Source organism: Schaalia cardiffensis F0333, assembly GCF_005886435.1.
In the GTDB taxonomy this organism is placed as follows: Bacteria; Actinomycetota; Actinomycetes; order Actinomycetales; family Actinomycetaceae; genus Pauljensenia; species Pauljensenia cardiffensis.
Map to the genome: position 1 here is coordinate 864,672 of NZ_CP040505.1, position 115,343 is coordinate 980,014.

Below are 115,343 nucleotides of genomic sequence, written 5' to 3' on the forward strand. Positions count from 1 at the left end.
ACGGGGCTGTGGACGGCTGGCAGATGAGCTGGGGAGCGATCCGCTCCGCACAGGCCTATGGCGCCGAGATCTACACCTATCACCGCGTCGAGAAGATCGAACGGGAAGGCGACCGCATTAGCGCCGTGATCGTTCACAATCTTCGCACCGGAGAGGACCTGCGCATCGAATGCTCATTCGTCCTCAACTGCGGTGGCCCCTGGGCCGGTCAGATCGCTGCCCTCGCCGAATGCCACGGCGTTGACGTTGTCCCCGGTGCGGGCATCATGATCGCAATGAACTACCGCCTCACTCAGACGGTCCTCAACCGGTGCATCTGGCCCGCCGACGGCGACATCCTCGTTCCCGACCACCCGGTCTGCATCATCGGCACCACCGACCTCAAGGCGGAAGACCCTGACAAGCTCTCGATCCCCGCCGATCAGGTCCAACAGATGCTCGAATCGGGCGAAGCGATGGTCCCCGGCTTCCGCAAAGCCCGCCCGCTGCACGCCTGGGCCGGTGCGCGTCCCCTCGTCAAGGACTCGCGCGTCGCGGCCTCGGACACCCGACACATGGCGCGCGGCATGAGCGTCATCGACCACCACTCCCGCGACGGCGTCTCCGGCATGCTCACCATTGCCGGCGGCAAACTCACGACCTACCGCCTCATGGCCGAGCGCATCGTCAACATCATGTGCGAGGAGATGGGCGAGAAGCGCGAATGCAGGACCGCATTCGAAGCAGTGCCCCCAGCCGTCGAACAGAAGCTCTACACAATCGGGCATCGCCTCGAAGAGATCGAGCACAAGAACGTGGCCCCCAGCCACGACCAGATCATCTGCGAATGCGAACTCATCACTCGCACGAAACTCGAAGAAGTCATGGACACCCTGCCCGGCGCTCAACTCGACGACGTTCGCCGTCAAGTGCGCCTCGGAATGGGCCCCTGCCAGGGCGGCTTCTGCTCGCAGCGCGCCACAGGCATCGCACACGAGCGCGGCGACATCGACTCGCTCAAAGCGAACGAGCTGTTCAGGAACTTCCTGAAGAACCGTTGGATCGGCCTGTGGCCCATCCTCTACGGCAAGCAGCTGCGCCAAACCGCCCTCGACAACTGGATTCACGAAGGAATGCTTGACGTCGAGCACCTGCCAGCAAGCGCAACACCCAGCCCCGAATTCGTGTCCTTCGGTCAAGACATCACGGCCGCCAGGGGAGCCCAGGCGACAACAGACAGTGAAAAGGAGGATCACCGATGAGAGACGCCGTCGTTATCGGCGCTGGCCTCGCCGGTCTTACCGCAGCTCTCCGTCTTGCACACGGCGGCGCGAAGGTCACCCTCGTCACGAAGGGAATCGGAGGCCTTCAACTTTCGCAGGGCACCGTCGACCTTCTCGGATACTCCGACTCGGGTCGCATCACCCAGCCCCTCGCCGAGGTAGAAACGCATATCGCTTCGCGCCCCGGACACCCCTACTCGCACTTCACGCCCGAGTTCATCGCCGAGTCTGCGAATTGGCTCAAGGAGGTCCTCGGCCCGAAGCTCCTCGTCGGCGATCCACGCCAGAATGTCATCATCCCGACTTCGCTCGGCGCCTTGCGTCCGACGAGCCTGTATCAGCCGTCCATGGCCGCGGGCATCCTTGCTGCGGGCAAGTCCTACGTGATCGTCGGATTGAAGCGACTCAAAGACTTCTACCCGAAGATCATCGCTGAGAACCTTTCACGTCAGGCCACTGCGGATGGGGCGCCCATCCAGGTGCGCTCCCTCATTGTCGATGTTGAGATCCGAAAGGACGAGGTCGACACCACCGGAACGAACCATGCGCGCGCCCTCGACAATGCCGCAATGCGTGAGCGCTTCGTCGCAGCGATCGCCCCGCACCTCAGAGAAGGGGAAGTCGTCGGTCTGCCTGCAGTCCTCGGCCTGAACGATCTGGACGCATGGAAGGACATCGAAAAGCGCCTCGGACACGAGGTCTTCGAGATCGCGATGCAGCCGCCCTCGATTCCGGGCATGCGCCTCAACCAGGAGCTGACCGCCCTCGTGAAGGCACAAGCCCGCTTCATCATCGGCTCACACGTCACCGGCGTCGAGACCAAAGACGGGGTCGTCACAGCCGTCAGCATCTCGACCGCCGGGCGTCCGACCCGCATCGAAACGAAGAACGTTGTCCTCGCGGGTGGCGGCTTCGAATCCGGAGCCCTCGACATGGACTCCTACGGGACCGTCACCGACTCGATTCTCGGACTGCCGATCCTCGGTGCCGAGGGCCAGCTCCTTCATGGAGACTTCTGGGGCTGCGAGCAGCCGGTCTTCCTCGCGGGCCTCGATGTCGACGATGCGATGCATCCTCTCGACGCCAACAAGAAGCCCGTCTACTCGAATGTCTACGCTGCCGGCGGAAACCTCGCCGGAGCCACCCGCTGGCGCGAGAAGTCCGGTGAAGGCATTGCCCTCGCCTCGGCACTTCGTGCGGCCGATCAGATCCTCGGGAGCCTGAAATGACCATCGAAGAAATGAGTGTCCTGTCGTTGAAGGAAGAGGACTTCGGCCTCCGCTCCACTTTGGACGCCTGCGTCAAGTGCACGATCTGTGAGACCCAGTGCCCCGTCATGCGCGTCACCGACCTCTTCGCTGGGCCGAAGTACTCCGGTCCGCAGGCCGAGCGCTACCGCAAGGACGGGCAGATCGTCGACTCCTCGATCGACTACTGCTCCTCGTGCGGCACCTGCACGCTCGTGTGCCCGCAGGGTGTGAAGGTCACGGAAATGATCCACCACGCCCGCACCGCAATGAAGAAGGAGAAGGGCATCCCGCCACGCGACCACCTCATTGGCCGCACCGGGTTCATCGGCACCGTGATGACACCCGTCGCTCCGATCGCGAACTGGGCGCTCGACGTCAAAGCGATCCGCATCGCGATGGAGAAGGTCATCGGCGTTCACCGCAATGCGCCGATGCCCCGCTCTGCGGGCCGCACCTTCGAAAGCTGGTTCAAGAAGCACACCCCCCTTCCCGGTTCGGGACGCAAGGGACAGGTCATCTTCTTCCACGGCTGCGCCGGCCAGTACTTCGAGGTCGAGACCTCCATCCACTCGGTCCAAGTCCTTGAACACCTCGGATATGAAGTTCTCGTCCCGCATCACGGCTGCTGCGGCCTCGCCCTGCAGTCGAACGGCCTATACGACGAGTCTCGAAAGTACGTGTCGAAGCTGACGCATGACCTGCGCAAGGCGAACCGCAATGCGCCGATCATTTCCGCGTCCGGCTCTTGCGCGGGCATGCTGCGCCACGAAGCCAACGAGATCCTCGAAATGGACACTCCTGAGCTGCGGGATGTCGGCTCGCGCATGTGGGACATCTGCGAGTTCCTCATGCACCTGCACGATAAGGGCGAACTCGACCTGAACTTCCAACCCATGGAGATTACGATCCCCTACCACGCGCCTTGCCAGCTCAAGTCCCAGGGGCTTGGTCTGCCGGCCGTGGAGCTCATGGAACTCATTCCCGGTGTCACGGTCAAGGAATCGAACCAGCCCTGCTGTGGCATCGCGGGCACCTACGGCATGAAGAAGGAGAAGTACGACATCGCCCAGGCCGTGGGTAAGCCGGTCTTCGACTTCATCAAGCAGGTCAATGTCGAACTCGCCGCCTGCGATACGGAGACTTGCCGTTGGCAGCTGCGCACCGCGACCGGCGCGAACGTCGTCCACCCGATCTGGCTCATCCATAAGGCCTACGGCCTGCACTGATCCTCGTAGGGGCACCATGCCCCAGACGAGGACGCTCACGGCGCCGACGGGATTCATCCCGTCGGCGTCGAAGCACATCCGCTCTGGCATGGGGATTCTCCTTGAGATGCCTGGGCTCTTCTCGGAACAGCCTGAACTTCGCGGGGGTTCTTGAAGGAGGCTGAGTCTTCTCTCCAGTCGTTTCGGATCTTCCTCAGGGCGCTGGGGTCTCCTTGTGATACCCGGGGTTTTCCCCGGGGGACCGGGGCTTCACTGTGGAGCGCCTGGAGTCTTCTCGGGGCGGCCGGCTCCTCCTCGCAGTGCCTCGGATCTGCCAATATGGCTCTGAGGGGCTTCCATTCCGGCGCAGAATTCGAGACGCTAGGGACAAGGACTGAAATCCGAGGAGGAATCATGACCGGAAAAACCCTTCGCCCTTCGACGAGCGGTGAGCGCGCCCGAAAAGGCCTGAGAGGTTTAGTCGTCATTCCGCTCATCATCGCGGCACTGGGCCTTTCAGGATGCGGTGCGTCGAACTTTTCGGGTTCAGCATCGGATTCTTCGTACCCGAAGGAGTCCGCCTACACCATGGATGACTTCGCAAGGGAAACCAAAGATCCTGGGGCTCAGCGGGTCGGGAGTGCCCCTGCCTTAGACTCGGCGGAGGCGGCCCGGGATGCCAGTGCCATCGAGTCCCAGGTGATTGTCACTGGGTCTTTGCGTCTGAGCGTTGACGATCCTCTCGCCGCATCTGCATCGGCTCAAGAGATCGTGAAGAATGCGGGAGGGCGAACCGATTACGCCTCGCAGAGTTCGACTCAGACCCTGAGCGCTCGGGCGACTTTTCGGATTCCTGCAGACGCCTACGAGGACACTCTCGCTCAGCTTCGAGAACTCGGCTCGGTGACGCGCGAAGAGATCCACACTGAAGAGGTGGGAGCACAGATCGCCGACCTCGACGCGCGAATGGCCGCCCTCAAAGAGTCCATTGATCGCCTGATGGAACTCATGAAGTCCGCAGCTTCGACCGCTGACCTTCTTGAAGCGGAACGTGAACTCACCTCGCGCCAGGCCGATCTTGATTCCCTCAGAGCGCAGCGGGCCTGGTACGAAGATGAAGTCCAGTATTCGACCCTTGAGGTTGAGTTCTCGTCTTCTTCGGTCGCTCCGACTCCGTCGATCGGCGCCTGGGAGCGTTCCTGGCAGATCTTTACCGGGGGGATGGAAGCGATTGGCTACGTCCTCATCATTCTGCTCCCGTGGATTGTGCTCTTCGCAATCCTCCTCGTTCTGCTCCGTTTGCTCCTGCGTCGCTTAAAGCCCGCCCAACCCAGATTCTTGCGCAAGAAGGACACGGGAGCTTCCTTTCCGCTTCCCGGTCAAGGGCCTGCGCCCTCGCCCAGGGAAATGAAGGACGGGGCCGCCAAGGCGCCTGGAGCTTCGGGGATTCAAACACCACAGGCCTGAACGGGCGACAATAGTGGAGGCCCTAGCCGTGCCGCCAATCGGAAGCTCCACCCCTGAGCAAAGAGGCCAGAAGGGTCGGTGAATATCGGCCCTGTCACCAAGCACAAGCGCCGCATCCAAACAGCTGGGTAGGACAGGGCACAGGGGCTAGCCTCTCAGCCCGGCGAGCCTAAGGGGGGCACTTCACACATGAGGAGTAGTCTCCCTTGAGATCATCGACGAGGAGGACATCATGAGTGAAAGCGTCAAACGCGCCCTCGTAACAGGAGCGTCAACCGGCATCGGCGAGGCAACTGTCCGTCGTCTGCGCGAACTTGGCTGGGATGTCGTCGCCGTCGCGCGCCGTGAAGAGCGCCTCGCCGCCCTGGCCGCCGAAACGGGATGCGAATATGTGGCCGCAGACCTGAGCGATGAAACGGCTGTCGGCGCCTTGGCTGCCAGAGTCCTCGAAGGTGGGCCCGTGGATGCCCTAGTGAATAATGCGGGCGGCGCCCTGGGGGTGGACACGATTGCGCACGCCGATCCGGATCGCTGGATCGCGATGTATCACCGCAATGTCATGACCGCCTTGCGCACCACCCGGGCTTTCCTTTCGGGAATGCGCGAGAGGGGCGGCGACCTCGTGTTCCTCACCTCGACTGCGGCACACGACACTTACCCGGGAGGTGGAGGCTACGTCGCTGCGAAGCACGCCGAACGCATCATTGCCAACACCTTGCGCCAAGAGCTCGTCGGAGAGCCTGTCCGCATCATAGAGATCGCGCCTGGGATGGTGAAGACCCCTGAGTTCTCGCTCAACCGCTTGGGCTCTGAAGAAGCCGCAGCGAAGGTGTACGAGGGCGTCGCCGAGCCTTTGCTCGCCGATGATGTTGCGGACGCGATCTGCTGGGCCCTCACACGCCCTGCACATGTGAATATTGATTCGATGATCCTGCGACCTGTCGCCCAGGCGACGAACACACTCCTCGCACGTCAGGGGTGAAGACGGCTGCTGGACGTCGAAGGGTGCCCCCGATAACACACTCCAGACGCGTCAGGGGTGAAGCAAATCTCGAACTTTGATGCTTGCCCCCTGTACACACGTAACGCGCGCAAAGGGTGACCTGAGTTCCACATGGTTTGACCTGCGCAAACGCGATACACTCCTCGCACCTCAGGGGCGAGCCCGCGAGGACCCCGAAGCGGGGGAGAGACTGGGCTCGTCTCGCCACCTACGCCTCGGTGCCTACGGCTCGGGCAGGAGATAGCCGTTAATCCGCGAAGGGGCGGCGACGCTGAGCCTTCAATTCAGAGCGGATGCGCTTGTCGCGTAGACGCTGGAGCTTCGAAGCCCGCGTCGGTTTACTTGCCCGCCGTTGGGGGAGTGGAGCGAGACTGGATCTGAGGAGCGCTGCGAGTCGCTGCCTCGCGGCCTTCCGATTCGCGAACTGAGAACGCTGCTCGGACGCGGTGATCGTCAGGACCCCATCGACGAGCCTCCCAGCCAAAGCCTTCACAGCGCGCTCACGTTGACGCTCGTTGAGTGCGCTCGTCGTTGTCACATCGAAGGAGAGCTGCACCCTGGAATCGGAAGTGTTGACACCTTGACCTCCAGGTCCTGAGGAGTGCGAGAAGCGTTCGACGAGCTCGCCCGCAGGCACAACAAGCCCCTTCGGGCAGCCTGGCCCGGCCTCGATTCGCAGATCCTCCATGGGTGCAGTGTGCTCCTGGCAGGCTCCGGGAAACAAGCCGGTCCCTTGTTTCCTTGTCAACGGCGGAGGAACAAACGCGGATGAAGGTACACCGAGTGTCGTGAGGAAGACCCGATGCGAAGCGTGAGGGGCGGGTTCCAGCAGTGACGCCAGAACCCGCCCCTCATACAGAGCCCCTTTCACCCTCGTGCATGAGGAGGACCCGAAGAGTCTTGCGACGAGGATCGACAGCCGCGGCTTTCACCCTCGTCATGAGGAGGACCCTTCGGCACAGGGATGCACTCGCCAAGGAACGCTCTTCTCCTCGTGGGTGAGAAGACAACTCGAGACTTCCCTCGTAAGAGGGAAGAAACCTTGGGTCGTCCTCATGGGTGAGAAAAAGCCGTGGGGATTCCCTCCGGGGCAAAAATCTTCGGGGCGCTCCCAGGACTCAGAGTTTGTCTGCGACCTGCTCCATGTCTTTATCCCCACGGCCCGAAAGATTCACCAGCAGAAGCGGCACATCCTCACCCGACTCCTGGGAAGCAGCGAGCTCTCGAGCCATCTTCAAGGCCTGCGCAATCGCATGCGAGGACTCCATCGCCGGGATGATCCCCTCGAAACGAGACAAGACCTTGAAAGCATCGAGAGCCTCATCGTCGGTGATCCCCACGTAGCGAACGCGTCCCGTCTCAGCGAGCATCGCATGCTCGGGACCGACCGAAGGATAGTCAAGGCCCGCAGAGATCGAATGAGAGGGGAGCAGATCGCCCTCGTCATCCATCATGACGAAGGAACGCATGCCGTGCAGGGAACCCACACGACCCGCGCAGATCGGTGCCCCGTGCTCTCCTGAATCCAGGCCCTTGCCTGCAGGCTCAACACCGATGAGCTCAACCCCCTCATCCTCAAGGTAGTGGGCGAAGGCGCCGATGGCGTTGGAACCTCCGCCGACCGCTGCAATCACCGCATCGGGCAGCCGCCCGAACTCGGAGAGGAACTGGGCGCGCGACTCCTCGGAAATCACGGATTGGAACTGACGGACAATCGAGGGGAAGGGATGGGGGCCGGTTGCAGAGCCGAGGAGGTAGAAGGTGTCCTCCAGGCGAGTGCTCCATTCTTCGAGAGCAACGTCGATCGCGTCCTTCAAACCGGCGTTGCCGCGAGTCACCGGGACGACACTCGCGCCCATGAGCTTCATTCGCGCGACATTCGGCTGTTGGCGTTCAACGTCGTGGGCGCCCATGTAGATCGTGCATTCCATGCCCATGAGGGCCGCGACCATCGCAGTGGCCGTCCCATGCTGGCCGGCCCCGGTTTCCGCGATGAGACGCTTTTTGCCCATGCGCTTGGCTAAAAGTGCTTGTCCGAGCACGTTATTGCCTTTGTGAGCGCCCCCGTGGGCGAGATCTTCGCGTTTGAGGACGATTCGAGCACCGCCCTCTACCGGCAGATTCATGCACTCGTAGATTGGGGTCTCGCGGCCCAGGTAGGTGCGGCGAAGACGGTCGAGTTCCGCATGGAACTCGGGGTCCGCCATCGCCTCGACGTATGCGGCTTCGAGTTCGTCGAGGGCAGGCAGGAGGAAGTTGGGGACTTCCTGTCCGCCGAAGCGGCCGAAATAGGCGGGAAGGATCGTGTCACGCGGGGCGGGGGCGGGAAGGCCATCGATGTGCCCGGTGGGGACACGGTTTGCGGTTGGGGCGGCTCCAGCGGGGGCGGAGGCTTCGCGTTCGGCGGTGGTGTGGGTTGCGGTCATGGGTTTACTCCTGAGGTACGAGGTCGAGTGCTCAGGCGGGCCCGGACAATGAAAAAGCCCGCCAGAAGGGCGAGCTCAATGGGTATGACTAACTGCGGCTCGCCCCTTAGGAGAGCCACCACCAGTTGCGGGTGCTGCAAGTCATCATGAGGGCGAGAGTAATGGAGGTGATGGCCTGCATATAGCTCTGTCCGAATAATGGATAGGGGTGTCGGACTGGGAACACTCCGCAGTCGAAAGGGGAAGGATCCTTCGTCGTTGTTCCTTGATTGGGGAATCTGTCTGTATCTGTAGGGGCACGCTGCGGGTGGGGGAGAGCAGCATGCCGGAGGGGCTCTTGCAGGAACCACAGGCGGGCTCGCCTGCAGTGCAGAGAAGTGCAGGATCCAGCGCTTTTCATCATGACGAGGGGCAGGGCTGCGAATCTGAGGGCAGGGCTGCGAATTTGAGAATGGTACTGCGAGAGAAAGTGCAGGTCATGGTGCTCCTTTGCGACACTGGGAGGATGACGATCTGGACTCCGCCCGAGCGCGCCGATGAGGGCGCCCCACTCATCCCAGCTCCAGGGCCAAAGGCTCTCACGGCACTACCCTCGACGGGAAGAATGCCGATCCTCCAAGGACTCGTCCTCTTCTTCGGGATGGTGGCAGCACAGATCGTCACAACAACGATCAGCGAAGCCCTCGCTATCTCTTTCACAGCGACGACCGTTTTCATCATCCGAGCCCTTGTCACCATTGCACTGGCCGTCGGCGTGTACCTCCTCGCCCTTCGAGTGATCGGCAGGCGCCCCGCCTCGGACTTCGAGCGTCTCAACTGGTGGAAAGAACTCCTCGCTGGACTCGTCCTCGGAGCCCTCCTCATGAGCGCAGTCGTCGCCTCCGCATGGCTCGCCGGAGCCTACCGAGTAGAAGGAATCAACCCGAACGCTCTTGTCGGGATGGCCGCAGCTGACTCCCTTGTCGCCAGTGTCACTGAAGAGATCATCTTCCGTGCAGGCCTCCTCCGCCTCATTGAGCACAGACTCGGTTCCTGGTGGGCTCTGGGACTCACCTCCGCACTCTTTGGCGCCGCCCATCTCATGAACCCCCAAGCCGAGTGGTGGGGAGGTCTTGCGATCGCCCTCGAAGCAGGAGTTCTCCTGGGAGCTAGCTACATCGTCACCCGCCGACTGTGGATGGTCATCGGCCTGCATGCTTCGTGGAACTTCGTCCAAGGTGGAATCTTCTCCTCCGATGTGTCGGGTAACGGCCTAGAGAACACTGGACTCCTATCCGCACGCATTGAAGGCCCCTGGTGGCTCACGGGCGGGGAGATGGGCTTCGAGGGGGCCATCAGCGCCGTGTTCTTCTGCGCAGGGCTTGGCGTCTTCCTGCTCCTTGTCGCGAAGCGGCGCGGACTTATCATTCCCGCGCGAGCGTTCCGCTTCGAAGCGATCGGCCCCTGCGGCCCCGTCAACATTGACGAGGACGGAGCTACTCCTCCCAGCTGTTCGCTCTGAACTCGTGTGAATGGCGCAATGACGATGAAAAGCAGATTCTTGCGCGTGGCCGCGACAACGAAAAGGGGGTATGAGCAGCAAAGGTGCGCTGAGGGCTCAGAGTGCTTGCTTTCTTGCTGGCGCCGAGCGTGTGCGGGTGCCGGTGCTGGAGCGCGGTGGGGGCTCAGAGTTCTTGCTGTCTTGCCGACGCTGAGCGTGTGACAGTGCTGGAGATTGGTGATGCTCTCATTTTCAGTCTGGGCCGTCCACGCTGAAGGCGAAGGCCTGACGGAACGAAGCGTTCGAGTTCGAGAAAGTGGCGCAGCACGTGAATACGCTGAGAATGAGAAGAACGGACAGAAGACGGAGAGAGCCCATGGAACTCACCCTTGCCAGGGATTATGGCGACGGAGTGGATCTCACCTTGAGCGGAAGGATCGAGGAACTGCTCCCCAGTGCCCTCGCACAGCCACGGGCCTCCATCAGCATCGAATCGGCGCCGAGTCTCAAAGTTCCCCTAGGCTTCCGCTACCTTTACTCCGCCCCCGTCACCTCTCGGGTGTCCCAAGCCAGTGAAAAGAGGACCGCGGAGGCGAGGACTCCCGAGGGGGACATGGGGGAGACAAGCGCCGTGGGGGAGAGAGTTCCCCTGGGGGAGGCGGAGGAGAAACCCAGGACCCTCGTCGTGCTCGGAATGAACCCGAACACAGCGGCGAACGCCCGGGAGGGAAAGCTGATCGATGATGCGACCACCCGGGATATTCGGGCTCTCGCGGCCAATCCGCTCACCACACCGGGAAAACACCCTTTCACGCGCGTCCTCTTTCTGACGATGGGCCCCTTCAGGGGAATCATCAACAAGGGAGGGCTCGCTATCGCCGATGCACTCGCGGATTTCGCCTTCTACGAGGCGCAGCACACAGTCAACATGCACTTGATCCCGGCGCTCCTCGAATCCTTGTCCCGTGACGAGGGAGGCCTCGACATCCTCGCTATGTGGGGCACTACCGGTGACAAGGCGAGTGGTCGCTTCGCCCTCCCCGGCGTCCGCGATCTAAGACACACGCTCTTGGCGCTCGCGGACCAAGAAAGCGTGCGCTGGTACAACTTCGGACTCACCAGTGCGGGAGCTCCCCGCAACTACGCCGGGCTTCGCTACCTCAAAGGAATGAGTGTTGTACAAAAGGCCCTCCGCACTTACACCCTCACCCCTCAGACTCTGCAAGCATTCCACTGCGAAAGCGCGTGGCTCTCCTTGAATGATCCGAGGGCCAGAATGGATCGGGCGACTCTCGAAGGCGCCCTCCGCCTACCCAAGGGCGTCGCGTCTAGGAGCTGAGAAGTGTGCATGCAGTCGCCAACTCATCACTTCATCTCGCATCAGGGGGTGTCTTCTTTGCCCCTCACCGAGGACCCCCACGCTTCCGGCACCGCCGAGGAGATACCCACCAGCCGCGCCATGAACGCCCCGACCTCGTCCTTGGGACTCCGGCTCTCGTCGTCGGAACCCCCGCCCTCGTCACCAAGACTCCGCACCTCAACGCCTGGGAGTACCCCGCCACTGAGGCCCAGCCCACGTGAGCGGATGCGCGTCCACGCGCTCCTCTCAGCTAGACTCGAGCCCGACGCTGAACCGGCCCCATGTCGCCCACGAGGAGGCACGGGGATATCACCGGGGAGTCTTCGGAAGAACAGGCGCGCTCGCGCGCCCCATTAGAACCGAACGGGTCAGCCCGTCACAGCTGAGAATCAAGCGGCCTCGCCATCGACAATCGAAGGAGAGGCAAGCGGGGTGGTACCGCGGGTGCCGGCGTCGCCGGTCCTCGTCCCTGTGCAACGAACAGACGAGGACACCATGACGAAGCACGGCTACTATCCGCGCCACCGCGACACCGAAGTGGACGCGAACCCGTCCTTCCCGCAGATGGAAGGCGAAACACTGGCCTTTTGGGCCACCAACGACACCTTCCAAAAGTCCATTGACAATCGTCCAGCGGGCGAAGGCGGACACAACGAATTCGTCTTCTACGACGGCCCGCCCTTCGCCAACGGCCTCCCGCACTACGGACACCTCCTCACCGGCTATGTGAAGGACACCGTCGGCCGCTACCAGACCATGCTCGGCCACCGTGTTGAACGCCGCTTCGGCTGGGACACCCACGGCCTGCCCGCCGAACTCGAAGCGCAGCGCATCCTCGGCATCGAAGACGTCACAGAAATCACCCGAGAAGGCGGACTCGGCATCGGTGCCTTCAACGAGGCCTGCCACAGCTCTGTCCTGCGCTACACCGACGAGTGGGAGGACTACGTCACCCGTCAGGCCCGCTGGGTCGACTTCAAGAACGACTACAAGACCCTCGACCCCGAATACATGGAGTCGGTCATCTGGGCGTTCAAGACCCTCTACGACAAGGAACTCGCCTACGAGGGCTACCGCGTCCTGCCCTACTGCTGGCACGATCGCACGCCGCTGAGCAACCACGAACTCAAAATGGACGACGACGTCTACCAGGATCGTCAGGACAACACCGTCACTGTCGGCATGCGTCTCACTGAGCCGATCCTCGAAGGCGCAGAAGACAGCGAACTGGTGCTCATTTGGACGACCACGCCCTGGACGCTCCCCTCGAACCTGGCTGTTGCCGTGGGCCCAACAATCGACTACGCGGTCGTGCGCGTCGCAGACGACCTCGAATCACCCCTCGCAGGCCAGCGCGTCATCCTCGCTGAAGCCCGCCTGGGTGCCTACGTGAAAGAACTTGGAGAAAACCCCGAGGTCGTTGCACGCCTGAAGGGTTCAGACCTGGCGGGTCGCAGCTACCACCCGATCTTCGACTACTACAACACCGCCGAACACCGATCCGAGGGCGCAGCCCCCGGTCCGAACGGCTGGAGCATCATCCCCGGCGACTACGTGTCCACGGAGGACGGCACCGGCCTTGTGCACATCGCCCCCGCCTTCGGTGAGGACGACATGTTCGTGTGCATGGAGGTCGGCATCAAGCCCGTCATCCCCGTCGACGAGGGCGGATGCTTCACCTCTGAAGTGACCGACTACGAGGGCATGCAAGTCTTCGAAGCGAACAAGCCGATCATCGTGGACCTTCGCGACGGCTCGGGCCCGATGGCTCGTATCCCTGAGGAGCGGCGCGCCGTCCTCGTCCAGCAGAAGTCCTACGTGCACTCTTACCCGCACTGCTGGCGCTGCCGCAAGCCCCTGATCTACAAGGCCGTGTCCTCCTGGTTCGTGAAGGTCACTGCGATCCGCGACCGCATGGTGGAACTCAACCAGGAGATCACCTGGGTGCCCGAGCACACGAAGGACGGGATCTTCGGCAACTGGCTCGCGGGCGCGCGCGACTGGTCGATTTCGCGCAACCGCTTCTGGGGAGCGCCGATCCCCGTGTGGCGTTCGGACGACCCGAACTATCCGCGTGAAGACGTCTACGGCTCATTCGCTGAACTCGAACGCGACTTCGGAGTGCAGGTCGACAACCTGCACCGCCCCTTCATTGACGAACTCGTTCGCCCCAACCCGGACGACCCGAGCGGCAATTCCATGATGCGCCGCATCCCCGACGTCCTCGACTGCTGGTTCGAATCCGGATCAATGCCCTATGCGCAGGTCCACTACCCCTTCGAGAACGCCGAATGGTTCGAGTCGCACTACCCGGGTGACTTCATCGTCGAATACATCGGTCAGACCCGCGGCTGGTTCTACACCCTGCACGTCCTGGCGACCGCCCTCTTCGATCGTCCGGCGTTCACGAACGTCGTCTCGCACGGCATCGTGCTGGGCGACGATGGGCGCAAGATGAGTAAGTCGCTGCGCAACTACCCGGACGTGAACGGAGTGTTCGACTCCTACGGCTCCGATGCGATGCGCTGGTTCCTCATGAGCTCACCCGTCGTTCGCGGCGGCAACCTCATGGTCACGGACGCGGGCATTCGCGACACCGTCCGCCAAGTGCTCTTGCCGATCTGGAACGCCTACTACTTCTTCACCCTGTACGCCGGAGCCGCGAACAAAGGCGAAGGCATTGAGGGGCGTCTGCTTGACCTCGGTGACCCACGTGTCGTTGATGGCCTCGTTGAAATGGACCGCTACCTGCTGGCCCACACGCGAGATCTCGCGTGCGGCGTGAAGGCGAGCCTCGACGAATACGACATCGCGAAGGGCTGCGAGCTGGTACGCGACTACCTCGACGTGCTGACGAACTGGTACGTGCGGACTCAACGCCAGCGCTTCTGGGACGAGGACCAGGCGGCTTTCGACACGCTGTACACGGCTTTGGTGCGACTCATGGAGGTTGCCGCGCCGCTGCTGCCCCTGCTGACCGAGGAGATCTGGAGGGGCCTGACCGGCGGCGAATCCGTGCACTTGGTCGACTACCCGATCCTGCCCGAGGCCGTGGCCAACGATGCCCTCGTCGCCGCAATGGACGAGGTGCGCGACGTCGTGTCTTCAGCCCATGCGTTGCGCAAGGCGAACCAGTTGCGCGTGCGCCAGCCCCTTCAGGGCCTGCGGGTCGTGTCCGAGCAGGCCGAGGCGCTCTCTTCTTTCGCGGGCCTTATTGCTTCCGAGGTTAATGTCAAGGATGTGCGCCTTTTGACCCCGGCCGAGTCCGGCCTGTCGGTTTCCACTGAGTTGTCCCTCAACCCGCGCGCCTTCTCGCCTGAGATCCGCAAGCTCACGTCGCAGCTTTTCAAGGCCCAGAAGGCGGGGGAGTGGCAGGTGTCCGAGGACGGGGCGTCTTGCGTGTTTTCCGGCGTTATGGTTGAGGGCGCACCTGTTTCTTTGAGCGGTGAGCAGTTCAGTGTGACGACCTCGGTGAACGCCGACGAGGGACAAGTCGCGGACGTTTTGGCGAATGGCACTTTCGTTGTGCTCGACACTGAGCTCACGCCCGAGCTCGAGGCCGAGGGGTATGCGCGTGATGTCATCCGTGCCATCCAAGATGAGCGCAAGAACGCGGGCCTGCATGTCGCCGACCGCATTGACCTTGCACTGGCTGTGCCTGCGGAGCGCGTCGGCGCGGTTGAGGCACATCGTGAGATGATCGCCCACGAAACCCTGGCCCTTTCGGTGTCGGTCGAGGCGGGCGAGAAACTGAGCGTGAGCGTCGCGAAGCGCTAAGGCTCAGATGGTGCGAATCCGGTAAAACGGGTGGAAGCACGCGAGTAATCGCATGCTTCCACCCGTCTTGCGTTAAGAACGTCTGCATTCTTTTGCCTACCGGCCACAAGTCGGACGTGCGTAATGGGGAAGTACAACTACGGACGATGACGAGCTCATGAACCGTGTGACGGCGTGAAGGCAAAGCCTTAGGGCGCGAGGCACGCAAGGGGGATGACGAACACATCGTCATCGCGCCTGTAGGCGGTCGCAGTCCCAGTGACGACTGCGAGGAACGAGGGGGCGCCCATGCGCTTCGAGTCCACGCGGTCCGACAATTTGCGCAGATTCGCAGCGGCAGCATCAAGATGCAATGAACCAAGCTTCACCTCAATGAGGGCCCACCGCCCATCGGCGAGAACGAGGACGATATCCGCTTCCAGACCGGTTTTGTCCCGATAATGGTAGGCCGTGCCATCGATCGCCTCGGCATAGGTTCTCAGGTCGCGCACGCACAAGGATTCAAAGTGCAAGCCGAAGGTCTCAAAATCGCCCAAGAGGTCTCGCGGCGAGGCCCTCATCACTGCGAGTCCGATCGACGGGTCTACGAAATGACGAGTCGGAGTAGTCCTGATGACCGTTCGGGACCGTAATGCCGGCGCCCACGCTTCCAAATCCTCAATGACGAAGGAGCGGGTGAGAGCATCAAGGTAATCGGTGACCGTTCCGGGGGACGCGGCGTCATCATGCGCCGCGAGGTCTGCGCTGATCGTTGATATCGATGCTTGAGTCGATACATGTCGAGCGTATGCGCGCATGAGTGCCCGCATGCGTGTCTCGTTGCGCCGAACACCGTCCATTCGCGACACATCTGACGAGATAAGCCCATCAACGTAAGCACGGGGGAGACGTAGCGCCTGGTCAGGGTTTTGAGCGGTGACGGCGGCGGGCCAGCCGCCCCGGCACATCACGCGAGCGATTCCGTCGACATCAAGTGGGGAGACGGCTCCGATATCAACGGCTCCGTCGAACAATGAAGCCAGTGACACCTGTCCGTTCGATTCCTTCGATTCAAAGAGGGACATCGTTCGCATACTGAAGCGCTCGATACGTCCGACGCCAGAGTGTGCTCCCTGGACAGTTGGTGTAGAAGAACCGGTGAGGATGAATTGACCGGGCAACCCGCGTTGGTCGACGGTGAAGCGAACAGCATCCCACAGCTGAGGCGCCATTTGCCATTCATCGATGAGCCGAGGTGTGGCCCCCTCGAGGAGAGACGAAGGCTTAGAGTCGGCGAGTGCGAGATACTGGCGTTGATGGTCTGGGTCTTGCATGTAGAGGAGTGAGGCTGCAGCGCGGGAGCCTGTTGCTGTCTTCCCGCACCATTTCGGACCTCGGATCTGCACGGCACCGCTGCTTGCGAGAGCCTTCGCGAGGATGCCATCGGCAATGCGCGGAAGATAAGTCCTAACCATGGGTCTAAGGTAGGGTAAATTCATTGTAATTGCAATGAAAAGCCCGTGTTCATTGGGTAAGTTGGCTGGTTTTTGTTGGGTAAGTTGGCTGATTTTTGTTGGTGAAGTTGGACGAATTGGGGTCGCAATTCCGCTTTGAAGGTGAGCGCTTGGTCCTTTGGTGGGCACAAGTCGGACGAACAGGGGGAGAGTGGGGCGAATCCCGACTTGCGAACTGGGCAAATGCGCTTGGCTGTGAGGGAGAAGGCCGTGAGGGTCCGACTTGTGCCCAGAAGACGCACAAGTCCCGGGCGGTGAGCCTTGGTGCAGCGTGCGGGGATAGAATCGGCTTTCGCGTCCCGGGAACCCGGGAAGGAGCCCGGGAGGAATGAATGGCAAACGAGCACCCCGCATTTTTCGGTGACGAGCAGCAGCAGAGCAAGAAGGGTGAGGACCTGCAGCAGAGCAATGAGATGAATGCTCACGAGCGCCGCGAGCAGCACCATCGCGACGAGTACCACGAGCACCAGCCCGGCACCATCCCCGCTGATCTCCTCCCGTACCTCGAGGAGGCCGACGCTCCCGACGAACTCGCCCTCACCGACATCACTGGCACAGACGCCACCGGCATGGGCGGGATGAATGCGGATCCAGAGGCTGAACGCGCCGCAGCCCTGCGCGCCCTCGTCGAATCCTCCCTGCTGCTCGGCCCCGACCCCTCCATTCTCGCCGGAATCGAGGGCGAGGTCGATGAGGAGTTCCTCGAAGACGCCGCGCAGGCGAAGGCCGAACAGGCCAAGCTCGAGCATGAGCGAGCCCTCGATGAGGCTGATGCACAGCTCGCGCTCGACACAAGAGTCGAGGAGATCTACCAGTCGATCGTCTCGCGCGCGCCCGAGCATAATGTCCAGCCCTCCACACAGCGGGTGAAAGCAGTCCTCGACATTCTCGGCGACCCTCAGAGCTCCTACCCGGCCATTCACATCACGGGGACCAATGGCAAGACCTCCACAGCCCGCATCATTGACGCGCTGCTCACGGCCTTCGGCATGAAGACCGGCAGGTTCACCTCCCCGCACCTGCTCGACGCCCGCGAACGCATCAGCCTCGAGGGCGCCCCTATCTCCAAGGAGGGCTTCATCGCCGCCTGGGAGGACGTCGCCCCCTATATCGACATGGTCGATGAACGTTCCACCACCGAAGGAGGGCCTCGCCTGTCCTTCTTCGAAGTCTTCACCGTCATGGCTTTCGCGGCCTTCGCCGACTATCCCATCGACGCGGCCGTCGTGGAAGTCGGAATGGGTGGCCTGTGGGATGCGACGAACACTCTTGATGCGGGGGTGAGTGTCATCATGCCGATCGACCGTGACCACACCACATGGTTGGGCTCCAAGATTGCCGATATTGCGCGCGAGAAGGCGGGCATCATCAAACCCGGACAGATCGTCGTCATCGCCGAACAGCCCGAAGAGGCCCTCGATATTCTCCTCGAACGCGCCCACGAGGTCGATGCCGTCGTGCGCCTGGAGGGACGGGACTTCGAGGTGCTGGGACGCCAGATGGGCGTCGGCGGCCAGCTTGTGAGCGTCCGCACTCCCGCTGCCGTATACGAGGACGTCTTCCTTCCGCTTTTCGGCGAGCACCAGGCCCACAACGCCGCTTGCGCCCTCGTCGGAGTCGAAGCGTTCATGGGAGGCCGTGAGCTTGATGGGCGAATCATGGAGAACGGCATGATGGCGGCAACTTCGCCCGGGCGCCTCCAGGTCGTCCGGCATTCGCCGACGATCATTGCTGACTCCGCCCACAATCCGGCCGGAGTCAGATCCTTGGCCCGCGCCCTCGAAGAGTCTTTCCCCTTTGCGCACACTGTCGGCGTGTATTCAGCAATGGCGGATAAGGAGATCGAAGCTGTGCTATCCGAGATGGAGCCGCACCTCGACTCGATCGTCGTGACGCAGATGCCAGGGGAGCGGGCGGCCGATCTCGAGACCCTCCAGCTCATCGCCGCCGAGGTTTTCGGCGAAGAGCGGGTTCAGGCGCGCGACTCGCTCGCTGATGCGGTGGATCTGGCGGCCCAGCTCGCCGAGGCGACGAGCGACCCTGCGGACAAGGCGGGTGTCGTCGTCTTCGGTTCGGTTGTTCTTGCAGGTCATATGCTGTCTTTGGCCGGAAAGAAGGCCTAAGGTCTGCACACTCGTCCAAATGGCTGGTTGAACGTGCATCGAGGTGGCAGCATTGGTCGTGGCGACCACTCACCGGATGCAAGGAGGCACCATGAAGAAGCTGGTCAACGACGTCCATAACGTCGTGAAGGAAACCCTGGAGGGCTTCGCCCTCGCCCACGCCGACCTAGTCGAGGTCCATCTTGATCCCGACTTCGTGACCCGTAAAACCCCGAAGGCCGAAGGGAAGGTCGGACTCGTGTCCGGCGGCGGCTCCGGCCACGAACCCCTCCACGCAGGCTTCGTCGGCGAAGGCATGCTCGACGCGGCCGTCCCCGGAGCGGTGTTCACCTCACCGACCCCCGATCCGATCCTCGAGGCGACGAAAGCCGCCGACCACGGCGCTGGCGTCTTGCACATCGTGAAGAACTACACCGGCGACGTCCTCAACTTCGAGACCGCCGCCGAAATGGCCGAAATGGAGGACATCGAGGTGCGCAGCATCGTCGTGAACGACGATGTGGCCGTTGAAGATTCGCTCTACACTGCGGGCCGCCGGGGCGTCGCAGGCACGATCTTCGTCGAAAAGCTCGCGGGAGCCGCCGCTGAACGCGGTGACGACTTGGACGCCGTGACCGCAGTCGCGCAGAAGACGAACTCTGAGATGCGCTCCATGGGCCTGGCTCTGGGCCCCTGCACCGTCCCCCACGCGGGCAAACCCTCCTTCGACCTCGCTGATGATGAGATTGAGCTCGGAATCGGCATCCACGGAGAGCCCGGATACCGCCGCGGGAAGATGGAAAGCGCCGACGCCCTCGTCGAAGAGCTTTACACGAAGGTTCGCGACGACCTCGAACTCAAAGCTGGGGAGCGCGTCATCACCCTCGTCAACGGCATGGGCGGCACTCCCTCCTCGGAGCTGTACATCTGCCACCGTCGCCTCGCTGAACTCCTCGAAGCGGATGGCGTGAGCATTGCTCGCTCCCTCGTCGGCAACTACGTCACCAGTTTGGAGATGCCCGGCGTGTCCATCACGCTGCTGCGCGTCGACGATGAACTGCTCGAGCTTTTCGACGCGCCGGTGTCCACTCCGGCATGGAAGTGAGGAACGCACAATGACTCTCGACGTCGCATGGGCGACCCGGTGGATGCTGCTCACCCGTGAAGCCGTTGCCGCCAACCGCGAGTACCTCATTGATCTGGACCGCCAGATCGGCGACGGCGACCACGGTGAGAACCTCGACCGCGGCTTCTCCCAGGTCGTCTCCGTCCTCGAGGAGAGGCCCTGCGGGAGCGTCCAAGACGTTTTGAAAGTCGTCGCGAAGACCCTCATGTCCACGGTTGGAGGAGCGGCGGGGCCCCTGTATGGCACTGCGTTCCTGCGCGCCGCGAAGGCCTGCGCCCTCGAACCCGTCAATGCCGAGGGCGTGGCAGCGCTGATCTTGGCAGCGCTCGAAGGGATTCAGGCCCGCGGCAAGGCCGAACGCGGGGAGAAGACCATGGTCGATGCCTGGGGCCCCGCATCCGATGCTGCCGCGAAGGCCGCATCCGAGGGGGCGGACGAGATCGCGGTCCTCGAGGCCGCAGCCGCTGCCGCCGCCGAGGGCGCAGCCGCGACCGAACCGATGAAAGCAACGAAGGGGCGCGCCTCCTACTTGGGTGAGCGCTCCATCGGGCACCTCGATCCGGGCGCGATGTCCTCGTCGATCATTTTGGCCAAGGCTCTCGAAGCTGCGAAGAAGGCATGATGACCAGGGTCGCTTTCGTCATTGCTTCGCATTCGGATCTTCTGGCCAGGGGAATCGTTGAACTCGCCGAACAAATGGCGCCGGACGTCGTCTTCAAGGCGGCGGGCGGCACCGAGGACGGGGGGATCGGCACTTCCTACGACAAGATCGAAGCGGCTGTGAACTCGGCGCTGGAGGCTGTGGGAACCGAAGCGGGCTCAGGCGTCGTCGTCCTGGCTGATCTTGGGTCCGCGCTGATGACAGTCGAGGCTGTGCTCGATTTCGCCGACGACCCGGAGCACATCGTCTTCGTTGATGCCCCCGTGGTGGAGGCGACGATCGCGGCTTCCGTTAAGGCACAACTCGGCGATTCCCTTGGCAATGTCGTGGCGGCCGCCCGAAACGTCTGCAAATTGGCGGCGGAGGAGGCCGAAGATTTCGATCTTCGCCCCGAACCGGCCACCCGGGATGATGAGCCGATGACGGCGAGTGCTCTCGTCGCTGACCCGGTGGGGCTGCACGCCCGCCCGGCGGCGCTCGTCGCTCGGGTCGCAGGCTCTTTCGACGCAGAGGTGACCTTGAACGGTGCGGATGCCGCATCGGTTCTTGAACTCATGGCGCTCGGCGTCACTCAGGGGCAAAGGGTCGAGCTTTCAGCCTCGGGCCCGGAAGCGGCTCAGGCCTTGGACGCCCTTGTGAAGGCGATCGAGAAGGTCGAGTGAAGCCGATGGCTGCCCGGGGTGATCCTCGGGCAGCCTCTGGGCTCGGCCTCTTGCTTGACTTGAGGCTCAATGCTGAAAGCGGGATTCTCAGACAGCCCGGAGCTGAGATGTTGTGCTGAACTTCGGCTGGGAGTTCGGCTTGCTGCGTCGGCCTCTCCTCCGGCTTAAGCCTCAATGCTCACAGCGTTCTCCTCGAGTGGCCCAGGCCGATGATCCTCAGCCGATTCACAGCGAGGAACAGCGCTGTGAGAGCATCCGGAATCCCCTACGCCCGACCGCGTTTATCTGCCAGAATGATTCGCGCTCGAAGCCGAGCATCTGATGATGCTCATTGAAACGACAACTGAAAGGTGGGCCGATGCCGACTCCTGAACTGCTCGACCCGAACAAGGAGCACACTCTCGTCCTCGTTAAGCCCGATGGTTTCGCCCGGGGCCTCACCGGCGAGGTCCTGCGCCGCATCGAGGCGAAGGGCTACGTGCTCAAGGGCTTGAAGATCAAGCGGGCCTCGAAAGAATTGCTTGAGGAGCACTACGCGGAGCACCGCGATCAGCACTTCTTCCCCGGCCTGCTCGAGTTCATGAGCTCGGGTCCCCTTGTGGCGGTTGTCGTCGAGGGTGACCGGGTGATCGAGGGCGTTCGCGTCCTCATGGGGACGACGAATCCGACGCTCGCGGCCCCTGGAACGATCCGCGGCGACTTGGGACGTGACTGGGGTTCGAAGTACGTGGAGAACGTGGTCCACGGATCGGATTCTCCGACTTCCGCGGAGCGTGAGATCGCTTTGTGGTTCCCTGAGCTCGTCTACCACGAGTGACGAGGACGCGGCCGGGAGGCGCCCCAGGCGCCTCCCGCTTGGCGCTTCTTCGCCGACGCGCCACACACTGAGACCGCAACTGCTTGCCTGCACGGGTCATGCTCGTCGCTTCTTCAAGGAATCGTAGAGGGACTGATGCTCTGGCAACACAACGCGGCGACGATAGAGCAAGACCTGGGCGGGGATTCGATCCGCCGATGCTGATCAAACGCTTCGATAATGCGACGTTCCGATGATGACCCAGCGCGGCGGCGCTGCAGCACCGTGCGGATCCTCCAATCCTCTGGTAACCATCAAGCGCAGACAATGCAGAGCGCAGCGCAGTCAACGCCGCGACGATCCTGAAAGGGCGTGGCCCTCGCACAAGCCACGCCTCAACGAATACAACAAGAACACAGGCGCCTGCCCGCACCTAAGGGAGGCGCCATTTCGCGTAATGTGGCCATGTGCACCTCAAATCCTTGTCCCTGCGCGGGTTCAAGTCCTTCGCGAGCGCAACGACACTCCGCCTCGAACCTGGGATCACCTGCGTCGTCGGACCCAACGGCTCGGGCAAGTCGAATGTCGTGGACGCCCTCGCATGGGTCATGGGTGAACAAGGTGCGAAAAGCCTGCGCGGCTCCAACATGTCAGACGTGATCTTCGCCGGTACGGCTGCACGCCCCGCCCTCGGCCGCGCACAAGTGGATCTGACGATCGACAACACCGACGGAGTACTGCCGATCGACTACACGGAAGTCACGATCACCAGGACCCTCTTTCGCGGCGGCGGCTCCGAATACGCGATCAACGGTGCTCCCGCTCGACTCCTCGACATTCAAGAACTCCTCTCCGACACGGGCATGGGTCGTCAAATGCACGTCATCGTCGGCCAGGGCAGGCTCGACTCGATCCTCCAAGCAAGCCCGGAAGAACGACGCGGATTTATTGAAGAAGCCGCCGGAGTCCTCAAACACCGGCGCCGAAAAGAACGCGCGCTCCGCAAACTCGCGGACATGGACCACAACCTCGTGCGCGTCCTCGACCTCACCCAGGAGATCCAACGCCAACTCGGCCCGCTGGCCCGACAAGCCCGAACCGCGCGCAAAGCCTCCCTCATCCAGGCCCGAGTCCGTGACGCGAAAGCCCGCCTCCTCGCCGACGAACTCGTCGCAGCACACGAGCGTCTTGCCGCCCAATCCGAATCCGAACAGCTCCTCAAAAGACGCCGGGCCTCCATTGAGGAACGCATCGAGCGCATCAGCGCGCAGATCACGCAGCTCGAAGAGCGTGAACGCTCCCTCGTTCCCGCCCTCGAACAGGCGAATAGGCAATGGCAGGAGATCACCGCACTGCATGAGCGTCTGCGCGGAACCCTTCGGACCGCCCAAGAGCGCGTCCGCAACCATTCCCAAGCCGAGCTCGCCCCCGAAGGTGAAGACCCCGAGGTCCTCGACCAGCTGGCCCAGAAAGCAGGAGAAGAGGACGCCGAACTCCTCGAAGCGGTGGAACGAGCGAAAACGCGACTCACGGCCGCCATCCGTGAAAAGGACGAGGCCGAGGACACCGATATGAGAGCCGCGGCGGAACTCGCACGCGTCAATCGGGTACACGCCGATCATCGGGAGATGAGAGCGAGACTCACCGGAGATGTGGCGAGTGCGAAAACCCGCGTGGAGGCCGCCAAATCCGAAGCTGAACGTTCCCACAAGGCCCTTGAAGAGGCACATGAGCGCCTCGAAAAAGCCCGTGAGGCCCTAGCTAGCGCACCTCGACTTGAGGAGGAGGCCGAGGGCGGAGCCGCTGACACGCACCTTGGAGCGACCCGGAAACGCGATGAGGCCCGCGCCGCAGTCGACGCGCTTGTAGCGAAAGAACGCGAGGCCAGAGCAGACAGAGCACACTGGGAGGCGCGACGCGACGCGCTCGCCCAATCCCTCGTCAGAGACGACGACACCTCCAGGCTCATCGAGGCCGAGGGCAGCTTCGGGGCTGTACAAGAGTTCATCGAAACAGAACGCGGCGCTGAGAACGCGATCGCCGCATTGCTCTCGCCTTTCGCAGACGCGGTCCTCGTCGAATCCGTGGAGGCGGCCGCCACTCATGTGCGCGATGCGGAAAGACTCGGCTCCGGGCAGTTGAGGATGCTCATCGCAGGGCAGGCCCCGGCACAGGAAACTGCGCAGAATAGCGAGCACAACCAGGGGCCTGCCCCGAAGGGCGCGAAGTGGGCGCGCGAGTGCGCGACAGCGAAAGGACCGATCGGCTTGGCGCTCGCGGCCCTCCTCGACCATGCGGTTATCGTCGAGGACCTTGAAGGTGCGCTCGCCGCTCTTGACGATGAACGAGTGCGAGCAGCGGTCACGTCGAGCGGTGCGATCCTGCGCAGAGAATCCGTGATCGGTTCGGGAGCTCCGGGCGATTCCCTGCTGGCCCTGCGCGCGCAACTTGAAGACGCCAAGGATCGGGCGCGCCACGCGGTTGAGGAGGAGGCGCGCATTGACGCTGAACTTCAGGCGGCGAACTCCACACTGGATGAAGCCATCCGTGGCGCGAACGAGGCACTCAAGGCACTTCGCGCCGAGGACTGGCACAAGGCGAAGATCGCACAGGAACAGGCTCGTTTGAAATCAGCCGTACAAGCGGCTGAAGCTGAAGCGGCCCGCACGCGGGCGACGGCGAAGAAGGCTGCTGAACACGTCGAATGGGCGGCCGAGAGGGTCAAAGACGCACAAACCCGTCTAGCTGAGCGCAGCGGTGAGGATCCCGGTGAGGATCTTGAAGCCGCGAAGGCTGCCGCTGAGAATGCTTCGGCGAAGGCTCGGGCGGCCCGAGAAACGGAGACGAATGCCCGCCTTGAGTTGCGCGCCATCGAAGAGAGATCACGCCAGGCCCAATCGAAGGCCCGTGCCCTTCGATCCCAGGCGGCCGCGGAGCGCGATGAGCGTCGACGTCGCATTGAACGCGAAGCTCGACGTGTGCGCGCACTCGAAGCAGCTGTGAATGTTGAAGCCGGGGCTCGGCTCGGCGTTGAGGCGGCGGCCCGCGCCCTCGAAGAGGCTGAGCAGGCCCGCCTGATCGATGAGGATGCTCGGCGTGAAACCTCGCAGGCATTGTCGGATGCGCGCCGCCAGGCGGAAGAGGCGCGCGTCGCCCTCGCAGATGTCACGGGAGCTTCCCAAAGGGACGAGATCGCGCGCGCCCAGCTTCAACTGCGGGTCGAGGACTGCGAACGACGCGCTTTTGAGGAGCTCTCCTTAGAGACTGATGCCCTTATCGCCGACTTCGGTCCTCATAATCTTGTCCCGAGATTCCCGGATGACCCGGATGCTGAAATCGAGGAGGGGGCCACGCCTTTCGTTCGCTCCGAGCAGGAGAAGCTTTTGGAGGCCGCGACGAAGGAGCTTGTGCGTCTCGGCAAGGTCAATCCTTTGGCTTTGGAGGAGCATGATGCCCTGGCGAAGCGCCACGAGTTCCTCGTGAGCCAGGTGAGGGATCTTCGCGAGTCGAAGGCGGATCTGCTGAGAATCATTGACGATGTGGATCGACTGGTGGAGGAGGCTTTCGCGTCCGCTTTTGAGGATACTCGCGCGCAATTCGCCCACGTGTTCGATGTGCTCTTCCCCGGCGGCAAGGGCGAGCTCATCCTCACTGATCCTGATGCGATGCTCGAGACGGGCGTTGAGATCGAGGCGCGCCCAGCCGGAAAGAAGGTCAAGCGCATGTCCCTCCTATCGGGTGGTGAGCGTTCCCTTGCGGCGATCGCTTTCCTCGTCGCGATCTTCAAGGCCCGTCCCTCACCCTTTTACGTCATGGACGAGGTCGAGGCCGCTCTTGATGATGTGAATCTTTCGCGGCTTTTGAAGATCTTCCAGGAGTTGCGTGAGGAGTCGCAGCTCATTGTCATTACGCATCAGAAGAGGACGATGGAGATCGCTGATGCCCTTTACGGCGTGACGATGCGCGATGGCGTGACGGGGGTCGTGTCTCAGCGGCTCGCTCATTAGCTTGACTGCGCGGCTCTACTGCGTGGGGGAAAGATGCGAGCGAATCTGGAATTGCCCCACTGAGCTGAGCGAATAACAACGCCTAGGTGCCCCTCATCCGCTTCGAGGGCACTTGCCCGACTGAGTTGCGGGCATGAAATCGGAGGTGAAAAGAGGGGGCCTGTGGACTCTCAGTTCCACAGGCCCCCTTTCAGATCATGGAAAAGTACTCGAGGCGCTTAGTCCTCAAGGAGAAGATGGCGTTCGTCGAGGATTTCACTCGCCTTTGACGCGATTGGCGCGAGATGCTTGGAGCCGTGGTGGGCACAGAAGAAGAGGCGGCCACCGGAAGTGAGAGTGACGCGGACGCGTGCACGAGCGCCACACTGATCACAGCGGTCGGCTGCGGTGAGGATCGCTTCCTCGGTGGACGCCGGGCGTTCAAGAGTCGTTGCTGTCATGTCTCCATTGGACACCACGAGGGCGCCCCGGCGCGCATTCACAAGCCAATGTTCACCGCGGGCGCAATTCGGAGGGTGCTTCGGGACGTGGCGGCTGCGGTGCAGGCGCGAGCACAGGAACCGATCGCGAGCGCAGGAGACTATCCAGGGTGCCACGTGTCCCGATGATGCCTCTCGCAGAGCAGAGAACAGGGACGAAGGCGTGATAAGGGGGGTGATCACAGCCTTCGAACACACCCCTGCGGGCCGTGGGATTCGCCTTCGGCCTCGGGAATCTCGGCACGCCTGGATGGAAATGCCCAGGCTCTTCCTTAGGATATGCGGGTGACTCCTCCAGCCTCTGACTACTCAGCGCGCCACCTTTCCGTCCTCGAGGGGCTCGAAGCGGTGCGTAAGCGCCCCGGCATGTACATCGGTTCCACGGACCACCGCGGCCTCATGCACTGCCTCTGGGAAATCATCGACAACGCGGTCGATGAAGCGCTGGAAGGACACTGCGACACGATCAACGTCCGCCTCCACCCCGATCACTCCGCATCAGTGGCCGACAACGGCCGCGGAATCCCCGTTGACGAAGTCCCGGGAGTGGGCTTATCCGGCGTGGAGGTCGTTTATACGAAGCTCCACGCGGGCGGCAAATTCGGCGGCGGCTCCTACGCTTCTTCTGGCGGCCTCCACGGTGTTGGAGCTTCCGTCGTCAATGCCCTCTCCGCCCGCCTCGACGTGCAAGTCGACCGCGGCTCGAAAACCTGGGAAATGTGCTTCCGACGCGGAGAGCCCGGTGAATTCGACGATTCCGAGCAGCGCACCCCGAACTCGCCCTTCACCCCCTTCACCGACTCCTCCCGCTTGAAGACCGTCGGCAAAGTGAAGAAGAACACCACCGGCACCAGAGTGCGCTTTTGGGCGGACTTCCAGATCTTCCCCGCCACTGAGGGCTTTTCCTGGAAGAGCCTTCTGGCACGCGCCCGCCAGACTGCTTTCCTCGTGCCCGGATTGACAATCAATTGCTGGGACGAACGCGCAGAAGAGGTCCTCCACGAGTCCTTCCGCTTCGACGGAGGAGTCGTCGACTTCGTCAACTGGCTCGCCGGAGACGGAGCCGTGACGGACACCTGGCACATTGAAGGATCTGGGACCTTCACAGAGACCGTGCAGGCCCTCGATCCCGCGACCGGTCACCTCGCCGCGACTGAAGTGGAGCGCCTGTGCGAGGTCGACTGCGCCCTGCGCTGGGGGATCGGCTACGACACGACCCTCCAGTCCTTCGTCAACATCATCGCAACCCCGAAGGGCGGCACCCACATTGCAGGCTTTGAACAGGCGATCTTGAAGGTCCTGCGCGCCCAGATTGACAAGAACTCTCGCAAACTCAAAGTGACGGCGAAGGACGGACGCCCGGAGAAAGAGGATGTTCAGGCGGGCTTGACGGCTGTTGTGACCGTGCGATTCCCTGAGCCCCAGTTCGAGGGGCAGACGAAGGAAGTTCTCGGTACTCCGCAGGTGCGTGCCGTCGTCAACCGGGTCGTTTCGGAGTGGCTGAAGAAGAAGTTCTCCTCCTCGAAACGCGATGACAAGCATCAGACCTCCCAACTGCTGGAGAAGGTCGTCGGGGAGATGAAGGCCCGGGTTTCGGCTCGCATCCACAAGGAGATTTCAAGAAGGAAGAACGCCCTCGAAACTTCCTCCTTACCCGCCAAACTCGCCGATTGTCGCATGGAGGACGTTTCGCAGACGGAACTTTTCATCGTCGAGGGCGACTCGGCGCTGGGCACTGCGAAGGCCGCGAGGAACAGCCAGTATCAGGCCCTCTTCCCGATTCGGGGCAAGATCCTCAATGTCCAGAAGGCTTCGACTGCGGACATGCTCGCGAACGCGGAGTGCGCGAACATCATTCAAGTCATCGGCGCAGGATCGGGCAGAACCTTCGATATTGAGCAGGCGCGCTACGGCAAAGTCATCCTTATGACGGACGCGGATGTGGACGGCGCGCACATCCGCACCCTGCTCCTCACTCTTTTCTTCCGCTACATGCGTCCCATGGTCGAGGCCGGGCGCATTTACGCGGCAGTGCCCCCTTTGCATCGCATTGACGTGTCCGCGCGCGGAAGAAAACCCCGAGAACTTGTCTACACCTACTCGGAGGCGGAACTCCATGCGAAGCTGGCGCAGCTGAAAAAACAGGGGAGGACCTGGAAGGAACCGATCCAGCGCTACAAGGGCCTGGGTGAAATGGACGCGGACCAGTTGGCGGAGACGACGATGGATCGCGCTCACCGCTCTTTGCGGCGGATCACCCTCGCCGATGAGGCGGCTTTGCGTGAGGCCGAGGAAGTGTTTGAACTTCTCATGGGATCTACCGTTGGTCCTCGTAAAGAGTTCATCGTTGAGGGCTCTTCTGGTCTTGATCGCGACCGAATCGACGCCTGAAATCGGGGTTTTCACCCGCTTGTACGCCCTCGGAATTAGTGGGGTAAGACTTTAGGCCCGGATCGAAAGTACACTAGACGCATGACTGGACTCGCTGAGCGACTAACGCCGCCGGCCTCAGTTCCGCACCCTGGCGTTCACCTTGGACTGCGGTGGCGTTCGATCATCGCGTCTGACGCCCCCTCGGTCTACGAGCTGATCCGGACGGTGGAAGCCGCTGATGACACTCATCATCGCGTCTCCGCCTCAGAGGTCGCCGACATGATTGAGGGCCGGTGCGGCACGGATTGGGTCGACGCCCTTGTCGGCATTGATGCTGAACACCGAATTTGCGCGGTCGCAACGGTGCGCGTGCTGCGTAGAATCACGGACTGTGCGAACGCTGTGGTTAACGCCTACGTTCACCCTCATTGGCGAGGACGAGGACTGGGGCGTGCCCTCTTGTACTGGCAGGATGGGCGGGCACGTCAGATGCTCGTTGAAACTTTTGGCGCGGACAGTGAAATCCCCTCGTCGATCCATAACTTCGTCGATGCGCATATGACGGATCGGCGTCGCCTCTATATCGCGGCGGGCTTCTATGCGAAGCGCACCTTTCAGATCATGTATCGCGAGCTCGAAGGCTCCGAGAAGGCATTGAAAGCCAAACACGGCTATTCAGTGGTCCCCTGGGATGAGGTTGCCACGGCGGATGTTCGTCATGTTCATATGGATGCTTTTCTCGAGCATTACCGTCCCTCCTTGCGGGGCATATGGTGGGACGAGGCGACCGAGGAACTCGATCCGCGTTGGTCCTTCGTCGCCCTCGATCCGCACGGAAGGCCTGCGGGTTACTGTCTGACGGGAAGGCCTGCGGAGCGTTGGATCGCAAACGGTCGCACGGAAGCCTATATCTACCTGTTGGGCGTGGATGCTGAGCATCGTGGACATAGCCTTTCGACGGCCCTCCTGGGGGCAACGGTGTCGGCGGCTGCGGCGAGCGGGGTGTCACGAATCGGACTTGATGTCGATACGGAGAACCCTTCGAATGCGCATGCGATCTACGAGCGTTTTGGTTTCGTTGATGGGCCCGCTGAAGTCTTCTACACGATCGACCAATAGGGACGGGAGTGCGCCATGACTGATTCAGACGCGCTCAGCGGTGAAACCCTTCCTGTAGACACCACTTGTCCTAGCGACACTGTTTCGCCCACGCCGGTGAGCTTGCCGGAGAGCCACCACGGCATCGTCTGGGAGGTTCTTGAGCCTGCGCACCTGCACAAGCTCGCGGCGCTCATCTCCCGAATGGAAGCTCAGGATAATCCTCCCTATCGGACGAGCACGGACGAGGTCGCTGAAATGCTCGCCGAAGATCGGACATGGAGGGGGCTTGCGGGTTTTGCGACGCGCGGAATCGCGAAGGGACGCATGGTTGCCTTCGGCCAGGTGGTGCTTCGCAAGCCGGGCATCGTCGAATGCCTGTGTCAAGGCGGGGTCGATCCTTCTTTCCGCAGGATTGGTCTGGGGGGTTCCCTCGTTGCTTGGCAGGAGGCTACTGCAAGGCAGATGCTCGCCAGGATCCCCGATCTTGGGCGCGCGCAGATCGCCATGCAGGTCGAGGTCGGGCAGGAGGATCTCGAAGAGCAGTTGAAACTGCGGGGATTTCATTGGGCCCGCACCTACTATGAGCTTCGTGCGGACCTTTCACGCATTCCGAACGCCCCTGATCTGGGGAGTTATCTGAGGATCGAGCCTTGGGGCCCGGAGTGGGAAGAGCCTGCTCGCATGGCTTCGAATCGGCTTTCCGAGTTGGAGTGGGGTAGGCCTCCGCTCACTCAGGAGCAGTGGTTGAGTGGGCGCAGTGCTTTCGTGCCCGAATGGTCTTTCGTTGCCGTCGACCGGCGGGGGGATCGTCCTCGTCTCCTCGGTTTCCTTCTCGCTTCAAAGTACGTTCAGGATTGGGCGGTGCTGGGGTGGCGTGAGGGCTACATCGATCAGATGGGGGTGCTCGAGGAAGCTCGTTCGAGTCATGCGGTCAATGCGCTCATTATCGCTTCTATGCGGGCCATGGCCGAGGGCGGGATGGATCGCATTGGCGCGGGCCTCGGTTCGGCTAATCATTCTGGGGCTTTAGCTGTCTACGACTACCTGGGGTTCGTCACGGTCGCTCAAACGCGTCTTTACGCCCTGGAAGTGTGAGTCTGCCCCGGCAGGAGGGGCTTCGCGCAGATCGCGGAGGCCATGATCGCCGGTTCTGAGCCCGCGGGAAGACGAAGAAGGCACGAGTTGGAGCTTTACGCGGCACGAGTCCGACCTTGACCCGGCACAAGTCGGACATTCACGCGGCACAAGTCGGACAGTCCCGATCTGATCAGGTGTTTCCTCGCTGAGCTGAGGCATAGTGTCCGACTTGTGGCCCGAAGAACCGCAACTTGTGCGGGGGAGCCTGCCGGAACGAGGGGACGGGGGCCTGAGCCTGCGAAGGAGTTCCGCTGCGCCCGGCGGCACCGCCTGAACATGTCCCGGCGCCCCGGTGCCCCAGGCATGCCCACGCCCCTCAGCCCAAACCCCGTGCCCTCAGCCCAAAGAATCGATCGACACGACGATCGGCGTGCCCGAAGCATCCCGACGTTCGTCCTCGGCGGGAAGATCAACAGGTGAGCCCTCGGCATTGGCCGCTCGAGCAGGACGCGGCCCTACCCACGCCAGATCGAGTCGATCCTCCCCACGCAAGAAGCGCTGCGCACGCACTCCCTGGCCACCTCGGCCCTTCGAGGGGTAAAGGGCGAAAGGAGTGACCTTCACGGTCGTCTGCCCACTGCCCGGCAAAGCCCCCTCTGCGGCGGCAACGGTGACGACAAGAGAATCCTCGGCAGAGTCGACTACCCAAAAACCGATCGCCTCCGCAGCGTCCAAGAGCTTCATCCCCGCCATGCCTGAAGCTGTGCGCCCCTGTGGGCGAACCTTGTTCGCCGGCGTGCGCAGAAGCTGGGCATCAGAGGAGATGAACACCAGATCGGAAGAATCCGTACTCGGCGCGAAGCCGACGAGGCGATCCCCATCCTCCAAGGCAATGACCTCCCACTCGTCGCGGGCGAGCGCATCGGGTTTCAAACGCTTGACCGTACCGTGGGCGGTTCCCATCGCGTACACGGTCTCCGAATCGGGATCTAGCAGGCCGATGGCTGGAGAATCAGAATGCACGAGCATCGAAGCCGGTGTCGCGGCAGCCAAGGACAGGCCCGTATCGAAACGGGGGATCGCAGGCAGATCGACGACATCGATGCGGTGCGCGACGCCGTCTTGTGTGACGACCGCAACCTGTGAACGCGATGTCGAAGACAGTTGCGCGAGCCACCCGTCTTGGTGGGCGCGCGGACCGGGTTCAAGGGGATCGGCGCCCTCGACTCGGGCAAGACCACCGGCGCAACTGAGGACGACGACGCAGGGGGTGTCGGGAATCTGCAGTTCCATTCCCTTGCCCGAGCGTGAGACCGAGGGCAGAGCCGCCGCCAAGGCTGCGCAACCCTGCTCGGGCAGAGCCTCAGCGCCCGGAGAAGACAAGAGCAGCGTGCGCCGAGGCGTGCCCAGACGCGCCGACACCGCACGCAACTCCTTGACGACGAGGGACTTGAGAAGACTTGGATCGGAGAGGATCTTCTCAAGCTCTGCGATGCGCCCGGCGAGTTCGTCGCGCTCTGCCTCAAGTTCGATCCGGGAGAACTTCGTGAGCCGACGCAGCCTCAACTCGAGAATGTGGTTCGCCTGGATCTCCGACAGGTCGAAAGCGGTCATGAGACGCGCTCTGGCCGTTTCGGCATCGTCTGAAGAGCGGATGATCGCGATGACATCATCAATGTCGAGAACAGCGATGAGAAGACCCTCGACCAGGTGCAGACGATCCTGGGCCTTGCCCAAACGGAAACGGCAGCGGCGGGTCGTCACATTGATGCGATGGTCGATGAAGACCTGCAGCATGTCCTTGAGTCCCAAGGTGCGCGGCTGACCCTCGACGAGGGCGACGGCGTTGATCGAGAAGGAGTCCTCCAAAGGCGTGCGAGCGTAGAGCTGCTGAAGGACAGCCTCGGGGTTGAAACCGTTCTTCACCTCGATGACGAGGCGAAGCCCATGAATCCGATCTGTGAGGTTTTGGACCGAGGAGATGCCTTTGAGACGCCCAGAGTTGACGTTCTCCTTGATCTTCTCGATGACCTTCTCCGGGCCGACCATGTAGGGCAATTCCGTGACGATGAGCCCCATTTTGCGGGCCGTCACGCGTTCGATCGACACTTTCGCCCGGGTTTTGAAGGCGCCGCGACCGGTCTCGTAAGCGTCTTTGATCCCCTCAAGGCCGACGATGACGCCGCCCTCGGGAAGATCAGGGCCGGGGACGAAGCGCATGAGGTCGGTGACGGAGGCTTCGGGGTGTTCGATGAGGTGGATTGAGGCGGCGATCGTCTCAGCGAGGTTGTGCGGGGCGACGTTCGTCGCCATCCCCACGGCGATGCCCGAAGCTCCATTGACGAGGAGTTGCGGGAAGGCTGCGGGCAGGACTTCGGGCTGCATGAACTGGTTGTCGTAGTTCGGGACGAAGTCGACGGTGTCCTCATCCAGTCCCGCAACGAGGTCGAGGGCGGCGGGCGCCATTCGTGCCTCCGTGTAGCGCGCGGCTGCGGGGCCGTCATCGAGGGAGCCGAAGTTGCCGTGGCCGTCGACGAGGGGTAGGCGCAGGTTGAAGGGCTGGGCGAGGCGAACGAGAGCTTCGTAGATTGCCGAGTCGCCGTGCGGGTGGAGTTTACCCATGACTTCGCCGACGACGCGCTGGGACTTCACATGGCCTTTGTCGGGACGCAGGCCCATTTGATCCATCTGGTAGAGGATGCGGCGTTGAACGGGCTTCAAACCATCTCGGGCGTCGGGAAGTGCACGCGCGTAGATCACGGAGACCGCGTATTCGAGGAAGGAGCCCCGCATCTCCTCGGATACGTCAATTTCTAAGATGTTCTCATCCTGTTCGGCTAGGAGTTCGCTCAGATCCTTCTTCGGCATGCTCGGCATTATCCACCGTGCAGGTGGGGCGTTTTCGACTCCCACGCCGCCCGCGGGCACAATAAGGGGGTGAATACGTGGGAACGGATCAATCAAGCGGGCTTTTACCCAAGGATCGTTGAAGCTGCGTTGCGGCGCGCCCTGGGCGGCGAGGCGCCTCTCGCTCAGGTTCTGCGTCTGGACGCGGACTTCGACCGGGGTTCAATGTTCCGCCATCTGACCTGTGCAGTCGTCAGTCCCTCGGCTTTCATCCAGATTCACGTCGACGAACTTGAGGACGGGGGAGCAGGTGTCGCCACCTCAATCCACCCCCTGTCGCGCCTTGGCTCCGTCGCGACTTTGGAGCTCCTCGCGGATCCTGAGACTGGGGGCGCGATCAAAGAACTCACGCTGACTGTTGATGTGCAGGGCGCTCGCCGTCTCGAGATTGAGCCCGCTCACTGCGAAGACCCGAATTGCCTTGCGGACCACGGCTATTCGGCGACCTCCTTCCCTGACGATCTGACGATGCGCATCTCGGCTGCGGCTGATGGGGCGGAGGCCCTCGAGGAGGCTGAGCGTTTCGTGGAAGTCCTCTCCTCGGTGTTGAGGAGGAGCAAATGAGCGCCTCAGATCTGAGTGTGCGTTTGAACGTTCCCGCGTGGGCGGATCTGCCCACGCACAAGGATCCACGGATCACGGATGTGTTCGCTGCGGGACTCGCTTGCATTGATGAGACCCTACCTGGTGCTTCACTTGGCGCACGCGACGCCCTCGGTCTCAAAAAGGGCGGTGAACAACTCCTCTTCATCCTCGTTGACGGCCTGGGTTTCCTGCCCCTGATGGAGAATCTCGGCCACGCGCCGACCTTGCGCTCCTTTCGCGAAGAGATCTTGTCGATCCACACGATTGCGCCTTCGACGACTGCGGCTGCGATCACGGCTTTCGGGACGGGACGCGAACCGGGGGCGACCCGTATGGTCGGCTATTCGGTGGCGCAGGGCGATCACGTGATGAACCTCCTCGCTTTCGAGGGCGGCCCGGATCCTGAGGCGTGGCAGGAGTGCCCGAGCTTTTTCGAGGGCCTGAAAGGCGTGGGTGTTGAATCGGTCGTCATCTCGCCTCATGCTTTCGCTTCTTCTGGTTTGACTCGGGCTGCCCTTCGCGGTGCCCGCCACCACGGGGCGATGAGTTGGCAGGAGCGTTGCGATGCGGCTCTTCGTGAGCTTCGCGCTGGGACGAGGGTCGTGTACCTCTACTGGTCCGACGTTGATCATGCCGGTCACGCGCATGGCGTGGATTCGTGGCAGTGGACCGAGGCTCTTGAACTTTTCGATGAGGGCTTGGGCGCGCTTTTTCGACGAATGCCCGCGGGCGTGTGTTCGATTCTTACGGCTGACCATGGGATGGTCGATATTGATCATTCCCAGATTCGTGATCTCGCTGAGGATGGAGCGCTCGCCGAGGGCGTGAGGCTCATCGCCGGTGAGACTCGGGCGGTTCATGTTCACGCTAAGCCTGGCTCAGCCGAGGCGGTGCGTAGGCGTTGGGCTGAGGTTTTGGGTGAATCCGCGTGGGTACTTTCCCCCGAAGAAGCCGGGGCTGTGATGGGCCAGGGCCCGGGTTTGGCGCAGATCGGTGATGCTGTTGTCTTCATGAGTGGGCGCGGTGGCGTTGTCGATTCGAGGACGCAGCCGCAAAGAATGCGTGAGATGCCAGGGGTTCACGGGTCCTTGACGAGCGCCGAGATGAGGATCCCGGTTCTGCAAGTGTCCTGAGATGTCTGGACGCGCCTCAGCGTCCTGGGCGCTTGCGTTTCGCTCGTTGCCTGTGCGTGCTCAGTTTGTTGCCTGTGCGTGCACAGTGGGGGCTTCTCACAAGAGGATCAGCGGTGCCTTCTCAAAAGATTCACTCAGAGCCCTTTCTTACCCACTCAGAACTCTTTCTTACTGGGGCTTCGCGCCGAAAACGATCTCGTCCCAGCTCGGAACGGAACGACGCCGCGACTTGGACTTCTTCTCCGTTGTCTTCGCGGGGAGCGACTCGAGACCTGGCAGGGAGGCCTCCTGCTCGCCTCCGGCTCCACTCCCATTCGCAGCCTCTTCGGCGCGTTTCGAGGGAATTGAAGCGGTGAGCCACGCGGAGGTCGTGTTCTTCGAAGGAGTCGAGGAACTCGAAGGCTGCGTCGAAGAAGCAGCAGCCTTTCGTGATGCCGGATCCGTTGAGGACTCGGTGTTCACAAGCGGAAGCGGAATCTCCCCACTGGGCGACTCCTGGGAGTCTGCAGATTCTTCCGAAGCCCGAGCCTTGTCCTCAGGTTCTTCTTTCGTCCGCGCCTGCGCAAGAGAGTAGATCCTGGCGGAAATGGAGGAGGGCTGCGGGGCTGGCTGTTCGAGTCCTAGTTCGGCGAGGGCCGCAGCCTCGTCCTCGTCGAGTTCATATTCGATGTCCTGACGCTTGCCGCGGGCCGCGTTGAGTTGATCGATGATCGCCTCGCGTTGGCGGACTTCTTCAAGGTCGGCGTGGTCGGTGCTTGAGCTTCCACTTGGGGGAAGCGGGGTGAAGATGGAGGCTGCGGGAGTGGTTGACACTGTTTCGGTGAGCCATTGGGCTTCTCGATCAACGGCCTCAAGGGTCCCCGAAGAGGGCAGGAGCCAATGAGCGCCATGCTCGGCGGCGCCCTGAATGAAGGACAGACAGATCTGCCAGGGCCCGTTCGCTTCACGCTGGGCAGACCATTGGAGACTGTTCGGATTCACTCCTCGGGCTGCCAAACGATCGAGGACGAGGTCTCCCATCTTCGGGCCATCAGCTTCTGGACCGATCGTGGAGGCGAGGGCTCGTTGGAGCGCATAGTCCTTCTCCGCCTGGACGGGTGCCTCGTACCGGATGATCGAAGGAATATCAAGGCCGTGACGGGCGGCGATCTCTTCTGGGGTCGCACCGGCTCTGAGGAGGGCTTGAATGTCGCGGGGACGCAGGGTCTGACGTGCCGGATCTGGGGCGGCTTCAATCCGTGGGCGGTCCCTGCGGATGGAGCCGCGAAGTTCATCGGTGATCTGCACGCTGTAACGCTCGCCCTCGGGGTCGGTGAACACCAGGGTTTCACCATCAGCGCCGATTCCGAGCAGTTCAAGCTCGATCATGGGTTCCTCCTCGCAGTACTCCGAGCGCATCGTCTCAAGAGCAGGTGGCGCGTGCGCGACGGCGCGCCGTGAGATTGAATAATGGCGCTCGTCTTCTCGGAGTGTTATCCTCCGACCGCCGAGACACCATCCGGAGTCATGCTCGCATGGCTCCCGCCCGTTGGAAGGGGACGATAATGGCCACCGACTACGACGCACCGCGTAAGAATGACGACGACGTCACGGAGGACTCGATCGAGGAACTGAAGTCTCGACGTAATGATGCCGGGTCAGCCGAGATCGAAGAAGACGAAACTGAGGCCGCTGAGAATTTCGAGCTGCCCGGTGCCGACCTTTCGAAGGAAGAGCTGACGGTCCACGTCGTCCCGAAGCAGGAGGATGAGTTCACCTGCTCGCATTGTTTCCTCGTTCACCACGCCTCTCAGCTCGCCTACGTTGACGCATCCGGACTCCCGGTGTGCACTGAATGCGAGGGCTGAGGCGCCAGTGATGTTCGGACGCAAGAAGAGGGCCGAACCCGCTGCCGCACCGCAAGAGGAAGAGCCGCAGCGACTTCCTCGTGTGAATGAGGACGCTGAGATCTGGAGCGTTCCCGGGCCTCGCAGCCCGGAGGAGGTCGATACCTCCGTCGGATACATCGACATGGGCTCGATCCTTCTTCCCGCGGTCAGGGGGATGCAGATGCGCACCCAGGTCGCCGATGACGGCACCTCGGTCCTGCGCGTCCTCCTCGTGCTCGGTGACTCCGGGCTTCAGATTTCAGCGGCTGCGGCCCCCCGCTCAGGTGGGGTGTGGGACGAGCTTCGTTCGCAGATCCTCGAAGGGCTGAGAGCGGATAAGGCTCAGGTGCGCGAGGTCGAGGGCCGCTACGGGACTGAGATCTACGCGGATATCCCCGTGAAGCTCCCCGATGGGCGCAAGGCGAGCAGCCGGATGCGCATCATCGGCCGCGAGGGCGACCGTTGGTTCTCGAGGATCGACATCCTCGGGCCCGCCGCTCAAAGTCCCGAGGCCGGGGCGCAGATCGAGAGAATCCTTGATCGGATTGTCATTGTCCGTGATTCCAAGCCGCGCGCCCGTCTTGACCTGCTCCCCATTCATGTGCCGAATGAGCAGGTGGAGGCCCCTCGTGTCTGAGGAGCGCAGCTTCCGTATCACGAGAGCTTTCTTCGCCCTGTTGGAGCGCTTGAATACCGACACACGACAGCGTGACGAAGCTCGCGATGAGGAGCAGACACGTAAGCGGCGCGGAACGATCGCAATCTGCGATGTCCGCGACCGCGAACGGGTCACCCTTTTCGGTTCGCTTCTGTCGATGACTTTCCCTTCACAGGTTGGCGAGAGGGTCCTTGTCGCCACCTTGTACGACGGGACCGCTTCGATCGAGTTGCGTTGGCCTGGGCGCCGCTCCATTCCTGGCCTTCATGTCGGAGAACATATCGAGGTCGAGGGCACAGCTGGAATGCAAGGGGACCATCTGGTGATCTTCAATCCCCTGTATCGGATCATCGTGGAGAATACGTGAACCACAAGGAGTTCCCCACATCTCGTCCACCCCAATGGGCCCGGCAGCTTGATGAGGAGTCTTTCTCCTGGCAAGAGGCCGTGGGAGGGTGGCGAGGCTTCATAGAGTCGATCCTTCCCGGCCTCGTTTTCGTCGTCTGCTTCGTGGTGACCCGGGACGTAATGCTCACGAGCATTCTTTCTGCGGGGACGGCCCTGATCGCATTGGCGGCGCGTCTCCTTCAACGTCAATCAATCTCCCAGGCGATTTCCGGGTTCTTCGGTGTCGGTATTGGTGCGCTGTGGGCGCTTGCGAGCGGAAAAGGGGAGAACTTCTACGCTTTCGGGCTCATCATTTCCGCCTTTTTCTTCCTCGGGGTCCTCCTTACGATCCTGGTCGGACGTCCTTTCGTTTCGATCGGTGTTGGCGCTTTTTGGGCGCTGCCGAAGGGGTGGTGGCGCTTCGAGCGGTTTAAGCCTTTGGCGAGGAGATGCGTGTGGCTGAGCTGGCTATGGGCCGGGGTTTTCGCGTTCCGTCTCGCGGTAGAGGTGCCCTTGTGGTGGATGGGCCAGGTCGCCCAACTTGGAGTTGCGAAACTGATCCTCGGTGTTCCTCTCTTCGCACTCGCCGCGTGGTTGAGCTGGTTGGGGCTTCGTCCTTTCGGGCAGCTCGTGAATCAGGGGAATGAAGCACAGGATGAAGCAGGGGAGTGAGGAGCCTTCGCGCCGGGCGGGGTGAAAGGCTCGTGTTTTCTTGAGGGCCTCGCGTTTTCTTGAGGGCACTGTCGACCTCTTGCAGGGCGAGAAGACTGCGATAACCGGGGGAGAGGAGCCTGCGATAACCGGGGGAGGAGCCTGCGATAACCGGGGGAGGAGCCTGCGATAACCCGGCGAGAAGGCTGCGATAACCGGGCGAGGAGCGTGCGACAGCAGAGCGAGAAGCCCTGCGACAAGCGGAGCGTCGCTCCGAAGAAAAAGACGGCGATCTCAGGCTTGCTCTTCGGCTTCCTCATTCACCTCAGGCTCGGGCACCTCGACCAGACGGGTCAAAGTGTCGAGCGCGTTCTTCTCCAGATCAGAGATCAGCAGCAAAAGCTCATCTTCCGCTTCGAAAATGTCGTCGTCGGAAGGCGTGATCGGGCGTCCCGAACGCAGAAGCGACGTGAGGACTGTACGTGGCGGGAGGTCGACTTCGACAATCCGACGGCCCACAAGCGGCGACTCTTCTGGGAGGACGATCGCATACATTGAGACTTCAGCGGAGTTGAAAGAGAAGAGACGCACCGGAATGCCGACGGAGACCGCCTCGTCCACGAGGGCAGTCATGATGCGCGGCGTCGACACGGACACGTCCACGCCCCATGAGGCGTCGAAGAGCCACTCGTTCTTCGGGTTGTTAAGGCGGGCGACGACGCGTGGGACTGCGAACTCGGTTTTCGCCAGGAGGGAGATCACGAGGTTCGCTTTGTCGTCACCGGTTGCGGCGACCATGACATCGGCTTGAGCGAGCCCAGCATCTGCGAGGGCATCGGGAGAACACGCATCGGCGAGGACCCAATCGGCGTCGGCGACGGAGGCGACGCGCAGCTTGTCCGGCTGATTATCGATGAGGGTGCATTCGTGGCCGTGATCGAGCAGTTCGAGGGCGACGGAGCGGCCGACGGAGCCGGCTCCTGCGATGACGATCTTCATGTCAGTCCTGGAAGTTCGGTTCGTTGGTGAGGATGTCGCGCAGGCGAGTCGAGTTGTTGCCCGCAACCGCGAAATAGAGCTGATCGTGTTCTTGGATTACAAGATCAGGTCTTGCTGGGATGATCGTTCCCAGACGGGAGACGAAGGCGATGCGCTCCCCAGTGAGTTCTTCGACAATGGGGAAGGCCATGCCGTACCAAGATTCTTCCGGGGTGGCGGTCACGAGGGACACTTCGCCGGTCGGATGAGTCCAGATGACTGAGGCATCGGGGGGCAGCATGCGCCGCATCACGGACTCGGCGGTGCGCTTCACCGTGGCAACCGTCGGGATGCCCAGACGCTCGTAGACGAAGGCGCGCTGCGGATCGTAGATCCTGGCGACGACGTGTTCGACGTGGAAGACCTCTTGGGCGATACGAGCCGCAATGACATTCGAGTTATCACCGCTCGACACCGCCGCAAAGGCGTAGGCATCCTTGATGCCCGCCTGTTTCAAAGCACCGCGGTCCATTCCAAAACCGGTGACCCTGCGGCCGGAGAAGTTCGCGGGCAGGCGCGAAAAGGCCTTGGGGTCCATGTCGATGACGGCGACGGAATGGCCGTCGGCGTCGAGGGCTGTGGCGATGAGTGAACCGACGCGTCCGCATCCCATAATCACGAAGTGCACGCGTTAACGCTACTCGTCTCTTCGCTTCGACTCCAGCATGCAGGCTCTCGCGTGATGCGCTGAGGGCCTTCGCTGTGGCTTTGGAGAGCTCTCACGCGATGTACTAAGGCTCTTCGCTGTGGCTTTGGGGCTTCCGCCAGATGTCACTGGGACCCCCTTCACTTGCTTGGAAAGTGCTCGCCTCATGCGCCCAAGCCCTTCCCCGATGCCTTTTTTGACGAGTTGCACGATGGAAAGAGGACCTCTTGGCCTCGTAATGCCCATGGGGCGGATTAGTCTTAGCGAGTGTTGTCCAACGTCTTCGCCAGAGCGAAGCGGATGCTCCTCGGCCGACCCCTGAGGTCGGATGCGATGGGGCATCAGCTCTTGCCCAAGAGGATCGCGCTGCCGATCTTCGCCTCCGATGCCCTCTCGTCCGTCGCCTACGCGCCTGACGAGATTCTCCTGACTCTCGCCCTCGCAGGATCTCTCGCTGTGATGCAGTCCCTGTGGGTCGGGGTTTTCGTGGCTCTCGTCCTCGCGGTGGTCGTCATGTCCTACCGTCAGACGGTCCGCGCCTACCCCTCGGGAGGCGGCGACTACGAGGTCGTGACGAAGAACCTGGGCCGGAACTGGGGCCTCTTCGTCGCATCCGCGCTCCTCGTGGACTACATCCTCACTGTCGCGGTCTCCATCTCCTCGGGCGCCGCCTACATCACGACCGCGCTTCCCGCCCTTCACGGGCACAAGCTCATCATCGCCGTCAGCCTGGTCGTTCTCCTCGCGCTCGTGAATCTTCGGGGAACGAAAGACGCTGGTGGCGCTTTCGCGATTCCGACCTACATCTACATCTGTTCAATCCTGCTGATGATCCTCGTCGGCCTCATCGAGTTTTTCACCGGGACCCTCGGGCAGGCGCCAACAGCGCAATACGAACTCACAGCAACGCCGGATCATGCCGAGGGACTTATCGGCTTGGGCGGGGTATTCCTCCTGATGCGGGCCTTCTCTTCGGGCTGCGCGGCCCTGACCGGTGTTGAAGCCATTTCGAATGGCGTTCCCATGTTCAAACGCCCGAAGTCGAAGAATGCCGCAACCACCCTTGCGATCCTTGGTGCGATTGCGGTGACGATGATGCTCTCGATCCTCCTGCTCGCTCGAGCGACCGGCGTGAAGATCGTTGAGAACCCGGCCCTCCAGCTCACCTTGAACGGGGCCGCAGTCGATGCGAAGACGTATATTCAACCGGTGATCGGCCAACTTGCCGCTGCGGTCTTCGGCAATGGGTCGATCCTCTTCCTCCTCATCACGGCAGTGACGGGCCTCATCCTCGTGCTCGCCGCGAATACCGCTTTCAATGGCTTTCCGACCCTCGCCTCCGTGCTTTCGAGAGATTCCTTCTTGCCCCGTCAGCTCTACAAACGCGGCGACCGCCTCTCCTACTCGAACGGCATCCTCGTCCTCGCCCTCGCGGCAATCATCCTCATCGTCGCTTTCGAGGCTGAAACGACCAGGCTCATCGAGCTGTACGTGGTCGGAGTGTTCATCTCCTTCACACTGTCCCAGTTCGGCATGATCCGTCATTGGAACCGGCAGCTGCGCACGCGCCAGAACGGTTCGGAACGAGGCCGGGTGCTGCGCTCTCGGGCTGTGAACGTCATCGGCTTCATGATGACGAGCCTGGTGCTGCTGATCGTCTTGATGACGAAGTTCACCCACGGCGCGTGGATCACTCTCATCATGATCGCTCTTACCTTCCTCGTACAGCTGGGAATCCGCCGCCACTACGACACAGTCCGCAAACAACTGCACGTTGAGGACTGGTCTGAGAAACGCGCCCTGCCGACCAGGGTTCGAGCCCTCGTCCTCGTGTCGAGTCTGTCGAAGGCTTCGATGAGGGCGATCGCGGCGGCGCGCTCTTCGCATCCTTCCGCCCTTGAACTCGTCTCGGTCGTCGCCGATGAAGAAGAAGAGCGGCGCATCCGCGAGGATTGGGAGCAATCCGCTGTTCCGCTCCCGCTGACGCTCCTGTCGAGCCCCTATCGTGATCTGACGCATGTCGTCCTCCAATACATTCGAGGACTGCGCCACCAAAGCCCAAGGGAAATGCTCGTCGTCTACATGCCGCGAGTCCTCGTGCACCACTGGTGGGAGAACGCCATGCACAATCAGATGCAGGAACGACTCCGGCATGCCCTGTTGACTGTGCCCGGCGTCATCCTCACCATCGTGCCGTGGAAACTTGGTGAAGATGACGAGGTCGAAGGCCGACAACTCGTTAACGATCCCTTTAAGACGGGGGAAAAGCCCACACGCACCCCCGATGAGAGTGCATAGCCTTCGAGGCCCACACCCTCCGGATACGAAGACACACGTCATGACTGGAAGAGAAGAGGATGATCGATGACGAGTAAGTCACGACGCCATCACCGCAGCCGCGCCGCAACAGGCATTGAAGAGCAGATTCTTGAGCTGCAGATCGGCTCTCCCGCGCACGGCGGGGCCTGCGTCGCCCGCGACGAGGACGGGCGCGTCGTGTTCGTTCGTCATGCCCTCCCGGGGGAACGCGTCCGAGCTCGTGTCACCTCCACCCAAAAGTCCTTCGCCTGGGCCGATGCCGTGGACATCCTTAAAGCCTCGCCAGATCGGGTCGAGTCCATGTGGCCGCAGGCGGGCCCGGGAGGTGTCGGCGGCGGAGAACTCGCCCATGTCGCTCCCCATGCTCAACGGGCCTGGAAGGAAAAGGTCATCCAAGACCAGCTACGAAGGATCGGCGGGCCGGATTGTGCGGCCGCCGTCGAAGAACTGGGCGGGGTTCAGGTTCAAGCGGCGCCCGGCGACGAGTGCGGAGATCTCACGCGGCGTCGAACGAGGATCGAACTCGTGATCGACCAGGAGGGGCTGGCCGGAATGCACCGTTTTCGAAGCCGCGAGGTGATCGCCCTCGATTCGATGCCTCTCGCGGTCACTCCGATCGAAGAGCTCGGGATTCTTGGCGCAGGATCGGCGTGGGCGGAGCTGTGGCGTCCGAAAGAGCGGATCCGCGTGGTCGCTCCGAACGGGCAGTCCCCGGTGGTACTCACCTCGAAGGGTGTTTTCAACTCTCTTGGTGAAAAGATCGAGGCCGAGCGTTTGCCGTGGAATGTCGAAGTCGCCGGGAAGAACATCGAATACCGGGTTCGCCCCACGGGCTTTTGGCAGACCCACATCAAGGGGGCGGAGGTTCTTGCCAATGCTGTCCTTTCCGCTGCGGCCCTGAATGAGGGGGATCGAGTCCTTGAACTCTATTCGGGCGCTGGCCTTTTCACTCGTCCCCTCGCTGAAGCGATCGGCCCGAAGGGGCGCCTCGTATCCCTCGAGGGCGATGAAGGGGCAGTGGCGGATGCTGGGGAGAATCTCGCTCCCTTTGGTTGGGTGGATGCCTTCGTCGGTGGAGTCGACAAAGAGGGGATTTCAGAGCTGAAAACACAGCTCGATCGGCGCCCCGATGTCATTGTGCTCGATCCTCCGCGAGCGGGAGCGGGACGCGAGGCGTGCCGAGCGATTGCGGATGCCGGGGCGTCGAGGATTGTTCTCGTGTCCTGCGATCCTGCCGCTGGGGCGAGGGATCTGCGTGAGCTCTTCGAGGCGGGCTATCGGCTCAGTGCCTTTTCAGCGTGGGATTTGTTCCCGCACACGCATCATGTTGAGACTCTCGCACTTTTAGAACGCCAGGTGTTCTGATCGGGGAGTGGGGGAGACGTTGATCTGTGCCAACAGTGCGTACTGGGACGTGGTGCTCAGGGCATGGAACAAGTTGCAACCACCTCTAGAACCCGGCGCGTTGTGATCGGGGAGTGGGGGAGGAGATTCCCCATGCGCTCTGAACCGCTTTTCCCACCTGCTCTGAAGCGGATTTCCTTGCTGACCCGGAAGAGGATTTCCTCGATGACAGCTTTGCCGAAAGGCTGAGTGCAAGACGAATCCTCGCGTCCTCGTCCTCGACGATGAACGAGAGGAAGTGTGCGAAAACTCGGGGTTCGTTGAGTTTTGTGAGAATCGGCTTGCACAGAAGCCACCCCTCCGTAATCTTGATGTCGAGATAAATTGTGTGGGAGCTGAGCCCCGCACCTACGAGCCTGGCACCCGCAGGGCATTGCCGCAGCGATAAGGAGACCCCAATGGCGAGTATCGATTCCTTCGCCGCACGCGCTGAACTGAGCGTCGGCGAACAGAACTACTCCTACTACCGTCTGGACGCGGTCGAGGGACTCAAGAAGCTCCCGTACTCGCTGAAAATCCTCGCCGAGAATCTCCTGCGCACCGAAGACGGCCAGAACATCACGACAGACCACATCACAGCCCTCGCGAACTGGGACCCCGAGGCCGAACCAGACACGGAAATCCAATTCACTCCGGCCCGCGTCATCATGCAGGACTTCACCGGCGTCCCCTGCATCGTCGACCTCGCCACCATGCGTGAGGCCGTCGCTGACCTCGGCGGAGACCCGACCCTCATCAACCCACTCGCTCCGGCTGAAATGGTCATCGACCACTCGGTACAGATCGACGTTGCAGGCACACCCTTCGCATTCGAAGCGAACGTCGAACGTGAATACGAGCGCAACCGCGAACGCTACCAATTCCTCCGCTGGGGGCAGGGAGCCTTCGACAACTTCAAAGTGGTTCCGCCCTCGACCGGGATCGTCCACCAGGTGAATATCGAGCACCTCGCCCGAACGGTTTTCACCCGAGTCGAAGACGACGGCACGATCACCGCCTACCCGGACACCTGCGTCGGCACGGACTCACATACGACGATGGTGAACGGCCTGGGCGTGCTCGGTTGGGGCGTCGGCGGAATCGAAGCAGAGGCCGCGATGCTCGGCCAGCCAGTCTCCATGCTCATCCCCCGCGTCGTCGGCTTCAAACTCACCGGGCAGATCCCTGCGGGCGCAACCGCCACGGATGTTGTCCTCACGATCACGCAGAAGCTGCGCGCCCACGGAGTCGTCGGCAAATTCGTCGAGTTCTACGGCTCCGGGGTCAGCGCCGTTCCGCTGGCGAACCGCGCGACCATTGGCAATATGTCGCCCGAGTTCGGTTCGACGGCCGCCATCTTCCCGATCGACGAGGTCACCCTCGATTACCTGCGACTCACGGGCCGCTCAGAAGAATCCATCGCCCTCGTCGAGGCCTACGCGAAGGCCCAAGGCCTGTGGCACGACCCCTCCCACGAGGTGCGCTATTCCGAATACCTCGAGCTCGACCTTGCGAGCGTCGTCCCCTCGATCGCAGGTCCTAAGCGTCCACAGGACCGCATCACCTTGTCGGAGTCGAAAGATTCCTTCCGCAAGACCATCGCCGACTACGCGCCCGAAGGTGAGCGCGAGGACGTGGCGCTGACCCTGGCGGATGGCACACAAACCCGCCTCAACCACGGTGACGTCGCGATCGCATCAATCACTTCGTGCACGAACACCTCGAACCCCTCGGTGATGATGGCCGCGGGCCTTCTCGCCCGCAAAGCCGTCGCCCGGGGCTTGAAGTCGAAACCCTGGGTGAAAACCTCCCTCGCTCCTGGTTCAAAGGTTGTGACCGACTACTTCGAGAAGGCGGGGCTGTGGGGCGCCCTCAACGCCCTCGGCTTCAACCTCGTCGGATACGGCTGCGCGACCTGCATCGGCAACTCTGGTCCTCTTTCCGCGCAAGTGTCTGCCGCGGTGAATGAGAACGACTTGGCGGTCGTGTCGGTCCTGTCGGGCAACCGCAATTTCGAGGGCCGCATCAACCCGGACGTGAAGATGAACTACCTCGCGTCCCCGCCGCTCGTCATCGCCTACGCACTTGCCGGCACGATGGACTTCGACTTTGACTCCGAGCCTTTGGGGACCGACCCTGCGACGGGGGAGCAGGTTTTCCTGAAGGACATCTGGCCGAGCCCGGAGGAAGTCCAGTCGAGCATCGATTCTTCGATCGACCGTGAGATGTTCGAGAAGGACTATGCGGATGTCTTCGCTGGAGACGAGCGCTGGCAGGGACTCCATACCCCGGAGGGGGATACCTTCTCCTGGGACAGCACCTCCACGTATGTCCGCAAGCCCCCATACTTTGAAGGAATGGGCCTCGAGCCCGAAGCCGTTGAAGATATTCACGGCGCCAGGGTCTTGCTGAAGCTCGGCGACTCGGTGACGACCGACCACATTTCGCCCGCAGGCGCTTTCAAGCCGGAGACTCCGGCGGGCCAGTACCTGCTTGCCAATGGGGTGGAGCGCAAGGATTTCAACTCCTATGGCTCGAGGCGTGGAAACCATGAGGTCATGATCCGTGGGACCTTCGCCAATATCCGCATCCGCAATGAGATGGTTCCGGGTGTCGAGGGTGGTTTCACGAAGGATTTCGCTCGCGAGGGCGCGCCGACGACCACCGTGTACGAGGCGGCGCAAGACTACCTCGCTGCGGGCACGCCGCTCGTTGTCCTTGGAGGTAAGGAATACGGTTCGGGCTCCTCGCGGGACTGGGCGGCGAAGGGCACTTCCCTGCTCGGAGTGAAGGCCGTTATCGCTGAATCCTTCGAACGCATCCACCGTTCGAATCTCATCGGTATGGGAGTGCTCCCCCTCGAATTTCCCGAAGGTCAGAGCCGAGACACTCTGGGGCTGACGGGTGAGGAGCTCTTCGATATCGAAGGCGTGAGCGTTTTGAATGAGGGTGTGACCCCGAAGACTTTGCGCGTCACTGCGACTCGCGAGGACTCCAGCTGCGTTGTGTTCGATGCGCGACTGCGGATCGACACTCCCGGGGAGGCCGACTACTACCGCAATGGGGGAATCCTTCAGTACGTCCTGAGAGATCTGGCCAAAAGGAGCTGAAAAAGAGTGCCCGGGGCACAAGTCGGACAGTGATGGTTTCGCCCCGGGCACAAGTCGGACACTGAGGGGGGAGACTGGCCCTGATGGAGGCGGTTTCCCCTGGTGAGCGGGCTTTGGCTGGTCTTCGGACGGGAGGTGAACTCCTCGTGGAGTGCCCTTGTGTCCGACTTGTGGCCACCTTGGGCCCCGTTGTGTCCGACTTGTGGCCGGGATCCGTTCTGGCCTCAGGCTCGGGATGCCGCGTAGGATGCAGCGCCCACGATGCCCGCGGTGTTGCGCAGCTGCGCAGGAACCATCGGCGTCTTCAAGTCGAGGAGAGGCATGAACTTGTCATGATTCTTCGACACGCCGCCGCCGACGACGAAAAGATCGGGGGAGAGGAGCATCTCGACGTGGGAGTAGTAGCGCTGAAGGCGCTTCGCCCACTTCTTCCAGCTGAGGTCCTGAAGGGTCTTCTGCCCGGAGGAGGCGCGCTTCTCAGCGTCGTAACCATCGATCTCAAGGTGCCCGAGTTCCGTATTCGGAATGAGGTGCCCGTCCATGATGAGCGCGGAACCGATGCCGGTGCCGAGTGTGGTGAGGATGACGAGGCCCTCAACCCCCTTCGCGGCACCATATGCGACCTCTGCGAAGCCTGCGGCGTCGGCGTCGTTGAGTGGAACGACCGGTCTGGAGAGGTGGCGCATCATGAGTTCGTTGACATCAATGCCGACCCAGGAGTCGTCGAGGTTCGCCATGAAGGGGATGACTCCGTGGATTACGGGTGCGGGAAAGGCGATGCCGACCGGGATCTCGGGGCCGACCTCGAGCTGGACGAGGATCTGATGGCACACGTCGGCGACAGCGTCGGGCGTCGCGGGTTTCGGTGTGTCGATCCGGATGCGTTCTCCGATGAATTCCCCGGTCTCGAGGTCGACCAGTGCCGACTTCACTCCCGAGCCGCCAATATCGATACCGCATGCCACCGTCGTCATCTTGTCCTCCAAGAGAAGAAATTGGGGTGTGATGAGAATAATAACCCGAGTCCGGTGAAGGGCGGGGCCGGGAGCATAATTTGCGCCCCTCGACGAATGATCTGTTCCCTCTACAGACGTCGAGCTCTCTACGGACATCGAGCAAACTCAAAAGAAGGGGAGACAGATCACGAGAGGAAGACAGGCCCTGAGAGGGCTACTCGTCTCGAAAAAACTGAAGGGATGCCGTCTTCACAGGTGAGGCACAGTCGCGTGGGCGATATTCGTTCCAGAATGGACCCTTTCAGTGCCGAAAAATCCTGGCCTTGCGCCCCGAGCCGACGAAGACTCGAGGACCTACGGGGATGTGGGGAAATCCCGGCGCCTCAGGCTTTTGGGGTGCTGGTCCACGCAGGGGATGAATGCATGCCCGGCGCCTCGGGCTTTTGGGGTGCTGGGCCTACGGGGATGTGGGGAAATCCCGGCGCCTCAGGCTTTTAGGGTGCTGGTCCACACAGGGGATGAATGCATGCCCGGTGCCTCCAGTGGTGTGTTCGGGGGTGCCGAGGCCGTGAGCTTGTGCTGGGAAAGGACAAAAGGACAACAGCTCAGGCTTCACGCATCCCCACCCTGAGCGGGCGGAGCATTACGGCAGGGTGAGGATCTCAGCCCCGTCCTCGGTGACGACGATCGTGTGCTCGAACTGGGCCGTGCGCGAACGATCGGCAGTGACGACAGTCCACTCGTCATCCCACTGTTCCCAGTCGATTCCACCGAGGGTAATCATCGGCTCAATCGTGAAGACCATGCCGGGCTTCATGACGGTCGAGTAGTTCGGAGCCGCATCGTAGTGGGGGATGATAAGCCCCGAGTGGAAGGCTTCGCCGACGCCGTGACCCGTGTAGTCGCGGACGACACCGTAGTCGAAGCGCCTCGCGTACTTTTCGATCACGCGGCCGATGACATTGATTTCTCGTCCGGGCGCAACGGCTTTAATGCCACGCATCATGGCGTTCTTCGTGCGTTCGATGAGCAGATGCGATTCCTCATCCACGGTGCCGACCTCGAACATCCGGCAGGTGTCGCCGTGCACGCCTTTGACATAGGCGGTGATGTCGACGTTGATGATGTCGCCTTCCTCAAGCGGACGATCATCGGGAATGCCGTGGCAGATCACCTCATTGATCGAGGTACACAGGGATTTGGGGTAGCCCATGTATCCCAGGCAAGAGGGGTAGGCGTCGTGTGCGATAAGGAAGTCGTGGCCGATCCGGTCGAGTTCATCGGTGGTCACCCCCGGTTTCACAGCTTCACCGACGAGTTCGAGGGCTTGCGCAGCGATCTTCCCGGCGTAGCGGATGCGCTCGATCGTCTCAGGGTCCTTGACATCGGATGCTGTGACACGTTCGGGACCGTCGTGGAACATGTATTCGGGGCGTTCGATGTGTGCGGGCACGGTGCGCAGCGGGGAGATACGGCCGGGCTTCAGATCGCCCAAGGGCGCACGAGAGGCAAGATCAAGTGAAAGAGTCATGGCGTCAAGCCTAGTCCCACCTCAGAACTCTCGTTCGAGCACCCCTGCCTCTCTTGCAGAACCGCAACAGCCCTGCCTCCATCCCACTTTCCCTAACAGCGGCCCCGGTCTCAGCCCCATCACGGGAGCATCCCGGTTCCATCCTGTACAAGAACAGCCCCCGACTTGACCCCCATCACGGGAACACCCCGACACGGTGCCGCAGCGTCTAGGCCCAGCCGCCAGCACCTCTTCTGCTCCAGCGATGCAGCACCGCACCTGAGCGCCAGAGCAGAACCTGCAGACCCGGAGCACATCGCGGAGCGGACGTGAATCCGAGGCGATCGGCGAACGGACTATCATGGCGGGGCGCGAAGCACGCGCATTCATGACCCCGACGGAGGAAGCAGGACATGGCCCAAGCCGCCCTTGACCTCAACCCGCTCGATTCGGAGGCAGTTGACGACCTCGTCGCCCGCGCCCTCGCCGATATCGAGGCCGCCGCAGACCTCGAGGCCCTCAAAGCCGTGAAGTCCGCACTCCTGGGCGACCAGGCGCCTCTGGTCCTCGCGAACCGGAAGATCGGTCAGCTGGCCCCCGCAGACAGGGGAACGGCGGGCAAGAACCTCGGCGGTGCTCGCGCTCGCCTCTCGCAGGCCTTGACTGAGCGCGGACAGATCCTCGAGGCCGAACACGAAGCCCGGGTCCTGGTGGAGGAATCCGTCGACGTCACCGCTTTCGGTGCCCGCTCCGTCATTGGTGCTCGCCACCCGATCGGCACGCTCATTGAGGAGATCGAGGACTTCTTCACCTCGATGGGCTGGGAGATCGCGGAAGGACCGGAGATTGAGCACGAGTGGTTCAACTTCGACTCCCTCAACTTCGACATCGACCACCCGGCGCGCCAGATGCAAGACACCCTCTACATCGACGGCACGACGATCGGCGGCGAGGCCCCCGAAGATGGATGCCTCGTCATGCGCACCCACACTTCACCCGTGCAGTCGCGTTCCCTGCTTGCCCGCGGCGTCCCCCTGTACGTCGCATGCCCGGGCAAGGTTTTCCGTTCGGACGCCCTCGACGCGACCCACACCCCGGTCTTCCACCAGGTCGAAGGCCTCGCGGTCGACAAGGGGCTGACCATGGCGCATCTCAAGGGTGTTCTTGACCATTTCGCGAAGGCGATGTTCGGCCCCGATGCGAAGGCCCGCCTTCGCCCCTCCTTCTTCCCCTTCACCGAGCCGAGCGCCGAACTCGACATGTGGTTCCCCCAAAAGAAGGGCGGGGCCGGATGGATCGAGGTCGGCGGCTGCGGCATGGTCAACCCGAATGTTCTGCGCGCCAACGGCATTGACCCGGACGAGTACACGGGCTTCGCTTTCGGCATGGGTATTGAACGCACGCTCATGCTCCGCCACGGCATCGCCGACATGCACGACATCGTCGAGGGCGATGTGCGTTTCTCCCAGCAGTTCGGTCTTCACGGAAAGGGCCACTGAAATGCCAATGGTTCCGCTCAGCTGGCTCGCCGACCACGTCGAGGTCCCCGAGGGCACCGATGCGACCGCGCTCGCCGCGGCTCTCGTCAAGGTGGGTCTTGAAGAGGAAACGATCCACCCCGCGAAGGTCCAAGGTCCTCTCGTCGTGGGCAAGGTGTTGTCCCTCGTGAAGGAGACCGCATCGAACGGCAAGACCGTCAACTACTGCCGGGTCGACGTGGGCGAGTTCAACGACGCCCCCGGCAGCGGAAAGGAACCCTCGGAGCTTGAGAGCCGGGGGATCATCTGCGGTGCCCACAACTTCGTCGAGGGCGACCTGGTTGTCGTCTCCTTGCCCGGCGCGGTGCTGCCCGGAGATTTTCAGATTGCGGCGCGCAAGACCTACGGACACATCTCGGACGGCATGATCTGCTCGGCACGCGAACTTGGTCTTGGCGAGGACCACGATGGCATCATCGTCTTGAAGAAGATGTTTGCGGACCGCGAGATCCCCGCACCCGGCACCGACATCATTGGGTTCTTGGGACTGGGCGAGGAGGTCCTTGAGATCAACGTGACCCCGGACCGCGGCTACTGCTTCTCAATGCGCGGTGTCGCCCGCGAGTTCTCCCACTCCACTGGAGCGGCCTTCACCGATCCTGGCCTGGTGGGCAATCTCGTCACGAGCGTTCCCGAGGCCAGCACGGATGGTTTCCCTGTTCTCGTCAAGGACGAGGCTCCGATTAAGGGTGCAATGGGCGCTGACCGTTTCGTCACGAGGATCGTGCGCGGAGTGAATCCTCAGGCGCCGACGCCGCGTTGGATGGTGGAGCGCCTCGAGGCCGCGGGGATGCGCTCTTTGTCCCTCGCCGTTGATGTCACGAACTATGTGATGCTCGACTTGGGCCAGCCGATGCACGCCTACGATCTGTCGGCCCTGGCCGCACCGATTGTGGTGCGCCGAGCGAAAGCGGGGGAGAAGCTCCAGACTCTTGACGAGGTCGAGCGCGAGCTCGACCCGGAGGATCTGCTCATCACCGATTCACCTGAGTCGGAGGGCTCGCGCATCATTGGTCTGGCCGGTGTGATGGGTGGCGCCTACTCCGAGGTCGAGGAGTCCACGACGGATATTCTCCTCGAGGCGGCGCACTTCGACCCCGTGTCGATTGCCCGTACTTCGCGCCGTCATCACCTGCCCTCCGAGGCGTCCAAGCGTTTCGAACGTGGAACCGACCCGCAACTTCCGGCTGTGGCCGCGCAACGCGCAGTGGACCTGCTCGTCGAATACGGGGGTGGCACGGTCGATCCTGCGGTCTTCGACTTCAATGAGCTCAGCGCCGCTGAGGCGATTGAGTTCCCCTTCGAGGACGCGGCGCGCCTTGTTGGTGTCGACTATTCGAAGGACCGGGTTCGCGAGATCCTCGAAGCGATCGGTTGCGAGGTCGTGGAGGGCGCCGAAGGGATCTTCCTCGTGACTCCGCCGAGTTGGCGCCCCGATCTGGTGGGTCGGGCTCACTTGGTCGAGGAGGTTGCCCGTCTTGACGGATACGACGAAATCCCTTCGATTCTCCCTGCCGCTCCGACGGGAACCGGTTTGACGGGCGCGCAGGAGGCTCGCCGTCAGGCCGTGCACTTCCTCGCAGCTCAGGGGCTTGTTGAGGTTCTCAGCTACCCCTTCGTCTCGGATTCCTTTGACCGTCAGCGACTGGCTGAATCCGATCCGAGGCGTCAGGCTTTGAGATTGCGCAATCCGCTCGCCGATGATGCTCCCTGGTTGCGCACTTCGATCCTTGACACGCTTCTTGATGCTGCGGGCCGTAATATTGCCCGAGGTGCGGACCGGGCGGCCTTGTTTGAACAGGGGCTCGTCGCCAGGCCCGAGGGGACCGTTCCAACTGGGCTGCTTTCCGCGTCCCAGCGCCCGAGCGATGAGGAGCTCGGAGCTTTGTACGCGGGGACTCCCAAGCAGCCTCAGCATATTGGCGTGGTCCTCGCTGGGCGTGCCTCGGCCTCCCCGCTTGCCGAGGAGACTCGTTCCTTCGCGTGGTCTGATGCCCTTGAGATCGTCTTGGGGCTCGCCTCGATCCTCGGGGTGCGCGTTGAGACGTGTCGCGCCTGGGATCTAGAGCCTTCCACGGTGAAGGGTGCTCCCATGCCGACGCCTGCGCAGGATCCATCCGAGGTCGCCCCCTGGCACCCGGGCCGTGTTGCCCGCGTTTTCGTGCGGAAGGGGCGTGAGCTTGTGGACATCGCTTTCGCCGGGGAGCTCCACCCTGCGGTGTGCAAGGCCTTCGGTCTTCCCGCTCGCTCGTGCGCCGCTGAGATCGATCTGTCCGCTCTTCTTGAGGCCTGCTCGGCTGAGCCGATCCAGGTCAAGCCCGTGTCGACTTTCCCGGTCGCGAAGGAGGACATCGCCCTCGTCGTCTCCTCCTCGATTCCCGTGTCGCGCGTCGAACAGGTGGTTCGCCAGGGTGCGGGCCCGCTCCTCGAAGACCTCAGCTTGTTTGACGTTTTCGAAGGCAAGCAGTTGGGGGAGGGGAAGCGTTCTCTCGCTTTCGCCCTGAAGCTTCGCGCCACCGATCACACGCTCACTGCGAAGGAATCGGCGAAGGTTCGTGAGGATGTTGTGAAGAAAGCGGAGAAGGTCCTCGGAGCGGCTCTTCGTTCCTGAATGCTTCGCCATCGGGAGGCAGATTCTTAAGGGAGGGCCCTCGCGCATCTTATGGATTCCGACTCACCGGGACCATCGGACAGCGCGAGGGGCCTCCTTGTCGTTCATACTGGGCGTATGCACATCCTTGTCACTGCAGCTTCGAAACATGGTTCGGCTCATGAGATCGCGGAAGCGATCGCGCACAGGCTCGAAGATGCGGGCCACAGCGTTGATGTCGTGGCTCCGGCGGCCGTGGAATCCGTGGATCCCTATGACGTGGTCGTATGCGGTTCGGCGGTGTACATCCTTCAGTGGATGGACGAGGCGAAGAGTTTCTTGGAGCGCTTCGCCGAGCAGCTGAAGACGAAGCGCGTCTGGGCTTTCTCAGTCGGGATGAATGGGGTGCCGAAGCATGCGCCGCAAGATCCGACTCGCATTGGTCCGGCTTTGACGCATGTTCTCGCGATTGACAAGCACACTTTTGCGGGCCGTTACAAGCCTTCGCTCTTGTCCCTGCGCGAGCGTTCGGTTGCGCGCCTCGCGGGTGTCGTGGAGGGTGATTTCCGCGACTGGAGCGAGGTCGAGGCGTGGGCGGATTCGATCGCAGCGGAGCTTTCAGACAAGGACTGAATGTTCTGAATAGCCGATGGCCTGCGTGTTTGGGGCGGTTGGTGGCGTGAAGGTCTGAGTGTTCGTCCCCCGGACACTAATGGATAAATATGCATGACGGTGTATATTCATGCATATGAGTTTGAAAGCTGCGATCGCCGGAGCATCTGGCTATGCCGGGGGTGAAGTTGCGCGCCTGTTGGCCGCCCATCTCGAAATTGAGGTCACCACGCTGACCGCGGCATCAAGCGCGGGCCGACTCTTCGGTGAACTCCACCCCCAGATTGGCTCTCTTGCCGAGCTTGAGATCCAAGAGACCTCTGTCGAAACACTCTCCGGCCACGACCTCGTGATTCTCGCACTGCCACACGGGCACTCCGCCGCGCTCGCCGAAGAACTCGATGCCAGCGGGGACGGCGCCCTCGTGTTGGACTGCGCAGCCGATCACCGCCTCATCAAGGCCGAAGACTGGGCGGAGTATTACGGGGGAGAGTTCAGCCCCGCATGGACCTACGGCATGCCTGAACTCATCCATGCACGAGAGCCCCTGGCTCGCGCCCAAAGAGAACTCCTCGCCGCGACTCGCAGGATCGCAGTTCCCGGATGCAATGTCACAGCGGTGACCCTGGCACTCCAACCCGCTGTGCATGCCGGACTCGTCGACGTGTCGCACATTGTCGCGACCCTCGCCGTTGGCTACTCCGGCGCAGGCAAGTCCATGAAACCCCACCTTCTCGCTTCGCAGGCGCTCGGGAATATGGCTCCCTACGCGGTCGGCGGAACGCACAGACACATCCCCGAGATCATTCAGAACCTCGTACTCGCAGGAGGGGACAAGGAATCGATGCGCCTGAGCTTCACTCCCGTCCTCGTCCCGACTTCTCGTGGAATTCTCGCGACCGTCGTCGCTCCCCTTGCCGAGGGCGTGAAGGAGGAGAGCGTGAAAGAGGCCTACACCATCTACGAGGACGAAGCCCTCATCACTGTCACCCCCGATGGTGTCTGGCCGACGAGCGGACCGGTGACGGGCACTGGTCTCGCCCGAGTCAAGGCCGTCATTGATGCCAAAGCGGGGACGCTCATTGCGATCGCCGCTATTGACAACCTCGGGAAGGGAACCGCGGCAGCGGCGGTTCAAAGCGCCAATATCGCCCTGGGGCTTGAGGAGTACCTGGGTGTTCCTATGATCGGAGTCGCACCGTGACCAGCACTGAATCGACCACGCCCACCGGAGCTCCGGCTCCGTGCGGTGTTACCGCGCCCCGCGGCTTCACCGCTTCCGGTGTGGCCGCCGGAATCAAACACACGGAGGGCGCCCTCGACCTAGCCCTCGTCGTCAACGAGGGCCCCGTGTTCGCATCGGCGGGAGTATTCACCTCGAATCGGGTCGTCGCCGCGCCCGTGACCCTGACCCGCAGCCACCTCGCCTCCGCAAGCCTCAAAGCGATCATCCTCAACTCTGGTGGGGCGAACGCGTGCACAGGCCAAGCAGGCTTCCACGATGCACAGGCGAGCGCTCGACACCTCGCACCCCTCCTGGGCTGCGAAGTGAAGGAAGTGGGAGTCTGCTCGACCGGCATGATCGGCCAACGCCTCCCGATGGACAAGATCCTTCATGGCACAGACGCGGCCGTGGCTGCCCTCGCCTCAACCCCCGAGGCGGGAGCCCAAGCGGCAGACGCGATCCGCACGACCGACACAGTCCCCAAAACCTATGAGTTCTCCTCTCAGGAGGGATGGCAGATCGGAGCGATGGCGAAGGGCGCGGGAATGCTCGCGCCCGCACTCGCGACGATGCTCTGCGTCATCACGAGCGACGCCATCCTCGACGATGACATGGCCGCCGCCGCTTTGAGCGAAGCGGTGCGCACGACCTTCAACCGCACCGATTCCGATGGTTGCATGTCGACGAATGACTCGGTGATCCTCCTCGCATCAGGGGCCTCAGGCGTCGCTCCTTCGGAAGAAGACTTCACTGAGGCTCTCCGCTCGACCTGCGCGAACCTCGCCCGTCAACTCCTCGCCGACGCTGAGGGCGCGAGTCACGATATTGAGATCACGGTTGCGCACGCCAGCGACGAAGCCGCCGGAGAAGCAGTCGCCCGCGCCGTATCACGATCCAACCTGTTCAAAACCGCTGTATTCGGCAACGATCCGAACTGGGGTCGCATTCTTTCCGAGGTTGGCACGGTCCCCGAATCTGTCGCCCCCTTCGATCCAGAGCAGATTGACGTGTCGATCAATGGGGTGATGGTCTGCCGCAACGGCGGAGTGGGAGAGGACCGCAGCCTCGTCGATATGACGCCAAGGGAGGTTCAGGTCCTCATCGACTTGAAAGCCGGAGAGGAGAACGTCGTCTTGTGGACGAACGATCTCACCCACGACTACGTCCACGAGAACAGCGCCTACTCCTCATGAACGAGAACCCAGGGAAAACACACCCCACGAAGGGCAGTGCAATGAAGGAAGACCCCGCGAAGGGCAGCACAATGAAGGACACCTGTGCCGGGTCCGAATGGACAAGCCGCTACGCCTCATCGCTGATGAACACGTTCGGCACCCCCGCCCTCGTCTTGACGAAAGGCGAAGGAGCATACCTCGAAGATGCTGAAGGCAAGCGCTACCTCGATCTGCTCGGCGGAATCGCAGTGAACGCGCTCGGGCACTGCCACCCGAAAGTCGTCGCGGCAATCGAAGAACAAGCCCGCAGCCTCGGCCATGTGTCGAACTTCTTCGCAACAGAGCCCCAGATCCGGCTCGCGGAGAAGATCCTCAACATCGTCGAACCCGGCGGAGCCCCCGAAGGCTCCCGGGTCTTCCTCGCGAACAGCGGAACTGAAGCGAACGAAGCAGCCCTGAAAATCGTCAAGGCCCACGGCCTCGCTGTTTCCCCTGAGAAGACCCGCGTCCTCGCCCTCGAACACGCCTTCCATGGGCGCACTCTCGGCGCCCTGTCCCTCACCTGGAAGGAACGCTACCGCACACCTTTTGCACCACTGATCCCCAATGTCGAGTTCATTGCGGCAAACGATCCCGAAGCTTTGGAAGCCGCAATCTCCGATGATGTCGCCGGGATCTTCGTCGAAGTGATTCAGGGCGAGGCCGGAGTCCACGAACTCGACGCCTCCTACCTCAGCCTTGTGCGCGAGCTTTCACGCGCTCATAACGCCCTCATGGTCGTTGACGAGGTGCAGACGGGAATCGGCCGGACGGGCGATTGGATGGGGCACCACGCCTCGGGCATCGTCCCGGATGTCGTGACTCTCGCGAAGGGCCTCGGCGCTGGAATGCCCATCGGCGCGTGCGTCGCGCTCGGTGAATGCGCGAATGTCCTGGGCCCAGGCATGCACGGCACGACTTTCGGGGGCAACCCGATCTGCGCGGCCGCGGCCCTGGCGCTCCTCGACACTCTTGAAGAGGAAGGAGTGCTCTCTTGCGTGAAGGAACTGTCTGGCACGTGGCGCGCCGAACTCGCCCTGATCGAGGGGGTTGCCGAGGTGCGGGGCCGGGGAATGCTCATCGGCTTGGACTTTATTCGCGATATTGCGGCTGAACTTGTCGAAGTCGGCAGGAGGGCCGGGTTCATCCTCAATGCGACGGGGCCCCATACTCTGCGTCTCGCACCTCCCCTCATTATGAACGCCGAGCAGGCCGCATCTTTCACGAAGGCCCTGCCCCGCCTCATCGTGGAAGCCACCGGATTGAAGGAGAAGAGCCGATGACGCCCACACCGATGCCGCAGACCCCGAACGCGAGGCGTGAAGCCATCCGCGACATCCTCGCCTCCGAACAGATCGGCTCTCAGAAGGAATTGCGCGAACGGCTGGCTGACAAGGGGATCGAGGTCACGCAGGCCACTTTGTCCCGAGACCTCGTTGACATGCGGGCCACGAAGGTCCGTACCGCTGAGGGCAGCCGCGTCTACTCGGTTCCCGACATTGATGGCGCATTGACGCACGAGGGCGAGGGCGGGCGCCTGCGCCTCCAGAAGTGGTGCCAGGCGCTCCTCGTCACCTCGATCCTCGTGGATCACCAGCTTGTCTTGCGCACGACCGTTGGGGGGGCGAATCTTCTGGGTTCTGCCATTGATGCGGTGCGCTTGGAGGAGATCGCGGGCACGATCGCCGGTGATGACACGATCCTCGTCATCTGCCGAAGTGCAGCGGATGCGCGGGCAACCCAGAAGTACCTCATGGAACTCGCTGAGCCCGGCCAGATGCCGGACCTCGACTGAACCGGGACTCCCGGACTGTCATAGAAATAGGAAAAGGAGCGCATATGACTGCGAAGAATGATCGCGTCGTTCTCGCCTACTCCGGTGGTCTCGACACTTCCGTCGCGATCGGCTGGATCGGGGAGCAGACCGGCCGCGAGGTCGTTGCCGTGGCTGTTGACGTGGGCCAGGGAGGAGAGGACCTCGAGGTCATCCGCCAGCGCGCCCTCGACTGCGGCGCTGTTGAGGCCTATGTCGCCGACGCCCGTGACGAGTTCGCGAGCGAATACTGTATGCCGGCCCTGAAGGCGAATGCCCTGTATGAGGGTAAGTATCCTCTTGTTTCCGCGCTTTCACGTCCGGTGATCGCCAAGCATCTCGTGCGGGCGGCACGAGAATTCGGGGCCCACACGGTTGCCCACGGATGCACCGGCAAAGGCAATGACCAGGTCCGCTTCGAGGTGTCGATCACCTCAATGGCCCCGGACATGGACTGCATTTCTCCGATCCGAGACCTCTCCCTCACCAGGGACGTGTCGATCGCCTACGCGGAAAAGCACAATCTTCCGATCGAGACGACGAAGCACAATCCCTTCTCAATCGACCAGAACGTGTGGGGGCGTGCCATCGAAACGGGTTTCCTCGAGGACTTATGGAATGCTCCGACGAAGGACGTCTACGTGTACACCGACGACCCGACGTACCCGCCGCTTCCCGATGAAGTGGTCATCACCTTCGACAAGGGTATCCCGGTGAAGATCGATGGGCGTCCCGTCACTCCGCTGGAGGCGATCCAGGAGATGAATCGGCGGGCGGGTGCGCAGGGAATTGGTCGCATCGACATGGTTGAGGATCGTCTCGTCGGCATTAAATCGCGTGAGATTTACGAGGCTCCGGGTGCCATTGCGCTCATCGAAGCTCACCAGGCCCTCGAGTCTGTGACTCTTGAGCGTATGCAGCGCCGCTACAAGCGGGGTGTGGAGCAGATCTGGGGAGAGCTCGTCTATGAGGCGCAGTGGTATTCGCCGCTGAAGAAGTCTCTCGACGCTTTCATTGAGGACACTCAAAAGTTCGTGTCGGGTGATATCCGCATGGTCTTGCACGGGGGGCGCGCGACCGTGAATGGTCGAAAGTCTGATGCCTCGCTCTACGACTTCAATCTCGCGACTTACGACAGCGGTGATTCCTTCGATCAGTCCTCTTCGAGGGGCTTCATCGACATCTACGGTCTGCAGTCGAAGCTCGCGGCGGCGCGCGATGTGCGCCTGGGGGAGAGCAGCGGCTACTGATTGATCGGTGTTGCGCCCGTTCTGAGGCTGGGTCTTCAGGGCGGGCGCACTCCTTTTCGAGGACGATGACGAGGACGAGGACAGAGGCGGGACACTCCTGACTCGAGCACCGGCCGGGCTTCACCGAGAAAGGACGGCTGTGTCGAGGCCGACCCGGGCTGTATTGAGGACGGGCGCACAGAGCCGAACCACAGCGCCTATCGCGAAGATGGAGCAGCGCTGCTGGAGGCGGAAGGGTCCAGCAGCTCGATTCGAGCCGTGCTTTCATCCGACCCCGGTGTGTTTCAGTCCGATATCGCTTCTCACCGGTCCTTTCATCCAGACCGATCACGTCGTCATACACGGCTAGTATGCTCTCGATGACATCTGCGAACGAGACCCTCCCCAGACCGGCGACTTCGGCCTCTTCCTTCCTCCGATCGAAGAGGTTTTTCGACCTCGTCGCCGTTGCGATCCTTTTCGTCGGCTTCGCGGGCCAAGGCATTCGCTACATTGTGGGCTTTTACAGTTCTGGGATCGTCCTCGTGATCCTCTTCATCGCCTTCATCTGGGCTTTCGCCCACCAGGGTGCATCCTTCGTCAAAAAACCCCAGCCGGTCGCGACCCTGCTCTATGCGCTCGTGTGCGTCCTCTCAATCGGATGGTCGCAATACCCCTTCCACACGGCAGTATCGGCAGTGGTCACCATCGGAGTGACACTGGTCGGCCTTATGCTCGCAGCAGCGCGGACAATGGATCAGATCATCGACTTGCTTATCCGCGCTTTTCAGTCGATCCTCGCCGTCTCCTTCCTCTTCGAACTCTTCGTTTCTCTCTTCTGGAAAGCCCCGCTCCCACCTTTGACGATCATTCGGAATCCGGATATTCCGCAGATCTTCTTCTGGTCGGAGAACCGCCTGTTCAGCGGCGGGCCGATCCAAGGATTCATGGGGAATCGCAACCCCCTGGCCTTCGTCGCGGTCCTCTTGATCATTTGCCTGATGGGGCGCCTCCTTCAAGGGCGAGTCACCCCTGGTCCCGCCCTCGCGTGGATCGGGCTCGCCGGGGCAACAATGGCGCTCACACGTTCAGGAACAGTCACAATGTGTCTCCTGGCGGTCGCAGGAGCGACTCTCGCTTTCGCTTTCGTCGGTTCGGTACCGGAACGAGCACGTCCCGGCCTCGTTCTGTCCTTGACGGGACTGGCGATGGTCATCATCATGATGACCCTGTTCGCCCACGAGTATGTTGCGAGCTTTCTCGGTCGTTCCTCCGATTTTTCAGGCAGAGGCGATATTTGGCGGGCCCTACTTCCAATGTGGCTCGAGCATCCGATGCTCGGCTGGGGGTGGACCATCGGTTACCCCATTGACCACCCCGTGTTTGAGGGGTTCCTTCTGCGAGCAGATGGCCTTCCAACAACCCAGGCTCATAACGCGTATTTCGAGGCTCTGTTCGAGACGGGCATCGTGGGTGCTTTCCTCGTTTTCCTCGCGGTTGCGACGGTGCTTCTCGGCACCTATGTGACGGGTGTGCGGCGCATCGACACAGATCGTTCGGCGATCATCCCGGCCCTGCTCGCCACAGCCCTGGGAGTGCAATCAACCGTCGAATCTCGCCTCCTCTTTGAGGGCAACTGGATCCTCTTCGTCGTTCTTGCCGCCTATGTCGCCCAGACCCGCCCATTCGTGGAGCACATTCGTAAGCATTACAGGCCGCGCGCGTACCCGGCAGGGACGGGGCAGCGCACTTGCTCCTCGTCCGCTCTCTAGACAGCAGCCCACGAGTACCCCTTGGGAGGGCATGATCGACCTATGACGTCATCCGATTCTTCGAACCAGCACCTGAGCCTGTGGGGCGGCCGCTTCGCAGGTGCTCCGGCCGACGCCCTCGCAACCCTTTCCGTTTCGACCCATTTCGACTGGCGTCTCGCCCACGTCGACATTGTGGGCTCTCACGCTCACGCGGACGCCCTGTATGCGGCGGGCCTGCTCAGCGACGAAGAAATCACCGCGATGCACGAGGCCTTGAACCGTCTTGACGAGGACGTCACCTCCGGCGCTTTCGTCCCCGCCCCCCAAGACGAGGACGTTCACACCGCTTTGGAACGAGGACTCATTGAGCGCGCCGGGCAGACACTGGGCGGCAAACTCCGTGCGGGACGCTCGCGCAATGACCAGATCGCGACCCTGATACGCATGTACCTGCGCGAAGAGGCCCGTCATATTGCCAAGCTCGTCCTCGATGTCGTCGAGGCGATCATCGGACAGGCGAAGGATGCGGGCGAGGCTGTGATGCCGGGGCGCACACATTTGCAGCACGCCCAGCCCGTCCTCGTTGCCCATCATCTTCTCGCCCACGCCTGGCCTCTTATCCGCGATGTTGAGCGCTTCATGGATTGGGATCGCAGGGCCGCTGTTTCGCCTTACGGCTCGGGTGCTCTCGCGGGCAACACTCTTGGTATGGATCCTGGCGCCGTTGCCCGGGCACTAGGTTTTTCCGACTCCGTGGAGAACTCCATTGACGGCACAGCTTCGCGCGATGTTGTCGCTGAAGCGGCTTTCGTGCTCGCAATGATCGGCGTCGACATTTCGCGCCTGTGCGAGGAGATCATCATTTGGAACACGAAGGAGTTCGACTATGTCACTCTTGACGATTCCTTCTCCACGGGCTCGTCGATCATGCCCCAGAAGAAGAACCCGGATGTCGCCGAGCTCGGAAGAGGTAAAGCCGGCCGTCTCATCGGCGACCTCATGTCGCTCCTGACGGTTTTGAAGGGGATCCCGCTCGCCTACGACAGGGATCTGCAAGAGGATAAGGAACCGGTTTTCGATCAGCTCGACACCCTGGATGTCCTCCTTCCCGCAGTCTGCGGAATGATCTCGACGATGAGCCTGCATCTTGAACGCATGGCCGAGCTCGCCCCCCAGGGTTTTTCGCTCGCCACTGATATCGCGGAGTGGCTGGTGCGCCGCGGCGTCCCCTTCCGCGACGCCCACGAGATCTCCGGATCTTGCGTGCGTATCGCCGAGGGGAGGGGAGTGGAACTCGCGGATCTGAGTGATGAGGAACTTGCGAGCGCATCCCCCTTCCTCACTCCCGAGGTCCGGGAGGTGTTGAGTGTCGCCGGTTCTGTGTCCGCGCGCCTGGGTAAGGGCGGAACCGCCCCCATTCGCGTCGCCGAGCAGCTTGAGGCCGTTGAGGGGGCTCTTGCGGCTTGCCGGGCGTGGGCGGCGGGCTCGACCCGTTAAGCTATTGGCGCTTCCTTGAGCCGGAAATGAGCTTCGAGCCGTGGAATTGACTTCCTTGAGCCGTAGAAGAAAGGGTGTTTTCCGTGACCGATATTCTCGATGAACTCCAGTGGAGAGGCCTCATCGCCCAGCACACCGATATTGATGCTCTTCGTGAGCATCTTGCTGCGGGTCCGGTCACCTTCTATTGCGGTTTCGATCCGACCGCGGCCTCCTTGCATCACGGTCACCTCGTGCAGATCCTGCTCATGCGTCACCTCCAGCTCGCCGGACACCGTCCACTCGCCCTCGTGGGTGGGGCGACGGGGCAGATCGGCGACCCGCGTCAATCGGGTGAGCGTCAGCTCCAGCCGAGCGAGGTCGTGCGCGGCTGGGCGGATCGTCTCAAGTCCCAGATTTCGCATTTCCTCGACTTCGAGGGGCCTGCTGCGGCCACGATGGTGAACAACCTCGACTGGACTGCTGAGCTGTCCGCGATTGATCTGCTGCGTGGGATTGGGAAATACTTCCGCGTCGGCACGATGCTGTCGAAGGATATTGTTGCTCGTCGCCTCGCCTCCGATGAGGGGATCTCCTACACGGAGTTCTCCTACCAGATCCTCCAGGCGAATGACTTCCTCGAGCTCTACCGTCGCTACGGTGCGACGATGGAGACGGGAGGGAACGATCAGTGGGGGAATATGATCGGCGGCGTCGACCTGATCCGCAAGGTGGAGGGCGCAACCACTCATGTGCTCACCACTCCGATCATCACGAAGTCCGATGGCACGAAGTTCGGCAAGTCCGAGGGCGGGGCCATTTGGCTCGACCCGCAGATGATGAGCCCTTACGCCTTCTACCAGTTCTGGTTGCAAGTCGAGGACGCGGATGTTGTGAGGTTCTTGAAGATTTTCACCTTCCTTGATCGCGCTCGCATTGAAGAGCTCGAGGTGGAGGTCGCTGAACGGCCCCACATCCGCAGCGCCCAGAAGGCTCTCGCTGCCGAGGTGACGCGCCTGGTTCATGGAGAAGAGGAACTCGATCGGGTTCTCGCTGCGACGAACGCCCTGTGGGGTGGTGGCGATTTGCACGCGATCGATGAGCAGACCCTGTCTTCGGCGACTTCGGATCTGCCACAAGCTTGCTTGAAGCTCGGTGAGGCGACGATCATTGACGCCTTGGTGGAAACGGGGTTGGAGAAGGGCAAGAGTGCGGCGCGCCGTACCCTCGCTTCTGGCGGCGCTTACCTCAACAACATCAAGGTCGAGGACGAGGACGCTCCGATTTGCGTGGAGGATCTTCTGGCGGGTTCTCGTGTGCTGGTCCGTAAGGGACGGCGCAACCTTGCCGTGGTGGAGCTCTCCTAAAACGGGGTGGAGCTCTTCTAAAACGTGGTGGAGCTCTTCTAAAAGGGGTGCCTGAAGGATCGTGCTGAAGCGAAGCCGAGTGTCGCAGTGTTGGAGCGAAGGACGACGACATGAAGATCACTTCGGTGGCGAAGGCCGACGCCGATCGGCCGCAGTGATTCCTGGAGAACCTGGATAGTGCGCTCACGACGGATTCTTGGCTTTCGGTCGCGTCTGTGATCCTTGGCGGGCCTCGATAGTGCTGAAGGAGCCCCGGACCATCTGGTCCGGGGCTCCTTGCTGGTCTGGGGTTGCTTGCTGGTGCCGGCCATCTTGCTGTGGTGATGCACAATGCCCCTGAGTTGCTCGCCTGAATGCGTCCCGCCTTGTGCGGTCTGCACCGCTGTGTTGTGGTGTGGAGCTCTTGTGAGTTGCCAGAGGCCTGTGGGTCATGTGATGTGTGTTGGGGGGTGTTGTGGCTTGTGGGGGTGGGTTTGGTTGTGAATCTGTGGAGTGGGTGGTGTGGGGTGTGGTGGGTGTTACGTTGTGTGGGTTTGACGTGGGTGGGTGGGGGTGTGTAGGTTTGTGTTTTGTTGCTGCGGCCCTGGTTGTGGGGTTGTGGTGGTTGCCTTGCCTGGTTGTGGTGCTCTGTTGTGGGGTGTTGTGGTTGGGTGTGGGGTGTTGTTTGTGAACTCGATAGTGTGTTTGTTTTTTATGCCTGTTTTTTGTTTTTGAGTTGTTTTTGGTTGGGATTGCCTGCTGTGCTGTTGTGGTGTGGTGGGTTTTTCTGGGCTTGGACGTTTTTGTTTTTGTTCGGAGAGTTTGATCCTGGCTCAGGACGAACGCTGGCGGCGTGCTTAACACATGCAAGTCGAACGATGATGCGGTGCGTGCACCGTTGATTAGTGGCGAACGGGTGAGTAACACGTGAGTAACCTGCCCTCTTCTTTGGGATAACGGTCTGAAAGGGCTGCTAATACTGAATATTCACATGTCTTCGCATGGGGGTGTGTGGAAAGAGATGCTTTTGGGTGTTTTTGGTGGGGGATGGGCTCGCGGCCTATCAGCTTGTTGGTGGGGTAGTGGCCTACCAAGGCTTTGACGGGTAACCGGCCTGAGAGGGTGACCGGTCACATTGGGACTGAGATACGGCCCAGACTCCTACGGGAGGCAGCAGTGGGGAATTTTGCACAATGGACGCAAGTCTGATGCAGCGACGCCGCGTGAGGGATGTAGGCCTTCGGGTTGTGAACCTCTTTCGCTCATGGTCAAGCCGCAGCTTTGGGTTGTGGTGAGGGTAGTGGGTAAAGAAGCGCCGGCTAACTACGTGCCAGCAGCCGCGGTAATACGTAGGGCGCGAGCGTTGTCCGGAATTATTGGGCGTAAAGGGCTTGTAGGCGGTTGGTCGCGTCTGCCGTGAAATCCTCTGGCTTAACTGGGGGCGTGCGGTGGGTACGGGCTGGCTTGAGTGCGGTAGGGGAGACTGGAATTCCTGGTGTAGCGGTGGAATGCGCAGATATCAGGAGGAACACCGGTGGCGAAGGCGGGTCTCTGGGCCGTTACTGACGCTGAGGAGCGAAAGCGTGGGGAGCGAACAGGATTAGATACCCTGGTAGTCCACGCTGTAAACGTTGGGCACTAGGTGTGGGGGCCACCCGTGGTTTCTGCGCCGTAGCTAACGCTTTAAGTGCCCCGCCTGGGGAGTACGGCCGCAAGGCTAAAACTCAAAGGAATTGACGGGGGCCCGCACAAGCGGCGGAGCATGCGGATTAATTCGATGCAACGCGAAGAACCTTACCAAGGCTTGACATGCGCCCTGACGCTGCAGAGATGTGGTGGCATTTGGTTGGGGGTGTACAGGTGGTGCATGGTTGTCGTCAGCTCGTGTCGTGAGATGTTGGGTTAAGTCCCGCAACGAGCGCAACCCTTGCCCTATGTTGCCAGCACGTTGTGGTGGGGACTCGTGGGGGACTGCCGGGGTTAACTCGGAGGAAGGTGGGGATGACGTCAAATCATCATGCCCCTTATGTCTTGGGCTTCACGCATGCTACAATGGCTGGTACAGAGGGTTGCGATGTCGTAAGGCGGAGCGAATCCCTTAAAGCTGGTCTCAGTTCGGATTGGGGTCTGCAACTCGACCCCATGAAGGTGGAGTCGCTAGTAATCGCAGATCAGCAACGCTGCGGTGAATACGTTCTCGGGCCTTGTACACACCGCCCGTCACGTCACGAAAGTTGGTAACACCCGAAGCTCATGGCCTAACCGGTTTGTCTGGGGGGAGTGGTCGAAGGTGGGATTGGCGATTGGGACGAAGTCGTAACAAGGTAGCCGTACCGGAAGGTGCGGCTGGATCACCTCCTTTCTAGGGAGCCTCGTTGTGGGGATGCTCGCTTCATGCTGTCATGTGTTGGTGGTGTGGGTGGGTGTTTCTTGTGCTTGCATGTGTGCTGCCCTGTTGTGGGGTGGTGGGTGTGGGTGCGTTTGGGGTTGGGCATTTGTGATGGACACACTGTCGGGTTCACGTTCAATACCTGTTGGGCGTGATGCCCCCTCTTCCTTTTTCTTTTTGTTGGGGTTGTGGTGGGGGTGTGTGGCTTGCTGTTGGCTCTGCGTGTTGTGTGGGGTTGGTGGTGTGGTGGGTTGTTTGTGATTTGTATAGTGGTTGTGAGCATCTTGTTTGTTTTGTGGTTTTGTTTAGTTTTGTTGGGCATTCGGTGGATGCCTTGGCATCAAGAGCTGATGAAGGACGTTGCGGCCTGCGATATGCCTCGGGGAGTTGGCGAGCGAGTGTTGATCCGAGGGTGTCCGAATGGGGGAACCTAACCAGGGTTGTGCTTGGTTACCATCATCTGAACGTGTATAGGGTGGTGGGGGGAACGCGGGGAAGTGAAACATCTTAGTACCCGTAGGAAAAGATATTCCGTGAGTAGTGGCGAGCGAAAGCGGAGGATGGCTAAACCGTGTGCGTGTGATACTCGGCGGGGGTTGCGTGTGCGGTGTTGTGGGGCTTGTCTGTTTCCTTCCTTCTGCCGGAGGGGGGCATGTGATCGTGTTGGGAGTTGAACATCTTGGGATGGGTGACCGGAGTGCGTGAGAGTCGTGTAGGCGTACCGGTGCGGTTGTGTGTTGGATGGGTGCCCGAGTAGTGCGGGACTCGTGAAATCTCGTGTGAATCTGCCAGGACCACCTGGTAAGCCTGAATACTCCTTGATGACCGATAGTGCATAGTACCGTGAGGGAATGGTGAAAAGTACCCCGGGAGGGGAGTGAAATAGTACCTGAAACCGTGTGCCTGTAAGCCGTCAGAGCCTTGTGGGGTGATGGCGTGCCTTTTGAAGAATGAGCCTGCGAGTCAGTGATACGTGGCGTGCTTAACCCGTGTGGGGTATGCGTAGCGAAAGCGAGTCTGAAATTAGGGCGTTGGTCGCGTGTTCTGGACCCGAAGCGGGGTGATCTACCCATGGTCAGGTTGAAGCAGAGGTAAGACTGTGTGGAGGACCGAACCCACCAGGGTTGAAAACCTGGGGGATGAACTGTGGGTAGGGGTGAAAGGCCAATCAAACTCCGTGATAGCTGGTTCTCCCCGAAATGCATTTAGGTGCAGCGTTGTGTGTTGCCTTGTGGAGGTAGAGCTACTGGATGGCCGATGGGCCCTGTGGGTTACTGACGTCAGCTAAACTCCGAATGCCATAAGGTGTGAGCATGGCAGTGAGACTGCGGGGGATAAGCTTCGTAGTCGAGAGGGAAACAGCCCAGATCATCAGCTAAGGCCCCTAAGTGTGCGCTAAGTGGGAAAGGATGTGAGATCGCGGTGACAACCAGGAGGTTGGCTTAGAAGCAGCCATCCTTGAAAGAGTGCGTAATAGCTCACTGGTCAAGTGGTTTCGCGCCGACAATGTAGCGGGGCTTAAGCGTACCGCCGAAGCTGTGGCACTCACACGTGTAACACCTGGGCAGCGTAGTTGTCGTGTGGTGGTGTGGGTGGGTAGGGGAGCGTCCTGCGTGCGGTGAAGCCTGCTGGTAATGGTGGGTGGAGCGTGTGGGAGTGAGAATGCAGGCATGAGTAACGAATGACGGGTGGGAATCCCGTCCGCCGATTGACTAAGGGTTCCAGGGCTAGGTTTATCCGCCCTGGGTTAGTCGGGTCCTAAGGCGAGGCCGACAGGCGTAGTCGATGGACAACCAGTTGATATTCTGGTACCGCGTAACAACCGCCAATACTGAAGCTTTTATGCTAACCATTTGCTTTCATGTCGTCACAGCTTTCGGGTTGTGGTGGTTGTGGGAGTTGTGGGGCCCTGATTGTTGTAGGTAAGCGTGTTAACAGGGGTGACACAGGAAGGTAGCTGCCGCGCACCGTTGGTTGTGTGTGTCTAAGGTTGTGGCCCGTTTCCTAGGTAAATCCGGGGAACATGAAGGGGTGAGGACTGATGGGGGTGCCCCGTGTGGGGTGTCTGGTGGTGATCCTCAACTGTCAAGAAAAGCCTCGACGCGAGGGTGTTACGCGCCCGTACCCTAAACCGACTCAGGTGGTCAGGTAGAGTATACCGAGGCGTTCGAGTGAATCATGGTTAAGGAACTCGGCAAAATTCCTCCGTAACTTCGGGATAAGGAGGACCCTTGGCGATGCGCCCACCGTTTTTGCGTGGGTGGTGTGGCTGGGGGTCGCAGAGAATAGGGAGAAGCGACTGTTTATCAAAAACACAGGTGCGTGCGAAGCCGTAAGGCGATGTATACGCACTGACGCCTGCCCGGTGCTGGAAGGTTAAGAGGAAGACTCAACCACACTCGTGTGGTGAAGGTTTGAATTTAAGCCCCAGTAAACGGCGGTGGTAACTATAACCATCCTAAGGTAGCGAAATTCCTTGTCGGGTAAGTTCCGACCTGCACGAATGGCGTAACGACTTCTCCGCTGTCTCAACCGTGAACTCGGTGAAATTGCATTACGAGTAAAGATGCTCGTTTCGCGCAGAAGGACGGAAAGACCCCGGGACCTTTACTATAGCTTGGTATTGGTGTTCGCTTGGGCTTGTGTAGGATAGGTGGGAGACTGTGAAGCGTGGGCGCCAGCCTGTGTGGAGTCGAAAGTTGAAATACCATTCTGGTTCAAGCGGTCATCTAACCTCGGCCCGTGATCCGGGTTGGGGACAGTGCCTGGTGGGTAGTTTAACTGGGGCGGTTGCCTCCTAAAGAGTAACGGAGGCGCTCAAAGGTTCCCTCAGCCTGGTTGGTCATCAGGTGGCGAGTGTAAGTGCACAAGGGAGCTTGACTGTGAGACCGACGGGTCGAGCAGGTGCGAAAGCAGGAACTAGTGATCCGGCCATGGCACGTGGGTGCGTGGTCGCTCAACGGATAAAAGGTACCCCGGGGATAACAGGCTGATCTTGCCCAAGAGTCCATATCGACGGCATGGTTTGGCACCTCGATGTCGGCTCGTCGCATCCTGGGGCTGGAGTTGGTCCCAAGGGTTGGGCTGTTCGCCCATTAAAGCGGTACGCGAGCTGGGTTCAGAACGTCGTGAGACAGTTCGGTCCCTATCCTCTGTGCGCGTAGGAAACTTGTGGAGGCCCGTCCCTAGTACGAGAGGACCGGGATGGACGAACCTCTGGTGTGCCAGTTGTACCGCCAGGTGCATGGCTGGTTAGCTACGTTCGGGAAGGATAACCGCTGAAAGCATCTAAGCGGGAAGCCTGCTCCAAGATGAGGTTTCCAACACCCCACCTTGTGGGGTGTGAAGGCCCCCAGCAGACTACTGGGTAGATAGGCCAGAGGTGGAAGCACAGTAATGTGCTCGTAAGCCGACTGGTACTAATCGGCCAACACTAAACACAACCCCCCCCCACACAAACAATGAGGGGGAACACGACACGCTTGTGCTCACAACCACTATACGAATCACATCCAACCCACAAACCCCCCAAAACACGCGCGCAAACCACGCGCCTGTGGGGGTGGGGAGTGGATACACCAAACTTGCGGTGGTCATAGTATTGGGGAAACGCCCGGCAACATTCCGAACCCGGAAGCTAAGCCCAACAACGCCGATGGTACTGCACCCGACAGGGTGTGGGAGAGTAGGAAACCGCCGCAACCACACCACAAAAAGGGGTGGGGGGTAGAGCCTTTGGAAAGAAGGGAACACACACCCGTGTTCCCATCCAACGCTCCACCCCCCACCCCTCTTTCACACACAACCCTGAACACACCACACATAGCCCCGAACCCACGCCAACACAACAGCCTAAGACAAACCCGGATTACTACTGCAAAGACGCACAACCCCACCCAACACACACAGTGAATCGCTCCGGGTTTGATAGAGGCAGTGATGATTGGAAAGGATCACTGTCATGACGAGTTCGAGGAAGTATCTTGATGAGTTGCGTGAGCGTGCGACTCGGTTGGTGTTGGAGGCCCGTGGGGATCCTGAGCGGTCCAAGGGTGCGATCGCTCGGATTGCTGGTGAGTTGGGTGTCCATCCTGAGGCGTTGCGTTCCTGGGTGAAGCGTTCGGAGATTGATGGTGGTCTTCGGGCGGGGACGACGAGTGCGGATGCCCAGCGGATCCGGGAGTTGGAGAAGGAGAACCGGGAGCTGCGGCGCGCCAACGAGATCTTGAGGAAAGCGAGCGCGTATTTCGCCCAGGCGGAGCCAGGCCGCCGATAAGAGACATCGATGGGTTCATCGATGAGAACCGGGCAGAGTACGGGGTCGAGCTGATCTGTGAGCAGCTGGTGTCAGCCGGTGTCCAGGTCGCCCCGTCGGCGTATTGGGCGCGCAAGCAGCGTCCCCCATCGGCCCGATCGCAGCGTGATGACGTGTTGAAGGGGGGAGATCCGCCGGATTTATGAGGAGAACTATGAGGCCTTCGGCGCTCGGAAGATGCACGTCATGCTCAACCGGTCCGAGGCTGCCGCACACCATGGGGCAGGTCATGTCGCCCGCTGCACGGTGGAGCGCCTCATGAGAGCCATGAGTATCAGCGGCATCCGGAGGGCAAAGAGCCCGAACACTACCCGGTCCACACCCAAGGATCAGTGTCCGATGGACCGGGTGAATCGGCATTTCGCTGCGCTCGCGCCGAACATCTTGTGGGTGGCGGACATCACCTACGTGAAGACGCACGCCGGGTGGGTGTACGTCGCGTTCGTCACCGACGTCTACTCGCGTCGGATCCTGGGGTGGCAGACCTCCACCAGCTTGTACACCGACCTCGCCCTCGACGCGTTGAAAATGGCGATCTGGCGTCGACGCCGCGACGGCGCCGACCTAACAGGCCTCATTCACCATTCGGATCGGGGCGTCCAGTACACCGCGATCCGTTACGGGCAAGCCCTTGCCGACTGCGACGCCGTCTCCTCGGTCGGCTCCAAGGGCGACTCCTACGACAACGCGCTCGCCGAGGCACTCAACTCGTTGTATAAAGCCGAGCTGGTCCGAAACAAGGGCCCCTGGAACTCCATCGACGACCTGGAGATCGCGACGGCCCAATGGGTCCACTGGTACAACACCATCCGCCCTCACTTCCGCGATCAACATGCACACCCCAGAAGAACACGAGAACGCTCACACCCCACCCCCGCCGGAACAGACCAGACCCCACACCCCCCAAAAGGCAGCCGCCGCAACCAGATGAAACACCCTCTACAAAACCCGGGGCTTGACACACGGAGCAAACAGGGAACAACACGCCCACTTTTTCGACGACAACGAGCGGTGCACCAGCCTTACAGGCGGCGGATAAGTCCAAGCACTCACACACCAACCCGAACCTACCTTTCAACACCCAAACCACAACATCCGACTCAAGCACCACCACCCCCAACCAGTGCCACCCCCGGAACGGCACCACACATTTAGGCCACTATCCCAGCTTTGCCACCCCGCTTGTACTTTCGGTGGGCCTGAAGGGTGGGTGGTGGTGCCGAGATCATGTTTCGGGTTGCTCGAGTGGGGGTAGGCGGGTGTTTGCTGACCCTGCTTGTAGTTTCGGCGAGGCTGAAGGGCGGGCGGTTGCGCCGAGATCATTGTTCGGGGTGTTCGAGTGGGGGTAGGTAGGTGTTTGCCTACCCTGCTTGTAGTCTCGACGGGGCTCAAGGGCGGGCGGTTGCGCCGAGATCATGTTTCGGGTTGCTCGAGGGGAGAAACGCAGGTGTTTGCCTACCCTGCTTGTAGTCTCGGCGAGGCTGAAGGGCGGGCGGTTGCGCCGAAATCACGTTTGGGCCGCGATTGCGCCGAGATCATGTTTCGGGTTGCTCGAGGGGGTAGGTAGGTGTTTGCCTACCCTGCTTGTAGTCTCGGCGAGGCTGAAGGGCGGGCGGTTGCGCCGAGATCATGTTTCGGGGTGTTCGAGTGGGGGTAGGCAGGTGTTGTCCTACCCCGCTTGTAGTCTCGACGAGGCTGAAGGGCGGGCGGTTGCGCCGAAATCACGTTCTGGGTTCCTCGAATGGGCGGTGGTGCAGGCAAAGCGTCTCATCCGAAGCACAAGCAGCTCTCAGCCCATTTCTCGCCATGATCAACACGGGCCACACCGAAGAGCCCGCCAAGACACACACACCGACCACGCACAACAGTGAAGAGACTAGGAGGACTGAGCTCTTCTGACTGTGGGCAGATGCTCATGAGGGCGCCTCCTGTTTGCTTCCCGTCTTCGTTAGGATTGGAAGCAGATCATGATTTTCAACGCGCGGTGCGAATCCGTGCGAATCAACAAGCGCAGATGGCGCGGAATAGAGGAAGACACTATGGCAGACGAGCAGCGACGAAGCGGACACGAAGGCCGTGGTGGATTCCAACGCCAACAGGAATGGCGTGACTCGCGAGGGCGAGACGACCGCCGAGAGGGAGGCTTTAACCGCGGGCGCGACTTCAACGAGCGTGGTCGTGGTGAACGCTCAGGCTTTGGCGGCCGCGATGACCGGCGCGCAGGAGGCTTTAACCGTGGCCGCGATGACCGCCGCAACGAACGTCGTGATGACCGCCGCGAAGGCGGTTTTGGGAATCGTCGTGATGGGGAGCGTCGTTTCGATCGGGATTCGAATCGTTCCTACGGTGAGCGTTCGGATCGTCGCGGCGACAGTCGGGACTTCAATGCTCGTGGTGATCGTCGGGAAGGCGGCTTTAACCGCGGGCGAGACGATCGACGAGACGACCGCCGAGAGGGAGGCTTTAACCGCGGGCGCGACTTCAACGAGCGTGGTCGTGGTGAACGCTCAGGCTTTGGCGGCCGCGATGACCGGCGCGCAGGAGGCTTTAACCGTGGCCGCGATGACCGCCGCAACGAACGTCGTGATGACCGCCGCGAAGGCGGTTTTGGGAATCGTCGTGATGGGGAGCGTCGTTTCGATCGGGATTCGAATCGTTCCTACGGTGAGCGTTCGGATCGTCGCGGAGACAGTCGGGACTTCAATGCGCGTGGTGATCGTCGAGAAGGAGGCTTTAACCGCGGGCGGGACGAGCGACGAGACGATCGCCGAGAGGGAGGCTTTAACCGCGGGCGCGACTTCAACGAGCGTGGTCGCGGTGAACGCTCAGGCTTTGGCGGCCGCGATGACCGGCGCGCAGGAGGCTTTAACCGTGGCCGCGATGAGCGCCGCAACGAACGTCGTGATGACCGCCGCGAAAGCGGATTCGGCCAACGCCGAGAGGGAAGCTTTGCAGGTGGCCGCGACGAAAGGCGCGGACCGCGCCGTGAAGACGCCGACTACCAGAACTTCTCCTCCACGGAGGAATATATCTCCCCGAATCCGGACGAGCCGACGATCCCCGCGGGCGTGTCCGCCGAGGAACTCGACGCCAACGCGCTTCGCGCACTCAACACCCTTTCCGGCCCGAACAAAGACATTGTCGCCCGTCACCTCGTGATGGCCGGACAGCTCATCGACCTCGACCCTGAAGAGGCCTACAAGCACGCCGCAGCAGCATCTTCGCGCGCCGGACGGGTCGACGTGGTCCGTGAGGCGGCGGCTCTCACCGCATACGCCTCCGGCCGTTACGAAGAAGCCCTGCGCGAGGTACGCGCCGTGCGACGCATGCGCGGTGACGATTCCCTGCGCGCAGTGGAAGCGGATTGCGAACGCGGCCTCGGACGTCCCGAGAAAGCCATCGAAATCATCGACGCCACCACGACAAAGGGCATGGAGCTCTCCGAACAGGTCGAACTCATCCTCGTCTCCTCCGGTGCTCGAGCTGATCTTGGTGAGAACGAGGTCGGGCTCCTCATCGTCGACGACGCACTCGCCGCTTTGCCCGCCGACACTGATCCTGAACTGCTCCGCAGACTCATGGAAGTGAAGATCGACCGTCTGCGTGAACTCGGACGCGAATCGGAAGCTGACGAGGTCGAAGCGAATCTTCCCGAAGAAATCGAAGACACTGAGATCGTCGATCTCTCCCTCTTCGCGGATTGCGATGTCGACAATAAGCGGACCGCCCTTCGAGGAACAGAGACTCCGCTTGTTGAACTCTTCGACGCGGTCCTCCTCGATCTTGATGGGACCTCGTGGAACGGTGATTCTCCGCTCGAACACGCCGCGCCATCGGTTGTGGAGGCTCGCGCTCAGGGCATGAAGACCGTGTTCCTCACGAACAACGCGATGCGCACCCCCGAACAGGTCGCCGACAAGCTCAACAGCATGGACTTCGAAGCCGACGCTTCAATGGTCATGACCTCCGCGATGGATGTCATCGCGATCATGAAGGAAACCATTGAAGACGGCTCGAAGGTCTTCGTCATCGGCGGAAGCGGCGTGCGCCAGGCACTCGAGAACGCCGGGTACGTCCTCGTGGATTCGGCAGATGACGAACCCGTCGCGGTCGTGCAGGGACTCGATAAGAGCATCGACTGGGCGATGCTCTCCGAAGGGGCCTTCGCGATTCAACGCGGAGCGGCCTACTTCGCCACGAACCTTGACGCGACCTTGCCGCAAGAACGCGGTTTCGCCCTCGGCAATGGTTCCCTGGTGAGAGCGATCTCCCATGCGACGCACACCCGCCCTATTGCGGCAGGCAAGCCCGAACCAGGCATCTACCTGCGCGGAGCCGCACTCGTTGACTCCGAGAAGCCGATCGCGGTGGGCGACCGCCTCGAAACCGACATCGCTGGCGCCGTTTCAGCGGGAATCCCCTCCTTGCACGTCCTCACCGGCGTTCACGGCGCCCGCGAGGTCATCCTCGCGCAGCGCGGCCAGCGTCCGAGCTTCCTCGCGCTCGACATGCGCGGCCTCCTCGAAGAGCACCCGCGCGCCAAGCACCACCGTGACAACACCTGGACCTGTGGTGAGTCGCAGGTCGTGAAAGCGACTCGATACGGCACGCTCCTGGTTGATGATGTCGAACTCGAAGCCGAGGAGTCGTACACGGTCACACTCGACACGTACCGTGCACTCGCCGCTGCCGCCTGGGACTACGCGGACGAGTCGGGTCGCGCCCCGCGGTGCGCCACGATCACGGTCGTTGAAAACGGTGATCCCTCTGGCGTCATCGAAGCCCCGGTAGTCCTCGACGAAGCCGATGAGAAGGCGCAGGGCGAAGAATTCGACGCTGCGGATGCTGCGCTCTCTTCCGATGCTGATGGCCTCGCTCCTGCACTCGACACCCCGGCCTTCCTCCCCGGCGAAGAAGAGCTCGAACGTCTTCTCGCTGAAACGGAAGAAGGGGTCGAATCCGATGACTCCGCTCAAGCGGCAGAAGTGCAAGAGCCTCAGGAAGAGCAGAGCAGTGAGGACGAGGTCGAGGCGGCCCTGGCTGTTGAGCCGGAGCCCGGTGAAGCTGAGGGAGAGGCCGAGTCTGAAAAGGCCGGTGCCAAAGGCGTGGAGGAGGTCGCAAACGAAGAGGCTGACAATGAGCGCGTGACGCCCGAAGTGGAAGCCGAGGTTGAAGAGGCTCCTGCTGAGGCTGAGCCTGAAGAGGCTCCCGGAGACGCTGAACCTGAAGAGGCTCTTGCTCAAGCCGAACTTCTCTTAGAAACTCAAGACGAACTCCTGAGCATTCCTGAGATCGAAAAGAACGAGGAGAGCGAAGAAAAGCCCGAGAAGAGTTCCGGAGACGAACTCGAATGAGCACTCCGCTTCCTGGGTCCCGACGGCCCCCCGCCGGGACCCGGAGTGTCGACGCTGAGGCCCTACTCGCCGACTTTGACGAAGCCCCGCTCGAGGTGAAGATCAACATGCTCTCCACCCTGGAGCGAAGTCTTCGAGAAAGCCTCGACGCACCGGAACAGTCATGAAGCTTCGACGCATCGACTCCGAACTCGTCCGCCGCAAGCTTGCGCGATCACGGACCCACGCCCAAGAGATGATCGCAGAGGGAAGAGTCAAACTTGACGGGGAAGTGGTGATGAAACCGGCTCGTCAGATGGACCCCGCCCAGGCGATTGTCATCGCTGAATCCGAACAGATCGAATACGTCTCACGCGGAGCCCATAAGCTCGCCGGTGCCCTCGACTCTCTCGGCGAAGCAGCGCCCATCGTCAAGGGACGTCGCTGCCTCGACGCTGGAGCCTCCACAGGCGGATTCACGGATGTCTTGCTGCGAAGAGGCGCCGCCTCGGTCGTCGCCGTTGACGTCGGCTACGGGCAACTCGCATGGCGTCTCCAATCCGACCCCCGAGTCGAAGTCCGCGACCGCACGAATGTGCGCACAATGAAAGCAGGCGACGTCGATCCGGCGCCGAGCCTCGTCGTGGGCGACATGTCCTTCATTTCACTCACCCTCGTCATCCCAGCCCTCGTTGCCGTTGCCGCCGAAAACGCGGACTTCCTGCTCATGGTGAAACCGCAGTTCGAAATCGGCAAAGAACGACTCGGCCACGGGGGCGTCGTTCGCAACCCCGAGCACCACGTCGAAACCGTGGAGAGCGTCGCACGCTGCGCCATGGACAACGGCCTGGGGATCCTCGCGATCGAGGCCTCCCCGCTTCCCGGCCCTTCCGGCAACGTCGAGTACTTCCTTCACATGCGCGCAGGCGATTCAGATGCGATAGCGTCTGAGGAGTTGCACTCGCGCATCGAAGACGCAGTCAGAAGGGGACCCGCCGACGGGGGAGAGGACACACGATGATCAACACCGTCATGCTCGTGCGCCACATCCACCGGCCCGACGCGATCACGGCGGCGTCCGTCATCCAGGCACGACTTGAAGACCTCGGTATCCGCGTCATTGCGGAGCAAGACACCCGGCACCCCGAGCAAAACACCCGGCATCTCGAGCAAGACAGCAAGCACCCCGATTTCGTCCTCGCAATGGGAGGCGATGGCACGATCCTCTCCGCAGCGGAAAGCGCGAGGAAATGGGACGTGCCCCTCCTCGGCGTCAACCTCGGACACATGGGCTTCCTCGCCGAAGACATCGGCCCAGACCTCGAAGAAGTGGCCCGGCGTATCGCCGCCGAACACTATCGGATCGAAAAACGCATGACCCTCGACGTCGTCGTGCACTTTCCCGACGGCACGAGCACACGGGACTGGGCGTGGAACGAAACAGCGATCATCCACGCCGACGTCGCCCACCCCGTCCACCTCGCACTCGCAGTGGACGGACAAGACGTATCAACCTACGGTGCGGACGGCATCATCCTTGCGACACCGACAGGGTCTACGGCCTACGCCTTCTCAGCAGGCGGGCCAGTCGTCTGGCCGGACACGGAAGCAATCGTCGTTACGCCCCTGGCCGCCCACGGGCTCTTCACCCGCCCCCTCGTCGTCGGCCCCTCAACGAGGCTTGACGTCGTTATCCTCGAGGAGAACTGGGAAGAACCGGAAATGTGGAGCGACGGCACCCGCTGCATGGTCCTCCCCGCAGGCTCAGTGGTGTCCACGACCGTCGGTGCGCGCCCGGTGAAACTCGTGCGCCTCGACGACACGACCTTCTCAACACGCCTCGTTGAACGCTTCAACCTGCCCGTTCGAGGATGGCGCAGCGCCCAAAGGATGCAGAAGCGATGATCTCCACGATCGAAATCCGAGGCCTGGGCGTGATTGATCGTGCCGTCCTTGAATTCGGTGAAGGCCTCACAGTCCTCACAGGTGAAACCGGCGCGGGCAAAACAATGGTCCTCACCTCCTTAGGACTCCTCCTCGGAGGACGCGCCGACCCCGCCCTCGTGCGAAGCGGCGAGAAACGCGCAGAAGTCGACGGCGTCTTCCTCGCCGATGAAGCCGCAAAGGAAGCCGCCCTCGAAGCGGGAGCGAGCATCGACGAGGGGGAACTCATCGTCTCACGCACCCTCGCCGCTCAAGGCCGATCTCGCGCACACCTGGGCGGACGACCCGTCCCAGCCTCTTTGCTCAGCGAAATCGTCTCGCCCCTCATCTCAATCCACGGCCAAGCTGAGCAGATGCGTTTGAAGTCCCCGGTCGCCCAGCGTGAACTCCTCGACGCCTACGGCGGTGAAAAGCATGCGGCACTCATGGACGAATACCACGCCGCCTGGCGCGAGGCCGTCGCACTCAAACGCCAACTCGACGACCTCCTTCTCCACCGCGAAGACCGCGCGAGTGAGATGGAAGAGCTAAGCGAGCTCCTCGGCAAAATCGATGCCCTCGACCTGCACCCGGGCGAGGATGAAGAACTCAGACTTGAAAGCAGACGCCTCATGGGCGTGGAGGACCTTCGCTCCTACGTGGGTGCCGCAACCGCGATGCTTTCAGGAACAGAAAACGCCGAGGGGGCCGCCTCGCTTCTTCGCCAAGCGGGGGAGCGGACCGCCCAGGGGGAGGGACTCGATCATTCACTCGAGGAATTCCACGCCCGATTCCAGTCGGCGATCATCGATGTGGAGACCCTCGCTGACGACCTGCGCGTCTACTTGCGAAACCTCGAGACTGACCCCGCTCGCCTTTCTGAGATCCACTCCAGACGAGCCCAGATCAAAAACCTCCTCGAAGGGCGCGCCTCAGACGTCACTGAACTTCTCGCGTGGGCGGATGAAGCACGCAAACGCTTCGACGAGCTCACAGGCAGCGCCTCCGACCCTGAAGAAGTGCGCCAAACTCTCCTTAAAGCTCAAGAACGCGTATTAGAGATCGGCGCAAGACTACGCAAATCCCGACTCGCCCTCGCCTCCGCACTGTCACGAAAAGTCGATGCTGAACTCGCCGGGCTCGCAATGAAAGACGCCCACCTGGAAATCGAGGTCGTCAAGGCGCGCCCCAACCCCCACGGACTCGACGAAGTCACGATCCTTTTGCGCCCACACCCGAGCACGAAAGCCCGGCCCCTCGGACAAGGAGCCTCCGGCGGTGAACTCTCACGAATCATGCTCGCCCTTGAAGTCGTCCTCGGAGAGAACTCGAGCGCACACACCTTCATCTTCGACGAAGTCGATTCGGGCATTGGCGGACGAACCGCAAGTGAAGTTGGCTCGCGCCTTGCCCGCCTCGCGAAAAACAAACAGGTCATCGTCGTCACTCACCTGCCGCAAGTCGCCGTCTTCGCCTCCACCCACCTCGTCGTGTCAAAGACACAGGGCTTGACGAGTGTCACGGCGGTCAGCGGAAGCGAAAGGGAAGCCGAACTGACACGAATGATGGGTGGAAATCCCCACTCCGAGGCGGCACGCCGCAACGCGATCGAGGTCCTCACCTCAGCCATGCCACAATCACAGGGATGATGGAAGAACGAAACTCTTCGGCGACACCGACCCCGATCACTGGGCTCGCACGAGTCGACGGCCGCATCCGCAACCTTGTAACGCGGATCGAACCCGGCGAGATCGCGATTATCGACCAGAGCGACCTTGATCGGGCCTCCGCGCGCGCCCTCGTGTCCAAAGCCCCTATCGCGGTCCTCAACGCCGCGCCCTCCTCTTCAGGACGCCACTTCGTCCTCGGACCGAGGATCCTTCTTGACGCGGGAATCCTCGTCATTGACGATCTGGGCCCCGACATCATGACCGTGCGTGAAGGAGAAACCCTCCAAGTGCGCGGACATGAGATCTTGCGCGCAGGAGACGTCATCGCAAACGGGCACCTCCTCGACGCTTCAGACCTTGAAAATGACGAACGCGAACAACGGCGCATGATCTCCACCCAGATCGGCTCCTTCGCGGCATCAATCGACGAATACCTCGAACGTGACGGCGCCCTTTTGAAAGGCGAGGGCGTGCCCACGTACCGCGAGGAGATTGAGGGGCATCCCGTGCTCCTCGTGCTCGACGACGAGCAGGCAAACGAGGATCTCAAGTCGTTGAAACGCTGGATCACAGACGCCGCCCCGATCGTCTTTGGCATTGACGGGGGAGCGAACCTGGCGAAGGAACGCCGCCTGAAGCCCACTTTCGTCGTCGGTGACATGGACCAGATGAAAGAAGGCGTCTTGCGTCACGCGAAGCACCGGATCTTGCGCCGCGGCCACGATGGCCTGACCGCAGGTCGTGAAAGACTTGACCGCATGGGGTTGGGCTGCGAGACGATTGAAATGTCGGGGACCTCAGAGGATGCGGCCCTGCTCGTCGCCACGCATTCGGGGGCCTCCTCCATTGTGATCGCGGGTGCAAGCCATGACCTCGACGATTTCGTCGACCGTGGGCGAAGCGCGATGGCCCCCTCTTTCTTCACGCGTCTTGGAGCAGGCGATGCCCTCGTCAGTGCGAAGGCGGTCGCCGCCACCCACCGTCCTCGCATCTCTTCCACATGGCTCGTCTTCCTCCTCATCGCGATGCTCGCAGGACTGGGAGCCGCCTTCTGGTCAACGCCCCTTGGCCAAGATCTTTTCCGCCTGCTCGTGGAGTGGGGAACGAACCACACCGCCCAAGAGCCCGCCGCTTTGACCGCGCTCATTCAAGGAGCATTCGCATGCTGAATTTCCGTTACCACCTCGTCTCATTGATCGCGGTTTTCGCGGCTCTCGCGATTGGCGTCGTGCTTGGCGCGGGCCCGCTCCAATCACGACTCGCGGACTCCTTGCGTTCCACGAAGGCCTCGACCAACGAGGTCGACGCGCAAGCGCTCACACAGGTCACGAGGATCGCGCACACTGACGCTCAGGGCCTGATCTCCCTTGCCGACGAGCGCCTCAAAGGCACTTTGACGGGCACGAAGGTCGCCCTCGTCTCCCTTCCCGGTGCGAACGCTGAGGATTCGACAATGGTGTCCGAGCGCCTCCAAGCAGCCGGAGCTGAGGTCGTCGGCTCAGCGGCCCTCACCTCGAACTGGGAATCCAGTGCGATGGCGAAATACCGTGAAACCTTGGCCACACCGCTGGCAGCTCATCTGCCATCACTGCCTTCAGATGCGAGTTCCGAAGCGGTCATCGGCTACGCCATTGTCGCAGCTCTGACCTCAACAGGACCTGAGACGGCCCTCGTTCAGGAGATCCTCACGGATGACTCCACACCGATCTTGAGCATTAACACCGATCCTGCAGGCTCTGCGACGGCGATCGTCGTTGTAGGCGCCAGAGACTCCTCCCAGTCGCAAGACGCCGATCAATCTGCCGGGTCCATCGCCTCTCCGAGGGCCTGGTCGGGTCTTGCCCGAGCGCTTCCTTCCGCGCCGAAGTCCGGCGTAATCATCGGCGACGCCCACGACTCTACGTCAATGGTCGCCTCCATCAGAGAAGCGGGCGACCCCGTGACGACCATCGATTCTCCCGGAACCGCGCTCGGAGCAGTCTCAGCCGCCGCAGCTTTGAAGGACGCTTCCGCCTCGGCGCGTGCTTTCGGATCCGAGCCGAGTGCCCAGTCACTCATGCCGACTCTTCCGTGAAGCTTCACCTGTTCAACCAAGGAGGACTCCGGTGAGCTTGCAGGAGATTACGCCCGAAGAAAAGGCACGCCTGTGCGACCAAAAAACGAGTCGTGAACTCGTCGAACAGCGGCGCATCTGGCAGGGACGAATCATCGCCCTCAAGGAAGACCTAGTGCGCGTGTCCGACGAAGGCGAGCCCGTGATCCGCCAGTACACGCAGCACCCGGGGGCCGTCGGAGTCCTCGCGGTGCGCGGACAAGCCGGTGAAGAGGAGGTGTTGCTCCTGCGCCAGTATCGTCACCCCGTGTCAGCGGAACTGTGGGAGATCCCAGCTGGGCTTCTCGACATTGAAGGAGAGGACTACCAGGTAGCGGCCGCGCGTGAGCTCGCCGAAGAGACGGATCTGGAGGCGGGGCGCTGGGACGTGCTCGCCGACCTGTTCACCTCCCCGGGTGGTTCGAGCGAGTCCTTGAGGATCTTCCTCGCCCGCGATCTGAGTGGGACTGAGCAGACCTTCACACGCGAGGACGAGGAAGCGACGATGGTGAGCGCCTGGGTGAGTCTCGACGAGGCGGTTTCCCACGTTCTGGCCGGGCGGATTCACAATCCCACTGCGCTTGTTGGAATCCTCTCCGCAGCTGCTGCGCGCGCAAGGAACTGGCAGGATCTTCGCCCCGCTGACGCTCCCTGGATGCGTTGAAAATCCTCGCTTTTTGCTTGGACGCAGCGGCTTACTGTGATCTTCGTTTATTTCGCTACACGAAAGTGCCCGAATAGTAATTAAGTGAAGCCTGTGGCGCGTAAAAGGACGTAGACTTGCCATATCTGAAGGTGGCGAGATGAACGGAGAGGCCGTGACGGAGCAACAAGACGTTTGCACGCGCGAACAAGTCCTCGACCTCATCGTTGAAAAGGGTCCCGTGACGGCGACCGTGATCGCGAAGATCCTCGGCCTGACAACTGCTGCAGTGCGTCGTCACATCACGATCCTCCTCAACTCCGGACAAATCGTTGAACACGAACCCGGAGTCATCGGCAAAAGAGGGCGCGGCCGCCCCGCACGCCACTACGTCGCCACCGAGAACGCTCACACGAGCCTGCCCGAAGGCTACTCGGAACTCGCACTCAAGGCGCTCGGCTATCTCGGGCAAGTCGGCGGCGGAGAAGCCGTCGAAGGATTCGCCGCAGCCCGCTCCCGCGAGATCGAAAGACGCTACGCGCCCATCGTCCGGGCGGCGGGAAGTGACCCTCGGGTCCGCGCCCTCGCCCTCGCTGATGCGCTCACTCAAGACGGCTACGCCGCAACAGTCCGTGATATTGGCGGCGGACAGATCGCCGTGCAACTGTGCCAGGGCCACTGCCCGATTCAGCAGGTCGCGGGCGATTTCCCGGCGCTGTGTGAAGCGGAGACCAAAGCCTTCGCTAGGCTACTCGACGTCCATGTTCAAAGACTCGCCACCTTGGCAGGAGGGGACCACGTGTGCACCACCCACATTCCTGTGGGAGCACCCGTGATTCACCCCGCAGCCCGTGCCGCGCTTCGCAAGTAGCGCGCACACCGTTTAATTGAGAGGTTGACATTAATATGACCCAGTCACCGCAGGTCGCAGACCTCGATGACCGTCACATGACCGATGACGAGATCATCGAGTCGATCGGCGCATACGAGTACGGCTGGCGCGATAACGACGACTATGCGAAGGATGCCGAATACGGCATTAACGCCGAGGTCGTCCGCTCCATCTCGGATCACAAGAACGAACCCGAGTGGATGCGCGAGCGCCGCCTCAAAGCCCTTGAAATCTTCGACCGCAAACCGATGCCCACTTGGGGTCCGGATCTGTCCGGGATCGACTTCGACGCATTCCGCTACTACGTGAACCCGACTGATCGTCTGGTGAAGAACTGGGAGGACCTCCCCGAGGAGATCCGCAACACCTACGACCGTCTCGGAATTCCGGAGGCTGAGAAAAACCGCCTCGTCGCAGGTGTCGCCGCGCAGTACGAATCCGAGGTCGTCTACCAGCAGATCCAAGAGGACCTCGAACGCCAAGGCGTCATCTTCCTCGACACCGACTCCGGTCTTCGCGAATACCCGGAGATCTTCAAGGAGTACTTCGGCAAAGCCGTCCCCTCCGGTGACAACAAGTTCTCCGCGCTCAACACTGCGGCATGGTCGGGAGGTTCCTTCGTCTACGTTCCGCCGGGCGTGCGCGTCGACATCCCCCTGCAGGCATATTTCCGTATCAACACTGCGGCTCTCGGCCAGTTCGAACGCACCCTCATCATCGCCGACGAAGGCTCCTATGTTCACTACGTCGAGGGGTGCACCGCCCCGATCTACGACGAGAACTCCCTGCACTCGGGCGTCATTGAGATTTTCGTGAAGAAAGGCGCACGCGTGCGCTACACGACGATCCAGAACTGGTCCACCAACGTTCTCAACCTCGTGACGCAGCGCGCCATCGTGGAAGAAGGCGGCACCATGGAATGGGTCGACGGCAATATGGGTGCTGCGATCACCATGAAGTACCCGGCGTGCTTCCTCATGGGCGATCACGCCCGCGGCGAGACCCTGTCCATCGGTTTCGCAGGCCCCGGTCAGCACCAGGACACCGGCGCGAAGATGGTCCACATGGCTCCGAAGACCTCTTCGTCCATCGTGTCGAAATCCGTGTCCCGAGGAGGCGGCCGCACCTCCTACCGTGGTCTCGTCCAAGTCAATGCGCGGGCACGCCACTCGAAGTCGAATGTGCTGTGCGATGCGCTCCTCGTCGACAAGATCTCAAGGACAGACACCTACCCCTATGTCGACGTGCGCACGGATGATGTCGAAATGGGTCACGAGGCGACTGTCTCAAAGGTATCCGCCGACCAGCTCTTCTACCTCATGAGCCGGGGCCTCGACGAGAACGAGGCGATGGCGATGATCGTCAGAGGCTTCGTCGAACCGATCGCAAAGGAACTCCCGATGGAGTATGCGCTCGAACTCAATCGCCTCATCGAACTGCAGATGGAAGGATCCGTCGGCTGATATGACCACCGCAACAGCAATGGCCAAGCCCCACTCGCACGGTCCGAACGAAGAGGGAGGCCACGCCTCGCGCGCGGATCGTCCCGTCTCCTTCGACCTCGAAGCGATTCCCGTTCCGCGCGGACGCGAAGAGGACTGGCGCTTTACCCCGATCCGGCGAATCGACCGCCTCTTCGACCCCGCCTCCTACGCCGAGGGCGACGCCCCCGTCACCGTTGAGGCTCCCGAAGGCGTGATCGTTGAAAAGGCGGGCCGCGACGATGAGCGCCTCGGCACGGTCCTCGCCCCCGGCGACCGCACAGCCGTCGTCGCATGGAACACCTTCACCGAATCCACCATCATCACGATTCCCAAGGAAAGCGTCCTGGCTGAGCCGATCCGCCTGAACGTCGATGCCATTGAGGGAACCCGACCCCAGCACATCCGCATCGAAGTCGGTGAGCTCGCCGAAGCGACGATCATCCTTTCGCACCGCGGCAGCCCCGAAGCAGCCCTCAATCAGACGATCGAACTCAACGCGGCCGACGCCTCGAAGCTCACCTTCGTTTCCATCCAAGAATGGGACGACACCTCCTTGCACGCTTCGAACCACCGCCTCGCCCTCGGCAAGGACACGAAGCTCACGCACATCGTCGTCACCTTCGGCGGCGACCTCGTCCGCATCTGCTCGGACACGGACTTTCGCGGGACCGGCGGGGAACTCACCATGCTCGGCCTGTACTTCGTGGACGGCGGACAACACCTCGAGCACCGAGTCTTCGTGGACCACTCACAGCCGAACTGCTACTCGCGGGTCACCTACAAGGGCGCCCTCCAAGGCGAGGACGCGCACTCCGTGTGGATCGGCGACTGCCTCATCCGTGAAACCGCGGACGGCACCGACACCTACGAACTCAACCGCAACCTCGTGCTCACCGAGGGCGCGAAGGCTGACTCCGTGCCGAACCTGGAGATCGAGAACGGTGAAATCGCTGGCGCCGGTCATGCTTCGGCGACCGGACGTTTCGACGATGAGCAGCTCTTCTACCTGATGAGCCGCGGTATTTCTGAAATGGATGCCCGCAGGCTCGTCGTGAGGGGCTTCTTCGCCGAACTCATCAACCAGATCGGCGTGCCCGAGGTCATCGACCACCTCATGGAATCGGTCGAAGCCGAACTCGCGAAGAACCGCAACTGAAGCGCGCAGAGCGCACAACCGAAACACTGGCGCATCTGCGCGAACAGGAGAAGAAATGTCGACTCTGACTATCAAGGACCTTCACGTCTCCGTCGAGACCCCGGAGGGGCCCAAGGAGATCCTCAAGGGCGTCAACCTGGTCATCAACTCGAATGAGATCCACGCGATCATGGGTCCGAACGGCTCAGGCAAGTCCACCCTCGCCTACGCTCTCGCCGGTCACCCCGACTATGAGATCACCCAGGGCGAAGCCTGGCTCGACGACCAGCTCATCACCGAAATGAGTGTGGATGAGAGGGCGAAGGCTGGGCTCTTCCTTGCCATGCAGTACCCGGTCGAGGTCGCGGGAGTGTCCGTATCCAACTTCCTTCGCACCGCGAAAACCGCGATCACCGGTGAGGCTCCGAAGCTGCGCACCTGGGTGAAGGACGTGAAGGAATCCATGGAGCTGTTGCGCATGGACCCCGACTTCGCCGAGCGCGATGTGAACGTGGGTTTTTCCGGCGGTGAGAAGAAGAGGCTCGAGATCCTCCAAGCTGAACTTCTCCAGCCCAGCTTCGCGGTTCTCGACGAAACCGATTCCGGCCTCGATGTTGATGCCCTGCGCATCGTGTCCGAGGGCGTGAACCGCGTCCACGACAAAACTGGGTGCGGCGTCATGCTCATTACCCACTACACGCGCATCCTGCGCTACATCAAGCCCAGTCACGTTCATGTGTTCGTCGCGGGCCGTGTCGTCGCTGAAGGCGGCCCCGAGCTCGCCGACCAGCTTGAAGAGAACGGCTACGACGAGTACCTCGGTCTGTGAACACTCCCGTGGGCGCGGCCTTCACCGCCGCAGAGCTTGACGCCATTCGAGCGGACTTCCCGATCCTGTCCCGCAAGGGACGGGGCGGGAAGCCAATCGCGTACCTTGATACCTCAGCGACCTCTCAGAAGCCCGAGTGCGTGATCTCCGCCGAAGCGGACTTCTACCGGCGCTCGAACGCTGCGGTTCACCGGGGTACGCACCTGCTCGGCGACGAGTCCACTGCGGCTTTCGAGGACGGGCGCGCCGCCCTCGCCTCTTTCATCGGGGGCCGCCCCGAGGAAATCGTGTGGACGAAGAACGCGACCGAGGCGATCAACCTCGTGGCTCTGTCAATCGGGCACGCCTCGCTGGGGCGTGGAGGAGAAGCAGCTGCTCCTTTGAGGATCGGGCCGGGAGACAGGATCGTCACGACTCGGGCGGAACACCACGCGAACCTCGTGCCCTGGCAGGAACTCTGCGCCCGCACGGGCGCTGAGCTCGCCTGGCTCGACCTTTTACCTGATGGGCGTATCGACCTCGAGACCCTCGACAGGATCAGCGCGAACACGAAGCTCGTCGCATTCACGCACGTCTCGAATGTGACAGGCGCGATTTCCCCGGTCGCTCCGATTGTCGAAAAAGCGCGCTGTGTCGGCGCCCTGGTCCTTCTCGACACCTGCCAGTCGAGCGCCCATATGCCCATTGATGTTGGAGCCCTCGGCGTCGACTTCGCGGTGATGAGCTCGCATAAGATGCTCGGCCCCACCGGGGTCGGCGCCCTATGGGGAAGGAGGGGGCTCCTTGAAGCGATGCCTCCTGTCTTGAGCGGGGGCTCCATGATCGAAAACGTCACAATGGAGGGCTCCACCTACATGCCGGCGCCTGAGAGGTTCGAAGCGGGCTCACAGCCGGTCGCCCAGATCGCAGGCTGGACCGCAGCCCTCGAATACCTCTCAAAGCTCGGCATGGATCGGATCCGCGCTCAGGAAGAACAACTCACCGCCCGCCTCCTCGAACAGATCCGCGATCTTGAGGGGGTGCGGGTCCTCGGGCCTAGCGGCGCTTTGGAGCGCATCGGTGTCATCGCCTTCGCAGTCGAGGGCGTGCATCCTCATGACGTGGGTCAGGTACTCGACGCTGATGATGTTGCGATTCGTGTCGGCCACCATTGCGCCATTCCCCTCCACAGCTTCTTCGGTGTGCGCTCGTCGGCTCGCGTTTCTGTTGCGCCGATGACCTCCCCGGAGGAGATCGACCGTTTCATCGCGTCCCTCGGGCGCGTCCGCTCCTTCTTCAAAGGACACTGATGCCGAGTCTCGAACAGCTTTACCAACAGGTCATCCTCGATCATGCGAGAGCCCGTCACGGGCTCGGCACGGTCGAGGGCGTTGACGCATCGAGCCACCAGGTCAACCCGACCTGTGGAGATGAAGTCACCCTGGGTGTGCAGCTCGCACCTGATGGTGCCATTGAGCGGATCGTGTGGGACGGAGACGGCTGCTCCATTTCGCAGGCCTCGCTGTCGATGCTCGCCGAACTCGTCGATGAACGACCGAGTATTGACGAGGTCGCGAAAGCTTATGGGGCGATGGAACAGATGATGCATTCACGCAATCGCGGCGTGCCCGAAGAAGTTCTTGACCTGCTCGGAGACGCGGCGGCTCTTGAATCGACGTCCCAGTTCGCGAACCGCGTGAAGTGCGCGCTTCTTGGCTGGTATGCGCTGCGCGATGCACTCGCGAAGCTTGGAACCGATATCGCAGGAGACAGAGCATGAACAACCCCATGGCCAAGTCCGAACCGGTGGAGCAGCGTTTCGCCGCTCCCGAGTCTGCTGAACCGGTGCTCCGCTCGATTGAGGGAACGGATGTCATCGAGAAGGGAAGCCTCAAAGCGGAGGACGTCCTCGAAGCACTCCGCGATGTCATCGACCCGGAGCTTGGCATCAATATTGTCGACTTGGGCCTCGTTTACGGGATCAATATTGCACAAAACGACTCGATCGTCCTCGAGATGACTCTGACTTCGGCGGCCTGCCCGCTGACCGATGTCATTGAACGTCAGGCGCAGGTGATCTTGTCGACCCTGAGCCCTGAGGTTGTGATCTCTTGGGTGTGGATGCCGCCGTGGGGTCCGGATCGGATCACCCAGGATGGGCGCGATCAGTTGCGTGCCATTGGTTTCAACGTCTGAGCTCCACGAGCTTGACTGTAGGCGCCCCGGTCTTGTGGCCGGGGCGCCGCGTTGTCGGCCCACAGTGGCGCGCTGTTGCTCCAAAGGTCTTGTGGCCGGGGGCGCTGCGTTGTTGCCCGAAAACGTTGCTCTGTCGCCCCAAATTGTCGTTCTATTGCTCCGAAATGTCGCGCTGTTGTGGAGCAGTCGGGCTGAGAAGAATCCTGGGGTGATACCGCATAACGCGGAGGTATTCGCGGGGCATGTGTCGTTCAGATGGATTGTGGAGAGTGTTTGGGCACCCTGATTATGTTTTCGGCCGTGTCGGGTGGTGGTGGGGTGGGTCGAGATTGTGTGTGGGGTTGTTGGAATCGGCGTTCGGGGGTGTTTGGGCACCCTGATTATGTTTTCGGCCGTGTCGGGTGGTGGTGGGGTGGGTCGAGATTGTGTGTGGGGTTGTTGGGATCGGCGTTCGGGTGTGTTTGGGCACCCTGATTATGTTTTCGGCCGTGTCGGGTGGTGGTGGGGTGGGTCGAGATTGTGTGTGGGGTTGTTGGGATCGGCGTTCGGGGGTGTTTGGGCACCCTGATTATGTTTTCGGCTGCGTCGGCTGGTAGCGGGGTGGGTCGAGATGGTGTGTGGCCTTGTGCGGATCGACCTTGGGAGGCATTCAGGTGCCCTCAGCCAGCAAGAATGCTCGCGCCCCGCCTCCGCCTAGACCCAAGTCCCCCATCTCCGCATGAGACCCAAGTACCCCGCCTTTGCCTTAGGCTCCACAACTTCAGCTTGAATGACAAGAGGGCCCCGGGCTGAGGAGCCCTAAAACGCCGGGCCCCTAAGACGCCGCGCCCCAATGACGTCAAAGACCTCGACCACAGCAATAAGTAAGTGCGCCTTAGCCGCAAAGGGCCCCCTAAGCCATCGGAGACTTCTTCCCATCCTGAGACGAAGGATTCTGGCGGGCAGCGAGCAATTGCTCGCGAACCTTCCTGCGCATCACCTTCCCCAAGGGATTCCTCGGAAGATCCACAAGAACGGAGACAACTCGCGGCAGAGCGTAGTGAGAGACCCTTCGCTCCGCCCACAGGCGCACCTGCTCCACAGTAATCGCAGGCGCATCATCTTCGAGGACGAGGGCCGCGGCGACCTCCTCCTTCTCGTCCCCGCTCGGCAATCCGACGACCGCCACATCCTTGACTCCGGGCAGTCCACGGATCGCGGCCTCCACCTGGCTGGGATACACGTTGAAACCACCGGAAAGAATGAGCTCCTTCTTCCGATCGGTCATCCGCAAGAACCCATCGTCAAGAACACCGACATCGCCCGTACGGAACCAGCCATCTTCGGTGAAGACGCGCGCCGTTTCCTCAGGAGCGTCAAGATACCCCTCGAAGACCTGCGGGCCGCGAACGAGGATCTCACCCGGCTCGCCCTCGGCAACATCGCGTGAAGGATCATCCAAATCAACGAGGCGCACCTCGGTTGAAGCGAAAGGCAAGCCAAGCACCCCATGACGACGCAAAGGCGATAATGGCGCCCCCATGAGCACCGGAGAGGTTTCGGTGAGCCCATATCCTTCGACGATCATTCCGCCGGTGGCCTCCTCCCAGCGCTTCGCAGATTCAACTGAAAGCGGCATTGCGCCGGCGACCGAGTAGCGGATGGAACGCAGAGAATCCCCACTTTCAGCGGCTCGACGTTCCAGGCGTTCAAACATTGGGGGCACACCGACGAAGAAGGTGACGGGGCGTCGCCTATGGGCTTCGAGGGCGAGATCCACGTCGAATTTCGGCAAGATGATCTGCGTCGCCGCTTTCCCAATGGCCGCGCAACAAAAGAAGGTCAGTCCGAAAGCGTGGAAGTAGGGCAATAGCGAGAAGAAGGTTTCCGCGCCCTCGTGAAGACGCCACACCCAAAAGAGACACTGGTTAACATTCGCCCCGATATTGCGGTGGGTGAGAGGCACAGACTTTGGAACACCATTCGTCCCTCCCGTATGCAAGATGACCGCACGATCTAATCCTTCAGCCCCCTCGACGTCCTCGTCGATTCTTCTGGCACTGGCGAGGGCGAGATCAAAAGACCGGGCATTGTGGGGACGCGGTGAGCGCATCTGTTCGCGAAGCCTACGTGCTTTCGCGAGGGGAGCATTGAGCGCCACGCGTTTCGACACGGGCATGTGGTAGGTGATATCCACAACGAAAAGAGTCTCAAGAGCAGAATCGTCCAGAGAAAAGTTCGAAGCGCACTTCTCCCACACGATCGCAATCTTCGCGCCATGGCGGCGGAGTTGGTCGGCGATCTCTTCGGCGGGTGCAAGAGGATTGTGCTGGGCGGCAACAGCACCGATCCTCATGCATGCGTAGAAGACGATGAGCGCTTGAGGACAGTTCGGCAGGGCAATGGCAACGACATCACCTTTGCGCACTCCCGCATCCCATAAGACACCCGCCGCGCGCAAGGAGAACTCGTAAAGATCTCGGTAGCTCATCGTCTTAGCGAAATAGTCGAGCGCTATCCGATCCGGGTAGAAGGAAGCCGCATCTTCGAGGAGGGAGAACAGGGAGGTCTCGGGGACGGGGATCTCATAGGGGCAGCCCGGATCGTAGAAACGCCTGGCCTCGGTCACGATCTGATTCACCATGAACCTCCCTGAAGAGTCTGGATGCTGGAGTGGGCTTTCACGCTGGCGATCCCTTCGAGGTGTAGCGTCCGAGCATGTCATCTCGGAAAGCCTCGTAGTCCCCATTGTCAATGGAATCGCGGATCGCGTCGACCAGGCGGACGGTGAACCACTCGTTGTGGATCGTCGCCAAAGTGGAAGCGAGCATCTCCTTCGCCTTGAACAGGTGGTGGACGTAGGCGGCCGAATAATGCGTGCAGGTGTAGCAGCCGCAGCCTTCAACGAGGGGCGAGAAATCGCGTTTGAATCGCGCATTCGTCACATTGAAACGGCCATCGGGAGAGTAGATCGCAGCGTTGCGGGCCACGCGAGAAGGATTCACACAGTCGAAAGTGTCAGCCCCGGCCTCGACCCCACTGAAGAAGTCCTCCGGTTCTGAAATGCCGAGGAGATGGCGGGGGCGATCCTCTCCGAGTTCCTCACTCACCCAGGTCAGGATCGTCCCGAGGTTCTCCTTCTCCAAAGCACCGCCCAAACCGAAACCGTCGAAACGCCACCCGCCTTCATCCATTTCCGCCATGGTCCGTGCGGCCTTTCGGCGAAGATCCTCGTACTGGGCCCCCTGGATGACACCCCATAGCTGCTGATAGGGCTTGTCAACTCGTTCTTCGGTGAGGCGTGCGTGGGCGCGCAGACAGCGCCTCGCCCAAGCGTGGGTACGCTCCAAGGATTCTTCCTGATAGGAGCGGGGGTGCAGGAGGGAAGTGAGCTCGTCGAAAGAGAACATGATGTCACTTCCGAGCTCGTGCTGAATCCGCATGGACACTTCCGCGGTGAAACGGTGTCTGGTGCCGTCAATGTGGGAGCGGAACACCACCCCGTCCTCGTCGACGACCGCTTCGGAGGCTTTCACGGCCTGCATATGGAGGCGCGGATCGTCTGTGTTCGCCGAACCGGAGAACTCCTGGGAGAGGACTTTCTTGAATCCTGCTCCCAGGGAGAGGACTTGGAAGCCCCCCGAGTCCGTGTAGGTGGGGCCCGGCCAGTTCATGAAAGAGCCAAGCCCCCCGGCCTCGTCTACGAGATCGGAACCGGGTTGTAAATACAGGTGGTAGGCGTTCGCGAGGACCGCCTGGGCGCCCAGGGCCGCGAGCATTTCCGGGACGAGCGCTTTCACATTGGCTTTCGTGCCGACCGGGATGAAAGCGGGGGTGTGGATCTCGCCGTGCGCAGTGTGCAGGACACCAGTGCGGCCAAGTCCGGGCCCGGCGTTCAAACGGGTGCCCAGGTCGAAGCCGCGGTCGCGAGTCGGAAGGTTCGAGCCTGAAGCGGGCAGGGGGCTTGGGGCAGTGGCGAGCCAGTGGGTGTTCATGCGGCGAGAACCTCCTCAGGTTTCAGACCTTCGTGTTTCCTCACGAGGGCGACCACGCGGTAGGTGATCGGAAGGAGGACGACCTCCACGCCGACCTTGTAGACGTAACCGGTGAGCACGTAGTTGAAAAAGTCGCGGCCGGGAATGATCCCCACGAAGGCGATTGTGCAGAAAAGGACCGTGTCGAAGGCTTCGCCGAGCAGAGTCGAACCGATGAGGCGCGCCCACAGACGCTCGGCACCCCAGCGCTGACGAATCTTCACGAGGACGAAGGAGTTCACGAGTTGCCCGACGAGATAGCCGACAACGGAGGCTGCAACGATACGGGGAACGAAACCGAGGACCGCTTCGAAGGCCGCTTGATTCTCGTATCCGGGGCCGATGGGTGCGACTTGCACGAGGAGGAAGGTCAGGGAGGCGAGAACCGACATGATGAATCCGAGGATGATAACTCGCTTTGCCCGAGCAAAACCGTAGACCTCGGAGAGCACATCGCCGAGGACGTAGGTGAGGGGGAAGAGGATCGCGCCCCCGTCGAAGACGAGGTGAATCGGCCCGGCATCCAGGGCCGTCACCTTCGTTGCGGCAATGTTCGAAATGAGGAGGAAAGCGACGAACATGACGGCGATGACGTCGAAAATGCGGGGTGCGCGCTCGGAGGTGGCGCCGGGGGAGTCGATCATGAAGAGCCTTGTCTGTCGTGAAGTCCCTCCCATTGTGCCTTCACCTGCGTGGAATCGAGGAACTGGAACAGGGTAGAACAGCCCACAGCCACTAGGATCGTCGGGTGATCAATGTTCAGAACTTCTCCTTGCGAATCGGAGCCCGTGAACTCGTGCGCAATGCGAGTTTCCGCATCGATAAGGGCATGCGCATCGGCCTCGTCGGTCGTAATGGGGCCGGGAAGACGACGACAATGCGCCTCCTGGCCGGTGAGGCGGATCATGGAGCGGCGGAGCATGAGGGGACGATCACCTCGAATGGTGCGCTCGGCTACCTCGCGCAGGACACGCATGTCGGGAACCAATCGATAACCGCCCGGGAGAGGATCATCTCCGTTCGCGGCATTGATCAGATCATCGCGCGCATCCGTAAGGCCGAGCACGAGATGGCTTCGACCGTGGGCGCTCGCCAGCAAAAGGCGATGGAACGCTATGTGCGTCTCGACCAGGAGTTCACCGCCCAGGGAGGGTGGGCGGCGAACGCCAAAGCTGCCCAGATCGCTCACTCTTTGGGGCTCGAGGATCGGGTCCTCGAGCAGACTCTGGACACTCTTTCCGGTGGGCAAAGGCGCCGTGTGGAACTTGCTCGCGTGCTCTTCTCCGGCGCGGATGTTCTGCTGTTGGACGAGCCGACGAACCACCTCGATCACGATTCGATCATCTGGCTGCGCGACTGGATCAAGACCTTCCCCGGCGGCGTCATGATGATCTCTCACGACGTCAAGCTGCTGGGGGAGACCGTCAACCAGGTCTTCTACCTCGATGCGACGCGCGCCGAAATTGACATCTACCACCTCGGATGGTCCGCCTACCTCAAGCAGCGCGAGGAGGACGAGAGGCGCCGTCGTAAGGAGCGGGCGAATGCCGTGAAGAAGGCGGAACAGCTGCGCGCCCAGGGGGAAAAGATGCGAGCGAAGGCGACGAAAGCTGTTGCCGCTCAGCAGATGCTGCGAAGGGCGGAAGAGCTTCTCGCCCAGGCCGGTGCCGAAGCGGTGCAGGAGAAAGTTGCGCGCCTGCGTTTCCCCGATCCATCGCCCTCGGGGCGGGTGCCGCTGACAGCCGAGGGCTTGTCGAAGTCCTATGGTTCCCTCGAGGTGTTCACAGGTGTGGATCTTGCGATCGACCGCGGAGCGAAGGTCGTGGTCCTCGGTTTGAACGGTGCGGGCAAAACGACCCTGCTGCGCCTCTTGTCCGGCATTGAAGAGCCGGATATGGGCGAGGTCATCCCCGGGCACGGCCTCAAGCTCGGCTATTACGCCCAGGAGCATGAGACCCTCGACGATGCGGCGAGTGTGCGCGACAATATGGCGCACGCCGCCCCTGAGCTGGACGAAACGCATTTGCGCAATATCCTCGGCCAGTTCCTCTTCTCAGGAGATGACGTCGATAAGCCGGTGTCGGTTTTGTCCGGTGGGGAGAAGACCCGGCTTGCGCTTGCGACCCTCGTCGTGTCGGGGGCGAACGTGCTCCTGCTCGACGAGCCGACGAACAACCTGGATCCGGCATCGCGCGAGGAGATCCTCAACGCCCTCGGCTCCTACGAGGGCGCGGTCGTCCTCGTCACCCACGATCCGGGTGCCGTCCTGGCCCTGCATCCCGATCGGGTGCTCCTCCTGCCCGACGCGGATGAGGACCTGTGGGACGATTCCTACCTTGATCTGGTCACGCTGACTTAAGGTGGCATGGCTGATGTAGTGCGGGCGTTTAGAGCCTTGTCAGATCACCGCGGCTTATTCACAATACTTGCGGCCCTCAATCGGTGTGAAGATGTCAATTCGCTGGTAGGAGCTCAAAAGAAGAAACCCTGGCGGGCGGCCTTACCCCGATCGATATCGCGCTGAATGTCCATGAGAGCCTGCCTCTCCTCAGGCTGGGCTTCATGCATTCTGGCATCAATGCGCCTGCGCAAGGAGAAATGCCACCAGATCCCCAGCCCGACGATGCCGATGAGGACAATGACCACCCACGCAATGATCTCCATTCCCGCATCCTACCCGACTTGACGATCTCATTGCGGGTTCCAGTGGTGAATGTGGATCATCTGTGGCGGCGAGCAGAGGATCTCGTGGTACTTCACCGTGGAGAACGTTTCCGATCAGACTTTCGAGGCGTTTCACTCTCTCTCGGTCCCAGACCCCGCCCTCGATCCCTACCCGGCCTCGGGTGTTGTCATTCCTGATGATCCGAAGGGCTTCCTCGTTGTTCCCGAAGGGATCTGAAGACAGCGAGAGCGGGGGCCGCAGGATGGAGGTTCGAAACTCCAAGCTCCTTGCCGACCGGCAGGTCCTTGAAGAGATGGGGAAATCCGTCTCACAGATCCCGGCGCTCTCCGAGAACTATTTCATCCAGCTGCGCTGTGAGGGCGGCAAGGAACTCATCGAAGTGAGTGCGCCGCTCCTCGACCCGGATCGTGTTCTCGAAGAGTAGTCCCGAGGGGCGATGGCGACAGGGTCACAAGACCTTCGAGAAGAACTCGCGCGTCCGTTCCTCCTGAGGATTGTCAATGACCTGGGCGGGAGAGCCCATTTCGACGATCTGCCCCTCGTCCATGAAGACGACGGTGTCGGCGACCTCGCGGGCGAAGCCGATCTCATGGGTGACGACGGCCATCGTCATACCCGAAGCCGCCAGATCCTTCATCACCTGCAACACCTCTCCGACGAGTTCGGGGTCGAGGGCGGAAGTCGGCTCGTCGAAGAGCATGATCTCCGGATCCATGGCGAGCGCCCTCGCGATCGCGACGCGTTGCTGCTGGCCGCCGGAGAGTTCTGAAGGGTAGTGGTCGGCGCGATCAGCCAGGCCCACCCGCTCGAGCAACTCGAGTGCACGCGCCTTCGCTGTCGCCTTCTCGACCTTCGCGACGCGGACGGGCGCTTCCATGACGTTCTCGAGGGCAGTCTTGTGCGGGAAAAGATTGAAACGCTGGAACACCATGCCGATGCGCGAGCGCTGGGAGGCAATGACCTTGTCCGGGAGCTCGTAGAGCTGGCCTTTAGCGCCCTCACGGTATCCGAGGAGCTCGCCCTCGACGCTCACCCTGCCGGCGTTGATCTCCTCAAGCTGGTTGAGGCAGCGCAGCAGGGTCGACTTGCCAGAACCCGAAGGGCCGAGGATGACGCAGACCTCCCCGGGGGCGATGTCCAAGTCAATGCCCCTGAGGACGTGGAGATTGCCGAAGAACTTGTGGACTCCACGAACGGAGACCATAGGGGTTTCATTGGTCACGGTGTCACATCCAGAAACTGAGTGTTGGTGGTCTTCTCGGCGTTCGTGTCCTCGCGGCGCTCGAAACCCTTGCCGAAGTGGCGCTCGATATGGGATTGGACCCACATGAGGATCGTGGTGATGAAGAGGTACCAGAGCGCCGCAGTGATGAGGAGCGGCACGGGTTTGAACAGGTTCTGCCCCTTCGTTGAGGCAACGAAGGTCAGTTCAAGCGTGTAGGGGATCGCGGAGACGAGAGAGGTCGTCTTGAGCATGGAGATCGTTTCGTTGCCGATGGGCGGGACGATAACGCGCATCGCCTGGGGCAGAATGATCCGCCGGAAGATCATTGAACGGGGCATACCGAGGGCAGTGGCGGCCTCCCACTGGCCCTTGTCAACGGAGAGGAGGCCCGCGCGGATGATCTCTGCGAGGTAGGCACCCTCGTTGAGGCCCAAGCCGATGAACGCCATCCAGAAGGAGGTGAAGTAGGTGGCGGTGTCGACGGTGACGAAGGGAGGAGCGAAGGGGATTCCCAGGGACATCTGCGGGTACAGGCTCGGCAGGAGCGACCAGAAGATGAGCTGCGTGTAGATCGGGGTGCCGCGGAAGAACCAGATGTACGCGGTCGCGACCCAGCGCAGGACCGGGTTCACGGATTGGCGCATGATCGCCATGGTGATCGCGAGGATCGTGCCCATAACCATGGCGATGACCGTGAGGAGCAGGGTGTACATGACCCCTGAGACGATGGTCTTGGAGAAGAGCCACTGCCATACGACTCCCCACTGGAAGTTCGGGTTCGTCACGAGCGCGTGAGCGAGGAGCAGTGCGAAGAGGGCGACGATGATGGCGCTCGCCCAGCGCCCGGGTCGTGGGACGGGTTTTGCGTCGATCAGTTCGACGCCGTCTTTGATGTGTGCCATGTGTTCCTCACTGGAAGTGGGCCGATACCGCAAGGGTATCGGCCCACGCCCTCAGTCGGTCAGAGCGCCGCCGGGTTGAGTTCGGCGGTCTTGAGAGCAGCGTCCTGCGAGCCGTAGGGTTCGAGAATCTTTTCGAGGTAGCCCTCGTCGATGAGGTACTGCATTGCAGCTTGGACGGCGAGCGCGAGTTCGGTGTCGTTCTTGGCGACTGCGATGCCCTGGGGTGCCGCTTCGAGGACTTCGCCGACCTGTTCGAGCTGGCCTTCGGCGAGGGAGATGGTGAAGCCGATGACGGTCGAGTCCGCGAGAGTGGCGTCGTACTGGCCGCCGATGACCTTCACGGACACGTCAGTCTGCAGATCAAGGGGCATGACCTGGATCTTCTCTTTGCCCGCGTCAACGCACTCCTGGGAGAGTTTCTCGGCGTATTCGTGCTGGAAGGTGCCGTTTTGGACGCCGATGGTAGTGCCGCAGGGGTCGGCCGGGTTGAAGCCCTTCGGGTTGCCCTTGGCGACTGCGTAGGCGGAGCCGACCTGGACGTAGGAGATGAGGTTGGCGGCTTCTTCACGCTCGGCGGTGATGGTGAAGGAGGAGGCGCCGATGTCGAACTTGGTGCCGAGGGCGGGCAGGATCGTGTCGAAGATTGCGGTCTCAGTGGTGCCGTTCTTCAGGCCCATCGCCTGGGCGAGGGCTTTGACGATGTCGACATCGTAGCCGACGGGGGTCTGGCCGTCTTCGGCGAGGTATTCACCGGGAGCGTAGTCCGTGGAGGCACCGTTGCGCAGCACGCCGCGGTCCTTGACCGCCTGGGGGACGAGGGCAGCGACTTCTTCTGAGACAGGGATGGTCGTGACGTCGAAGGGGGTGATCGCAGCGGTGGTGGCTGTAGAGGTGGAGTCGGCGCTGTTCGAGGTGGAGGGGCTCGGGTCTGAGCAGGCGCCGAGGAGGAGGGCCGCGGAAGCGGCGAGGGCGATGGCTGCAGGAAGAGTGCGCATGGGGTGCCTTCCGGTGATGGGGTCCGTCAACACAACTTAGTATGCACTGGAATGCATAATATGCATAATCTGTCTCGGATTCGCTCCCGTGGGGCTCCTTGCACTCACAGTGCTCTCTTTGCCCTCACAGTGCTGTAGTCCTGCGTGTACACGCGAACTCTCAGGCCTGCCCCTCGGCAATGCCAACACCTGTGCAGCCGATCATTCGCCCTTGCCCCACATAGACGAGCGCGCGTGAAAGAGATGTGGAAGAGCCCGGCTCGAGGGAAACGAACCGGGCTCTTGAAGAACAAGGAATCGAAGTGAGTTTCGAATCATCGGCCGCGCATGGCGCGACGATTGGGACGGACCTTCGTGGGATCCACGCCCTTGGGGATCGGCAGGCCGCGCGACCCGAGCGCCTTCAAACGAGCCGAAACCGCGGGAACCTCTTCCTTCGTCAGAACCTTCTTCAGCTTCCTCAGGCGCCCCTCGAGCTTCGCGAGCTCAATCTGCCCTTCATCGTGGCCGACCTGGATGACATGAACGGGAACGTTCTTAATGACGCGGGAGACCTTCTTACGTTCAGCGGAAAGAAGAGGCTGAACACGGTTCGAGGGGCCCTCGGAGATGAAGACGACGCCGGGCCTACCGATCAGACGCCAGATCACATCCTGCTCACGCGTCACATTGACCGGCTCTTCGGAAATGATCCAACCGGACTTGATCTGCGAGAGAACCGCGTAAACGGAGCCGACCGTTCCATCGATCTGCGCATACATAGCGCGACGAACCAAAAGGGAAAGAACCGTCATCGCGACGGTCGCACCCAGGGCGATGCCAAGAATCGTCCACAGAATCCAATTGCCATTCGTCAGCGCCGCAATGACGAGGGCGAGGCACAAGGTGAGGATCGCAGAGCCGACGAGCAGCCACGCGATCCACGGGTATGTCCGCTTCGTGATGCGGTAGGCATCTGCGAGGTTGTGATACCAGCGGCGCTTCTTCGGGGTGTTGTTCTCACTCATAGCGGGATGTTCCTAGCTGTCTGGGGCGCTGTTCGCCCGTGCCCGAGGGGCTTTATCCACAGGATACGCGGCCCCTTGCCTCGAAGCGGAATCGCGCTGAGAGTTGAAACATGAAGATTGAAGGGTACGAGCTCGGCGGAATCGTTCATATGAGTGCGCTTGGCCCACTGTGGGCGGCGACCTCGTCCTCGGGTGAAAGTGTGCTCATCAGCGTCTATTCCTCCGCTTTCGGTGAGAGTACGCTCGAACGCTGGCGCGCCTGGTCCACGATCACGAGTCCTTGCGTTGCGCGCCTCGTCGATGTCGTGCGTCACGAGGACGGGCGCTGGGCGTTGATCCAGGAGCGAGTCGACGGGCGTCCTCTGGATCTGCTTCTCGGATCGGATCAACTCCGGCCTCGGGGCGTTAGGGAGAAGATCATTGAGGATCTGCGTTGCGGTGTTCGAGCTCTTCATGCCGCAGGGATTGTTCACGGTGATCTCGCACCGGCGAACATTATTGTCAACGGGGAAAAGGCGGTCATCGTGGATCTCGCCGTTCCCGTCAATGAGGGGGAGGGAAGCGTCGGCTGGTCTGTGTCCTCACACAAGACTTGCGAGAGCGATTGGGAGGCTCTGGAAAGGATCGAAAAGGCTCTCGAGACTAGTGCTCCTTCTCAGGAGCGGAGCAGCACAGCGGCTGCGGCGAAGAAGGGGGCTGTTCATGAGCTCGAGGCCGACGGCCTTCACAGGCGCAAGGAGGGAGGCTTGGAGGATACTCGAGAGGGGATACGGAGCAAGAAGAGAGCGCCCCAAGCTGCGGTGCTGACCACGGATGAGGACGCTGGATCTCGATTGCGCGTCGCCGCCGCACGCGAAGAGACAATGCGGATCCCTGTGCGCCACCGAAGGAAGATCGCGCCTCTTGGTCTTCTTGTACTCGCCGCCGGAGTCGGGCTCGGCGTAGGGCTGGGAATGATCGTCTTGTCCTCTTCCTCTCCTTCCACGGCCCTGAGCGCTGAATCGGGGCTGGTGTGTCCGAGTCAAGAGGAAGCCGCTTCAGCGCTGCACCGGGCGCTCGAGCAGCGTGATCATGCCCTGGAGTCTCGTGATCCTTTGGGGCTTGAGGAGGTTATCGGGGGAGCTTTGCTCGAGCAGGACCGGGCTCGGATCGAGGCTGTGAAGAGTTCTGGAATGCGTTTTGAAGCGTTGAAAACGCGGATCGAAGTGTTGGCCGATCCATCCTGTGACGAGGGCGTCGTGGTGGTGCGCGTTCGTCTTGGCGAGCAGAGCGCTCGAGTCTGCGAAGCGGAGCAGTGCCAGGAGCTTTCGGGCGGTGAAGAGTTTCTTTTCGATCTTGTGGCCTCCTACCCCGAGTGGATCTGGACGCAGGCCCGTGCTGTAGAGGAATGAGGAAAAGCCCAAGGCGAAGCGGGGGAGCCTAAAGCGCGGGCGTAACTCCGGGAGTCTTGTGTGCGGGGTTCAGGGCAACGGTGTAAGTTCAGCACAAGCATGTGGCAGCTTCAGAGAAGGTCTTAGCCGTCGAGGATGAAGGTGGGGCTGCTTCTTGGACTGCTCCCCGTTAGTTGGACGGGTTAAAGGGTACCTGTCGTTCTAGGCTGCAAGGGGCCTGGTTTCGGAATTCTTCCGGGGTCAGGCCCTTGAGTCGTTCTTGGATGCGGTGGTGGTTGTACCAGGTCAGGTAGTCCTGGAGCCTGGTGAGGAAGTCTTGGACGCTGGTGAAGCGTTGCGGGTGGTAGAACTCGGCTTTGAGGTGGCTGAAGAAGTTCTCGGCCAGTGAGTTGTCGTAGCAGTTGCCTTTGCGGGACATGGACTGGATCGCTTTGGCTGCTTCGAGCTGGGTGCGCCAGGAGATGTGTTGGTAGTGCATGCCTTGGTCGGTGTGAACGATCAAGCCTGGTTCTGGGCGTTCACTAGCAATGGCCTTAGACAGGCAAGCAGCGGTCAGCTTGGTTGTGGGGTGCAAGGCATGGGTAGCGGCGATGACCTTGCCATCATACACATCAATCATTGGCGATAGGTAGACCTTGACCCCAGCGATGCGGAACTCGGTGACATCACTAACCCACTTCTGGTTAGGCCGCTCAGCGTGGAACTGGCGGTTTAGAACATTGGGCGCGATCTTGGAGACGCCACCCCGGTAGGAGCTGTAACGCCGCCGAGGCCTAGTGATACAGACAAGCCCCTTCTTGGGCCATGAGCTTGGCAACCAGTTTCTTAGAAACCTTTATGCCCAGCCGGGCCAGGGCCAGACGAACGCGCCGGTGACCATACCTTGCCTTGGCTGCGTGGAAGACTTGGCGGATGTGCTGGCGCAGCTGCGCATGCTTGCAAGGCACTCCCAGGCGGGCCTGGTGGTAGTAGAACGTGGAGCGAGCAAGACCAGCAATGGCTAGAAGAACCGTCAAGGGGTAGCGGGACTTGAGAGCAACAACAACCCGTACTCGGGTTAGGACTCGTTGTTCATCAAGTCCCTTAACGCTTTTAGGTAGGCGTTCTCAGCTTCCAGGTACTCCACCCGACGTTGAAGCATCTCCAGCTCACTGACCCCACCAGCGGCCAAGGATGAGGCCTTGGGTGGGCGTCCTTTGGGTTTAGGGCGTAGTCCGTCTTCACCATGGACCCGGTAGGCCCGTATCCACCTCTCCAAGACCTTGGGTGAGGACAGCCCCATGTCCTTGGCGATATGAGGCTTGGTCTGTCCAGCAAGGAAACGCTTGACCGCCTCTAGCTTGGTCTCAAAGGAGTAGAACGCTTGGGATGGCTTGCGCATAAGGGCAAGCCTGCCATGAAGACGCCACCGGTCCCACAAGTTCCTAGCCGTCTTGACCCCAACCCCAACCCCCCTAGCAGCGGCCGTGAAACCCCAACCATCCTCGAACAACTCAACCAACCGCTCACGCTGGACCTGGCTGGCCTTACTCGATGACAACACAGAAATACTCCCCGGAAGAAGGAACCCGATTACCAAGTCCAACTTCCGGGGAGCAGTCCACCTGAAGACACGGCCCCACCGAGAAGATCAGAAGGGGTCAGAGCGAAAGATCTGCTTCAAAATCCCCCTCTTCAAGGCGCTTCTTCACGTCCATGAGGTAGCGCGACGCATCCGCTCCGTCGACGAGACGGTGGTCGTAGGAGAGGGAAACGTAGACCATGGAACGAATCGCGATCGACTCGGAACCATCCGCGGTCTTCACCACCATCGGGCGCTTGACGATCGCACCGACGCCCATGATTGCCGTCTCAGGCATGTTGAGAACCGGGGTGTCGAAGAGCGCGCCGGCGGAACCGGTGTTCGTGATGGTGAAGGTCGAGCCGGAGAGTTCATCGGGACCGATCTTCGAATCGCGGGTGCGAGCGGCAAGATCGTTGATCGAGGCTGCGAGGCCGGGGATGTCCTTGGCTCCGGCATTCGCGATGACGGGAACAAGAAGGCCTCGCGGAGTGTCAACGGCGATGCCGATGTTCTCGTGATCGAAGTAGGTGACCTCTTTCTCGTCGATCCTCGCATTGATCTTCGGGTGGTACTGAAGGGCTTCGGTTGCGGCCTTGACGAAGAAGGGCAAGAAGGTGAGCTTCGTGTTGTGAGTCGCAAGGAAGGCGTCCTTTGAACGGGCGCGCAGCGCGGCGACCTTCGTCACATCGACTTCGATCACGGTCGTCAGCTGGGCGGCAGTCTGCAAGGACTCGACCATACGGCGGGCGATCGTCTGACGCAGTCGGCTCATCTTCTCGCTTGTGCCCCTCAAAGGCGAGGGTTCGCGGAGCTGGGCGGAGTGGGCCGGGGCCGAGGGCGCGGCGACAGGCTGAACAGACGAAGCCTTCGCAGCTTCGCGGGCCTTCACAGCAGCCTCGACGTCCTCGCGACGGATTCGTCCGCCGACGCCGGTGCCGGTGACGGTGGAAAGATCAATGCCTGCCTCGCGGGCGAGCTTGCGCACGATCGGAGTGAGGTAGCCGCTTGTGGTGGCGGCGCTAAGGCCCTGGGGTGCGGGAGCGGCAGGTGCTGGAACAGCAGGAGCCGGAGCGACAGGTGCCGACGCGGGCGCTGCGGGAGCTGCAGGTGCCGACGCGGGCGCTGCGGGAGCTGCAGATGCAGGTGCGACCGGAGCCGGAGCGGGAGCGGCAGGAGCCGGAGCTGCAGGTGCAGGTGCGACCGGAGCCGGAGCAGGGGCTGCCACAGCTGCGGGCGCCGCAGCCGAGGGGGCCGAAGCGGAGATGATCGCAACAACAGTGCCGACCTCGACAGTCTCATCTTCGTCGACACGAATCTCCGCGAGGAAACCGGAGACCGGGGAAGGAACCTCTGAATCGACCTTATCGGTCGACACCTCCAAGAGCGGTTCATCGGCCTCAACCGGGTCTCCAACGGCCTTCAGCCAGGTGGTGACGGTGCCCTCGGTGACGGACTCGCCAAGAGCAGGCATAAGGACCTCGGTGCCTTCGACACCGCCCGCAGGAGCGGCGGGCGCCGGAGTCGGAGTGGGAGCCGCGGGTGCAGCCGGAGCCGGTGCGGCGGGAGCCTCGGGAACAGCTGGAGCCGCCTCAGGAGCAGCCGGGGCAGGGGCTTCGGAGGCGTCGCCAATACGGGCGATCACAGTGCCGACCTCGACGGTCTCATCCTCGGGGACGACGATCTGAAGAAGAACGCCCGCAACCGGGGAAGGAACCTCGGAATCGACCTTGTCAGTGGACACCTCAACGATGGGCTCATCAACGTCAACAGTGTCGCCGACGGACTTCAGCCAGGTGGTGACGGTGCCTTCGGTCACCGATTCGCCCAATGCGGGCATGAGAACATCAGTTGCCATTGTCTCTCTCCTTGGAAGTCTGTGCTCAGTTGTGGGCGTGAAGGGGCTTGCCGGCAAGAGCCATAGCGGCCTCGCCAATCGATTCGTTCTGGCTGGGGTGGGCGTGGATGAGCGAAGCGACATCGGAGGGGTAGGCCTCCCAGTTCACCATGAGCTCACCTTCACCGATCTGCTCGCCGATACGCGAACCGATCCCGTGGAAGCCCACAATAGGACCGTTCTCAACAGAGACGAGCTTGATGAAGCCCGCAGTTCCGAGAATATTCGACTTCCCATTGCCCGCAAGGTTGTATTCGACCGTGCGAACCGCGTCGCCGTACTTTTCGCGAGCTGCCCGCTCAGTCAGTCCGACCGAAGCGATCTCGGGCTCGCAGAAAGTCACGCGGGGGATCCCGGACTCGTCAATCACGGCAGGGTTGAGGCCCGCGATGTCCTCGGCAACGAAAATGCCCTGGAGGAAGCCGCGGTGCGCGAGCTGCAAACCAGGAACAATATCGCCAACCGCGCGGATCGAGCCAACGCCGGTGCGCAGACGCTCATCGACGAGGACGAAACCGCGATCCATACGGATGCCCGCTTCCTCATAACCCAGCCCCTGGGTGACGGGGCCACGGCCGACTGCAACGAGGAGGATATCCGCGTCGAAGGTCTTACCAGTCTCAGTCGACACGTGAACGCCGTTCTCATCCTGAGTCGCTCCCGAGAAACGAGTGTTCGTGTGGAAGGCGATGCCGCGCTTGCGGTAAGCGCGCTCGAGCTGCTTGGAGACCGCCTCGTCCTCGTTGTTCGCAAGGTGAGGGAGCGCTTCGATGATCGTGACCTCGGCGCCGAAGGAACGCCACACAGAGGCGAACTCCAGGCCGATCACTCCGCCGCCGAGGATGACGGCCGAACGCGGCACCCAATCCATTTGGAGGGCCTGATCGGAAGAGATGACCCTCCCGCCGATCTCCAGACCCGGGAGCGAACGGGAGTAGGAACCGGTCGCGAGGACGATATTGCGGCCGGTGAGGACGCGTCCGTTGACCTCGACGCTGTTCTCTGAGACGAGACGGCCCCAACCGGACACGATCTCGACCTTGCGTGAGGAGAGGAGCCCCTGGAGGCCCTTGTACAGCTTCGTGATGACCGAGTCACGGTAGGCGCCAACCTTGGCCATGTCGATGCCTTGGAAGCTTGAGAGGATTCCGAATGCTTCGGATTCGCGCACCGTGTCGGCAGTTTCGGCGGCATGCAGGTAGGCCTTCGTCGGGATGCATCCGCGGTGCAAACAGGTGCCGCCCACTTTGTCGCCTTCAACGAGGGCGACTTTCATGCCGAGCTGTGCGGCTCGAAGGGCGGTCGCGTAACCGCCTGAACCTGCACCGAGGATCACGATGTCGTATTCCGCTTCAGTCACGAAAACCTCTCCTTGAATCAATCTGTGATCATCCGGGCATCATCGCCCGGGCTAGGCCCATTGTCCCACTCGTTCTGAATGCTGTCGCGGGAGTGAAGCGTGCATTCGAGGTGCAACCGCACACACCGTGCTGAGCGCCGTGATTCGTCGAAGGCAGGAAGGCGATTAGGATCGCGAGTATGTCCGATAAACCCGAAGTCTCCCGCCCGAGTTCTTCCGGCTCCGCTCCTGCGCCTGGAGGCGTAGTCGATGATCGCCCTCGCGCCCTCGGCCTCGGACGCCTCGTTATGGCCGCCTTCTGGGGGATCGGAATATGGACGAGCAGCGTCGCAGTCGTGGATCTTCTCGACCATCGCGAAGCCTCCTGGTGGCCGCACCTGTGTGCCCTCCTCGCCGGGATCATCTACCTCCTTGCCGCGATCGCGCTGACACACAATGGGCGGCGCATGAGGATCCTCGGCTGGGCGTGCATTGGCACAACGATCATGGTCCCGATCCTGGTGAGCATCTCAGGAATTGGCCGTGCATACCCGAATGGGCCCCGAACCCTCTGGGCAGCTTTCGGTTCGGACTTCTTCTACCTGCCACTGCTCGTCTCCGTGATCGGGGCGGCGTGGATGTGGTACTCCAACCCGCGCAGGATCGTTGAGATCGCCGAACAGGTTGAGCGTCCTACCCGTTCCCGCAAGGAGAATCGGGAGTCCGCCGAATGACCACCCCGCGCCACGCCGTCCTCCCCGTTCCCGCAAGGAGAATCGGGGAGAAGTAGGGGCCTGCATGCGGACAAGCTGTGGGCTCGGCTACTCGAGCAGACTCTTTCCGCGAGGCTCGCACTCCTCCTCCGCGAGGCTCACACTCCTCCGGGGAATCCGAGGGAGCCCCACGCGTGGTAAAGGGCGATCGACGCGGAGTTCGCGAGATTGAGGGAACGAACCCCCTCGGTCATATGAATACGGACATGCGCGTTCACCCGAGGATGGCTCAGCGCCTCTTCGGACAGTCCGACGGATTCACGGCCGAAAAGAAGCCCATCACCATCGGAATACTCCACATCGGTGAACATGTGCTTCGCATGCCCCGTGAAAGCCCAGACCTTCCCGGGCACTTTTGCGAGTGCCGAATCCAGATCCGGATGAACGACGACATGCGCGAGATCGTGATAGTCGAGGCCCGCCCGGCGCAGCTTCGCATCGTCCATATCAAAGCCGAGGGGCTCGACGAGGTGGAGCATCGCCCCAGTGCATGCGGACAAACGGATGGCGGCACCAGAGTTCCCGGGAATCTCGGGCTCGAAGAAGACGAGGTGAAGCATGGGCCTATCCTGCCCTGCCTCGTCGAGCGCAAGCGAATTCGAGTTCAGGCGAATGGGGTGGGCTCAGGGGATCTCGTGGGTGACGGTGATTCTGGCGCGGGCGATGGTGTGGCTCAGCATCTGCGCCGCGCAAGCCGCCGGTGTGGCCTCGTCATCGAGGCCCAGGGTGTCGAGGTCGAGGGCGTGGATGGCGAAGATGTAACGGTGCGGGCGATCTCCCTTCGGAGGGGCAGCGCCGAAATAGTCCGATCCTCCATGATCGACGCGGATATGGAATGCTGCGCCATCGAGTTCCAGATCGGATTTGCCTGCCCCCTGGGAAAGGGAGGTCTGCTCGGGGGCGAGGTCGAGGATCATCCAATGCCACCATCCCGAAGGTGTGGGCGCGTCTGGGTCGAAGCAGGTGAGGGCGAAGGAGCGCGTCTCGGGCGGGAAGCCCTCCCAGTGCAGTTGCGGGGAGATGGAGCCGCCGGCCTCGGTCGCTGAGTGGGGCATGGGAGCCCCATCGACGAGCTCGTGTGAAGTTACAGTGAATGAGGGGACGGGAGGAAGTGAATCGTAGGGGTCGGGGGCGATGGGGCGATTGAGCAGGTCCATGTCTCTCCTTTAGATCTCCCCTTAAGTTTCCTCCTTTTTCGAGTGTGCGGGGTGCTTCTTGAAAAGCGGGGCGGTGCGTCTAGAAGCGGGGTCGTGCGGATGGCACGCCTGGGGACCTTCCCCTGGTGAGCCCGGGCTTGTGTTGCGGGTGGGGTGTTCCTCCTGTGAGGGGGATGCGCGACTTTTCGAGTCTCGTGGTCTAGGCCTACAAGGGGTGTTCTTCCCTTCAGGGCATGAGAGTTCGGGGGATGTACGAATTCAGGACTGATATGAGTTCTTGAAGACGGGACGCAGATGTCTGAGGGAGTTCCTATACTGTCGAACACCTGTTCGAGTTAAGGGTGTGTTCGCTAGGGGGTGGGGATGGAATCCGCAGCGCAGCGTCTGCGCAGGGCCCGAGAAGCACTGCGCGTTGCAGAATATGGGAGCGGCCTCACCCGCTCGCCCTCCCTAGGGGAAAAGAGTGGCGCAATCCACCATGTCGAGGGCGGACGTGCAGCGCTCATCAATGCTCTCATTGACCTCCTTCCCGCCCGAGGCTGGGCGGGACTCCTCGGAGTTGCAGACTTCGGCTGGGAGGCCGCCGCCCGTGCAGGACTCGACTTGGAACGCGTCTTAACAATCCCGGACCCGAAAGAAGAGCCCGCCAGGATCGCAGCCCTCCTCATTGAATCTTTCGATGTCGTCTGCATCGGAGAAGGACTCCTGAATCTTCGCGAAAGACGAACCCTGGCAGCGAAAGCGCGCTCTTGTCAGTGCACGATCCTCGTGGACCAGGCGTGGACGGGGATTTCCCGCCCCTATGGGCTTTCGCCTTCACAGGCGGTGGCCTCATGAGGCGCCTGAGCCTGTGGATCCCCGATTGGCCCCTGGCCTCCCTCGTCCTTGATCTTCCGCCGGGGTCTGCGGGAGCCGTCGCCCGCAAGGAGAAGATCGAATGCGCCTCCATGCTCGCCAGAAAGGCGGGAGTCCGCGCGGGAATGAGAGTCATCACAGCCCAGTACCTGTGCCCCGAGCTCATCATCCTTCCCCGAGACGAGGACCGGGAGGGACGCACTTTCGAGACCGTCCTTGAAGCTTTCGACTCTGTCGTCGCCGGAGTCGTCTCCTTACGTCCAGGTGTGGCCTGGGCGCCGGCCAGAGGTGCTGCGCGCTGGCACGGAGGAGAAGAAAAGGCTGCTCGCGCACTCGTTGAGGCGATCAGTGATCTCACAGGACTGGAAGCTTTCGTCGGCATCGCCGAAGGGCCCCTCGCCTCCTTCGCCGCCGCGAAACTCCACAGGATCATCCCGCCTCAGGAGAACCTCGAATTCCTCGGAGCCCGCCCTCTCGGAGAGTGCTTGCCTTTCCTTCCCCCTCGATTGCAAGAAGAAGGGAAAGAGGGGATCCTTCTTCTCCACGACCTCGGGATTAGGACCTGCGGGGAACTCCTGAATCTTGGAAGGGGACAACTCCTCGCACGTTTCGGCGCGATAGCAGAGCCGCTGATCACCCTCGCCTCCGGCGGAGAAGTCGCTCTTCGCCCTCCCGAGCGGATCGTGCAAGACCGCAGCGTCGAAATTGAGATCGACGAAGCCGCCCACTCGATCGATCAGATCCTCCTTTCCGTTCGGCGTGCCGCCATTGAACTGGCAGAAGGACTCACAGACGCTGGACTGCAAGCCGACACCCTCGGAGTATCAATCGAAGCTGCGGGGGAAAGAGCTCGCTGTCGACGCTGGCAGGGAGTGGATCTTCTCGACCCCGATAGCATCATTGAACGTGTGAGATGGCAGCTCAAAGGCTGGGCCGAGCTGCTCGGAACACAAGAAGGCCCCAGTGGAGGGGCCACGGCCGTTATCCTCACGGCCCTTTCGCCCTATACGGGCGCCCCCTCCATTCCACTCTGGGGAAAAGATAATGAGCGTGCGCGGATCGAAAGGACCGCCGAACGGCTCCAATCCCTCCTCGGAATTGAAGGAGTGCGTGTCCCAAGACTCCAAGGAGGATGGGATCCACGCACCCGCGTGCAACTGCTCACCTGGGCGGATGTTGAGCAGTCCCTGACATCCCGTGAAGCACTCACGCCCCGCGAAGGCGAGTGGGAGGGGAGCGTCGACTCCGCCCCCGCGACTCTCCTTGATTCTCCTGTGCCGGTCGAGCTCCTCAGCATCGAGGGTGAAGCCATCAGCGTGAACTCCAGAGGGGTCATCTCTTCGCAACCTCGTTTCCTGCGCCTCAAAAGAGAAGGGAAGAAGATTGCCCAGAGCCTGAGAAGCATCTTCGCTACAGGAAGAACCCTCGACGTCAAAAAAAGAGCAGGCCCATGGATGATCCGCGGGAGATGGTGGGACCAGGACGAACTCCACGGCCCGCGCGTCTACCTGCGCCTCGGCGCTGAACACAGCCCGGATTTCCTCCTCGTGAATCGAGAGGGGCAATGGATGATTGAAGGGATATACGACTGAATGAAGAACACAGTGACGCGGGCACCTCCATGGCCCTCCTCTGCCTACGAGTGAAGGAATAAACTGAGAGGATGCTCATCTCAGAAGAGTCCGCGCTCCTCCTCCTTGACCTCGACGAAGACGCGTTGATGGCGCGCCTCGGCCCAGCGACCTGGGCTCAAGGCGCCGGAGCGTTGCGCGCAGGCAAAGTCTCTTCGATCGAAAACGACGAACCCGAGGTCTACGTCGGCAGGGTCAAAGACCGAGGCCTGTCCTATAAGACCTGGGTGAGCTTGCTCGGAGGGAACATCTCCCTGAGCTGCGCATGTCCTGAAGGAGTTGACTGCTTCCACTCCGCAGCACTCCTCCAAGCCCTGCGCTCTCAAGCGCAAGCGCAAACCCGTACGCAATCCCCCTGGCGAGCCCGCCTTGTCTCTCTCGTCGGTGAGCCCACAAGAAAGGGGGAGCCTCTCGCCCTCCTCGTCGACGCGAGCGACCCGAATCGCCCGATCCTCCTCGAACCGCTCAGGCGCGGCCGCTCAGTGCCATGGACCCGTAAACGTGCCTCCTGGCCCGACCTTGTCTCAACACAGTGGGAATCCGTCACCGAAGGCATCGACCCGGTCCACCTTGGCCTCATCCGCGAGGGATACCTCCTGTCACGATCCGATTCTTCTTGGCAGTCACGCCAAGAGGTCTCCCTAGCATCCCTGGGTGATAAAGGCTTCGACTGGCTGCGAAGACTCGAAAAAGACGGCGTGCTCCTCTTACACTCTCTCGATCCGATCGAGCCCCTCGTCCTCGACCCGTCGACCTGGGATCTTGGTCTCGACCTGAGAATGGAAGAGGAGGCCCTCAGCCTGGGAGTGATCGCCCGCAATGGTGAACTCAGCGTCGTACGCCCGCACATTGAAGCTGCGACCCGCCTCCTCGTTCTCGACGGAGGCCGACGCTTCGCCCGTCTCGCCCCTTCGGATCTTCTGCAGGAAATACCCGGCAGGGGAGTGAAAATCCCCGCCGAGGACATCGCCGAATTCCGAGCCGAGTTCCTCCCACGGCTGTCACGCAGGTACTCGATCGTCTCTTCCGATTCCAGCATTGATTTCGACTCCGCGCCCCGTGTGCGCCTCGTCGCAACGGTCCGCATGGAAACAGGCGAGAACATCGTCGTGCGCTGGTGGGCCGAATTCGACTACACCGGAACACCCTCGCGCCTGCCTCTGAGCAGGGCAATGGACGATCCGCAAGTCAAAAGGATCGCCGAACGCATTGACGCTCGAGGAACGGCGCTCGTCTCAGAAGGCTTGTGGGCGAAAGGGCCTTCGAGCTTGCGCCTGCCCGCCTGGAGAGCCGAGGAGCTGCGCGAAAAACTCGTCGCCAGGATCACAGACCCTGAACTCGAATGGGACCTCAGTGAGGAGGTCGCAGGCCTCGTCCTCGATGAGAGTCCTGCGAGAATCCACGCCGACATCGATCCTCTCGACTCGGACTGGTTCGGCCTGAGAATCTCACTCGAAGTCGAGGGTGTCGAAGTGCCTCTGGCCGAAGTCCTCGAAGCTCTCGGAGCGGGGGAGGAACATCTGTGTGTCGCAGGGCGATGGGTGAGTCTTGACGGGCCGAAGCTGCGAAGACTTGCTGCTCTCCTCGAAGAGGCTCGCCTCCTGGGCGATGACCCCCAAGCGCGCCTGAACCGACTCCACGTGGGCCTGTGGGAGCAGATCGAAGAGGACGCTGACGTGCTCGGCGCCCCGGGCGAATGGCGAAAGCGCCTGAGTGCCTTTGACGCTACGCCAGAAGAACTCCCGATCGTGCACCCGGCCTGCGTCACACTGCGCCCCTACCAGCTCGAGGGCATTGACTGGCTGACAACGCGGGCCGGAGCGGGCTTCGGCGGGATCCTCGCCGACGACATGGGCCTAGGCAAGACCCTGCAAGTGTTGACATTAATCGCCACGCTGAAAGGAAGTGGAAGAGTCCACGCGCCCATCCTCGTCGTCGCACCGACCTCGGTCCTGTCGACCTGGAAGAGCGAGGCCGCGCGCTTCTTCCCCGAACTGATCGTGGAAGTGGTGGCTGAGACTGCCAGACGCAGAGGAATGGATCTGCCTTCGATCATCACAGGAGCTGACCTGGTCATCACCTCCTACACGATCGCCCGCCTGGACGCCGAAGAGTGGGAGGCGCAAGAGTTCGGGGGTCTCGTCATTGATGAGGCGCAGGCGGCGAAGAATCCGAGAACCGCGATCCACAAGGTCCTACGAGAGATCACGACCCCCTGGGTTTTCGCGGTGACGGGCACCCCGGTTGAGAACTCGTTGACAGACCTGTGGGCGATTCTCACACTCACCACTCCCGGTCTTTTGCCCGGGTGGAAGACCTTCACTGAGAAGATCCGTCGACCAATCGAAACAGAAGGGGATGAGGCTGCTCTTGAACGTCTCCATCGCCTCATCGCCCCCTTCATGTTGCGACGTACAAAGGAAGGCGTCGCCGAGGATCTGCCTGACAAGATCGAGTCGGTGTTGCGCATTGACTTGGGTGCTGAGCACCGGCGGATCTACGAGCAGTACCTCATGCGTGAACGCGCGAAGATCCTTTCCCTCGTGGACGATGCGAAGTCCAGGATCGACTTGCTCGCATCCATCACGAGGCTGCGCCAACTCGCCCTCGACCCTGCGCTCGTCGTGGAGGATTACGCTTCGATCGGATCGACGAAGGTCGAGTATCTTGCCGATCAGCTCGATGAGATCATCCCACGAGGCCACCGTGCACTCGTGTTCAGCCAGTTCACCTCCTTCCTCGCAAGGATCCGCCTCTTCCTCGAACGTCGGGGGGTGCGAGTCGTTCAACTCGATGGGACGACTCGGGATCGAGATGGAGTGATCGAAGAGTTTCGTTCGGGCGAGGCTCCGGTTTTCCTCATTTCACTCAAGGCCGGTGGCACGGGTTTGACGCTCACAGAAGCCGACTATGTGTATGTCATGGACCCGTGGTGGAATCCCGCAGCAGAAGAACAGGCCGTTGACCGTGCTCACCGGATCGGCCAGAAGAAGAAGGTGAATGTCTATCGTCTGGTTGCTGCCGACACGATCGAGGACCGCGTCGTCGCCCTGCAGGAGAGGAAACGCAGGCTCGTGACTTCGGTCGTTGAAGAGGCGGGCCAGGCGAGCGGTTTCAAGCCTGCGGATATCGCCTCTTTGCTCGAGTAGGGGTGCTGGCTCTTCCTTTTTGACGAGGGCGGGGGCTCGTGTTCTTTTGAGGCCACTGCTCGCGGGGCGGCTTCATGAGATGCGCGTGCTTCTCGGCCGACGGGGTGCAGGGGTGGCGATGCCAGCGCTGCTTCGCTGAGAAGTGTGCTCCTCAGGGGAGAGTGCGAAGGGGAAGAGACTCGTAATAGAACAGGTGTTCGATAGACTGTGGGGGTGATCCACAATGCTCCTGCCGCTTACGCTGAACTTCATGCGCATTCCGCATTCACCCTGCTCGAGGGCGCCGACTCGCCCGCTGCGCTCGTTGAAGCTGCAGTGAAACTCGGCCTGGAGGGGCTGGGGATCCTCGACATTGACGGCATGCATTCCGCCATCCAGACGACAACTGCGGGCAGAAGACTCGGTATGCCCATCATTCACGGCGCAGAACTCAGCCTCGAGCCGACAGGTCTTCTCGAGGCCGAGCGCGATGCTGTAAATCCCGGATGGGGGCTCGCTCGGGGGGCCGAAGACCCGGGAATCCGCCTCCCCATCCTCGTTTCGAGCCCGCAAGGGTACACAACGCTCAGTTCGACGATGAGCGCCCACGCTCTTGCGCGCCCCGGTGTTCGAAAGGCTGCCCACCTCATTTCAGAACTTGCCGACGCGAAGAAGGACTGGCTTATCCTCTCGGGAACGCGACGGGGTCCACTTCGCCGTGCCCTCCACTCGGGCGGCATCGAGGGGGCGAGAAGAATGCGTGACTTCCTCATCGACGCTTTCGGTGAGGAACACCTCCTCATTGAATCCGCTCTGACGCCCACTGATGACCCCCAGCTGGGAGACGT

88 protein-coding genes, 3 rRNA genes, 1 pseudogene and 1 other annotated feature (2 of these 93 cut by a window edge) are annotated in these 115,343 nt (G+C 61.7%); of the genes and pseudogenes, 66 read left to right on the plus strand and 26 right to left on the minus strand.

Annotated elements, in window-relative coordinates; translation table 11 throughout:
* The 5 genes from glpA to FFA61_RS03555 form a co-directional block, all read left to right on the plus strand.
* Window positions 1-1,241, plus strand: partial view of an anaerobic glycerol-3-phosphate dehydrogenase subunit GlpA gene (gene glpA, locus FFA61_RS03535; RefSeq protein WP_083879468.1) — the 3' portion only. Its footprint begins 424 nt before the window's first position; the window shows 1,241 of its 1,665 coding nt (coding positions 425-1,665); its start codon lies off the left edge, out of view; its stop codon occupies window positions 1,239-1,241.
* A complete protein-coding gene (gene glpB, locus FFA61_RS03540) occupies window positions 1,238-2,491 on the plus strand; it encodes a glycerol-3-phosphate dehydrogenase subunit GlpB (RefSeq protein WP_005961542.1) in 1,254 nt (417 codons plus the stop codon). The genes glpA and glpB overlap by 4 nt, the downstream gene beginning before the upstream one ends.
* A complete protein-coding gene (locus FFA61_RS03545) occupies window positions 2,488-3,738 on the plus strand; it encodes an anaerobic glycerol-3-phosphate dehydrogenase subunit C (RefSeq protein WP_005961540.1) in 1,251 nt (416 codons plus the stop codon). Before glpB ends, FFA61_RS03545 begins: the two co-directional genes overlap by 4 nt.
* 393 nt (window positions 3,739-4,131) lie before the next feature.
* On the plus strand, window positions 4,132-5,184 hold the full coding sequence (locus FFA61_RS03550; protein WP_051057781.1) for a DUF4349 domain-containing protein: 1,053 nt from the start codon (window positions 4,132-4,134) through the stop codon (window positions 5,182-5,184).
* A gap of 232 nt (window positions 5,185-5,416) precedes the next feature.
* The gene (locus FFA61_RS03555; protein ID WP_005961534.1) at window positions 5,417-6,166 is read left to right on the plus strand and encodes an SDR family oxidoreductase; all 750 of its coding nucleotides are present in this window, start codon (window positions 5,417-5,419) and stop codon (window positions 6,164-6,166) included.
* Window positions 6,167-6,434: 268 nt separating this feature from the next.
* On the opposite strand, the gene arfB is transcribed toward FFA61_RS03555, so the two are convergent.
* The 3 genes from arfB to trpB form a co-directional block, all read right to left on the minus strand.
* On the minus strand, window positions 6,435-6,875 hold the full coding sequence (gene arfB, locus FFA61_RS03560) for an alternative ribosome rescue aminoacyl-tRNA hydrolase ArfB (protein WP_005961533.1): 441 nt from the start codon (window positions 6,873-6,875) through the stop codon (window positions 6,435-6,437).
* Between the two features lie 163 nt (window positions 6,876-7,038).
* Entirely contained in the window at window positions 7,039-7,164 is a 126-nt protein-coding gene (locus FFA61_RS09510) for a hypothetical protein (protein ID WP_278023272.1), read from the minus strand.
* A 141-nt stretch (window positions 7,165-7,305) separates the two neighbouring features.
* Complete coding sequence (trpB, locus tag FFA61_RS03565; RefSeq protein WP_005961531.1) at window positions 7,306-8,613, minus strand: tryptophan synthase subunit beta; 1,308 nt, start codon at window positions 8,611-8,613, stop codon at window positions 7,306-7,308.
* A gap of 505 nt (window positions 8,614-9,118) precedes the next feature.
* On the opposite strand from trpB, the gene FFA61_RS03570 reads away from it, so the two are divergent.
* The 4 genes from FFA61_RS03570 (at window position 9,119) to ileS (ending at window position 15,230) form a co-directional block, all read left to right on the plus strand.
* Window positions 9,119-10,114, plus strand: a complete 996-nt coding sequence (locus tag FFA61_RS03570; protein WP_242600854.1) for a CPBP family intramembrane glutamic endopeptidase — start codon at window positions 9,119-9,121, stop codon at window positions 10,112-10,114.
* 355 nt (window positions 10,115-10,469) lie between these two features.
* Window positions 10,470-11,432: a hypothetical protein gene (locus FFA61_RS03575; RefSeq protein ID WP_005961528.1), complete on the plus strand. Its 963-nt coding sequence runs from the start codon at window positions 10,470-10,472 to the stop codon at window positions 11,430-11,432.
* 5 nt (window positions 11,433-11,437) lie between these two features.
* On the plus strand, window positions 11,438-11,674 hold the full coding sequence (locus tag FFA61_RS03580) for a hypothetical protein (protein ID WP_005961527.1): 237 nt from the start codon (window positions 11,438-11,440) through the stop codon (window positions 11,672-11,674).
* Window positions 11,675-11,948: 274 nt separating this feature from the next.
* Window positions 11,949-15,230 carry an isoleucine--tRNA ligase gene (gene ileS, locus FFA61_RS03590; protein ID WP_040313639.1) on the plus strand — a complete coding sequence of 1,094 codons (3,282 nt, stop codon included), beginning with the start codon at window positions 11,949-11,951 and terminating at the stop codon, window positions 15,228-15,230.
* Between the two features lie 188 nt (window positions 15,231-15,418).
* Here ileS and FFA61_RS03595 read toward each other — a convergent pair whose 3' ends face one another.
* Entirely contained in the window at window positions 15,419-16,684 is a 1,266-nt protein-coding gene (locus FFA61_RS03595) for an ATP-binding protein (RefSeq protein WP_005961525.1), read from the minus strand.
* A gap of 452 nt (window positions 16,685-17,136) precedes the next feature.
* Here FFA61_RS03595 and FFA61_RS03600 point away from each other — a divergent pair, with 452 nt between their 5' ends.
* The 6 genes from FFA61_RS03600 (at window position 17,137) to smc (ending at window position 26,077) form a co-directional block, all read left to right on the plus strand.
* On the plus strand, window positions 17,137-18,846 hold the full coding sequence (locus FFA61_RS03600) for a bifunctional folylpolyglutamate synthase/dihydrofolate synthase (RefSeq protein ID WP_040313638.1): 1,710 nt from the start codon (window positions 17,137-17,139) through the stop codon (window positions 18,844-18,846).
* A 91-nt stretch (window positions 18,847-18,937) separates the two neighbouring features.
* Window positions 18,938-19,930, plus strand: a complete 993-nt coding sequence (gene dhaK, locus FFA61_RS03605; RefSeq protein WP_040313461.1) for a dihydroxyacetone kinase subunit DhaK — start codon at window positions 18,938-18,940, stop codon at window positions 19,928-19,930.
* A 10-nt stretch (window positions 19,931-19,940) separates the two neighbouring features.
* Window positions 19,941-20,573 (plus strand): dihydroxyacetone kinase subunit DhaL, encoded by a 633-nt coding sequence (gene dhaL, locus FFA61_RS03610; protein WP_005961521.1) that lies wholly within the window; start codon window positions 19,941-19,943, stop codon window positions 20,571-20,573.
* Window positions 20,570-21,274 (plus strand): dihydroxyacetone kinase phosphoryl donor subunit DhaM, encoded by a 705-nt coding sequence (gene dhaM, locus FFA61_RS03615; RefSeq protein WP_005961520.1) that lies wholly within the window; start codon window positions 20,570-20,572, stop codon window positions 21,272-21,274. The genes dhaL and dhaM overlap by 4 nt, the downstream gene beginning before the upstream one ends.
* Before the next feature lie 358 nt (window positions 21,275-21,632).
* Window positions 21,633-22,091, plus strand: coding sequence for a nucleoside-diphosphate kinase (gene ndk / locus FFA61_RS03620; protein ID WP_005961519.1), 459 nt, complete (start codon window positions 21,633-21,635; stop codon window positions 22,089-22,091).
* A gap of 446 nt (window positions 22,092-22,537) precedes the next feature.
* On the plus strand, window positions 22,538-26,077 hold the full coding sequence (gene smc, locus FFA61_RS03625) for a chromosome segregation protein SMC (RefSeq protein ID WP_005961517.1): 3,540 nt from the start codon (window positions 22,538-22,540) through the stop codon (window positions 26,075-26,077).
* 218 nt (window positions 26,078-26,295) lie between these two features.
* Here smc and FFA61_RS03630 read toward each other — a convergent pair whose 3' ends face one another.
* Window positions 26,296-26,517 carry a DUF7455 domain-containing protein gene (locus FFA61_RS03630; protein ID WP_040313460.1) on the minus strand — a complete coding sequence of 74 codons (222 nt, stop codon included), beginning with the start codon at window positions 26,515-26,517 and terminating at the stop codon, window positions 26,296-26,298.
* 318 nt (window positions 26,518-26,835) lie between these two features.
* Here FFA61_RS03630 and FFA61_RS03635 point away from each other — a divergent pair, with 318 nt between their 5' ends.
* The 3 genes from FFA61_RS03635 to FFA61_RS03645 all read left to right on the plus strand — a co-directional run bounded on the left by FFA61_RS03635 (window position 26,836) and on the right by FFA61_RS03645 (window position 31,125).
* Complete coding sequence (locus FFA61_RS03635) at window positions 26,836-28,947, plus strand: DNA gyrase/topoisomerase IV subunit B (protein WP_005961515.1); 2,112 nt, start codon at window positions 26,836-26,838, stop codon at window positions 28,945-28,947.
* Between the two features lie 81 nt (window positions 28,948-29,028).
* Entirely contained in the window at window positions 29,029-30,048 is a 1,020-nt protein-coding gene (locus FFA61_RS03640; protein ID WP_005961514.1) for a GNAT family N-acetyltransferase, read from the plus strand.
* 15 nt (window positions 30,049-30,063) lie between these two features.
* Window positions 30,064-31,125 carry an N-acetyltransferase gene (locus tag FFA61_RS03645; protein WP_005961513.1) on the plus strand — a complete coding sequence of 354 codons (1,062 nt, stop codon included), beginning with the start codon at window positions 30,064-30,066 and terminating at the stop codon, window positions 31,123-31,125.
* 378 nt (window positions 31,126-31,503) lie between these two features.
* On the opposite strand, the gene FFA61_RS03650 is transcribed toward FFA61_RS03645, so the two are convergent.
* Complete coding sequence (locus tag FFA61_RS03650) at window positions 31,504-33,975, minus strand: DNA gyrase/topoisomerase IV subunit A (RefSeq protein WP_040313459.1); 2,472 nt, start codon at window positions 33,973-33,975, stop codon at window positions 31,504-31,506.
* A gap of 69 nt (window positions 33,976-34,044) precedes the next feature.
* Here FFA61_RS03650 and FFA61_RS03655 point away from each other — a divergent pair, with 69 nt between their 5' ends.
* Both FFA61_RS03655 and FFA61_RS03660 read left to right on the plus strand, forming a co-directional pair.
* The gene (locus FFA61_RS03655; RefSeq protein WP_005961511.1) at window positions 34,045-34,578 is read left to right on the plus strand and encodes a DUF5998 family protein; all 534 of its coding nucleotides are present in this window, start codon (window positions 34,045-34,047) and stop codon (window positions 34,576-34,578) included.
* The gene (locus tag FFA61_RS03660) at window positions 34,575-35,732 is read left to right on the plus strand and encodes an alkaline phosphatase family protein (protein WP_005961510.1); all 1,158 of its coding nucleotides are present in this window, start codon (window positions 34,575-34,577) and stop codon (window positions 35,730-35,732) included. The genes FFA61_RS03655 and FFA61_RS03660 overlap by 4 nt, the downstream gene beginning before the upstream one ends.
* A gap of 168 nt (window positions 35,733-35,900) precedes the next feature.
* Here the strand turns inward: FFA61_RS03660 and sepH are convergent, their stop codons facing one another.
* Window positions 35,901-37,100, minus strand: coding sequence for a septation protein SepH (gene sepH, locus FFA61_RS03665; protein WP_040313457.1), 1,200 nt, complete (start codon window positions 37,098-37,100; stop codon window positions 35,901-35,903).
* A 176-nt stretch (window positions 37,101-37,276) separates the two neighbouring features.
* On the opposite strand from sepH, the gene FFA61_RS03670 reads away from it, so the two are divergent.
* From FFA61_RS03670 to FFA61_RS03685, 4 genes are read left to right on the plus strand one after another with little or no spacing between them, the layout of a single operon-like run.
* Complete coding sequence (locus tag FFA61_RS03670) at window positions 37,277-37,579, plus strand: DUF4193 domain-containing protein (protein ID WP_040313456.1); 303 nt, start codon at window positions 37,277-37,279, stop codon at window positions 37,577-37,579.
* A 10-nt stretch (window positions 37,580-37,589) separates the two neighbouring features.
* Window positions 37,590-38,237: a DUF3710 domain-containing protein gene (locus FFA61_RS03675; protein WP_005961507.1), complete on the plus strand. Its 648-nt coding sequence runs from the start codon at window positions 37,590-37,592 to the stop codon at window positions 38,235-38,237.
* The gene (locus FFA61_RS03680) at window positions 38,209-38,625 is read left to right on the plus strand and encodes an OB-fold nucleic acid binding domain-containing protein (RefSeq protein ID WP_005961506.1); all 417 of its coding nucleotides are present in this window, start codon (window positions 38,209-38,211) and stop codon (window positions 38,623-38,625) included. The genes FFA61_RS03675 and FFA61_RS03680 overlap by 29 nt, the downstream gene beginning before the upstream one ends.
* On the plus strand, window positions 38,622-39,317 hold the full coding sequence (locus FFA61_RS03685; protein ID WP_005961505.1) for a DUF3159 domain-containing protein: 696 nt from the start codon (window positions 38,622-38,624) through the stop codon (window positions 39,315-39,317). Before FFA61_RS03680 ends, FFA61_RS03685 begins: the two co-directional genes overlap by 4 nt.
* 273 nt (window positions 39,318-39,590) lie before the next feature.
* Here FFA61_RS03685 and FFA61_RS03690 read toward each other — a convergent pair whose 3' ends face one another.
* Window positions 39,591-40,295 (minus strand): potassium channel family protein, encoded by a 705-nt coding sequence (locus tag FFA61_RS03690; RefSeq protein ID WP_005961504.1) that lies wholly within the window; start codon window positions 40,293-40,295, stop codon window positions 39,591-39,593.
* Window position 40,296: 1 nt separating this feature from the next.
* On the minus strand, window positions 40,297-40,947 hold the full coding sequence (locus FFA61_RS03695) for a potassium channel family protein (RefSeq protein ID WP_040313454.1): 651 nt from the start codon (window positions 40,945-40,947) through the stop codon (window positions 40,297-40,299).
* 333 nt (window positions 40,948-41,280) lie between these two features.
* Here FFA61_RS03695 and FFA61_RS03700 point away from each other — a divergent pair, with 333 nt between their 5' ends.
* From FFA61_RS03700 to acnA, 3 genes are all read left to right on the plus strand, one after another.
* Window positions 41,281-43,278 (plus strand): APC family permease, encoded by a 1,998-nt coding sequence (locus FFA61_RS03700; RefSeq protein ID WP_131247248.1) that lies wholly within the window; start codon window positions 41,281-41,283, stop codon window positions 43,276-43,278.
* Window positions 43,279-43,344: 66 nt separating this feature from the next.
* Complete coding sequence (locus FFA61_RS03705) at window positions 43,345-44,664, plus strand: class I SAM-dependent RNA methyltransferase (protein WP_005961501.1); 1,320 nt, start codon at window positions 43,345-43,347, stop codon at window positions 44,662-44,664.
* 437 nt (window positions 44,665-45,101) lie between these two features.
* Complete coding sequence (gene acnA / locus FFA61_RS03710) at window positions 45,102-47,792, plus strand: aconitate hydratase AcnA (RefSeq protein ID WP_005961499.1); 2,691 nt, start codon at window positions 45,102-45,104, stop codon at window positions 47,790-47,792.
* A gap of 224 nt (window positions 47,793-48,016) precedes the next feature.
* Here acnA and ppgK read toward each other — a convergent pair whose 3' ends face one another.
* A complete protein-coding gene (ppgK, locus tag FFA61_RS03715) occupies window positions 48,017-48,766 on the minus strand; it encodes a polyphosphate--glucose phosphotransferase (protein WP_040313450.1) in 750 nt (249 codons plus the stop codon).
* A 625-nt stretch (window positions 48,767-49,391) separates the two neighbouring features.
* Window positions 49,392-50,279 (minus strand): type I methionyl aminopeptidase, encoded by an 888-nt coding sequence (gene map, locus FFA61_RS03720; protein ID WP_005961496.1) that lies wholly within the window; start codon window positions 50,277-50,279, stop codon window positions 49,392-49,394.
* A gap of 392 nt (window positions 50,280-50,671) precedes the next feature.
* Here map and pheS point away from each other — a divergent pair, with 392 nt between their 5' ends.
* The 30 genes and pseudogenes from pheS (at window position 50,672) to FFA61_RS03870 (ending at window position 89,935) form a co-directional block, all read left to right on the plus strand.
* Window positions 50,672-51,757, plus strand: coding sequence for a phenylalanine--tRNA ligase subunit alpha (gene pheS / locus FFA61_RS03725; RefSeq protein ID WP_005961495.1), 1,086 nt, complete (start codon window positions 50,672-50,674; stop codon window positions 51,755-51,757).
* A gap of 1 nt (window position 51,758) precedes the next feature.
* On the plus strand, window positions 51,759-54,407 hold the full coding sequence (gene pheT, locus FFA61_RS03730; protein ID WP_040313447.1) for a phenylalanine--tRNA ligase subunit beta: 2,649 nt from the start codon (window positions 51,759-51,761) through the stop codon (window positions 54,405-54,407).
* A 117-nt stretch (window positions 54,408-54,524) separates the two neighbouring features.
* Window positions 54,525-55,019 (plus strand): flavodoxin domain-containing protein, encoded by a 495-nt coding sequence (locus tag FFA61_RS03735; RefSeq protein ID WP_005961493.1) that lies wholly within the window; start codon window positions 54,525-54,527, stop codon window positions 55,017-55,019.
* Between the two features lie 115 nt (window positions 55,020-55,134).
* Window positions 55,135-56,202, plus strand: coding sequence for an N-acetyl-gamma-glutamyl-phosphate reductase (gene argC, locus FFA61_RS03740; protein WP_083879431.1), 1,068 nt, complete (start codon window positions 55,135-55,137; stop codon window positions 56,200-56,202).
* Window positions 56,203-56,282: 80 nt separating this feature from the next.
* Window positions 56,283-57,416 (plus strand): bifunctional glutamate N-acetyltransferase/amino-acid acetyltransferase ArgJ, encoded by a 1,134-nt coding sequence (gene argJ, locus FFA61_RS03745; RefSeq protein ID WP_005961491.1) that lies wholly within the window; start codon window positions 56,283-56,285, stop codon window positions 57,414-57,416.
* Complete coding sequence (locus FFA61_RS03750; RefSeq protein ID WP_005961490.1) at window positions 57,413-58,720, plus strand: acetylornithine transaminase; 1,308 nt, start codon at window positions 57,413-57,415, stop codon at window positions 58,718-58,720. Before argJ ends, FFA61_RS03750 begins: the two co-directional genes overlap by 4 nt.
* Window positions 58,717-59,232: an arginine repressor gene (locus tag FFA61_RS03755; protein WP_005961489.1), complete on the plus strand. Its 516-nt coding sequence runs from the start codon at window positions 58,717-58,719 to the stop codon at window positions 59,230-59,232. Before FFA61_RS03750 ends, FFA61_RS03755 begins: the two co-directional genes overlap by 4 nt.
* A gap of 44 nt (window positions 59,233-59,276) precedes the next feature.
* The gene (locus tag FFA61_RS03760) at window positions 59,277-60,500 is read left to right on the plus strand and encodes an argininosuccinate synthase (protein ID WP_005961488.1); all 1,224 of its coding nucleotides are present in this window, start codon (window positions 59,277-59,279) and stop codon (window positions 60,498-60,500) included.
* 359 nt (window positions 60,501-60,859) lie between these two features.
* Window positions 60,860-62,251 (plus strand): O-antigen ligase family protein, encoded by a 1,392-nt coding sequence (locus FFA61_RS03765; protein ID WP_165544448.1) that lies wholly within the window; start codon window positions 60,860-60,862, stop codon window positions 62,249-62,251.
* A 42-nt stretch (window positions 62,252-62,293) separates the two neighbouring features.
* Entirely contained in the window at window positions 62,294-63,730 is a 1,437-nt protein-coding gene (gene argH / locus FFA61_RS03770; protein ID WP_005961486.1) for an argininosuccinate lyase, read from the plus strand.
* Window positions 63,731-63,813: 83 nt separating this feature from the next.
* Window positions 63,814-65,076: a tyrosine--tRNA ligase gene (tyrS, locus tag FFA61_RS03775; RefSeq protein WP_040313631.1), complete on the plus strand. Its 1,263-nt coding sequence runs from the start codon at window positions 63,814-63,816 to the stop codon at window positions 65,074-65,076.
* Between the two features lie 789 nt (window positions 65,077-65,865).
* Window positions 65,866-67,417 (plus strand): 16S ribosomal RNA (locus FFA61_RS03780).
* A gap of 329 nt (window positions 67,418-67,746) precedes the next feature.
* Window positions 67,747-70,886: ribosomal RNA gene (locus FFA61_RS03785) — 23S ribosomal RNA — on the plus strand.
* Window positions 70,887-71,029: 143 nt separating this feature from the next.
* Window positions 71,030-71,146 (plus strand): 5S ribosomal RNA (gene rrf / locus FFA61_RS03790).
* The 16S, 23S and 5S rRNA genes sit together here, the layout of an rRNA operon.
* A 259-nt stretch (window positions 71,147-71,405) precedes the next feature.
* A pseudogene (locus FFA61_RS03795) lies at window positions 71,406-72,560 on the plus strand (IS3 family transposase); the annotation flags it as partial.
* Window positions 71,684-71,815 (plus strand) — a sequence feature (AL1L pseudoknot). It overlaps the preceding pseudogene by 132 nt.
* A gap of 1,305 nt (window positions 72,561-73,865) precedes the next feature.
* The gene (locus FFA61_RS03800; protein WP_138588762.1) at window positions 73,866-74,918 is read left to right on the plus strand and encodes a hypothetical protein; all 1,053 of its coding nucleotides are present in this window, start codon (window positions 73,866-73,868) and stop codon (window positions 74,916-74,918) included.
* The gene (locus tag FFA61_RS03805; RefSeq protein ID WP_244920180.1) at window positions 74,828-77,113 is read left to right on the plus strand and encodes an HAD-IIA family hydrolase; all 2,286 of its coding nucleotides are present in this window, start codon (window positions 74,828-74,830) and stop codon (window positions 77,111-77,113) included. The genes FFA61_RS03800 and FFA61_RS03805 overlap by 91 nt, the downstream gene beginning before the upstream one ends.
* Window positions 77,114-77,276: 163 nt before the next feature.
* A complete protein-coding gene (locus FFA61_RS03810; RefSeq protein ID WP_005963550.1) occupies window positions 77,277-78,113 on the plus strand; it encodes a TlyA family RNA methyltransferase in 837 nt (278 codons plus the stop codon).
* Window positions 78,110-78,997, plus strand: coding sequence for an NAD kinase (locus FFA61_RS03815; protein WP_005963552.1), 888 nt, complete (start codon window positions 78,110-78,112; stop codon window positions 78,995-78,997). The genes FFA61_RS03810 and FFA61_RS03815 overlap by 4 nt, the downstream gene beginning before the upstream one ends.
* Window positions 78,994-80,664 carry a DNA repair protein RecN gene (gene recN / locus FFA61_RS03820; RefSeq protein WP_040314119.1) on the plus strand — a complete coding sequence of 557 codons (1,671 nt, stop codon included), beginning with the start codon at window positions 78,994-78,996 and terminating at the stop codon, window positions 80,662-80,664. The genes FFA61_RS03815 and recN overlap by 4 nt, the downstream gene beginning before the upstream one ends.
* Window positions 80,661-81,854: a putative cytokinetic ring protein SteA gene (steA, locus tag FFA61_RS03825; protein WP_005963556.1), complete on the plus strand. Its 1,194-nt coding sequence runs from the start codon at window positions 80,661-80,663 to the stop codon at window positions 81,852-81,854. Before recN ends, steA begins: the two co-directional genes overlap by 4 nt.
* Window positions 81,848-82,759, plus strand: coding sequence for a copper transporter (locus FFA61_RS03830; protein ID WP_005963558.1), 912 nt, complete (start codon window positions 81,848-81,850; stop codon window positions 82,757-82,759). Before steA ends, FFA61_RS03830 begins: the two co-directional genes overlap by 7 nt.
* A 37-nt stretch (window positions 82,760-82,796) precedes the next feature.
* Window positions 82,797-83,441 (plus strand): NUDIX domain-containing protein, encoded by a 645-nt coding sequence (locus tag FFA61_RS03835; protein WP_040314235.1) that lies wholly within the window; start codon window positions 82,797-82,799, stop codon window positions 83,439-83,441.
* A gap of 139 nt (window positions 83,442-83,580) precedes the next feature.
* Window positions 83,581-84,291 (plus strand): helix-turn-helix transcriptional regulator, encoded by a 711-nt coding sequence (locus FFA61_RS03840; protein WP_005963562.1) that lies wholly within the window; start codon window positions 83,581-83,583, stop codon window positions 84,289-84,291.
* Between the two features lie 35 nt (window positions 84,292-84,326).
* The gene (gene sufB, locus FFA61_RS03845; protein WP_005963564.1) at window positions 84,327-85,775 is read left to right on the plus strand and encodes a Fe-S cluster assembly protein SufB; all 1,449 of its coding nucleotides are present in this window, start codon (window positions 84,327-84,329) and stop codon (window positions 85,773-85,775) included.
* Window position 85,776: 1 nt separating this feature from the next.
* On the plus strand, window positions 85,777-86,952 hold the full coding sequence (sufD, locus tag FFA61_RS03850; RefSeq protein WP_005963566.1) for a Fe-S cluster assembly protein SufD: 1,176 nt from the start codon (window positions 85,777-85,779) through the stop codon (window positions 86,950-86,952).
* Between the two features lie 55 nt (window positions 86,953-87,007).
* Window positions 87,008-87,760 (plus strand): Fe-S cluster assembly ATPase SufC, encoded by a 753-nt coding sequence (sufC, locus tag FFA61_RS03855; RefSeq protein WP_005963567.1) that lies wholly within the window; start codon window positions 87,008-87,010, stop codon window positions 87,758-87,760.
* The gene (locus tag FFA61_RS03860; RefSeq protein ID WP_005963568.1) at window positions 87,757-89,049 is read left to right on the plus strand and encodes a SufS family cysteine desulfurase; all 1,293 of its coding nucleotides are present in this window, start codon (window positions 87,757-87,759) and stop codon (window positions 89,047-89,049) included. Before sufC ends, FFA61_RS03860 begins: the two co-directional genes overlap by 4 nt.
* Entirely contained in the window at window positions 89,049-89,519 is a 471-nt protein-coding gene (sufU, locus tag FFA61_RS03865; protein WP_005963569.1) for a Fe-S cluster assembly sulfur transfer protein SufU, read from the plus strand. Before FFA61_RS03860 ends, sufU begins: the two co-directional genes overlap by 1 nt.
* Complete coding sequence (locus FFA61_RS03870; protein ID WP_005963570.1) at window positions 89,516-89,935, plus strand: metal-sulfur cluster assembly factor; 420 nt, start codon at window positions 89,516-89,518, stop codon at window positions 89,933-89,935. The genes sufU and FFA61_RS03870 overlap by 4 nt, the downstream gene beginning before the upstream one ends.
* 892 nt (window positions 89,936-90,827) lie before the next feature.
* Here FFA61_RS03870 and FFA61_RS03875 read toward each other — a convergent pair.
* From FFA61_RS03875 to FFA61_RS03885, 3 genes are read right to left on the minus strand one after another with little or no spacing between them, the layout of a single operon-like run.
* Window positions 90,828-92,558: an AMP-binding protein gene (locus FFA61_RS03875; protein WP_005963571.1), complete on the minus strand. Its 1,731-nt coding sequence runs from the start codon at window positions 92,556-92,558 to the stop codon at window positions 90,828-90,830.
* A gap of 37 nt (window positions 92,559-92,595) precedes the next feature.
* Window positions 92,596-93,909 (minus strand): tRNA guanosine(34) transglycosylase Tgt, encoded by a 1,314-nt coding sequence (gene tgt / locus FFA61_RS03880; RefSeq protein ID WP_005963572.1) that lies wholly within the window; start codon window positions 93,907-93,909, stop codon window positions 92,596-92,598.
* On the minus strand, window positions 93,906-94,592 hold the full coding sequence (locus FFA61_RS03885) for a queuosine precursor transporter (RefSeq protein ID WP_005963574.1): 687 nt from the start codon (window positions 94,590-94,592) through the stop codon (window positions 93,906-93,908). Before FFA61_RS03885 ends, tgt begins: the two co-directional genes overlap by 4 nt.
* Window positions 94,593-94,696: 104 nt before the next feature.
* Between FFA61_RS03885 and FFA61_RS03890 the strand changes: the two genes are divergently transcribed.
* Window positions 94,697-96,307 (plus strand): ABC-F family ATP-binding cassette domain-containing protein, encoded by a 1,611-nt coding sequence (locus tag FFA61_RS03890; protein ID WP_005963576.1) that lies wholly within the window; start codon window positions 94,697-94,699, stop codon window positions 96,305-96,307.
* 113 nt (window positions 96,308-96,420) lie between these two features.
* On the opposite strand, the gene FFA61_RS03895 is transcribed toward FFA61_RS03890, so the two are convergent.
* Window positions 96,421-96,612, minus strand: coding sequence for a hypothetical protein (locus tag FFA61_RS03895; RefSeq protein WP_005963578.1), 192 nt, complete (start codon window positions 96,610-96,612; stop codon window positions 96,421-96,423).
* A gap of 49 nt (window positions 96,613-96,661) precedes the next feature.
* Between FFA61_RS03895 and FFA61_RS03900 the strand changes: the two genes are divergently transcribed.
* Both FFA61_RS03900 and FFA61_RS03905 read left to right on the plus strand, forming a co-directional pair.
* The gene (locus FFA61_RS03900; protein WP_005963579.1) at window positions 96,662-96,850 is read left to right on the plus strand and encodes a hypothetical protein; all 189 of its coding nucleotides are present in this window, start codon (window positions 96,662-96,664) and stop codon (window positions 96,848-96,850) included.
* Window positions 96,851-96,875: 25 nt separating this feature from the next.
* Entirely contained in the window at window positions 96,876-97,058 is a 183-nt protein-coding gene (locus FFA61_RS03905) for a hypothetical protein (protein ID WP_005963582.1), read from the plus strand.
* A gap of 24 nt (window positions 97,059-97,082) precedes the next feature.
* On the opposite strand, the gene FFA61_RS03910 is transcribed toward FFA61_RS03905, so the two are convergent.
* The 4 genes from FFA61_RS03910 to FFA61_RS03925 form a co-directional block, all read right to left on the minus strand.
* Window positions 97,083-97,838: an amino acid ABC transporter ATP-binding protein gene (locus FFA61_RS03910; protein ID WP_005963584.1), complete on the minus strand. Its 756-nt coding sequence runs from the start codon at window positions 97,836-97,838 to the stop codon at window positions 97,083-97,085.
* Between the two features lie 14 nt (window positions 97,839-97,852).
* Window positions 97,853-98,761, minus strand: a complete 909-nt coding sequence (locus tag FFA61_RS03915; RefSeq protein ID WP_005963585.1) for an amino acid ABC transporter permease — start codon at window positions 98,759-98,761, stop codon at window positions 97,853-97,855.
* 59 nt (window positions 98,762-98,820) lie between these two features.
* Entirely contained in the window at window positions 98,821-99,756 is a 936-nt protein-coding gene (locus FFA61_RS03920) for an ABC transporter substrate-binding protein (protein ID WP_005963587.1), read from the minus strand.
* Window positions 99,757-100,070: 314 nt separating this feature from the next.
* Window positions 100,071-100,763 (minus strand): DUF4191 domain-containing protein, encoded by a 693-nt coding sequence (locus tag FFA61_RS03925; protein WP_005963589.1) that lies wholly within the window; start codon window positions 100,761-100,763, stop codon window positions 100,071-100,073.
* A gap of 110 nt (window positions 100,764-100,873) precedes the next feature.
* Between FFA61_RS03925 and FFA61_RS03930 the strand changes: the two genes are divergently transcribed.
* Window positions 100,874-102,154 carry a protein kinase domain-containing protein gene (locus FFA61_RS03930; RefSeq protein WP_005963591.1) on the plus strand — a complete coding sequence of 427 codons (1,281 nt, stop codon included), beginning with the start codon at window positions 100,874-100,876 and terminating at the stop codon, window positions 102,152-102,154.
* Window positions 102,155-102,323: 169 nt separating this feature from the next.
* Here the strand turns inward: FFA61_RS03930 and FFA61_RS09275 are convergent, their stop codons facing one another.
* The 5 genes from FFA61_RS09275 to lpdA all read right to left on the minus strand — a co-directional run bounded on the left by FFA61_RS09275 (window position 102,324) and on the right by lpdA (window position 106,972).
* On the minus strand, window positions 102,324-102,971 hold the full coding sequence (locus tag FFA61_RS09275; RefSeq protein ID WP_207382579.1) for an IS3 family transposase: 648 nt from the start codon (window positions 102,969-102,971) through the stop codon (window positions 102,324-102,326).
* Window positions 102,928-103,101, minus strand: coding sequence for an IS3 family transposase (locus FFA61_RS09600; RefSeq protein WP_423213316.1), 174 nt, complete (start codon window positions 103,099-103,101; stop codon window positions 102,928-102,930). The genes FFA61_RS09275 and FFA61_RS09600 overlap by 44 nt, the downstream gene beginning before the upstream one ends.
* Window positions 103,102-103,211: 110 nt before the next feature.
* Window positions 103,212-103,535, minus strand: a complete 324-nt coding sequence (locus FFA61_RS09285) for a helix-turn-helix domain-containing protein (RefSeq protein WP_217495740.1) — start codon at window positions 103,533-103,535, stop codon at window positions 103,212-103,214.
* 259 nt (window positions 103,536-103,794) lie between these two features.
* Complete coding sequence (gene sucB / locus FFA61_RS03940) at window positions 103,795-105,573, minus strand: 2-oxoglutarate dehydrogenase, E2 component, dihydrolipoamide succinyltransferase (RefSeq protein WP_005963592.1); 1,779 nt, start codon at window positions 105,571-105,573, stop codon at window positions 103,795-103,797.
* A 25-nt stretch (window positions 105,574-105,598) separates the two neighbouring features.
* Window positions 105,599-106,972, minus strand: a complete 1,374-nt coding sequence (gene lpdA / locus FFA61_RS03945) for a dihydrolipoyl dehydrogenase (RefSeq protein WP_040314121.1) — start codon at window positions 106,970-106,972, stop codon at window positions 105,599-105,601.
* Window positions 106,973-107,151: 179 nt separating this feature from the next.
* Here lpdA and FFA61_RS03950 point away from each other — a divergent pair, with 179 nt between their 5' ends.
* Window positions 107,152-107,685, plus strand: coding sequence for a hypothetical protein (locus FFA61_RS03950; RefSeq protein WP_005963596.1), 534 nt, complete (start codon window positions 107,152-107,154; stop codon window positions 107,683-107,685).
* A gap of 137 nt (window positions 107,686-107,822) precedes the next feature.
* On the opposite strand, the gene FFA61_RS03955 is transcribed toward FFA61_RS03950, so the two are convergent.
* Together FFA61_RS03955 and FFA61_RS03960 are read right to left on the minus strand one after the other, a co-directional pair.
* The gene (locus FFA61_RS03955; RefSeq protein ID WP_005963598.1) at window positions 107,823-108,284 is read right to left on the minus strand and encodes a tRNA (cytidine(34)-2'-O)-methyltransferase; all 462 of its coding nucleotides are present in this window, start codon (window positions 108,282-108,284) and stop codon (window positions 107,823-107,825) included.
* 63 nt (window positions 108,285-108,347) lie between these two features.
* Window positions 108,348-108,881, minus strand: a complete 534-nt coding sequence (locus tag FFA61_RS03960) for a YbhB/YbcL family Raf kinase inhibitor-like protein (RefSeq protein ID WP_005963599.1) — start codon at window positions 108,879-108,881, stop codon at window positions 108,348-108,350.
* Between the two features lie 363 nt (window positions 108,882-109,244).
* Between FFA61_RS03960 and FFA61_RS03965 the strand changes: the two genes are divergently transcribed.
* The 4 genes from FFA61_RS03965 to dnaE all read left to right on the plus strand — a co-directional run.
* Window positions 109,245-109,718: a DnaE2-dependent mutagenesis accessory factor ImuA' gene (locus FFA61_RS03965; RefSeq protein WP_005963601.1), complete on the plus strand. Its 474-nt coding sequence runs from the start codon at window positions 109,245-109,247 to the stop codon at window positions 109,716-109,718.
* Window positions 109,715-111,328 carry a DNA polymerase Y family protein gene (locus FFA61_RS03970; protein WP_005963602.1) on the plus strand — a complete coding sequence of 538 codons (1,614 nt, stop codon included), beginning with the start codon at window positions 109,715-109,717 and terminating at the stop codon, window positions 111,326-111,328. Before FFA61_RS03965 ends, FFA61_RS03970 begins: the two co-directional genes overlap by 4 nt.
* Window positions 111,329-111,399: 71 nt before the next feature.
* The gene (locus FFA61_RS03975; protein ID WP_005963604.1) at window positions 111,400-114,516 is read left to right on the plus strand and encodes a DEAD/DEAH box helicase; all 3,117 of its coding nucleotides are present in this window, start codon (window positions 111,400-111,402) and stop codon (window positions 114,514-114,516) included.
* Between the two features lie 213 nt (window positions 114,517-114,729).
* On the plus strand, window positions 114,730-115,343 hold the beginning of the coding sequence (gene dnaE / locus FFA61_RS03980) for a DNA polymerase III subunit alpha (RefSeq protein WP_005963606.1). 3,112 nt of this gene lie beyond the right edge of the window; the window shows 614 of its 3,726 coding nt (coding positions 1-614); the start codon lies at window positions 114,730-114,732; its stop codon lies beyond the right edge, outside the window.

Excerpts from the sequence above, each read along its gene's own strand:
- glpB (WP_005961542.1), top strand. The coding sequence starts at position 1,238 with ATGAGAGACGCCGTCGTTATCGGCGCTGGCCTCGCCGGTCTTACCGCA.
- FFA61_RS03545 (WP_005961540.1), top strand. The coding sequence starts at position 2,488 with ATGACCATCGAAGAAATGAGTGTCCTGTCGTTGAAGGAAGAGGACTTC.
- FFA61_RS03550 (WP_051057781.1), top strand. The coding sequence starts at position 4,132 with ATGACCGGAAAAACCCTTCGCCCTTCGACGAGCGGTGAGCGCGCCCGA.
- FFA61_RS03555 (WP_005961534.1), top strand. The coding sequence starts at position 5,417 with ATGAGTGAAAGCGTCAAACGCGCCCTCGTAACAGGAGCGTCAACCGGC.
- arfB (WP_005961533.1), bottom strand. The coding sequence starts at position 6,875 with ATGGAGGATCTGCGAATCGAGGCCGGGCCAGGCTGCCCGAAGGGGCTT.
- trpB (WP_005961531.1), bottom strand. The coding sequence starts at position 8,613 with ATGACCGCAACCCACACCACCGCCGAACGCGAAGCCTCCGCCCCCGCT.
- FFA61_RS03570 (WP_242600854.1), top strand. The coding sequence starts at position 9,119 with ATGACGATCTGGACTCCGCCCGAGCGCGCCGATGAGGGCGCCCCACTC.
- FFA61_RS03575 (WP_005961528.1), top strand. The coding sequence starts at position 10,470 with ATGGAACTCACCCTTGCCAGGGATTATGGCGACGGAGTGGATCTCACC.
- ileS (WP_040313639.1), top strand. The coding sequence starts at position 11,949 with ATGACGAAGCACGGCTACTATCCGCGCCACCGCGACACCGAAGTGGAC.
- FFA61_RS03595 (WP_005961525.1), bottom strand. The coding sequence starts at position 16,684 with ATGGTTAGGACTTATCTTCCGCGCATTGCCGATGGCATCCTCGCGAAG.
- FFA61_RS03600 (WP_040313638.1), top strand. The coding sequence starts at position 17,137 with ATGAATGCTCACGAGCGCCGCGAGCAGCACCATCGCGACGAGTACCAC.
- dhaK (WP_040313461.1), top strand. The coding sequence starts at position 18,938 with ATGAAGAAGCTGGTCAACGACGTCCATAACGTCGTGAAGGAAACCCTG.
- dhaL (WP_005961521.1), top strand. The coding sequence starts at position 19,941 with ATGACTCTCGACGTCGCATGGGCGACCCGGTGGATGCTGCTCACCCGT.
- dhaM (WP_005961520.1), top strand. The coding sequence starts at position 20,570 with ATGATGACCAGGGTCGCTTTCGTCATTGCTTCGCATTCGGATCTTCTG.
- ndk (WP_005961519.1), top strand. The coding sequence starts at position 21,633 with ATGCCGACTCCTGAACTGCTCGACCCGAACAAGGAGCACACTCTCGTC.
- FFA61_RS03630 (WP_040313460.1), bottom strand. The coding sequence starts at position 26,517 with ATGACAGCAACGACTCTTGAACGCCCGGCGTCCACCGAGGAAGCGATC.
- FFA61_RS03635 (WP_005961515.1), top strand. The coding sequence starts at position 26,836 with ATGCGGGTGACTCCTCCAGCCTCTGACTACTCAGCGCGCCACCTTTCC.
- FFA61_RS03640 (WP_005961514.1), top strand. The coding sequence starts at position 29,029 with ATGACTGGACTCGCTGAGCGACTAACGCCGCCGGCCTCAGTTCCGCAC.
- FFA61_RS03645 (WP_005961513.1), top strand. The coding sequence starts at position 30,064 with ATGACTGATTCAGACGCGCTCAGCGGTGAAACCCTTCCTGTAGACACC.
- FFA61_RS03650 (WP_040313459.1), bottom strand. The coding sequence starts at position 33,975 with ATGCCGAAGAAGGATCTGAGCGAACTCCTAGCCGAACAGGATGAGAAC.
- FFA61_RS03660 (WP_005961510.1), top strand. The coding sequence starts at position 34,575 with ATGAGCGCCTCAGATCTGAGTGTGCGTTTGAACGTTCCCGCGTGGGCG.
- sepH (WP_040313457.1), bottom strand. The coding sequence starts at position 37,100 with ATGATCGAGCTTGAACTGCTCGGAATCGGCGCTGATGGTGAAACCCTG.
- FFA61_RS03670 (WP_040313456.1), top strand. The coding sequence starts at position 37,277 with ATGGCCACCGACTACGACGCACCGCGTAAGAATGACGACGACGTCACG.
- FFA61_RS03675 (WP_005961507.1), top strand. The coding sequence starts at position 37,590 with ATGTTCGGACGCAAGAAGAGGGCCGAACCCGCTGCCGCACCGCAAGAG.
- FFA61_RS03680 (WP_005961506.1), top strand. The coding sequence starts at position 38,209 with ATGAGCAGGTGGAGGCCCCTCGTGTCTGAGGAGCGCAGCTTCCGTATC.
- FFA61_RS03690 (WP_005961504.1), bottom strand. The coding sequence starts at position 40,295 with ATGAAGATCGTCATCGCAGGAGCCGGCTCCGTCGGCCGCTCCGTCGCC.
- FFA61_RS03695 (WP_040313454.1), bottom strand. The coding sequence starts at position 40,947 with ATGGGATGCGGACGCGTCGGTTCACTCATCGCCACAGCCCTCGACGCC.
- FFA61_RS03700 (WP_131247248.1), top strand. The coding sequence starts at position 41,281 with ATGCTCCTCGGCCGACCCCTGAGGTCGGATGCGATGGGGCATCAGCTC.
- FFA61_RS03705 (WP_005961501.1), top strand. The coding sequence starts at position 43,345 with ATGACGAGTAAGTCACGACGCCATCACCGCAGCCGCGCCGCAACAGGC.
- acnA (WP_005961499.1), top strand. The coding sequence starts at position 45,102 with ATGGCGAGTATCGATTCCTTCGCCGCACGCGCTGAACTGAGCGTCGGC.
- ppgK (WP_040313450.1), bottom strand. The coding sequence starts at position 48,766 with ATGACGACGGTGGCATGCGGTATCGATATTGGCGGCTCGGGAGTGAAG.
- map (WP_005961496.1), bottom strand. The coding sequence starts at position 50,279 with ATGACTCTTTCACTTGATCTTGCCTCTCGTGCGCCCTTGGGCGATCTG.
- pheS (WP_005961495.1), top strand. The coding sequence starts at position 50,672 with ATGGCCCAAGCCGCCCTTGACCTCAACCCGCTCGATTCGGAGGCAGTT.
- pheT (WP_040313447.1), top strand. The coding sequence starts at position 51,759 with ATGCCAATGGTTCCGCTCAGCTGGCTCGCCGACCACGTCGAGGTCCCC.
- FFA61_RS03735 (WP_005961493.1), top strand. The coding sequence starts at position 54,525 with ATGCACATCCTTGTCACTGCAGCTTCGAAACATGGTTCGGCTCATGAG.
- argC (WP_083879431.1), top strand. The coding sequence starts at position 55,135 with ATGAGTTTGAAAGCTGCGATCGCCGGAGCATCTGGCTATGCCGGGGGT.
- FFA61_RS03750 (WP_005961490.1), top strand. The coding sequence starts at position 57,413 with ATGAACGAGAACCCAGGGAAAACACACCCCACGAAGGGCAGTGCAATG.
- FFA61_RS03755 (WP_005961489.1), top strand. The coding sequence starts at position 58,717 with ATGACGCCCACACCGATGCCGCAGACCCCGAACGCGAGGCGTGAAGCC.
- FFA61_RS03760 (WP_005961488.1), top strand. The coding sequence starts at position 59,277 with ATGACTGCGAAGAATGATCGCGTCGTTCTCGCCTACTCCGGTGGTCTC.
- FFA61_RS03765 (WP_165544448.1), top strand. The coding sequence starts at position 60,860 with ATGACATCTGCGAACGAGACCCTCCCCAGACCGGCGACTTCGGCCTCT.
- argH (WP_005961486.1), top strand. The coding sequence starts at position 62,294 with ATGACGTCATCCGATTCTTCGAACCAGCACCTGAGCCTGTGGGGCGGC.
- FFA61_RS03810 (WP_005963550.1), top strand. The coding sequence starts at position 77,277 with ATGAAGCTTCGACGCATCGACTCCGAACTCGTCCGCCGCAAGCTTGCG.
- FFA61_RS03815 (WP_005963552.1), top strand. The coding sequence starts at position 78,110 with ATGATCAACACCGTCATGCTCGTGCGCCACATCCACCGGCCCGACGCG.
- recN (WP_040314119.1), top strand. The coding sequence starts at position 78,994 with ATGATCTCCACGATCGAAATCCGAGGCCTGGGCGTGATTGATCGTGCC.
- steA (WP_005963556.1), top strand. The coding sequence starts at position 80,661 with ATGATGGAAGAACGAAACTCTTCGGCGACACCGACCCCGATCACTGGG.
- FFA61_RS03830 (WP_005963558.1), top strand. The coding sequence starts at position 81,848 with ATGCTGAATTTCCGTTACCACCTCGTCTCATTGATCGCGGTTTTCGCG.
- FFA61_RS03840 (WP_005963562.1), top strand. The coding sequence starts at position 83,581 with ATGAACGGAGAGGCCGTGACGGAGCAACAAGACGTTTGCACGCGCGAA.
- sufB (WP_005963564.1), top strand. The coding sequence starts at position 84,327 with ATGACCCAGTCACCGCAGGTCGCAGACCTCGATGACCGTCACATGACC.
- sufD (WP_005963566.1), top strand. The coding sequence starts at position 85,777 with ATGACCACCGCAACAGCAATGGCCAAGCCCCACTCGCACGGTCCGAAC.
- sufC (WP_005963567.1), top strand. The coding sequence starts at position 87,008 with ATGTCGACTCTGACTATCAAGGACCTTCACGTCTCCGTCGAGACCCCG.
- sufU (WP_005963569.1), top strand. The coding sequence starts at position 89,049 with ATGCCGAGTCTCGAACAGCTTTACCAACAGGTCATCCTCGATCATGCG.
- FFA61_RS03870 (WP_005963570.1), top strand. The coding sequence starts at position 89,516 with ATGAACAACCCCATGGCCAAGTCCGAACCGGTGGAGCAGCGTTTCGCC.
- FFA61_RS03875 (WP_005963571.1), bottom strand. The coding sequence starts at position 92,558 with ATGGTGAATCAGATCGTGACCGAGGCCAGGCGTTTCTACGATCCGGGC.
- tgt (WP_005963572.1), bottom strand. The coding sequence starts at position 93,909 with ATGAACACCCACTGGCTCGCCACTGCCCCAAGCCCCCTGCCCGCTTCA.
- FFA61_RS03885 (WP_005963574.1), bottom strand. The coding sequence starts at position 94,592 with ATGATCGACTCCCCCGGCGCCACCTCCGAGCGCGCACCCCGCATTTTC.
- FFA61_RS03895 (WP_005963578.1), bottom strand. The coding sequence starts at position 96,612 with ATGGAGATCATTGCGTGGGTGGTCATTGTCCTCATCGGCATCGTCGGG.
- FFA61_RS03900 (WP_005963579.1), top strand. The coding sequence starts at position 96,662 with ATGTGGATCATCTGTGGCGGCGAGCAGAGGATCTCGTGGTACTTCACC.
- FFA61_RS03905 (WP_005963582.1), top strand. The coding sequence starts at position 96,876 with ATGGAGGTTCGAAACTCCAAGCTCCTTGCCGACCGGCAGGTCCTTGAA.
- FFA61_RS03910 (WP_005963584.1), bottom strand. The coding sequence starts at position 97,838 with ATGGTCTCCGTTCGTGGAGTCCACAAGTTCTTCGGCAATCTCCACGTC.
- FFA61_RS03915 (WP_005963585.1), bottom strand. The coding sequence starts at position 98,761 with ATGGCACACATCAAAGACGGCGTCGAACTGATCGACGCAAAACCCGTC.
- FFA61_RS03920 (WP_005963587.1), bottom strand. The coding sequence starts at position 99,756 with ATGCGCACTCTTCCTGCAGCCATCGCCCTCGCCGCTTCCGCGGCCCTC.
- FFA61_RS03925 (WP_005963589.1), bottom strand. The coding sequence starts at position 100,763 with ATGAGTGAGAACAACACCCCGAAGAAGCGCCGCTGGTATCACAACCTC.
- FFA61_RS03930 (WP_005963591.1), top strand. The coding sequence starts at position 100,874 with ATGAAGATTGAAGGGTACGAGCTCGGCGGAATCGTTCATATGAGTGCG.
- FFA61_RS09285 (WP_217495740.1), bottom strand. The coding sequence starts at position 103,535 with ATGCGCAAGCCATCCCAAGCGTTCTACTCCTTTGAGACCAAGCTAGAG.
- sucB (WP_005963592.1), bottom strand. The coding sequence starts at position 105,573 with ATGGCAACTGATGTTCTCATGCCCGCATTGGGCGAATCGGTGACCGAA.
- FFA61_RS03950 (WP_005963596.1), top strand. The coding sequence starts at position 107,152 with ATGTCCGATAAACCCGAAGTCTCCCGCCCGAGTTCTTCCGGCTCCGCT.
- FFA61_RS03955 (WP_005963598.1), bottom strand. The coding sequence starts at position 108,284 with ATGCTTCACCTCGTCTTCTTCGAGCCCGAGATTCCCGGGAACTCTGGT.
- FFA61_RS03960 (WP_005963599.1), bottom strand. The coding sequence starts at position 108,881 with ATGGACCTGCTCAATCGCCCCATCGCCCCCGACCCCTACGATTCACTT.
- FFA61_RS03965 (WP_005963601.1), top strand. The coding sequence starts at position 109,245 with ATGGAATCCGCAGCGCAGCGTCTGCGCAGGGCCCGAGAAGCACTGCGC.
- FFA61_RS03970 (WP_005963602.1), top strand. The coding sequence starts at position 109,715 with ATGAGGCGCCTGAGCCTGTGGATCCCCGATTGGCCCCTGGCCTCCCTC.
- FFA61_RS03975 (WP_005963604.1), top strand. The coding sequence starts at position 111,400 with ATGCTCATCTCAGAAGAGTCCGCGCTCCTCCTCCTTGACCTCGACGAA.